The organism is Dysgonomonadaceae bacterium zrk40, from assembly GCA_016916535.1.
Taxonomy (GTDB): Bacteria; Bacteroidota; Bacteroidia; order Bacteroidales; family Dysgonomonadaceae; genus Proteiniphilum.
Map to the genome: position 1 here is coordinate 1,152,486 of CP070276.1, position 115,343 is coordinate 1,267,828.

72 protein-coding genes, 6 tRNA genes and 3 pseudogenes (1 of these 81 only partly in view) are annotated in these 115,343 nt (G+C 47.3%); 57 read left to right on the forward strand and 24 right to left on the reverse strand.

Annotation, left to right across the window (positions count from 1 at the left end):
* From asnB to JS578_04990, 3 genes are all read left to right on the forward strand, one after another.
* Positions 1 to 1,165: the 3' portion of an asparagine synthase B gene (asnB, locus tag JS578_04980; protein QRX64599.1), read on the forward strand. It extends 515 nt beyond the left edge of the window; 1,165 of the gene's 1,680 nt are visible here — the last part of the coding sequence; its start codon lies off the left edge, out of view; it ends in the stop codon at positions 1,163 to 1,165.
* 85 nt (positions 1,166 to 1,250) lie between these two features.
* Positions 1,251 to 3,152: a sodium/sugar symporter gene (locus JS578_04985; protein ID QRX64600.1), complete on the forward strand. Its 1,902-nt coding sequence runs from the start codon at positions 1,251 to 1,253 to the stop codon at positions 3,150 to 3,152.
* 87 nt (positions 3,153 to 3,239) lie between these two features.
* Positions 3,240 to 5,126 carry a BNR repeat-containing protein gene (locus JS578_04990; protein QRX64601.1) on the forward strand — a complete coding sequence of 629 codons (1,887 nt, stop codon included), beginning with the start codon at positions 3,240 to 3,242 and terminating at the stop codon, positions 5,124 to 5,126.
* Here the strand turns inward: JS578_04990 and JS578_04995 are convergent.
* Positions 5,123 to 9,235: a response regulator gene (locus JS578_04995; protein QRX64602.1), complete on the reverse strand. Its 4,113-nt coding sequence runs from the start codon at positions 9,233 to 9,235 to the stop codon at positions 5,123 to 5,125. The genes JS578_04990 and JS578_04995 overlap by 4 nt on opposite strands.
* Before the next feature lie 256 nt (positions 9,236 to 9,491).
* On the opposite strand from JS578_04995, the gene JS578_05000 reads away from it, so the two are divergent.
* From JS578_05000 to JS578_05055, 12 genes are all read left to right on the forward strand, one after another.
* On the forward strand, positions 9,492 to 12,620 hold the full coding sequence (locus JS578_05000) for a DUF4981 domain-containing protein (protein QRX64603.1): 3,129 nt from the start codon (positions 9,492 to 9,494) through the stop codon (positions 12,618 to 12,620).
* Between the two features lie 768 nt (positions 12,621 to 13,388).
* A complete protein-coding gene (locus JS578_05005; GenBank protein ID QRX64604.1) occupies positions 13,389 to 16,589 on the forward strand; it encodes a TonB-dependent receptor in 3,201 nt (1,066 codons plus the stop codon).
* A gap of 21 nt (positions 16,590 to 16,610) precedes the next feature.
* Entirely contained in the window at positions 16,611 to 18,659 is a 2,049-nt protein-coding gene (locus JS578_05010) for a RagB/SusD family nutrient uptake outer membrane protein (protein ID QRX64605.1), read from the forward strand.
* Positions 18,660 to 18,852: 193 nt separating this feature from the next.
* Complete coding sequence (locus JS578_05015) at positions 18,853 to 21,885, forward strand: glycoside hydrolase family 88 protein (protein ID QRX64606.1); 3,033 nt, start codon at positions 18,853 to 18,855, stop codon at positions 21,883 to 21,885.
* A 101-nt stretch (positions 21,886 to 21,986) separates the two neighbouring features.
* A complete protein-coding gene (locus JS578_05020; protein QRX64607.1) occupies positions 21,987 to 24,482 on the forward strand; it encodes a DUF4982 domain-containing protein in 2,496 nt (831 codons plus the stop codon).
* 86 nt (positions 24,483 to 24,568) lie between these two features.
* Positions 24,569 to 26,464, forward strand: coding sequence for a family 43 glycosylhydrolase (locus tag JS578_05025; GenBank protein QRX64924.1), 1,896 nt, complete (start codon positions 24,569 to 24,571; stop codon positions 26,462 to 26,464).
* A 418-nt stretch (positions 26,465 to 26,882) separates the two neighbouring features.
* Complete coding sequence (locus tag JS578_05030; protein QRX64608.1) at positions 26,883 to 28,472, forward strand: hypothetical protein; 1,590 nt, start codon at positions 26,883 to 26,885, stop codon at positions 28,470 to 28,472.
* 23 nt (positions 28,473 to 28,495) lie between these two features.
* Entirely contained in the window at positions 28,496 to 31,591 is a 3,096-nt protein-coding gene (locus JS578_05035; protein QRX64609.1) for a TonB-dependent receptor, read from the forward strand.
* Positions 31,592 to 31,602: 11 nt separating this feature from the next.
* Positions 31,603 to 33,360 carry a RagB/SusD family nutrient uptake outer membrane protein gene (locus JS578_05040; GenBank protein ID QRX64610.1) on the forward strand — a complete coding sequence of 586 codons (1,758 nt, stop codon included), beginning with the start codon at positions 31,603 to 31,605 and terminating at the stop codon, positions 33,358 to 33,360.
* Between the two features lie 18 nt (positions 33,361 to 33,378).
* Positions 33,379 to 36,585: a TonB-dependent receptor gene (locus tag JS578_05045; protein ID QRX64611.1), complete on the forward strand. Its 3,207-nt coding sequence runs from the start codon at positions 33,379 to 33,381 to the stop codon at positions 36,583 to 36,585.
* Positions 36,586 to 36,603: 18 nt separating this feature from the next.
* Positions 36,604 to 38,409: a RagB/SusD family nutrient uptake outer membrane protein gene (locus tag JS578_05050; GenBank protein ID QRX64612.1), complete on the forward strand. Its 1,806-nt coding sequence runs from the start codon at positions 36,604 to 36,606 to the stop codon at positions 38,407 to 38,409.
* Positions 38,406 to 40,085, forward strand: coding sequence for an arabinan endo-1,5-alpha-L-arabinosidase (locus JS578_05055; GenBank protein QRX64613.1), 1,680 nt, complete (start codon positions 38,406 to 38,408; stop codon positions 40,083 to 40,085). Before JS578_05050 ends, JS578_05055 begins: the two co-directional genes overlap by 4 nt.
* Positions 40,086 to 40,166: 81 nt before the next feature.
* Here JS578_05055 and JS578_05060 read toward each other — a convergent pair whose 3' ends face one another.
* Entirely contained in the window at positions 40,167 to 44,414 is a 4,248-nt protein-coding gene (locus tag JS578_05060) for a response regulator (GenBank protein ID QRX64614.1), read from the reverse strand.
* Positions 44,415 to 44,644: 230 nt separating this feature from the next.
* On the opposite strand from JS578_05060, the gene JS578_05065 reads away from it, so the two are divergent.
* From JS578_05065 to JS578_05110, 10 genes are all read left to right on the forward strand, one after another.
* Positions 44,645 to 46,090: an arabinan endo-1,5-alpha-L-arabinosidase gene (locus JS578_05065; GenBank protein ID QRX64925.1), complete on the forward strand. Its 1,446-nt coding sequence runs from the start codon at positions 44,645 to 44,647 to the stop codon at positions 46,088 to 46,090.
* Between the two features lie 83 nt (positions 46,091 to 46,173).
* The gene (locus tag JS578_05070) at positions 46,174 to 48,114 is read left to right on the forward strand and encodes a glycoside hydrolase family 97 protein (protein ID QRX64615.1); all 1,941 of its coding nucleotides are present in this window, start codon (positions 46,174 to 46,176) and stop codon (positions 48,112 to 48,114) included.
* A 147-nt stretch (positions 48,115 to 48,261) separates the two neighbouring features.
* Positions 48,262 to 49,803, forward strand: coding sequence for an alpha-N-arabinofuranosidase (locus JS578_05075; GenBank protein ID QRX64616.1), 1,542 nt, complete (start codon positions 48,262 to 48,264; stop codon positions 49,801 to 49,803).
* A gap of 9 nt (positions 49,804 to 49,812) precedes the next feature.
* Positions 49,813 to 50,502: an L-ribulose-5-phosphate 4-epimerase gene (locus JS578_05080; GenBank protein ID QRX64617.1), complete on the forward strand. Its 690-nt coding sequence runs from the start codon at positions 49,813 to 49,815 to the stop codon at positions 50,500 to 50,502.
* 36 nt (positions 50,503 to 50,538) lie between these two features.
* The gene (gene araA / locus JS578_05085; protein ID QRX64618.1) at positions 50,539 to 52,047 is read left to right on the forward strand and encodes an L-arabinose isomerase; all 1,509 of its coding nucleotides are present in this window, start codon (positions 50,539 to 50,541) and stop codon (positions 52,045 to 52,047) included.
* A gap of 22 nt (positions 52,048 to 52,069) precedes the next feature.
* Positions 52,070 to 53,098 carry a family 43 glycosylhydrolase gene (locus JS578_05090; protein ID QRX64619.1) on the forward strand — a complete coding sequence of 343 codons (1,029 nt, stop codon included), beginning with the start codon at positions 52,070 to 52,072 and terminating at the stop codon, positions 53,096 to 53,098.
* Positions 53,099 to 53,193: 95 nt separating this feature from the next.
* The gene (locus JS578_05095) at positions 53,194 to 54,867 is read left to right on the forward strand and encodes a ribulokinase (protein QRX64620.1); all 1,674 of its coding nucleotides are present in this window, start codon (positions 53,194 to 53,196) and stop codon (positions 54,865 to 54,867) included.
* Between the two features lie 10 nt (positions 54,868 to 54,877).
* On the forward strand, positions 54,878 to 57,484 hold the full coding sequence (locus JS578_05100; GenBank protein QRX64621.1) for an alpha-L-arabinofuranosidase: 2,607 nt from the start codon (positions 54,878 to 54,880) through the stop codon (positions 57,482 to 57,484).
* Entirely contained in the window at positions 57,481 to 59,868 is a 2,388-nt protein-coding gene (locus JS578_05105) for a glycoside hydrolase family 127 protein (protein ID QRX64622.1), read from the forward strand. Before JS578_05100 ends, JS578_05105 begins: the two co-directional genes overlap by 4 nt.
* 32 nt (positions 59,869 to 59,900) lie before the next feature.
* Complete coding sequence (locus tag JS578_05110; GenBank protein ID QRX64623.1) at positions 59,901 to 61,865, forward strand: carbohydrate binding domain-containing protein; 1,965 nt, start codon at positions 59,901 to 59,903, stop codon at positions 61,863 to 61,865.
* Between the two features lie 84 nt (positions 61,866 to 61,949).
* Here the strand turns inward: JS578_05110 and JS578_05115 are convergent, their stop codons facing one another.
* Positions 61,950 to 63,032, reverse strand: coding sequence for a mannose-1-phosphate guanylyltransferase (locus tag JS578_05115; protein ID QRX64624.1), 1,083 nt, complete (start codon positions 63,030 to 63,032; stop codon positions 61,950 to 61,952).
* A 251-nt stretch (positions 63,033 to 63,283) separates the two neighbouring features.
* Between JS578_05115 and JS578_05120 the strand changes: the two genes are divergently transcribed.
* Positions 63,284 to 63,367: transfer RNA gene (locus JS578_05120), tRNA-Leu, on the forward strand.
* Between the two features lie 1,043 nt (positions 63,368 to 64,410).
* On the opposite strand, the gene JS578_05125 is transcribed toward JS578_05120, so the two are convergent.
* From JS578_05125 to JS578_05190, 14 genes are all read right to left on the reverse strand, one after another.
* Positions 64,411 to 64,602, reverse strand: coding sequence for a hypothetical protein (locus tag JS578_05125; protein QRX64625.1), 192 nt, complete (start codon positions 64,600 to 64,602; stop codon positions 64,411 to 64,413).
* Between the two features lie 411 nt (positions 64,603 to 65,013).
* Positions 65,014 to 65,919 carry a hypothetical protein gene (locus tag JS578_05130; GenBank protein QRX64626.1) on the reverse strand — a complete coding sequence of 302 codons (906 nt, stop codon included), beginning with the start codon at positions 65,917 to 65,919 and terminating at the stop codon, positions 65,014 to 65,016.
* 46 nt (positions 65,920 to 65,965) lie between these two features.
* Complete coding sequence (locus tag JS578_05135) at positions 65,966 to 66,139, reverse strand: hypothetical protein (protein ID QRX64627.1); 174 nt, start codon at positions 66,137 to 66,139, stop codon at positions 65,966 to 65,968.
* Position 66,140: 1 nt separating this feature from the next.
* On the reverse strand, positions 66,141 to 66,803 hold the full coding sequence (locus JS578_05140) for a hypothetical protein (GenBank protein ID QRX64628.1): 663 nt from the start codon (positions 66,801 to 66,803) through the stop codon (positions 66,141 to 66,143).
* Positions 66,800 to 66,967 (reverse strand): hypothetical protein, encoded by a 168-nt coding sequence (locus tag JS578_05145; GenBank protein QRX64629.1) that lies wholly within the window; start codon positions 66,965 to 66,967, stop codon positions 66,800 to 66,802. The genes JS578_05140 and JS578_05145 overlap by 4 nt, the downstream gene beginning before the upstream one ends.
* A 151-nt stretch (positions 66,968 to 67,118) precedes the next feature.
* Positions 67,119 to 67,961, reverse strand: coding sequence for a PriCT-2 domain-containing protein (locus JS578_05150; GenBank protein QRX64630.1), 843 nt, complete (start codon positions 67,959 to 67,961; stop codon positions 67,119 to 67,121).
* Positions 67,962 to 68,060: 99 nt separating this feature from the next.
* Entirely contained in the window at positions 68,061 to 68,447 is a 387-nt protein-coding gene (locus JS578_05155; GenBank protein ID QRX64631.1) for a hypothetical protein, read from the reverse strand.
* Positions 68,448 to 68,477: 30 nt separating this feature from the next.
* Entirely contained in the window at positions 68,478 to 68,663 is a 186-nt protein-coding gene (locus JS578_05160) for a helix-turn-helix domain-containing protein (GenBank protein QRX64632.1), read from the reverse strand.
* A 370-nt stretch (positions 68,664 to 69,033) separates the two neighbouring features.
* Complete coding sequence (locus tag JS578_05165; protein ID QRX64633.1) at positions 69,034 to 69,315, reverse strand: helix-turn-helix domain-containing protein; 282 nt, start codon at positions 69,313 to 69,315, stop codon at positions 69,034 to 69,036.
* Between the two features lie 204 nt (positions 69,316 to 69,519).
* Positions 69,520 to 70,635, reverse strand: coding sequence for a site-specific integrase (locus JS578_05170; protein ID QRX64926.1), 1,116 nt, complete (start codon positions 70,633 to 70,635; stop codon positions 69,520 to 69,522).
* A gap of 686 nt (positions 70,636 to 71,321) precedes the next feature.
* Entirely contained in the window at positions 71,322 to 72,605 is a 1,284-nt protein-coding gene (gene eno / locus JS578_05175; protein ID QRX64634.1) for a phosphopyruvate hydratase, read from the reverse strand.
* A gap of 288 nt (positions 72,606 to 72,893) precedes the next feature.
* On the reverse strand, positions 72,894 to 73,502 hold the full coding sequence (locus tag JS578_05180; protein ID QRX64635.1) for a MarC family protein: 609 nt from the start codon (positions 73,500 to 73,502) through the stop codon (positions 72,894 to 72,896).
* Between the two features lie 284 nt (positions 73,503 to 73,786).
* Positions 73,787 to 74,422 (reverse strand): OmpH family outer membrane protein, encoded by a 636-nt coding sequence (locus JS578_05185; protein QRX64636.1) that lies wholly within the window; start codon positions 74,420 to 74,422, stop codon positions 73,787 to 73,789.
* Positions 74,423 to 74,432: 10 nt separating this feature from the next.
* Positions 74,433 to 74,654 carry a hypothetical protein gene (locus JS578_05190; protein ID QRX64637.1) on the reverse strand — a complete coding sequence of 74 codons (222 nt, stop codon included), beginning with the start codon at positions 74,652 to 74,654 and terminating at the stop codon, positions 74,433 to 74,435.
* A 145-nt stretch (positions 74,655 to 74,799) separates the two neighbouring features.
* On the opposite strand from JS578_05190, the gene JS578_05195 reads away from it, so the two are divergent.
* The 4 genes from JS578_05195 to tatC all read left to right on the forward strand — a co-directional run bounded on the left by JS578_05195 (position 74,800) and on the right by tatC (position 78,500).
* Positions 74,800 to 76,251, forward strand: a complete 1,452-nt coding sequence (locus JS578_05195; GenBank protein QRX64927.1) for an aminoacyl-histidine dipeptidase — start codon at positions 74,800 to 74,802, stop codon at positions 76,249 to 76,251.
* A gap of 22 nt (positions 76,252 to 76,273) precedes the next feature.
* Positions 76,274 to 77,311 (forward strand): hypothetical protein, encoded by a 1,038-nt coding sequence (locus tag JS578_05200; protein ID QRX64638.1) that lies wholly within the window; start codon positions 76,274 to 76,276, stop codon positions 77,309 to 77,311.
* Between the two features lie 117 nt (positions 77,312 to 77,428).
* A complete protein-coding gene (tatA, locus tag JS578_05205) occupies positions 77,429 to 77,635 on the forward strand; it encodes a twin-arginine translocase TatA/TatE family subunit (GenBank protein ID QRX64639.1) in 207 nt (68 codons plus the stop codon).
* A 37-nt stretch (positions 77,636 to 77,672) separates the two neighbouring features.
* The gene (gene tatC / locus JS578_05210) at positions 77,673 to 78,500 is read left to right on the forward strand and encodes a twin-arginine translocase subunit TatC (protein ID QRX64640.1); all 828 of its coding nucleotides are present in this window, start codon (positions 77,673 to 77,675) and stop codon (positions 78,498 to 78,500) included.
* 24 nt (positions 78,501 to 78,524) lie between these two features.
* On the opposite strand, the gene JS578_05215 is transcribed toward tatC, so the two are convergent.
* The 7 genes from JS578_05215 to JS578_05245 all read right to left on the reverse strand — a co-directional run bounded on the left by JS578_05215 (position 78,525) and on the right by JS578_05245 (position 86,286).
* Positions 78,525 to 78,893 (reverse strand): YccF domain-containing protein, encoded by a 369-nt coding sequence (locus tag JS578_05215; protein ID QRX64641.1) that lies wholly within the window; start codon positions 78,891 to 78,893, stop codon positions 78,525 to 78,527.
* Positions 78,890 to 79,270, reverse strand: coding sequence for a RidA family protein (locus tag JS578_05220; GenBank protein QRX64642.1), 381 nt, complete (start codon positions 79,268 to 79,270; stop codon positions 78,890 to 78,892). Before JS578_05220 ends, JS578_05215 begins: the two co-directional genes overlap by 4 nt.
* Positions 79,271 to 79,294: 24 nt before the next feature.
* Positions 79,295 to 80,035, reverse strand: a complete 741-nt coding sequence (gene rlmB / locus JS578_05225) for a 23S rRNA (guanosine(2251)-2'-O)-methyltransferase RlmB (GenBank protein QRX64928.1) — start codon at positions 80,033 to 80,035, stop codon at positions 79,295 to 79,297.
* Between the two features lie 4 nt (positions 80,036 to 80,039).
* Complete coding sequence (recN, locus tag JS578_05230; GenBank protein QRX64643.1) at positions 80,040 to 81,701, reverse strand: DNA repair protein RecN; 1,662 nt, start codon at positions 81,699 to 81,701, stop codon at positions 80,040 to 80,042.
* 6 nt (positions 81,702 to 81,707) lie between these two features.
* Positions 81,708 to 82,583, reverse strand: a complete 876-nt coding sequence (locus tag JS578_05235) for a DUF4835 family protein (GenBank protein ID QRX64644.1) — start codon at positions 82,581 to 82,583, stop codon at positions 81,708 to 81,710.
* 100 nt (positions 82,584 to 82,683) lie between these two features.
* Complete coding sequence (locus JS578_05240; protein QRX64929.1) at positions 82,684 to 84,636, reverse strand: OmpA family protein; 1,953 nt, start codon at positions 84,634 to 84,636, stop codon at positions 82,684 to 82,686.
* Positions 84,637 to 84,762: 126 nt separating this feature from the next.
* Positions 84,763 to 86,286 carry a DUF4301 family protein gene (locus tag JS578_05245; GenBank protein QRX64645.1) on the reverse strand — a complete coding sequence of 508 codons (1,524 nt, stop codon included), beginning with the start codon at positions 86,284 to 86,286 and terminating at the stop codon, positions 84,763 to 84,765.
* 298 nt (positions 86,287 to 86,584) lie between these two features.
* Between JS578_05245 and dnaK the strand changes: the two genes are divergently transcribed.
* From dnaK to JS578_05380, 27 genes and pseudogenes are all read left to right on the forward strand, one after another.
* Positions 86,585 to 88,495: a molecular chaperone DnaK gene (gene dnaK, locus JS578_05250; GenBank protein QRX64646.1), complete on the forward strand. Its 1,911-nt coding sequence runs from the start codon at positions 86,585 to 86,587 to the stop codon at positions 88,493 to 88,495.
* A 305-nt stretch (positions 88,496 to 88,800) separates the two neighbouring features.
* Complete coding sequence (locus JS578_05255) at positions 88,801 to 88,992, forward strand: 30S ribosomal protein S21 (GenBank protein QRX64647.1); 192 nt, start codon at positions 88,801 to 88,803, stop codon at positions 88,990 to 88,992.
* Positions 88,993 to 89,054: 62 nt separating this feature from the next.
* On the forward strand, positions 89,055 to 89,960 hold the full coding sequence (locus JS578_05260; GenBank protein ID QRX64648.1) for a tyrosine recombinase XerC: 906 nt from the start codon (positions 89,055 to 89,057) through the stop codon (positions 89,958 to 89,960).
* A gap of 1 nt (position 89,961) precedes the next feature.
* Positions 89,962 to 90,258 (forward strand): ribosome-associated translation inhibitor RaiA, encoded by a 297-nt coding sequence (gene raiA / locus JS578_05265; GenBank protein ID QRX64649.1) that lies wholly within the window; start codon positions 89,962 to 89,964, stop codon positions 90,256 to 90,258.
* A 104-nt stretch (positions 90,259 to 90,362) separates the two neighbouring features.
* Positions 90,363 to 90,436 (forward strand) — tRNA-Thr (locus JS578_05270).
* 13 nt (positions 90,437 to 90,449) lie between these two features.
* Positions 90,450 to 90,532: transfer RNA gene (locus JS578_05275), tRNA-Tyr, on the forward strand.
* Between the two features lie 77 nt (positions 90,533 to 90,609).
* Positions 90,610 to 90,685: transfer RNA gene (locus JS578_05280), tRNA-Gly, on the forward strand.
* Between the two features lie 6 nt (positions 90,686 to 90,691).
* A tRNA-Thr gene (locus JS578_05285) sits at positions 90,692 to 90,763 on the forward strand.
* 128 nt (positions 90,764 to 90,891) lie between these two features.
* On the forward strand, positions 90,892 to 92,079 hold the full coding sequence (tuf, locus tag JS578_05290) for an elongation factor Tu (GenBank protein ID QRX64650.1): 1,188 nt from the start codon (positions 90,892 to 90,894) through the stop codon (positions 92,077 to 92,079).
* 99 nt (positions 92,080 to 92,178) lie between these two features.
* Positions 92,179 to 92,251 (forward strand) — tRNA-Trp (locus JS578_05295).
* 19 nt (positions 92,252 to 92,270) lie between these two features.
* Positions 92,271 to 92,462: a preprotein translocase subunit SecE gene (gene secE, locus JS578_05300; protein ID QRX64651.1), complete on the forward strand. Its 192-nt coding sequence runs from the start codon at positions 92,271 to 92,273 to the stop codon at positions 92,460 to 92,462.
* A gap of 19 nt (positions 92,463 to 92,481) precedes the next feature.
* The gene (nusG, locus tag JS578_05305; protein QRX64652.1) at positions 92,482 to 93,024 is read left to right on the forward strand and encodes a transcription termination/antitermination factor NusG; all 543 of its coding nucleotides are present in this window, start codon (positions 92,482 to 92,484) and stop codon (positions 93,022 to 93,024) included.
* A 75-nt stretch (positions 93,025 to 93,099) separates the two neighbouring features.
* A complete protein-coding gene (gene rplK, locus JS578_05310) occupies positions 93,100 to 93,549 on the forward strand; it encodes a 50S ribosomal protein L11 (protein QRX64653.1) in 450 nt (149 codons plus the stop codon).
* A gap of 14 nt (positions 93,550 to 93,563) precedes the next feature.
* The gene (locus JS578_05315) at positions 93,564 to 94,262 is read left to right on the forward strand and encodes a 50S ribosomal protein L1 (GenBank protein ID QRX64654.1); all 699 of its coding nucleotides are present in this window, start codon (positions 93,564 to 93,566) and stop codon (positions 94,260 to 94,262) included.
* A gap of 18 nt (positions 94,263 to 94,280) precedes the next feature.
* Complete coding sequence (locus tag JS578_05320; GenBank protein ID QRX64655.1) at positions 94,281 to 94,802, forward strand: 50S ribosomal protein L10; 522 nt, start codon at positions 94,281 to 94,283, stop codon at positions 94,800 to 94,802.
* A 117-nt stretch (positions 94,803 to 94,919) separates the two neighbouring features.
* Complete coding sequence (rplL, locus tag JS578_05325; protein ID QRX64656.1) at positions 94,920 to 95,294, forward strand: 50S ribosomal protein L7/L12; 375 nt, start codon at positions 94,920 to 94,922, stop codon at positions 95,292 to 95,294.
* 96 nt (positions 95,295 to 95,390) lie between these two features.
* A complete protein-coding gene (gene rpoB, locus JS578_05330) occupies positions 95,391 to 99,203 on the forward strand; it encodes a DNA-directed RNA polymerase subunit beta (protein ID QRX64657.1) in 3,813 nt (1,270 codons plus the stop codon).
* 105 nt (positions 99,204 to 99,308) lie between these two features.
* Positions 99,309 to 103,595 (forward strand): DNA-directed RNA polymerase subunit beta', encoded by a 4,287-nt coding sequence (rpoC, locus tag JS578_05335; GenBank protein ID QRX64658.1) that lies wholly within the window; start codon positions 99,309 to 99,311, stop codon positions 103,593 to 103,595.
* Positions 103,596 to 103,823: 228 nt separating this feature from the next.
* Entirely contained in the window at positions 103,824 to 104,963 is a 1,140-nt protein-coding gene (locus tag JS578_05340; protein QRX64659.1) for an ATP-binding protein, read from the forward strand.
* Between the two features lie 78 nt (positions 104,964 to 105,041).
* Positions 105,042 to 106,769, forward strand: a complete 1,728-nt coding sequence (locus JS578_05345; protein ID QRX64660.1) for a helix-turn-helix transcriptional regulator — start codon at positions 105,042 to 105,044, stop codon at positions 106,767 to 106,769.
* Between the two features lie 349 nt (positions 106,770 to 107,118).
* Complete coding sequence (locus JS578_05350; protein QRX64661.1) at positions 107,119 to 108,948, forward strand: O-antigen ligase family protein; 1,830 nt, start codon at positions 107,119 to 107,121, stop codon at positions 108,946 to 108,948.
* A 128-nt stretch (positions 108,949 to 109,076) separates the two neighbouring features.
* Positions 109,077 to 109,802, forward strand: a complete 726-nt coding sequence (locus JS578_05355) for a hypothetical protein (GenBank protein QRX64662.1) — start codon at positions 109,077 to 109,079, stop codon at positions 109,800 to 109,802.
* Positions 109,803 to 110,149: 347 nt separating this feature from the next.
* A pseudogene (locus JS578_05360) lies at positions 110,150 to 111,001 on the forward strand (IS982 family transposase).
* A gap of 70 nt (positions 111,002 to 111,071) precedes the next feature.
* Positions 111,072 to 111,769: pseudogene (locus JS578_05365) on the forward strand (IS1595 family transposase).
* A 70-nt stretch (positions 111,770 to 111,839) separates the two neighbouring features.
* The gene (locus tag JS578_05370; protein ID QRX64663.1) at positions 111,840 to 113,858 is read left to right on the forward strand and encodes a hypothetical protein; all 2,019 of its coding nucleotides are present in this window, start codon (positions 111,840 to 111,842) and stop codon (positions 113,856 to 113,858) included.
* Between the two features lie 442 nt (positions 113,859 to 114,300).
* A pseudogene (locus JS578_05375) lies at positions 114,301 to 114,721 on the forward strand (hypothetical protein).
* Between the two features lie 298 nt (positions 114,722 to 115,019).
* Positions 115,020 to 115,301, forward strand: a complete 282-nt coding sequence (locus tag JS578_05380) for a hypothetical protein (protein QRX64664.1) — start codon at positions 115,020 to 115,022, stop codon at positions 115,299 to 115,301.
* Positions 115,302 to 115,343 lie beyond the last annotated feature (42 nt).

Consider the following 115,343-nt stretch of genomic DNA (forward strand, 5'->3'; position numbering starts at 1 on the left):
CGAAGAGTTCCCGCCAGCCCATTACTATTACAGTGCCGAGGGTGAGATGAGACAATGGTACCAGCGTGACTGGAGCAACTACGACAAGGTGAAAGAAAACCACTCCGATGTGACACAATTACGGGAGGCACTGGAAGCAGCCGTACAGCGGCAACTGATGAGTGACGTTCCCTATGGTGTGTTGCTCTCGGGGGGACTCGACTCCTCCATCATCTCTGCCGTGGCCAAGCGATACGCTGCCAAGCGGATCGAGAGCGACAACAGGGAAGAGGCTTGGTGGCCCCAGCTACACTCATTCGCCATCGGCTTGAAGGGATCGCCCGACCTGGCAGCGGCCAGGAAGGTGGCGACCCATATCGGATCGGTGCACCACGAGCTGGAGTACACCCTCCGCGAAGGGCTTGATGCCATTCGCGATGTGATCTACCACATCGAAACCTACGACGTGACCACCGTGCGCGCCAGCACCCCCATGTACCTTATCGCCCGCTTCATCAAGTCGATGGGAGTGAAGATGGTGCTCTCCGGAGAGGGTGCCGATGAGATCTTCGGTGGCTACCTCTACTTCCACAAGGCTCCCAACGCGGAGGAGTTTCACAAGGAGACGGTGCGCAAGCTGGGTAAGCTGCACCAGTACGACTGTCTTCGCGCCAACAAGTCGCTCGCAGCCTGGGGTGTGGAGGGTCGCGTCCCCTTTCTCGACAAGGAGTTTCTCGATGTGGCGATGCGCCTAAACCCAAAGGATAAGATGGCCGGCAACGGCAGAATCGAGAAGCACATCCTCCGGGAAGCGTTTGCCGACTATCTGCCAGAGGAGGTGGCCTGGCGACAGAAGGAGCAGTTCTCCGATGGTGTGGGTTACGGCTGGATAGACACCCTCAAGGAGATAGCCAACCGGGAGGTAAGCGACGAGCAGATGTCAAATGTTCATTTCCGCTTCCCCATCAATCCACCCATGAGCAAAGAGGAGTATCTCTATCGTTCCATCTTCTCCGATCTTTTCCCCTCCGACAGCGCCGCCAGCTGCGTACCGTCTGTGCCTTCAGTGGCTTGCAGCAGTCCCGTGGCACTGGAATGGGACGAGGCATTTCGTAAAAATGCAGACCCTTCCGGCAGGATGGTGTCATCAGTACACATAAATCCCTCAACAAATGTTGTTATTTGATTTTTTTTTCTAACTTTGGCCATTCAATAGCCATATTTTATAATAGAAACACAATAAATCGTAATACAATCAAATTTCAACTGCAATGAACAATTCTGGATTTCAGACAATTGACTTTGTCATTGTCGGGATTTACATGGTACTTCTAGTCAGTTTGGGTCTTTTCCTTTCCAGAAACAAGAAAGGAGTACAAAAGACAGCAAACGACTATTTCCTGGCGGGCAACAAGTTAACCTGGTGGGCTGTGGGTGCTTCACTGATCGCAGCCAACATCTCTGCCGAACAATTTATCGGCATGTCGGGTTCCGGTTATAAGATCGGTATCTGCGTGGCAGCCTACGAGATCATGGCTGCGGTAACCCTTATCATCGTAGCAAAGTTCCTACTGCCGGTGATGCTGAAACGACACATATACACCATCCCCCAGTTCCTGCGGGAACGTTACAACGATGGTGTGGGTATGGCCTTCTCAGTGTTCTGGCTCTTCCTCTACATCTTCGTCAACCTCACCTCTGTGGCCTGGCTGGGATCGATTGCCATTGAGCAGATCCTGGGATTGGAAGGGTATCGCATGCAGATCGTACTGGTATTATTCATCATCGCCGGTATCTACTCCATCTACGGCGGTCTCGCATCAGTTGCCTGGACCGATGTGCTGCAGGTCATCTTCCTGATCGGAGGCGGACTGGTCACAGCTTACTTTGCCCTGGAAGCCGTATCGGGTGAAGGAAAGGGCGCATTGGACGGGATGTCCATCATCTTCGACAAGCTGAAAAGCATCCCCAACGATACCCACTTCAACCTAATCGTCGACAAATCGAAATCGCCTGATGCGTTCCGTGATCTTCCCGGTATCGCTGCCATCGTGGGTGGAGTATGGCTCACCAACATCGGTTACTGGGGTTTCAATCAGTACATCATTCAAAAAGGACTTGCGGCCAAGAGCATTAACGAGGCACAGAAAGGTCTTATCTTCGCCGGTTTTCTGAAGATATTGATTCCCTTTATCGTGGTGATTCCCGGTGTAACCGCCTTCATCATGTTCAACTATCCGCAGGATATTCCGGGTATCCAGCAGGGCTACTTCGATCTTTCCGGATCGATCAACGTCTCCGATGACGCCTACCCCTGGCTGATCCGCAACTTTGCGCCGGTAGGGATCAAGGGACTCTCCTTCGCGGCATTGGCTGCCGCGGTCATCTCATCGTTGGCGTCGATGCTGAACTCCACCTCCACCATCTTCACGATGGATATCTACAAACAGCATATCAAGAAAGATGCCACCGACAAGCAGTTGGTACGCATCGGTCGCCTCACTGCCTTCCTGGCACTGGTGATTGCCATTATCGCCGTTGAGCCGCTGCTTGGGGGATTGGATCAGGCGTTCCAGTACATCCAGGAATATTCCGGTTTCATCTATCCAGGTATCATCGTGGTCTTCGGATTGGGACTTCTCTGGAAGAGAGCATCTTCGAAAGCAGCCATCTGGACCTCGATCCTCACCATCCCCATGGGAGTGCTCTTCAAGATCGCGTTGCCCGACATGCCGTTCCAGTTCAGGATGGGCTATATCTTCATCATCCTGTTCTTCATCTTCGTAGCGATCACCTATGTGGACAACTCCAGGATTGCAGCAGAAAAAGCTACCGGTGATGACCGGAGAAAAATGCTCAAATGGGCCCGCTTCACCCTCTTCTTCGCACTGTTGTTCATCCTCTCTGCTGCAATCCATAAGATTATGCTTATAGGTGGCAGCACCAACGAATGGGTGATCTACCTCGAGAACATCGGGTTCGAAGCCTTCTTCTTCTTTGGATCACTGATCCTTTCAATATCGCTGTTCCTCTTCTCAAATGCCAATGACATTTACAAGGATGAGAAGGCAGTACCATTCGATCTGTCACTCTTCAAGACCGACAAGGGGTTTGCCTTAGGAGCCCTGGGCATCTGTCTGCTGGTGACAATCATCTACATTTTCCTGTGGTAAAACAATTAACCGCTTCAAACGGTTGATACAATATGATCAAGCCATTTAGCGGCAGCTATCTGGCTTGATTTTTTTAACGAACTCTCCATGCAAAAAGTGATTCTAATCATCCTTTGTCTCATCCCCACACTTTATTGTTGCGGGACGAAGGAAAAGAGATTTTTGAACGAAAGTGGTATCACCACCAGCACCCTTACAGAAGAGGGCGCCTGGTGCTGGTTTGCAGACCCCCGTGCACTGCACTACCAGGATGATCAGGGAAGCATCAATCGCACCTATATTGGGTACATCGATGTACACGGATCGATCAAAGCCACACAAATAGATCATCTCACGAAAAGCAGCACGGAAGTGTTGATCCGCTCGCGGTTTCAACCTGACGACCATAACAATCCCACCTTCCTGGTGCTGCCCGATGAGCGGATCATGATCTTCTACTCGCGTCACACCGATGAGTCTTGTTTCTATTATCGTGTATCACGTGAACCGGGAGACATCACCACACTCGGGAAAGAGATGCAGCTGGAGACGGATCACAATACCACCTACCCCTCCCCTTTCATTCTATCGGATGATCCGGAACATATCTACCTCTGCTGGCGCGGAATAGGATGGCACCCCACCATTGCACGGTTGACGCTCCCCGATGAGCAAGACCGGGTGGCTTTCGACCGGGGTCCCCATCAGATTGTCCGCTCCATGAAAGGGGCTCCGGGAGTAAGACCCTACGCCAAATATGCCACCAACGGAAAAGATAAGATTTATCTTGCCTACACCACGAACCACCCCGACAACCAAAGCGAGAACTGGATCTACCTCAACAGCATTGATATTCACTCCTACGAGCTGAGCGATATCACAGGGGATATCCTTTCGCAGATTGGCAGTTCACCCCTGCATGAGGTTGACATCACCCCCCGGTACCGGGAGCAACACCCCTATGCAGTGGTGGATAGCACCCATGCACGCAACTGGATATGGGAACTGGTGCTCGACCAGGAGGAACATCCCGTGATTGCTATGGTAGGCATCGATACTTCCAAAACTTCACATGACTATTACCATGTAAAGTGGACAGGCAATGAGTGGAAGAAAACATTCCTCTCCAACGCCGGAGGTCATTTCCACCAGTCGCCCGACATCGAGAAATGTTACAGTGGTGGTATGACCATCGACAAGGATGATCCACGGGTGATTTACGGATCGGTGCCTGTGAAGGGTAAACATGGGAATGTGTACGAACTGGTAAAGTTCACCGTTGCAGCTGATGGAAACAAGCAGACTACTGAACAGATTACCTTCGATTCGCCTGCCAACAACATCCGCCCTTATGCCATCGCAGGGCTGCAAGGAGCGACGTCACTGGCATGGATGCAGGGTGACTATTACGACTGGATTGTGAGCAAAGAGAGGCCGGAAGGTTTTCCTACTGCCATCCGCACAGCCATCTCCTTGCCGGAAGACAGCACTAGTCCCGAAGAGGGGTTGCTCTATGAGCATCACCATGAAGCCACCACACAGATGGAGGACACCATTAGGGTTGCTGCCTCAGAGGCATTCACCCTGGCGCTGACGCTTTCGTTTCCCACAGAGAAGGTTAGCGGAGAAATCATCCGATTTGCCGGTCTCACCTATGTGATCCCGGAAGAGGAGATGTCCAAGCCCTACCTCACCGATGGCGTATCTCACTATGAGAGTAGCAATATGCTGGCCCGTTCAGATAATTGGAAAAAACAGGACAGAGCTACCAACGGCAAATGGTACGCAGTTGAGAAGCTCCGTAAATTCAGGCTTGTGATCACTTATGAGGAGGGAACACTCCGCACCTATATTGACGGGTTGCTCGATCAATCAATCTCCCTGGAAAGTCTCGTGCTCAGCGAGGTGACTACGGGAGAGCCAAAAAGTATCATTGAGCAGTTATTTGTTTTCAACCGAAGACTCTTGCAAGATGAGATCAAAATGCTTCCTTAACTCTCAACTGAACCGGCAAAACGCTCCAGGTACTCCGTGGGACGCATGTTGAATTCCTTTTTGAAACAGGAACTGAAATATTTGGGATCGTTGAACCCCACCGCATAGGCCAGTTCAGAAATGCGTATCTGTCTGTTCTGATCCATGATGCGACAGGCAGCTTTCATCCGGATATTGGTGATGAATGCCGATGTATTCAGTCCGGTGAGCGATTTTAATTTGTTGTAGAGGGTTGACTTGCTGACCCCCATCTCTTCCGAGAACTGAAGCTGATCGAAGTTTGAATCATCGAGATGCCGGTTGACACAATCGATGGCTTTTTGCAGAAAGGTCTCATCGATATTGGTGATGTTCATCTCCTTCATGTCGAACACCAGCTGGCTCTTGAAATCATGCGCCACACGTTCACGGTTCTTCAATAGATTTCTGATCCTGGCATGCAGTACATTCAGGTTAAAGGGTTTGCTGATAAACGCGTCGGCACCTGACTCATAAGCATCGGCACGATCTTTTTCATCGGTCTTGGCCGTCAAGAGGATAATGGGGATATGACTGTACTCAATGTTTTTCTTGACCAAACGGCACAGTTCGACTCCGTCAATCTCGGGCATCATGATGTCTGACACAATCAGATCGATCTTCTCATGTTCCAGCATCACCAGAGCTTCTTTCCCATTGGTTGCGGTACTAACCTGGTAGTCGTTGTTCAACAAACGCTGCATCAACTCAAGGATATCCTCATTGTCTTCCACAACCAACACCCCCGGGAGATTGCCTCTTTTCACTTCATTGAGCGCATCTTCTACAGCAGGTTGCGGCTTATCAACGGTGCCCTCCTGCTCTTCGTGGGCGATAGGACGATCTATTTCGGAATCATCGAAGTAGGAGATATCGATAGGCAGGATCACAATGAATTCACTCCCTTTACCGGGCTCACTCACCACCTCGATGCTACCATGCGAGAGGGTCACCAGATCTTTCACCAGTGAAAGACCAATGCCGGTCCCGGTTGTTCTGTGCTGCCGATAGTCTCCTTCGTAGAACCGTTTGAACAAAATCTGTTGTGCATCAACGGGGATGCCGGTGCCGTCATCTTTTACCGAGATGCGGATTTGATCCCTCTCCTCTGTTTCATATAAAAGCGTAAGCTGAACAGAGCCACCATCCCCCACATATTTGGCAGCATTGGAGAGAAGATTATAGAGAATCTTGTCCAGCTTGTCCGGATCAAAAAGACCCTCAATCACCTCCGGATCACTGAGGAAAGAGAAATGCATTTTCTTCTTGCGGATCAGCGGGTAGAAAGCTTCGATGGAATTGCGGATAAACTCAGAGATATTACCATAAGAAACACGCAACTGCAGATTTCCTGTCTCCGCTTTCCTGAACTCCAGGATCTGTTGCAACAAACGTGTCAGTCGGTTGATGTTACGGGTGAGTGTGGCATAAAGACCCTCGACGCGGGGTGCTGTTCGTTGTATCTCATCGACCGAAGCTGAGATGATGGTGAGCGGGGTCAATAACTCATGGGTGATATTGGTGAAAAACTGCAACTTGGCATGGTTGAGTTCTTCCGCCTTCGATTGTTCAATTTCTTTGTATCGCAATTGATTGCGCAGCAGGACACGGTTTGTCACATTCCGGTAAATCAGGTAACCGACGGTTAAAAGCAACAGGAAATAGATCAGAAAAGCCCACCAGCTAAGCCAGAAAGGAGGCAACACCGATACCTTCAATTGTCTGGTCTCCTTGTTCCAGATGCCATGGAGGTTTGTGGACCGCAACAGAAAGGTATAATCCCCTGCAGGCAGGTTGTTGTAATGAGCAGCGTTGTGATTCGCATCACTGTATCGCCACTCCTGATCGAAACCCACCAGTTTATAGGCGTATCGGGTGAGCTCAGGATTGGTATAGTTTAATGAGGCAAAATGGATGCTGAAATTATTGTTGCGATGTTCAATGGTAATCTCATCGGTGAATGTGGGCACAAGTTTTGAAACGGTGCTTGCAATCTCAGGTGACAATTCCGAGAATGAACGATTCATTATTTGAATATCGGTGATGTAAAAAGGAGTGGGTACAATGTCAGCATTGATCTTCCCGGGGGAGAAACAGGCCAGTCCTTTGTATCCCCCAAAATAGAACCTGTCCTTGTGGCTGTATGAAGATTTGGGAATGAAAAAATTATCCTGCAAACCGTCTGCAGTGCTGAAGATCCGATAACTCTCCAACTCATTCGTTTCATCAAACAAGAGCCTGGCCAGACCAACATTGGTACCAATCCACAAATTCCCAAGGCTGTCCTCCTGAATGGAATTGATCATACTGCCCAATATCGGAAAGCGGGGTGATTTGTCCACGAAACGGTCGGACACACTGTCAAAAAGATAAAGCTTCCCACTCTCTGCACCTGCCCAAAGACGATTTGAAGAGTCGAGGAAAAGGACATTAAATGTATTTGAGGTGACTAGGTCATTCTCTCTGGAATAGTTGCGGAAAACCAGGTGATCCGGATTATCCGGATCACCTTCCACGCTGATCAGGCCATGATTGATGGTGGCAATCCAAATTCTGCCCTCCCCATCTTCCATGATATGAAGCATGGTTGCATTGGCCAGTTCGCGGCCTTCTACAGTGAGTTGATCGAACGTCAATCCTTTTCCGTCACTGAGACGTACCCCCAAGCCTGACTGGGTACCCACCCACAAATTCTGATTCCGGTCAACGTAAAGCGTTCGTATTCGGTTCTCCCGGATGAAATCAGCGTTGTTGGTAGTATAGGTCTTTACCGGTTCACCTTTGCGATAATGCCACAAACCATCGCCATAAGTCGCGAACAAAAGATCATCCCCATTGAAAGAACGGATATCATAGACAGTGGTCTGATTCAGCTCCCTGAATTCGGGCATCTCCGATTGCGGAACAATCACCTTACTTTCGGGATCATAGAAGACGATGCCATAGGTGCCCACGCTAAGCCACATCTGGTCATGGTGGTTCAGATAGATCGATCTGATGGCGGCAGTGGGCATCTCGGGAAGCTGCACCTGGAAGAACTCAAATTTCGGTTTCAGGGTGTTCGTATAGATAACCCCTCCCCCAATGGATCCAATCCATATGTTCCCGCTGTTATCAGCCACTATTGAATTGATTTCGTTGTTGGGCAAACGGTTGTTATCATTGAAAGTACTGTAATTGATGAAACTCCCCGGTTCTGTTTCGTTCATGATACTGAGTCCGCTGCGGGTGCCGACCCAGAGATTGCCTGATTGCGGATCCTCACAAATGTCGTAAACAATGTTATCGGAGAGGCTGTTCGGTTGTGATGCATCGTGCAGATAAGTTTTCCAGCTTAAATGTTCGGGTTCGTACGGATTTTCCAACAGATGCAATCCTCCTTCCCAGGCACCCACCCAGATTCGTCCTCTGCTATCCTGATAGATGACATGAGCTGAGTTTCGCGGATTGAGCCTCGGATAGGTGTAAATGTTGTTACGATTCTGGTCGAAGCGATAGAGACCACTGTTCCAGGTGCCAATCCAAAGCTCGTTGCGCTGATCTTCGTAGATTGATTTCACAGGTGCGTTAATCGGGGTGCTTCCCATATGGAGGGTTGTATGGTGTACAAAACTGCCGGAGGCACTGTCATACACAAAGAGACCATCATCCAGCCCAATCAGGACGCGTCCCTCCTCCGTAATCAGGATGGCAGCCACCACTTTACCGGTACTGTTTTGAATGGGGATCTCTTCAAACTCCCCCCGGGCCTTGTCGAAACGGTTGACACCATTGGAGGTGCCAACCCAAAGGTTCCCCCTCCCGTCGTCAGCCAAACAATAGATGTTGTTGTCGGTCAGATGGTGGGTATTGGGTAAGTCGGACCGAAAAACGGTGATCCCGTAGCCGTCGTAACGGCAAAGACCGTTGCGTGTGGCAAACCAGAGAAACCCTTCTGAGTCCTGAAACACTTTCTGAACTTCACTCGTTGGCAAACCTTCTGTCGTACTCAATGCATGAAAGTTATGCCGTGACATACTGTTTACCCCCCCAGCAGAGAGGGAAGATAGAAAGATACAGATGAAGATGAGGATAGAGGAAACACGAGACATAGATTCAGCCACTACAAATCAACTTTTACCAATTTAGCTCCATGCAAAAATAGTCATAAACTTTTAAATTTCATTTCATCTCAGTCCTTTATCAGATAACCAGGAGATCGAGAAGGGATTAATTCTTTAAATTTCCACCTTTTTGAATGATAATTAGAGTGACCATCTGATGAATGAGATTATCTTTATCGTTGACTTTATTGACCCAACGAAACAGCGAAATGAAAAAGAGAATCTATAAAATTTTGAATGGTATATGAACAGTAAGAAGCTATGGACTGCCATCTCATTTTTGGCGGTTTTATTCACATCAACAGCAAAGACACCCGAATGGGAGAACCCGTTGGTATTCGGGATCAACAAAGAAGAGGCACGGGCCACGTCGATGCCCTACAATGCAGAATCACTTGCAGTATCAGACCAGTATGAGCAATCACCCTGGTACCTCTCACTCAACGGAACCTGGAAATTCAACTGGGTGCTGCGACCGGCAGAGCGACCGGTAGACTTTTACAGGGATGATTACGACACCCGCCATTGGGGAGAGATTGAGGTTCCCGGCAACTGGGAGTTGCAGGGATACGGCACACCCATTTACACCAACGTACGATATGTCTTCCCTGCCAACCCACCCCACATACCACACGAAGACAATCCGGTAGGAAGCTACAAGCGAACCTTCACCCTCCCCGATGCGTGGGATGGCAGACGTGTCTTTCTGCATTTCGAAAGCAGCGCCACAGCCATGTATGTCTGGATCAACGGTGAAAAAGTGGGATACAGCCAGGTAACCAAGATGCCGGCCGAATTTGACATCACCCCCTATCTGAAAAAGGGCAATAACACAGTTGCAGTAGAGGCATATCGCTGGAGCGACGGCTCCTATCTGGAAGATCAGGATTTCTGGCGCCTGTCAGGGTTCGATCGCGGCATTTACCTCTATAGCACGGACCAGGTGCGTATTCGTGATTTCTCAATCAATGCGGGACTCGATAATGCTTACAGGAATGGCACACTGGAGATTGAAGCAGAGCTGAAGAACTATCAATCTACAAATGCAGCGATGCAACTGGAGATGGTACTCATCGACAACCAGGGCAAACAAATCCTCTCCCAGACGAAACCGGCAAACGTGAAAAGCAACAACAGCGGAGTTGTGCGATACAGCCACAAGGTTTCGTCCCCCCATCATTGGAGCAACGAAACACCTGTTCTCTATACGGTGGTGCTGAACCTGCGTGACGCTGCCGGCAAGCTGATCGAGTCCACATCTGCCAAAACAGGCTTCCGCGAGGTGGAGATCAAGGATGCGCAACTGATGCTAAACGGTAAGCCGCTGATGGTAAGGGGTGTGAACCTCCATGAGCACCATCAACACAACGGACACACAGTGGATCGCGAGACGATGCTCAGGGATATTCAACTGATGAAACAGTTCAATGTCAACGCCGTAAGAATGAGTCATTATCCACACAGCACCCTGTGGTATGAGCTTTGCGATGAATATGGTTTGCTGGTATGCAACGAAGCCAACATAGAGACACACGGCATGGGTGCAGAATGGCAGGGAGGATTCGACAAGAGCAAGCATCCCGCCTATCTCCCCAAATGGGCCGATGCGCACCGTGACCGCATTGTCCGCATGTATGAACGGGACAAGAACCACCCTTCGGTGATCATGTGGAGCATGGGGAATGAGTGCGGTAACGGACCAATCTTTTATGAGATGTATGAATGGTTGAAAGAGCAGGATCCGTCACGTCCGGTACTGTTCGAGCAGGCGGGACAGAACGAGAACACCGACATCGTGGCACCCATGTATGCCGGATTTGGGTCCATCAGGGAGTATGCATCACGCACAGATGTAACCCGTCCCTATATCATGTGTGAGTTTGCCCATGCCATGGGCAACAGCCTGGGTAACTTCCCGGAGTACTTTGAGTTGTTCGACACGGCACCCCATATGCAGGGTGGTTTTATCTGGGACTGGGTAGACCAGGGACTGGCCACCCGTGATGAGAATGGTCGTTTCTACTGGGGTTATGGGGGTGACTTTGGTGCAGCACGCTATACCCACGATGAGAATTTCTGCATCAACGGTGTGGTAAGCCCGGCACGGGAGCCACACCCCGGACTCTATGAGGTAAAAAAAGTTTATCAGGACATCCTGTTCAAGAATAAGGAGGTCGAAAAGGGAATCATTACAATCACCAACCGCTTCCTGTACCACAACCTCAACCGGTATGATTTCCGCTGGGAGCTGATTCGTAATGGAGAGCAGGCTGCAGAAGGGACTCTGAAGATAGATCTTCCTGCCGGGATGTCGAAAGATATCACGATTCCCCTACCCGATCTTACCAGCGAAAAGGGGGGTGAGTATTTCCTCAACATTTTTGCCTCGATCCGCACGCCGGAGCTGATGCGCTCTACCGGCCACGAGATCGCCCGTGAACAGTTTGCGATAGGCACACAGAATTGGTTTTCCGCTCATGGCGAAATCCAAGGGGAAGCCTCAGCTAAAATCAGCAGAGAGAGGGGCATGATCACCTATAACAGCGGTGATGTCACCATTCATTTTCGCGAGCGAAGCGGTGAACTTGTTGCCTACCAGCACAAAGGAAAGACACTCCTGCGGGGAGCTCCCCAGCCGCAATTCTGGCGTGCCCCTACCGACAATGATTTTGGCAACCGCATGCAGCTCCATTCATCTGTATGGCGCAATGCCGGAAACAACAAAGAGGTGATTGCGGTCGATGTGGATGAGGCAGATGATGTGCTCACCATCATCACCACCTATCGACTGCACGATGTGTCGTCCAACTACACCATGACCTATACCGCCTCACCCGGCGGAAAGCTCTACGTAGTGGGCAGCTGGGAAGCCGGCAGAGAAAATCTGCCGGAGATGCCTCGCTTTGGAATGCAGATGCGACTGCAAAAAGAGTATGACCTGTTCAGCTGGTATGGACGTGGACCCTGGGAAAACTATTCCGACCGCAAGAGTGCGGCGCTGATTGGCAGCTACAGCAGCAGTGTGGCAGATCAGTATGTTCCCTATGTACGCCCCCAGGAGAATGGGTACAAAACTGATGTGCGATGGCTCACCCTCACCAACGAAGAAGGCGAAGGAATCCGGATTGAAGGCTTGCAGCCGCTTGGGGTCAGCGCCCTCCACTACCTACCGGAAGATTTTGACCCGGGTTTCACCAAGAAACAGCAACACATCAACGACATCAATCCCCGCAACGAGGTGATCCTGCATGTCGACCTCAACCAGCGTGGTCTGGGAGGTGAAGACAGCTGGGGCAGGCTCCCCCATGAGCAATACCGGCTTCTGGATAACCAATATGCGTATGGCTTTGTGATCAGCCCTGCGGGTAGATAATTTTCTGATAATTATTATTTAACCATTGGCATGCATGCATTGACTGATGCATTCATGCCAATGGTTTTCAATTGACCAATTCTTTTACTTTTCCCTTCAAATAGCGTATGAAATGAGTACCGGTAAAACAGTTTTCACCCAAATTATGCAACTCATACTTTAAGCTGACACATTGGGAAAATTAAACCGGACAGTAGTGAAGACAAAACTTACTGAAATAATATTTTTTTCATAACGCATCTCCCCCACCGGGAGATGCGTTTTTATTGTGACATCGCTTCACATGACCCCCATTTTGACCTAATCTTAATCGTAACTGATTCTAATTTGCCTCGAATCTATTAGAACGAGATTAGAACCATATTAGAACCATATTAGAACGAGATTAGAACGAGTACCGAATGAGATCCAATCAAAATGAAAGCAAACAATCCAGATGAGAGAGAACTTCATTCATCTCAATATGATAAACGTGCGAACCTTGATCTATATATTTATATCACTCAATTTATGCATCTTTTCCTCTCTCTATAAACATCCCTGAAGATATTACCCATCACTAATATTCCCCCTTTTTTAATGATAATTGGAGTCCCTATTATGGCTCACAACCTATCTTTGCAGCATTCACATAATCGAAAACTAAAATGAATCACAAATTATGCAAAGAAAACCTTGAATGAAAAATTTCTTTTAAGATTAAATCTGTTCACCGTTTATAACTCAACTTGCCATTAGTCAATCGGCAACCAAATTTCTAAAAAATCTATGTACAAACTAAAAACATTCTTACTATTCACTGTCATAAATCTATTCTGTTTTATGACATACGCCCAGCAGTCAGTCAAGGGCAACATTTCCGACGAATACGGAGATGCGATCATCGGCGCCAGTATTCTGCAGAAAGGGACTACCAATGGGACCGTAACCGACATCGACGGGAATTTCTCCCTATCGGCACCAGTTGGTGCCACACTACAAATCAGCTATATCGGCTACATCACGCAGGAAGTAGAGGTTACCGGAGGAACCCTGCAAATCGTGTTGTTAGAGGATACCAAAACCCTGGATGAAGTGGTCGTCGTAGGTTTTGGCACACAAAGGAAGGTGAACCTGACCGGAGCGGTTGGAGTTGCCACTTCTGAGGACATTGAATCAAGACCGGTAAATACGGTATCTGATGCCCTCCAGGGACTTATTCCCGGACTCCAGCTAACACACAATGCCGGTGACATCGAATCAAACATGTCGATACGTATCCGCGGTACAGGAACCATTGGTGAGGGCTCCAGCGACAATCCGCTTGTGTTGATCGATGGCATGGAGGGCGACATCAATCTCCTCAATCCTGAGGACGTTGAATCGATCTCGGTGCTCAAAGATGCTTCGGCCTCTTCCATCTATGGATCACGTGCTGCATTTGGTGTGGTTTTAATCACTACCAAGAAGGGACGTGAAGGCAGGACATCGGTCAACTACAACAACAGCTTCCGCCTTTCCAGCCCTATAGGCATGCCGGAGATGATGGATTCCTATACCTTTGCCAACTACTACAACCAGGGTGCATTGAACGCCGGATGGGGAGCCATCTTCAACAATGAAACCATGAAGCGGATGATGGACTTTCAGGCTGCAGGAGGCACAAGCAGCGGTGGTTTGCTAACTGATGGCAATGTGTGGGGTAAACCGGCAGGAGACCCCTTCACTACCGGATATGCCAATACCGATTGGTACAATGAGTTGTACCGCGACAACGCGCTCTCTCAGAACCATAACCTGAGCATCAGCGGCGGAAACGAGAAACTGAACTATTACGCCTCACTCGGATATCTCAACTACAATGGGATGCTGAACCATGGTTCTGACGGTCAGGATCGGTACAATGCCTCCGGGAAAATCAGCTCACGTCTTGCCGATTGGGTAACCTTCAACTACAGCATGCGTCTGATACGTCAGGATATGCATCGCCCCACGAACTTCGGAGGTGGCTTCTATGAGAAGATTGGTCGACAGACATGGCCCAACCTGCCTGTCTATGACGAAAACGGGAATTATCACAACAGCAATGCTGACACCCCTGCAATGATGCTTGCGCTGGGTGGAGAACGTTTGGCTCAGACCGACAGAATCTATCAACAGGCAGCATTTATCCTGGAACCCATCAAGAATTGGAAGACTCATTTCGAATTCAACTACAGCATCAACAACCAGGATATCCGTCAGACAAGACTCCCCTACTACAACCACGATGTACAGGGTAACGTCATTGACACCCAGGGGACTTCAAGTCTCTACCAGGCATACCGAAAAGAGAACTACATGAACTGGAACATCTACTCCGATTATTCCTGGACCATGGATGAGTCTCACAACTTTAAAACGATGCTCGGTTTCCAGGCAGATGAACAGAAGCAGAGCTTCTTCTCTGCCACCGGCTACGGATTGCAGGCGGAAGATTTGCCGGAACTCGACCTTATATCGGGTGTTGATGGCAAGGGCGTTGAGCGTCCGGCAGAGATCTCGGGATACCGCAACCAGTGGTCGACAGCAGGTTTCTTTGGCCGTGTGAACTATGATTATGAAGGACGATACCTGGCCGAAGCAAATCTCCGGTACGATGGCTCTTCACGCTTCCGCAGAGGAAACAGATGGACCTGGTCACCCTCCTTCTCACTGGGATGGAATATTGCACAAGAAGGTTTCTGGGAAGATATGGTGGATGTAGTCAACCAACTCAAGCTGCGTGGCTCATATGGTGTGTTGGGCAACCAGAGCACCAATGCCTGGTACCCCACTTACCGCACCATGACCATCAACCCACAGGCAGGCAGCTGGTTGCAAGGGGGGGCACGCCCCAACACTGCATGGGTGAACAACCTGGTGAGCACATCACTCACCTGGGAAACAGTACGTACCTGGAACATCGGTCTCGATTGGGGTTTGTTCAACAACCGGCTCACCGGTTCATTCGATACTTTTGTCCGCTTCACAGACAACATGGTGGGACCGGCAATGGAACTACCTGCAACCTTAGGTCTCTCGGCTCCCAGCTCCAACAACAGTGACCTGAAAACTGTGGGGAATGAAATCACCCTCAACTGGAGGGACAACCTATCCAATGACTTCCGCTATGGCATCACCCTCAATGTACACGATGCAAGAACCATTATCCGCAGCTATCCGGGTAACTCCACAAAATCAATCTGGAACTTCAACAATGGACGTGAGATTGGTGAAATATGGGGATATGAAACCGTTGATATCGCCAAAACACAGGAAGAGATGGACGCACATCTGGAAGCAGTGGGCGGACAAACGGCCCTCGGTTCTGAATGGTCGGCCGGAGACATCATGTATGCTGACCTTGACGGTAAACCGGGCATCAGCTCAGGAGCGGAGACACTCGACGATCATGGCGACCTGAAAGTGATTGGTAACAGTACTCCTCGCTACTTCTTTGGTGCGGATCTGTCGGCCAGCTACAAAGGATTTGACATGCGTGCATTCATCCAGGGAGTGGCTAAACGCGACTATTTCACCGGCAGCCCCATCTTCTGGGGCGTCACCAGCAGTCAATGGTGGTCGGCAGCACTGGGTGCCCATCAGGACTATTTCCGCCCCAACGATATAGGATTGGAGGGAAGAGTGATACCGGCCAACACCGATTCTTACTTTCCACGTCCTGTATTTGGAACCAGTAAGAACCAACAAAGACAGACAAGATACCTGCAGGATGCATCATATATCCGCTTAAAAAACCTGCAGCTGGGTTACACCATCCCGGTTCATCTCACAGAGAAAGCAGGCATCTCCAACTGCCGAATGTTTGTTTCTATTGACAACCTGCTGACAGGCACAAGCCTGCTCAAGGTATTCGATCCCGAAACAATTGACGGTGGATACGAAAGCTATGGAAACGCATATCCACTGGCACGTACATTCTCTTTTGGGATTTCAACCTCATTCTAATAAACGCTAAACAATACACAGATGAAACCATTTAAGTATAAATATCTATATCACATCATTCTGGCGGCAGTACTCTTTGCTGGCATCACCTCATGTGATGATTTTCTCGACAAGGAGCCCATGTCGAACATCTCTCCGGAAAAGTATTACTCTTCTGCCGCACAGCTGGATGCAATATTGATGGATCTCTATCCTCATATCCTGCCCAGCCATTCCAACTGGAGTTACGGCATTTACGGTGAAGACAACGGTACCGACAACCAAATCGGAGTGACAGCAAACAACCGCTATACTACTGATCGATGGTTGGTACCCAATAGTGAGTCTAACAACTGGGCGTTCAACCGCATCTATCATGTGAACTTTTACCTCACACAGACGCTGGAGAAGTTTGGCGAAAGCATGGATGGATCGGAATCAGTGATCAGCGGTAACAATGCGCATGTAAAGCACTATATCGGCGAGATGTATTTCCTCCGTGCGTTGGAATATTTCAAGAAACTGCAGATGTTTGGTGATTTCCCGATCATCACGGAGCCGTTACCCGATGACATGGAAGTTCTTGCTGAGGCCAGCAAGCGTTTCCCTCGCAACGAGGTAGCCCGATTCATCATGGATGATTTGGACAAAGCATACACATACATGGGTGATGTGGATTTCAATACCACCCGTATCAACAAAGATGTAGCCTTGTTGCTTAAATCAAGAGTCGCACTCTTTGAGGGTACATGGTTGAAAAATTTTAAGGGTACAGCCTTTGTGCCGGGAGGTGAAGATTGGCCGGGAACTGAACAGCATCCGAGCTACAGCTATCCCGCGGGAAGCATCGACAACGAGGTCACCTGGTTCCTGACTCAGGCCGCTGACGCTGCCAAAACAGTGGGTGACAAGTACAAAGGGTCACTCACCCCCAATACCGGCACCGTACAGCAATCTGAAGAGGATGCAGCCAATCCTTACTTCAACATGTTTGCCGATGAGGACCTCTCCGAATATCCGGAAGTAATGCTCTGGCGTCAGTATGCACGGGGACTTGTCACCCACAATGTCAACGCTGCAGCAGGCAGGGGTAACTACCGCATCGGCCTCACCAGGGGCTATGTTCAGAATTTCCTGATGGCGGATGGCACACCGTTATATACCAACGGATCTTACGAAGAGGGCAACGGTTATTACATGGGTGACCAAACGATTGCAGATGTAAGAGCCAACCGGGATACCCGTTTGTCGCTCTTCCTTAAAGAACCGGGACAGAAAAACATCCTTTTTGAAGTCAACAATCCGGAAGGTACAGAAGCGGTGATGACAGAACCCTACCCTGCCATCACACTGGGTGATTCTGAACGTGGCTACGCCACCGGTTATGCACTCCGCAAAGGGGGCTCATTGAACAAAAAGCACTACGCCAACGGAGGCGGATACACTGCTTCAATCGCATTCCGCTCTGTAGAAGCACTGCTGAACTACATCGAAGCCAGCTACCTCCTGAATGGAACAATAGATGCTACGGCTGCTGAGTATTGGAGCCTGATCCGTCAAAGAGCAGGTGTGGATCCCGACTTCAACAAGACCATCTCACTGACCGACATGAGCAAGGAAGCTGAAAACGACTGGGGCGCATTCACCGCGGGATCGGTTATCACAGACCCCACATTGTACAATATTCGTCGCGAACGACGCAGCGAGCTGCTGGCGGAAGGATTCCGCTATATGGACCTTCGCCGCTGGCGCTCTATGGATCAACTCATTGATGAACCTTATCACATGGAAGGATTCCATCTGTGGAACAGCCCCATGCAAGAGTGGTACAATGAAAGTGACCTGGTGTACAACGAGGGTACAAACTCCACCGTTTCACCTCCCGAGAAGAGTGAGTATCTGCGTCCTTTTGAACGTTACTCCGGTCAGGCCGGCTTCGAGGGATGCACCTGGAGAATGGCCCACTATCTGGAACCGATCATGATCAAACAGTTCCTGCTCACCTCTCCAAACGGGAATGATCCCACACAGTCGACCATCTACCAAAATCCATATTGGCCTTTGGAAGCTGGTGTTCCGGCAGTAAACTAATCGTTGAGCAATCAATGAGAAACGCGTAGAAAGAGTTCCTTTTGAACTCTTTCTACGCCGTTTCAACTTTTATGTTTCATTTCTTCATATTACACTCTTTTTTTTTATCTTTGGGTACATATGAATTTGAAGTCACGTTGAAGAAATCAATTGGCTTTCTTTTATGGTCTGACATCACATATAGCATACAAAAATGAACAAAAACAAATGTGTTGCCATATTGGCGGCAATAGTTGCTCAATTAATTGTCACCGGCTGTGTATCATCAGTCAATGCGGGTGAAGAAATAAAACAACCTTTTGTTTCCAAAACCGAGGTACTCGGAATCCTCAACAAGGTAAACCAATACTGGCAAACAAATAACCCCAACCACGGTAATGCGTTCTGGCACCGTGCGGCCTATCACACCGGCAACATGGCAGCCTATGAAGTAACGGGAAACGAGGAATTTCTCGCTTTTTCACATGCCTGGGCCGAACAGAATGAGTGGAAGGGAGCCAAATCTGACGCACGGGAAAACTGGAAATACAGCTACGGTGAGAGTGATGACTATGTGCTCTTCGGCGACTGGCAGATCTGCTTTCAAGTGTATGCTGATCTGTACAATCTTGATCCTGCTGATCATAAGATTGCCCGTGCATTGGAGGTAATGGAATATCAGATGGGGACACCACAGAATGACTATTGGTGGTGGGCCGACGGACTTTACATGGTGATGCCCGTGATGACGAAGCTGTATCACATTACCGGGAACAGTCTCTATCTGGAGAAATTGCACGACTATTTCACATTTGCCAGGGATCTGATGTACGATGAAGAAGCAGCACTCTTCTATCGTGACGCCAAATATATCTACCCTGCACACAAGACAAATAACGGCAAAAAAGACTTCTGGGCCCGGGGCAACGGCTGGGTCTTTGCCGGACTGGCAAAAGTATTGAACCAACTGCCGGTAAGTGATCCTCACCGCGATGAATACATCCAAATCTACAGGGCCATGGCCTCCTCGCTGATGGCATCGCAACAGGATGAAGGTTTCTGGTCAAGGAGCCTGCTGGACCTCTCACATGCACCCGGATATGAAACAAGCGGAACCGCTTTCTTCCTCTATGGATACCTTTGGGGAATCAACAATGGCCTGCTATCGGAAAAAGAGTTTCTGCCCGTAGTGAAAAAGGGATGGGAATACCTGAGCAACATCGCACTGCAGGAGAACGGTCTGGTAGGCTTTGTGCAGCCTATCGGAGAGAGAGCAGACCAACACCGTAATGTGGGTCCTGAGACCACTTCCGATTTCGGTGTGGGAGCTTTCCTGCTGGCCGCTTCTGAGATGGTAAAATACAGCACCGCAAAAAGTGCTTTCACCCCGGGGGCAATCTGGCGCGACGACCAGGGAAATCACATTAACGCACACGGTGGAGGCATTCTCTCTCACGAGGGCAGATACTACTGGTTTGGTGAGCACAAAGGTGAAAAGTCGAACGCTGCACACGTGGGGGTAACCTGCTACTCATCAGACGATCTATACAACTGGAAATATGAAGGGGTAGCATTAACGGTGAGTGATGACCAGGAGAGTCCAATCGTAAAAGGAAGCACCATCGAACGTCCCAAGGTTATTTACAATGTCAAAACAGGTAAGTTTGTGATGTATTTTCACCTGGAACTCAAAGGTAGGGGATATGAAGCGGCCCATGTGGCAGTCGCGGTCAGCGACGAGGTCATGGGCCCTTATCAACTGGTTAAAAACGGGAGGGTAAACGCGGGTGTATGGCCCATGAATATGACGGAGGAACAACGCAATTCGACTGTGCAGCCTTCCGACTTTGAAGACTGGTGGACTCCCGAATGGATGGAGGCCCTGAAAGATGGCTTGCTTGTTCGCCGCGATTTTGAAGGGGGCCAGATGTCGCGTGACATGACCCTCTTTGTGGACGATGATGAGAAGGCATACCATATCTACGCTTCAGAAGAAAATCTCACCCTCCACATCGCTGAATTAACGGACGATTATCTTGATCACTCGGGAAACTACGTGCGGGTAGAACCGGGTGGACACAACGAGGCCCCGGCAATCTTCAAAAAAGATGGACGCTATTTCATGATAACATCGGGCTGCACGGGATGGGCGCCGAATGCGGCGCGTCTGCTGACTGCCGATCACATCATGGGGCCATGGACATTGCATCCGAACCCTGCTCGCGGAGATGATGCCGATCTCACTTTTCATTCGCAAAGCACCTTCATCATACCGCTACAGGGAAAGAAAGATGCTTATATATTCATGGCCGATCGTTGGAAACCCGACACCCCTATAGATGGCAGATACATATGGCTGCCGGTTCTATTTGAAGATGGGCTTCCTGTTCTCAAATGGTTTGATGAGTGGGATTTAACCATTTTTGACGAGCTCACACCCGATTCTTCGGCCCCTGAAGAAATTGAAGGATACAACTTGGTGTGGCACGATGAATTCAACCAGGAAGGCACACCAGACCCGGCTGTATGGTCATTTGAAGAGGGTTTCGTACGCAACCATGAACTGCAGTGGTACCAGCAGGAGAATGCTCTTTGCCGTGACGGCCGACTCATCATCACCGGTCGCAGGGAGAAGAAAAACAACCCTCTCTTTGAAGCAGGAAGCAACGATTGGCGCAGCAGCAGGGAAGAGATTCAATATAGCTCCTCATCCATCAAAACAATGGGTAAGAAAGAATTTCAATATGGGCGTTTCGAGATACGGGCAAAGATTCCAACAGCCAGTGGCTCCTGGCCGGCTATCTGGACACTCGGTTCGGAGAAGGAGTGGCCCTCAAACGGAGAGATCGACATCATGGAATATTACCGCATTGAGGGAGAACCCCATATCCTGGCCAACGCAGCCTGGGGTACAGAGGAGCGATTCAAGGCCAAATGGGACAGCTCCGCTACACCCTTTACCCATTTCACCAAAAAGGATCCTCACTGGGCAGACAAATACCATATCTGGCGTATGGATTGGGATGAAGAGACCATTCAACTGTACCTCGATGATGAACTGCTCAACGAGATCGATCTTTCTGAAACTGTGAACGGGTCACTCGGTGATTTCAGAAACCCGTTCAAACAACCCCATTATCTGTTGTTAAACCTGGCAATTGGAGGACAACACGGCGGTGTTCCCGATGATTCGGCATTTCCCCTCCACTATGAGATCGATTACGTAAGGGTGTATCAAAAGAATTAACCATTGAAAGCTGTTGCGGACACCTTTTAAGAACTTAGATGTAATTGCTTATCGTTGCCATACAAATATTCACCATTAGACCAATTCAAACAAACAATCGCATGCGGAAAAATTTATTTATTATTGTGTTATTGCTGGTTTCAGGAATTGCGCCGTCACTACGGGCACAGGTCTCTTTCGGCAAGCCTGAAAGGATCAATGAAAACTGGAAATTTGTCCTGAATGACGTAAAAGAGGGTCAGGCAATTACGCTTGATGATTCTCGCTGGCAACAGGTCAACCTCCCACACGACTGGAGTGTGAAAGGTCAGCTGAGCCCCACCCTGGCCAGTGCAACAGGCTATCTGCCGGGCGGGATTGGCTGGTATCGTAAGACAATCAATGTCCCCGCAGAAAAAGAGGGAGAGAAAGTATATCTCTATTTTGAGGGGGTCTACAACCGCAGCGAAGTGTTTCTGAATGGAGAGTCGCTGGGAAAACGTCCCAACGGTTATATCTCATTCATGGTTGATGCGACACCCCACATCCGTTATGGAGAGGAGAATGTGATTGCCGTGCGGGTCGATCACAGCCAATCAGCCGACTCACGCTGGTACACCGGCTCAGGCATCTACCGTGACGTATGGATGGTATACGCCAACCCTGTACACATTGCCCAATGGGGTGTTTATGCCTATCCCGAAGAGATTAAGAATGGGTACAGGCTGAACGTGGAGGTGGACATCAACAACGAAGAGGAGCTCAACACCTCATTAACCGTTGTCAATGAACTCTTCTCACCGGAAGGAAAACTGGTGGCAAAAACATCGAAGAAACTGATCGCGAAACCGGGCAGCGGGAATAAACTTACAACCACCTTAAAGGTGAACAAGCCGGCATTGTGGTCCCTCACCGACCCGAATTTGTATGAGCTGAAGACCACCGTGCTGAAAGGGAAAATGGTGACAGATCAGACAACCACCCGCACGGGATTTCGTTCCTACACATTTGATCCGAACAAAGGGTTTGCGCTTAACGGAGAATGGATGAAGGTGAAAGGTGTCTGCCTTCACCACGATGCAGGCGTGCTGGGTGCAGCGGTCTACCGCGACGTATGGAAAAGGCGCTTGCAAACGCTGAAAGAGATTGGGGTCAATGCGATCAGGACAAGTCACAATCCACAGGCAACAGATCTGTATGACCTGTGTGATGAATTGGGCATACTGGTCCTCAACGAGATGTATGATGAATGGGTATTCCCCAAGCGAAAGTGGCTGGAAGGCTGGAACGTGGGGACTCCCGGATTCCAGGGTTCATACGATATATTCAAGGAATGGAGCGAGATTGACCTTGCCGACCTTGTGCGGCGCGATCGCAATCACATCTCGGTCTTTGCCTGGAGCATCGGCAACGAGGTAGATTACCCCAACGACCCCTATTCTCACCCGGTACTTGGTGGAGAGAAGGCAGGATTCACACAAGCCTCCTATGGTGGATACAATCCCGATGCACCCGATGCGATGGAGCTGGGGGATATTGCCAAACGCCTGGTGAAAGTGGTGAAAGAATATGATAAGGCACGTCCCGTGACTGCAGGCTTGGCCGGTGTGGCCATGTCGAACGAAACCGAATATCCCGGAGCGTTGGATATCGCAGGATATAACTACACTGAAAACAAATACGACAGTGATCATGAGAAATATCCCGAGCGTGTTATTTATGGAAGTGAAAACAGGCACGACATGGCTGCATGGAAGGCCACACGTGACAAGGAACATATCTTCGGACAATTCCTCTGGACTGGAATTGATTATCTCGGGGAATCGGGTCGTTGGCCCTCGAGAGGCTTTTATTCAGGTCTGCTCGACTTCGGAGGATTCATCAAACCGAGAGGCTATTTCAGACAGTCCCTTTGGTCAGACAAGCCAATGGCCTACCTGGGAACCTACCCTACTCCCGGAAGAGGGGCCCGTAGCCAGTCGAGAGATGTATTGTCTCAAACCGAAGAAGGGAACGAATCGAACTACGTTGAAAGAGTACCGTCGATGGATGCATGGCCCATCTGGAACTACAATGAAGGTCAATCGATCCGGGTGGTATGTTATACAAATGCAGACAAGGCAAAACTATTTCTGAACGGAAAAGAGGTAGGCGAAACAAAGGAGTATGACGATCGAACAGGGATTATATTCTGGGACATCCCTTACTCAGCAGGTAAACTGGAAGTAGTGGGCATGGATCAGGATAACAACGCCGTATCAAATTATGCCATACAGAGCTCCAAACGGCCCTACGCCCTGCAGGTTGTTCAGGCAGCAGAACAGATCAGCAAGGGGAAGGGATTGGCTCATGTTGTGGTACAAGTGGTCGATGAAGATGGCGTTCCGGTGATTCTGTCAGACAACGAAGTGACTTGCCATATCTCCGGTCCGGCGGAATTGCTCGGATTGGAAGCAAGTAACAATTCAGACATGAGCGATTATACCGACAACCGGCATCGTGTCTTTCACGGACGTATACTTGCATATGTACAGGCAACCGGTGAAGAGGGGGAGATAAAAATTAACTTCACTTCTCCCTGGCTGGAATCGACTGAAGTTACTCTGGTTGCTGAATAACGAATGGCTCAAACATTGAAACATCATTTATGAATCGAAACCGTTTAATCCAAACATATATGAGCAAACGACTTACTAGTTTTACAATGATTGTAGCTCTTGTCGCTACATTTACAGGAGTAAGAGCCGGAGAGGGTTATGCCCCGAATATTGCCGAGAAGGATTATGTGGCCTATCTTTTCACATATTTCCACGGAAACAGTGTGGAAGAAGAGCAGATATGCTTCTCGGTCAGTTTGGATGGCTATAACTATCGGGCACTGAACAACAACAGGCCGGTAATTGATTCAAAGAAAATCAGTGAAACAGGAGGAGTCAGGGATCCGCATATTTTGAGGAGTCAGGATGGGGAGACCTTTTACATGGTGGTGACGGATATGACCTCATCAAAAGGATGGGATTCGAACCGGGGGATGGTACTCCTGAAATCGAAAGATCTTGTCAACTGGACATCATCGACCATCAACATCCAGAAAAAATACCCGGGACAGGAAGAACTGAAACGGGTATGGGCACCCCAAACCATTTATGATCCTCATGCCGGGAAATATCTTGTCTACTGGTCGATGCAGCACGGCAACGGGCCTGACATCATCTATTATGCCTATGCCAATTCAGATTTCACCGATCTGGAAGGTACAGCAAAGCAACTTTTCTTCCCTAAAAACGGAAAATCATGTATCGATGGTGATATCATCTACAAGAACGGGATCTTCCATATGTTTTACAAAACCGAGGGACATGGCAACGGCATCAGGAAAGCCATGACCGATAACCTCACTTCCGGTTGCTGGATTGAGCAGCCTGACTACAAACAGCAGACGCGCCATGCTGTTGAAGGTTCATCCATCTTTAAGCTGACCAACCAGGACAAATATATCCTGCTGTATGATGTGTATGGAAGGGGGGAATACCAGTTCTGTGAAAGCGTTGATCTCGATCAGTTCAGGGTGATTGATCACGAGATCAGCATGGATTTCAAGCCTCGTCACGGGAGTGTGATTCCCATTACCAGGAAAGAGCTGGAAGCGCTCACCACAAGATGGGGCGTTCCCGAAGGTTTCGAGATGCCTGCCACTCAGAACCCCGTGCTGACGGGATATTTTGCCGACCCGGATGTGCTTTATTCAGAAAAAACGGGTAAATATTATATCTATCCTACCAGTGACGGTTTTCCGGGTTGGGGAGGCTACTACTTTAAGAGCTTCTCTTCCGAAGATCTCAGTGAGTGGAAAGATGAAGGGGTAATACTGGATCTGAAAGATGTGTCGTGGTCCGATGGCAACGCCTGGGCTCCCTGCATCATAGAAAAGAAGGAAGGGAAGAACAAATACAAGTACTATTATTACTTCAGTGGCGGTAAAGAGGGTGAACCCAAGAAGATTGGCGTAGCCGTTGCGGACCACCCCACCGGTCCTTTTGTTGATTCCGGAAAACCATTGATTGACTTCAAACCGGAAGGAGTGAAGGGCGGTCAGGAGATTGACCCAGACATTTTTTTCGATCCGGTGAGCAAAAAGAATTACCTCTATTGGGGAAATGGTTACATGGCCGTTGCCGAGCTGCAAAAAGACATGGTTTCCATCAAAAAGGGTCCGGTAAAGGAAATGACCCCTGACCGGACTTTCCGGGAGGCAATCAACATCTTTTACAGGAATGGGCTCTATTACTTCCTCTGGTCGGAAGATGATACCGGCAGCCCCAACTACAAGGTGCGTTATGCCACTGCAACCTCACCACTGGGGCCACTACATATCCCTGCCAACAATATCGTCATAATGAAGGACGAAGAGAGGGAGATATATGGCACCGGACACAATTCGGTGTTGCAGGTTCCCGGAAAAGATGAGTGGTATATTGTCTACCACCGCATCAACAAGCATTCATTGAATGAGGGTCCGGGCTATCACCGGGAAGTCTGTATCGACAAAATGGAGTTCAATGAGGATGGAAGCATCAGGCAGGTGAGTCCATCGTTGTAACTAAGCAACGGTTTTATTTAATTGCACCACCTTTGATTGTTATAAATACAATCAAAGGTGGTGCAATCGTTTTGTTCACCGTGAAAGACATCTGAAATATAATAAAATACCCTGAAACATCATCTATTTTAATAATCTGATTGTCCACCTAAAAAAATCAAAAATCCACCCCCTGATATCAACATTATTATACATTTGTAATCATGTTTTGATTAATCTTTAATGTTTTTAACTCATGAAAAGAAGAAAAAGAATTCATAAACTTTCTTTCGCCGGAATGGTGGCGGTTCTCCTTTGTTTATCGTCTTGTAGTGAACAATGGGGACAAATTGACCCTCCCGCAGGAAATCAAGTTTATCCGCGGCTTGAACAGGTTCTGAACCTTGGGTTCGAAGAGGATTTAGACCCTGAGGCAATCATGCTAGCCGCATACGATGGGGGAAATCTGCCTCAGATCATGAATGACGATTCACTTGGAAATGTACTACAACTTGATGGAGGGTATACACAGATACCAAATCCTCTTCTCAATGTAAAAGTACAGAATGCAGTTTCATTTACTTTCTGGGTGAAGCAATCGGCAGAAGACAATGCCGGAGCTCTGCTCTCATTCCAAAATGTGGAGGGTTCACAAAAGATGTTCTTCACGGCGAATGGCCAGATTAATTTCAATGGCGTTGATTATGCACAGCGTCAAAGTGAACCTTCACTCTTCACGGCTGAAGAATGGTATTACGTTGCCGTAGCAGTCACCTACACCGGTTATACCATCCATGTTAACGGTGAAAAAGCAGCTGAACGGATTGTCACGAGTAGTGATGCCGATTATGCTTCCTGGGAGGAGTTGGTTCAATTCATGGCAACTGCACCTTATCTATACATTGGAAACGGGTCAGGTCAGCAACCGGCAGAGTGGTGGCTGGATGACTTCAAACTCTATCGCAACACCATAACCGGGAAGGAAAAAGCTACTCCGGTGAAAGGCGGTGGTGGTGGCAATGCGTTTCAGGAGTTTATCACCGTTGGTGCGACCGACTTCACAACCGGTTGGTGGAGTGCCTTCTCAGAAGTGGTATCTACTACCGGAAATGGGATCGTTCATTTCAAGTTCAAAAACTTCAACTCAGGTGGTGGAAACAACTGGGAAAACTGGTTGGTGGTCGTAACCAATGGCAAGGCTTTTGGAGAAGAGGGTTATGCCGAACATTTCGTATTGCGTTCCGATGCATATGGTTGGGGATCGGCTAACTATAGTGGAGATAACATCCAACACGATTTCGACTTTGACAATTTCATAGCCGACATGAACGGTGCCACCGTGGATCTGACTCTAAAAAACATAGACGGACGCCTTGAAGTGACAGCTATCGCTACCACTACCGGCGGCAAGGAATATACCTATTCTTACTTCCAGGAGGGAGTGAAAGGCGAGTGGGGAGCATTCCTGACAGTCGAGAAATCTTATATTGAGATTGATGCAAAAGAGGTATATTCCGGTACCCTCTACGAGAAAGGTAAGAACAGATTCGGCGCAGAAGACAATACGAGCGGATGGTGGTCTATTCACTCAGATTTAAAATCATTCGACGGCAATGGCGCCATCAAATACCAGTTCTACAACTACGGTAGCGGAGGAGCAAACTGGAACAACTGGGTACTTGTGCTGACCAATGGAATTGCGATCGGTTCCGAGGGTGTTGAGGAATACATGGTGCTTCGTTCAGACGCTTACGGATGGGGTACATACTATATTGGTGAAAACATCTCGCATAATTTCAATTTTGAAACATTCGTTGCAGATATGCAGGGTGCATTTGTGGACATGACGATACGTCGAATAGACACGCGCTTGGATATAATCGTTAAAGTAACTACCGTTGCGGGAGTTACCATGAATTACTCATACTTCCACAACGAATTCCCGACCGGACCGTTAGGCAGCTGTTTCACAACCGATAGTTCTCATATGGACTTCATTTCGATATCTACCTATCCATTCATTAAATAATTCTATCTATGAAAAACAATAAAATGAATATAATAGTATTGAGAAATTCAACTTTCCGAATGCTGTTGCTTTTATTGCTGCTATCATCTCAGATGAATATCTATGCCCAACAGAAAACGGTGAGTGGTGTGGTTCGCAATGTGCAGGGAGAAACAATTATTGGTGCTACTGTACAGGAAGTTGGAACATTGAATGGTGTGGCTACTGATTTTGATGGTAATTTCACGCTGACGGTGAACGGTGAGGCTTCCGAACTACTGATCTCCTACGTGGGGTATCGAACCCAAACGGTACCTGTAGCAGGAATGAGTACACTCTCAATCACCCTGGAAGAGGATACGGAGTTGTTGGAAGAGGTGATCGTTGTAGGCTATGGTGGACAGAAGAAAGAGAGTGTGGTTGGTGCCATCTCCCAGGTATCCAGTAGCGAGCTGGTCAAATCGCCGGCCGCAAACGTATCACAGGCTATCGTCGGTAAGATTCCGGGTGTCTTTACAACACAATCATCCGGAGCTCCCGGTTCTGACGATGTATCCATCTACATCCGAGGTATTGCAACATTTGCAGGTAACGGCCAACCCCTGGTACTTGTAGACGGTGTGGAGCGTCAGTTTTCCCAGATTGCCCCTGATGATATTGAATCGATTTCAGTCTTAAAAGATGCTTCAGCAACCGCAGTTTATGGAGTGCGCGGCGCAAATGGCGTTATGCTGATTACCACTAAGCGGGGTAAAGATCAAAAACCGGTTGTCAGCCTTACAGCCAACTGGCAGTATCAAACCCCCACACGTAACGACTCCTATCTTGATTCCTACAACTCTGTCGTGCTGCTTGAAGAAGCCCTGGCGAATGATGGCCTGCTTTCTCAATATTCTGCAACCGATTTGGAAATGTTCAGGAAATCTTCGGCCGGACAACTGACCGGTGTTGATGCCCTGCTCTATCCAAATGTTGACTGGTATAACAACATCCTCAACAGTTATGCACCTGCGCAGCGTTATAACCTCAGTGTACAAGGAGGTTCAAAACGCATGCGGTATTATGCATCGGGAGAATATTACGACCAGGATGGTCTCTATAAGAACCTGAGTACTGACAAGTACGGCAACAAGTCGAACACCAGCTATCGCCGGTTTGGTTTTCGCGGGAACATGGACCTGTTCCTTACCAGAGACCTGACCATGTCGGTGAACTTCGGCACACGCTTCGAGGAACGAAACGGTCCAAATGCGAATGCAAACGAGGTATTCTACGAAATAAACCATACTCCCAGTTGGCTCTTTCCTATCAATTATACAGTGACGGAAGGTGACCGGGAAGTGATACTCTACGGAGGCAGCTCACAATATCAGAATAACATTGCAGCACGGCTGGCAAAAGGAGGTTTCTATCGCGCAACCAATACGATCAACGAAACCAACTTTATTATGGACTACAAAATGGATTGGCTAACGGAAGGATTGTCCGCCAAAGCAATGCTCTCGTTTGACTACGACTCCTACTACATGCGTCGTTTCACCGCTGATTTTGCGACCTACGAGCTGAACGATAGAGCAAACTATCAATCCATCACTGCTTACAATCAGTTCAACAGTGACACAGAATTGGAATATGCCGGTAACAACCAAACGACCACTTATAAACTTTATATGGAGGCTCAGCTGAACTATGCACGTCAGTTTGGCGAACATGACATCACTGCGATGATGCTATACAACCAAAACGACTACCGATTCCAGGCAGATCTCGCAAAGCGCTACCAAGGACTGGTAGGACGTGTCACCTATGGTTATGATGACCGTTATCTGGCTGAATTCAATGCAGGTTATAATGGTTCGGAAAACTTCATGAAAGGACGCCGATTCGGTTTCTTCCCTTCTTTCTCGATAGGATGGCGAGTGAACAATGAATCATTCATGGAGAGCACGCAGGATTGGTTGGACAACCTTAAGATACGTGCCTCTTACGGACAGGTAGGTAACGATGTTTATATGGTAAACGGAGTACAACAACGCTTCCTTTACGAGGAGAAATGGGCACAGATATCCAATGATTACTATTTCGGACAAACAGGCGTAACCGGTATCTATGAAAGTCAATATCCCAATTATGCAGTTACCTGGGAACGTGCCAACAAATACAACCTCGGGGTGGAATTCGGCATCATGAACGGGATGTTGATTGGAACGGCTGACATTTTCTATGAACGTCGTAACGACATCCTGACCTCCTTCCAGACTCGTCCTGAGTGGGTGGGCGTTTGGATGGCCGCAGGTAACCTGGGAGAGACCAAAAACGCCGGTTATGAGATTGACCTGAAGTATCGTAATCGCATTGGGAATGACTTGAATTACACAGTTGGCTTCTCTTTCACACATGCCAAAAATGAAATTTTAAACATGGATGAGCCTGACCTGAAAACAGATTATCGCAAACGAGAAGGTCATCCCATCAATCAATATTTCGGATTGATTAGCGAAGGATTTGTCACATCCGCTGATCTAACCAATCCCGATTTCCCTGTTTCCACGTTCGGTACAGTTCAGGCAGGTGACCTGAAATACAAGGACATGAACAAGGATGGATTTATCGACGAACGCGACGAGACTTTTATCGGTTACAGCAATATCCCGGAAAACACCTATTCACTTTCGTTAGGTGCCGACTACAAGGGATGGGGTTTAAGCCTCATGTTCCAGGGTGTCAGCAAGGTCAGCCGCTACTTCGATGCGGAAGCACAGTTCGCCTTTGTGAATGGAGGGAAGGTGAAAGAGCATCATTTGGACAGATGGAATCCGGCATTGACGGAATCACAGAACCTTGCCTCGGCAATCTATCCTTTGCTCCACTATGACAATTATGGAAACCACAACCAACGCGCAAATTCATTCTTCCTGATGAACGGTGCTTTTCTCCGCTTGAAAAATGTGGAATTGAGTTACACGCTGCCAAGCAGGTGGACCAAATTGGTGGGTATGAGTGATTGCCGTCTCTACGTCAATGGCAACAACCTGATCACATGGGATCATCTGAATGATCTGAGCGACCCAGAGAGCAACGGATCAAACAGATATCCGATAATGAAGACATTGAACTTTGGTGTAAACGTTAAATTCTAACAATGATGAAGATGAAAAAAACTATTATATACGTCGCATCGATATGTGTGACCATTGGATTGCTGTTTACTTCCTGCGAAGATATGTTTGGTGATTTCCTTGACAAACAACCCAGCAACGAACTAACAAAAGAACAGGTTTTTGGCGATTGGAATACTGCCAGGCAACAACATTTAGATACCTACAACTTCTTCCGTCATGGCGCTGGACGCATCAACACCACCTGGCTGGATGCAACCACCGATCTGGCCGAGACCAGTTACGCCAACGGGGTGAAACTCTCTTTCAACATTGGTAATTTTTATGGCGCTTCGGGTTCTCCCGAATTGATCGATACCTGGGAACATTTCTATCGCGGCATTCGCAAATGTAACATGACCCTCGAATACATCGAAGAAGTACCCAAGGATCCGACCGATTCGGATGAAAAGTATAACATCGACAAGGCAAACTTCATCTCGGAAGCTCGCTTCCTGCGTGCTTACTTCTACTGGGAATTGTTCAAGAGCTACGGGCCTGTACCGATTATAAAAGAGGTGCTTGATCCCGATGGAGATCTGCTGACAGGCTATACAACACGTCCTACAGTAAAAGAATATGTGGTTGATTTCATACTACGTGAACTGATGGAATGTGAAGCCGGGCTGATGAATTATGAGGACGGTGCAAAAGCAGCAAATGCCGGACGTATCAGCCAGCCCATGGCAAGGGCACTGTATTCACGGATCATGCTCTATATGGCCAGCCCCCGCTTCAGCGGTGAATCAGGAATCACATGGGCAGACGCGGCAGACGCTTCGAAAAGCTTCATGGATACCTACGGAAGTAATTATTCACTCTTTCATTCATCTGATGCAACCGGAACGGCATACACAAATGCCATTCTCCGCACCACCTATCAGGGCAACAATACTGAAACCATCATATTTCGGAACGATGTGCAGATTGGGTGGAGCGCAATTTCAAATGATACGCCGGTAGGTGAAGGTGGTAACGGAGGTCTTTGTCCTACGCAGAATCTGATCGATATGTACGACATGGCCGACGGCTACTCACCCTTCACACAGTATGACGCTACAGGCGCTCCGGTTTATAGTGGAACCTCCACGCCTCCCGTCAATACCGAAAGCGGTTACAGCGACCAGCAGATGTGGAGTAACCGTGATCCTCGACTGGCTTCAACCGTCCTCTATCATGGAGTTGAATGGGGCAACGGCATCATTAATGTAATCAAAGGACAACGGGACAATCCAGTAGGAAACGCCAACGCAACCCCCACAGGCTACTATGTACGGAAATACATTCCGGAGAACATATTGAGCAACGTGCATTCCGGGAGAAGTTATCGTAACTGGATCATCATGCGCTATGCAGAAGTTTTGCTGAATTATGCCGAAGCAATGAATGAAGCATATGGTCCCAGCCAGGAAGTGTACGACGCATTAGATGAAATTCGTCATCGCGGTGGTATCACCGGCAATGTCGCATCACGGGCCGATTTAAACACAAAGGAGGCTTTACGAAACTTTATCCGTAAGGAGAGAACCGTCGAGCTTGCCTTTGAAGAGCATCGGATGTGGGATGTACGCCGTTGGAATGTAGCTGTTGAAGCATTATCCCGCTCACTCTACGGCGTGGAAGTCGGCACCGGTGGTGTTATTACGCGCAAAATGATCCAAAAGCGTCCGTTTGAGGAGAGAATGTATCTTTATCCAATACCAGAAGCTGAAGTTTGGAAGACGAATATTGAAAACAATCCGGGTTGGTAACTCTTAAATCAAATAAGTATGAATACGAGATTAATAAATAAAACGGCAGGAATAGGGAGAGTTCTGTTCATGGGCATCTTCCTCCTTATGGCAGTCACTACCCTGCATGCACAGGAGGGGAAAACCCTGAAGGGTCGTGTTGTTGACACAATGGGTGAACCTATTTCCGGTGCCGTAATCAATGTATCCGAGTCGAGCCGAATTGCTTTATCTGATGTCGACGGATTTTTCAGTCTGAAAGATGTCTATGAGAGCGACGAACTTTACCTGACCGCTGTTGGATTTGTGGAAACTTCGGTACCTGTTGAATTCACAGACAATTTGACCGTAGTAATGCAAACTGAAGTAAATGACCACTCCTTTACAATGCCGGTACCTTTTGCAAGGAAAGAAAACCGTTTTATCACCGAAGCAACATCGGTGGTTACAGGCGAAGAATTAAAAAAGCATCCAATCACGGTGTTACAGAACGCATTTACATCAACTGTAACAGGTGTTTCCACCTACGAGTGGGCAAGCGAACCGGGATGGACGGAATCGGCAATGTACATTCGCGGTTTGCGTACAATGAACAGAAATGCACGGGCACCGCTGGTCATTGTGGACAATGTTGAACGCGACCTCTCGTTCCTCGACGCCTACCCGATTGAAAACATCACCATCCTAAAAGATGCGGCTTCAACTGCGATCTATGGCATGCGGGGTGCGAACGGAGCCATTATGGTAACAACCAAACGTGGTCAAGCCGGTAAGACGAAGATCGATTTCACACAGGAATTCGGATATCAGACACTAAGCGACAAGATGGAAGTGCAAAATTCTTACAATATGGCACTTACCCGCAATCAGGTGCGTTATCTGAGTGGTAATGACCCTATGTACACCAGCGAACAGATTGAGATGTATCGTAAGGTCTCCAATGGAGAGCAGTTGGAAGGGATTGACCAGTACAGGTATTTCAACACCAATTGGTTTGAAGAGTTGTATCGCGAACGTGCTCCTATGAATCGAACCAACCTGACAGTGAGCGGTGGCAACAAGAACACCCGCTATTTCGTGGCATTTACCTACCTGCGCCATGAAGGGATATGGAACGACAAATGGACAGAATATAATCCCGGATTCAGCACACAACATACACTGAACCGATATAACCTCCGCTCGAACATTGACATTGATGTCAACAAATACCTGAATGTATCCCTGGATCTGGGTGGTCGTATCGACCACATCTCCCAACCGCTGACAGGTGTGTTCAGTATTGTAACCTTTGGAGCGGTGGAAGCTAACCCGATGGAACCTGTATATACGCCGGGCGGACAAATATATGCCTCGTCGACAGCCCAAAATGCAGGCCGTTTGCTCGCTGCGTCCGGAATCAATCAAAACCGCCGTCGAAACATTTACAGCACGGTGAACCTGACGGGCGACCTGGGAGACATCGTTTCAGGCCTGAAAGCAAACGCTACAGTGAGCTTCGACTCTTATGAGACGTTCATGGCACAACAGACCAACAACGTGAACTCCTACAATTACAACTACACGTCGAAAGATGTAGTCGATCCCAGTGAATATACGTTGACGCAATACTCTGTTTACAGAGCATTGACCAATCCCTCAACCACACCACGTGAGTATTACTATAACGTGAACACACGCTTCGGGTTGAGTTATGACCGGAGATTCGACAAACATGCCGTCAATGCGCAGGCATTTGTCCGGACCTATCAAAACCTCACGCATGGCTCACAATCCTCCTACCGTTTTCTCTCCTACAACGCGCAGGCAAACTACATATACGATAACAAGTATATCTTTTCGGGAAATATTTCCCGCATGGGTCACGATAACTACGCTCCCGGACAGCAGTTCGGCACGTTTCCCGGCGCATCAATTGGCTGGGTAGCTTCCGAAGAAGGATGGCTGAAGCATCAAAACATCAACTTGTTGAAATTAAGAGCTTCATACGGACGTTCAGGCCAGTCAAATACCGGAGTCAGGCGTTATCCTTATCAGGGAACCTTCGATTCGGGTACAGGCTACAACTTCGGTACTTCGCAGTCGTTTATCTCTGGCATCACTGAATCGGCTGCGGGCAACTACAACAGCAAGTGGGAAATCTCCGACATGGCCAATATCGGGCTTGACTTTGACTTCTTTAACCGCAAACTCTACGGATCGTTTGATGCCTTCAAGGAATGGCGCTCTAATATTCTTGTGACACGTGCCACGGTACCCATTCTTTTGGGTGTGACTGCTCCGCAGGATTCTTATGGCAAAGCAGAAAGTAGGGGGTATGAACTCATGCTGGGACATCAGAACAAGGTAAATGATTTCAATTATAATGTTGAATTCATGCTGTCGATGAATGAGAACAAAATCACCGAAATGGATGAGTTAGACCCTAATGTAGAGTGGCAACGAAAGACTGACAGACCAATCTTCGACTACACCCATGTTGCCGAACTTTACGAAGGTGCATTTACCAACAGTATCGGAGGATGGAACATGTATCATTTCGTGGAATGGGCAAGCGACGCTGACAAAATTGCTACCAGCCATCAGGATGCAATTGACAACCCCGACAAGTACCCCTATCATACCGCTTCCGGAACAGGACAACTCTTGGGCACAGCGGTGTTCAAAGACCTCGACGGTGACCGCAAAATTGATGCAAACGACATGATCCCCTCGGGATATACCATTATCCCGCAACTCATTCCATCGGTGAATCTAGGTTTTTCATGGAAGGGTTTCGACGCCAGAATGATACTTACCGGTTATTTGAATCGTTCCGTTTTCCTGTCACCCTCCATCAGTTTCTCTGGTTGGAGCAATATGGGAACGCACGAAGTAACGAAAGCATGGGGTTATTATACCGATGACCCTGCCGATCCGCGAAACGTAAATGCGACTTATCCGAGACCCACCTGGGGCGGTTACAGTCCCATTGACAGCGAACGAAGCACAAGTACATATATGAACGACATCTGGATCAAGAATGGGAATTTCCTTTCGCTTCGCAATGTGGAAGTGGGCTACTCTCTCCCATTACGGCTCATCTCAAAGGTAAACCTGACGAAATGCCGCATCTACTTTAGCGGGTACAACCTGACAACATGGAGTCAATTGCCTGATGGTACTGATCCCGAAAAACCGATGAGTTACGTGTGGTGGTACCCTAAAACAAGTTCATTCACTTTTGGCATCAATGCTAGTTTCTAATCTTAAACATACAAAAAGATGAACAAGATTATATTATATTTTTCAACAGCCCTGCTAATCATTGGCATTGCTTCCTGCTCCGATTTCCTGGATAAGGAGTTTGACCTCTCCATGTCGGAAGAACAGGTTTTCAGCAACAAAGAAAATACACGTGGATTCCTGGCCAATATATATGCAAGTCTGCCGGATGGATTCTCAGGTTTCGGCAATACCCAGTTCCTGGGTGCATCACGCGACTGCATGACAGACAATGCTGTCTCATTTTGGGACGTACACTACTACAATAGTGTTTTGACCGATGGATATTCGGCACTTGATCACCCCTTTATGAATTTCTGGAATACGAATACCTATGCCATCCGTAAGACAAATCAATTCATGAAGAACGCCCGTGAATCTGTAATCGGAAATACCGAGAAAGTGGGAGATGAGAATCATCTCTATGATCGCTACATGGCGGAAGCCAGACTAATGCGTGCCATGTTTCATTTTGAACTTGTAGCATGGTTTGGTGCCAGCCCAATCATTGGGGAAGATGAAGAAGGAATACCCATCGTGTTCGATTTGAGCGATCCCGAAAAGATGAATATGGCACGAACACCGCCTGCTGAGGCATTAAAGTGGATTGCCGATCAATGTGACATGGTAAAAGATGTTTTACCATTCCGTTATAGCAATGAAACCGAGAACTGGGGACGGGTGAGTGGTGCCGTCGCTTATGCGCTGAAATCAAGAGCATTGCTCTATCGTGCCTCTAAGCTTAACAACCCTTCCAATGAGGCAACTTACTGGCAAGAAGCGGCTCAGGCAGCACGTAATTTCATCGCAAAGAATCAGACACAAGCCAATCCCTACAGACTTTATCAAGATGCAAACAACAATACGAATAATAACTATTACGAATGTTTCGTTACAAGCCCGGTATACAACAACGAATTCATACTTTGCCGGTCAATATGGAATACAACCGTGATAGAAACCGAAATGGCACCTTCTGGATTTAGTGGTACCATTACTGCTGTGGGACGTACAAGCCCCACACAGAACCTGATCGATTGTTATGAAATGAAAAACGGTCTGCCCATTCATGATCCGGCATCGGGTTACGATGATCAGAAACCGTATGAGAATCGTGATCCTCGACTTGAACAAACCATTTTACACCATGGATCACTCTGGGGTGACAAGCAGGAAGAAGAAGAACGCCCGGTTGACGTATCTGCACCGGATGGAAAAGATTACCAGTCACTCCATGGAGGGACCCTGACAGGTTACTATTCCAAGAAGTTCGTGCACAACATCTCATTTACCAACCCCAGCACCCCTGCACACGCCTGGCCCATACTCCGCTATGCAGAGATTCTGCTCAATGCTGCTGAAGCGATCAACGAGGCGCAAGGACCTGAACAAGCATACCAGTATGTGAATCAGGTACGTGCGCGTGTCGGCATGCCTGCTTACTCGGGGATGACCAAGGAACAGTTTCGCGACCGTATACGGAACGAACGACGCATTGAACTCAGTTTTGAGGACCATCGTTTCTTTGATGCACGTCGTTGGATGCTCTATGAAGGACAGACTCCCGGCAGTGAAACCAGCAAGCCTTACAGTCAACAATATTACAACCTCTATGGCGTGACAGTGACTGATGCCGAAAACCCCTCCTATACCTATGGTCCGGCGGAGAAACGCTCCAGGTTGGTCTTCAACAGCCCGAAGAATTACTACTTACCCATTCCTGATTCCGAAACCAAACGAGCACCCAACCTGGGACAGAATCCCGGATGGGAACTTTCAGAACAGGAAACAGAGAATAACGAATGACTAAATCAGTTGAGACTGTCTCCATCAGGAGGCAGTCTCGTATTAATATTATCCAGATGCAACTTGCCATCAGATTTTGTCTTTTTTTTATATGCTGTTTGTTCTTCTGGTCATGTGGGGATAAGGATGTACCTCCCCTACCTCCTGACGAAACAGATGGTCAGCTTAACGATTTTGTGCCTCCCTCTTATAACGACAATTACACAAATGTTGCGAACTGGTCGCAACGATCCTTGTGGAATCTGGCCAATGTACACGACCCGACGGTGATGCTTGCCGACGACGGATATTATTACATGTACCAGACCGATGCCTCCTATGGTAATGCACACGATGGTCACGGACATTTTCACGCACGACGCTCAAAGAATTTAGTTGACTGGGAGTATCTGGGCGGTACAATGGAAGCTGCACCAAACTGGGTGAAGAACAAGCTAAACGAGTATCGCACAATACAGGGGCTTCCTCCGATAGAGAATCCCTCATATGGCTTTTGGGCACCCGTAGCCCGTAATCTGGGAAACGGTACCTACCGTATGTATTACTCAATTATCATAGATAATTACATCAGAACTGGCAATCAGAATACCATTGCCAACTTTGACAATTCATGGACGGAACGCGCCTTTTTAGGGATGGCTGAAACGAGCGATCCTGCCAGCAATATATGGGAAGATAAAGGATTTGTCATTTGCTCATCATCAGATAAGGATATGAACGACTGGTATCGTACATCCACCGGCGACTGGAACGGCTACTTCCTTTACAACGCAATAGACCCTACCTATACCATCACAAAAGAGGGAGAACATTGGTTGACCTATGGTTCCTGGCACAGTGGCATTGTGACCCTGCAGGTGGACCCCGGGAACGGGAAACCGGTGGCTACGCTGGGTGATCCCTGGAATATTCAGATTGATTCTCCTTACGGAAAACGAATAGCCAAAAGGGGGTCAAGCCGCTGGCAAGGCTCTGAAGCACCTGAAATAATCTATAATCCCGAAACGGATTACTATTATCTTTTCCTTGCCTACGATGAATTATCGGTTGCCTATAATACACGTGTGGCACGATCGCGAAATATCGACGGCCCTTATGTGGGCATTGATGGGCTACCGGCGCTGACGGCAAACGAACTCCTTCCGGTGGTAACACACCCTTACAAGTTCATGAACGACCATGGGTGGGTGGGGCTTTCCCACTGCGCAGTTTTCAACGACGGCAAAGACAACTGGTACTACGCTTCACAGGGTCGCCTGCCCCATAATGTTCCGGGCATCAATGCCAGCAATGCTGTCATGATGGGACATGTTCGCGCCATCACTTGGACAGCCGATGGTTGGCCTATGGTCATGCCCGAACGATATGGTGCTGTTCCGGATGTACCAATCAAAGAGAGTGAATTGATGGGAGATTGGGAACATATTGATCTTGGTTATAGCTATGCGAATCAAAAAGAACCGGTTACGATGACCCTGGGCTCCGATCATAAAATTACCGCTGGAACCTGGAAAGGTAGTTCCTGGAACTATGAAGCAACCAGTGGCATATTAACCGCCAACGGGGTAAAGCTTTATCTCAGTCGCGAAGTTGATTGGGAAGCAAACCCGCGAAAACATACCATTGTTTACGCAGGTTACACAACTGCAAAAACTTACTGGGGCAAAAAAAAATAAAATAGCGCTCAACAAAACAACGGAATAATTGTAAACCTTGTCAGTTTTATGTTTCACCACCTTTAGGCATCAAAATCCACTTTACTTTTCAAGCAGATTACTGGGAGTGATGTTGAATTGTCTTGAAAAACAGCGGGTGAAATATTTAGGATCATTAAATCCTACATCGTATGCGATATCAGCAATGTTTTTATTCTTTGTTTTTTTATTCTGCAAAATGATGTTATAAGCCAGATTCAGCCGGTATATCCGAATAAATTCACCTGCAGATTTCCCGCTTAATGCTTTTAGTTTTTTGTTTAAAAGTGATTTACTCACTCCCATTGCCTCAGCAAAATCGGTCACCTCAAAACTGGAATTTTGATAATTGTCATTCATCACCCCCAGTACCTGGTCCATGAATTTTTTATCATTTGACTCTTCACTGATCTCCAACGTTTCAACCGACATCTCATCCATAAACTTCTGCTGGTATCTATCTCGTGTTTCCAGAATATTACGGATACGAGTGAGTAACATATCTTCGTCAAATGGTTTTACGATATAGGAGTCAACACCCATTCTATAACTGTCGGTACGTGCTTTTTCTGATGTTTTTGCAGTAAGCATTAGAAAAGGTATATGTGATAAAGTGAAATTTTCTTTCACTTTTTTAGAAAGCTCAAGACCATCCATCTTCGGCATCATCAAATCACTGATAATAAAATCCACATTATAATGCTCCAGTATCTCGTATGCTTCCACCCCATTGCTGGCCTCAAGTGTATTGTAGTATGGTGATAAAATGGAACAAACATAGCGACACATGTCTCTGTTGTCTTCCACAACGAGGATTGAAAGCCTCTCTCTTTGCCATTCCCTCAGGTTTTGCACATTATTATCACCCTCATCATTACCGTTCTCTGCTACAACATCTGGCACTTGCGACAGCGGATTGGAAGAGTGCAAAGGCAAGATGATCCGAAATGTTGTACCGGCTTGACGGTTGTTTTTGACCCAGATATTGCCTCCAAGCGCTTCAACCAACTGTTTGGTTAGATAGAGACCGATCCCGGTACCACTTTGTCCGTGTACGGGATAGATCAGATGGTTCTTCGATTGATAAAAACGCCGAAAAACTTTCTCCTTCTCTTCTTCCGGGATACCAATCCCACTATCTTTCACTGAAAGGTAAAGCTTTTCCTTGTTTGAAGTATTCTCCTTGAATGATTTCACATAAACTGTAATCTCCCCTCCGTTGGGGGTATACTTGATGGCATTTGAAATCAGGTTGGTCATGATCTTTCGGATTCCATCAGCATCGAAATAAAAATCCTGGCGAATAAAATCAATTCTCCTTGCCAAATGAATAGCCCTGTCTGATGTCTGAAAATCGAATGGTGAAATCACAGACTCAATGAATTCGATAAAATCTCCTTTTGTGTAGCTCACCTCTAACTTGTTCGATTCAATTTTTCTGAAATCCATCAACTGATTGATTAGAGTCAGTAAGTATTTGGAATTCCTTTCAGCAAACTTCAGCTGCTCTACTACATAGGGATTGGTACTTAATTTCAATGCTCTTTCTACCGGACCAACAATCAAGGTGATGGGGGTACGGAATTCGTGTGATATATTGGTGAAAAAATCAATTCTCTCAGTATTCATCTTTCGCATTTTACGAGACATCTCAATCAATTGCTCTTTCTGATGTGTAATTTTCTCATTTTGAGTGCTTAAAAGCTGATTCCGATTCGAGAGCTCATTTTTTTGTATCGTCAATACTCCTTTCTGTTTTTCAATCTCCGCTGTGCGATCATCCACTATTTGCTTTAGCATTTTCTGCTGATGTTCGTATGACCGGATACGCCAAAAATGAAGCATGATGATCGAAAGAATCGTAAGGAAGAGGATCAGAGAGATAAACCATGTTGTTTTGTAGAAAAAGGGTTTAATGCGAATATTGATTTGTGTTACCTCTCCGGCATCCAACTGTCCATTGCGTGCAAATTTAACCTGAAATTGATAATTGCCTGCAGGCAGGTTCATATAGGTTGCGCTATGAGCGTTCTTCTCGAGTTTAATCCAGTCACCATCATAACCAACCAAACGATAGGCATATACATAATTGCTAATCGTACGATAATTTAGAGCCGAGAAATCGATGGAGAAAGATCTCGTCTTCTCATGCAGGATAATCTCCTCTGAAACAGATATATCTTCCCTGATGATTTTTCCTGGATGCACTCTTTCATTGTTTACATAGAAATCTGTCAACGTAACACCATACCCTGGACTATCCGATGCAATCATATCCGGGTTAACAGCAACCAATCCTTTTAAGGTCCCAAAATAGAGCAATCCACTCTTCGATTTAGAGTATGCGTTCCAATAAAACTGGTTGGAGACAAGGCCATCCTCTTCATAATAGTTTATAAAACTGATGGTTCTTTTGTTGAAGCATGACAATCCGTTGATCGTGCTTATCCAGAGATTGCCGTGGTCATCCTCCAGCAATCCCTTTACATTGTTATTGGCTAAACCGTCGGAGGTTGTATACGAGTGAAAAGAGTATGTACCATCATCTTGTATCGTGCATTTATAAATGCCGAAGCCATCACTTCCCAGCCATAAAACACCATCAGAATCAATACAGAAGCTTGTGATCCTTTCAATCAACTTCGATTGGGGTTTGTCGAGTTTGTATTTCAAGTGAGTATAGCTGAAATAACCATCCACTTGACGGTCCAGATCAATGACATATACCCCTTCCGTACACCCCAGCCACAATTGATTATTGTCATCGATCACCGATCCTATAATACCGTTGATGTGATCTGAAAGGTTATCCCGAAATGGCTTTTGCAGAATATCTTTATCTATATCATAGAAAAAGAGACCCTGGTTCGTCCCGATCCACATAGCATTGTTTTGTTGGTCATAGGAGAGTGCACCGACGAAATCGACCAGAAATTGGGGATAGAGTGCGCTGTTGATGTACTTCACCGGTAACATCCCGGGATGTTTCATATCGAGCAGGGTAACGCCAAATCCCCATGTTCCAGTCCATAACCGTTGCGCTTCATCAATGCTTAAAGCACTCACGGAATTATGACTCAACCTGGCTGGTGACGAAGTTGTGTAATGGGTAAATACCTCCTCTCCTTTCTTCTTTAGATTCAAACCACCTTCAACTGTTCCGATCCAAAGATTTTCATCTTCATCCTCCAGAATCGCATTAACCGGATTACGTGAAAGCGAACCCTCTATATTGTTATCATGTGTATAGTGTCTGATATAGGCGTTTCTTGGTGACAACTTATTAATCCCTCCTGTTTCTGTCCCCAGCCAAAGTATCCCCCTGTCACAATAAATCGCATTAATGAAATTGCTGTTCAATCCATTTGCATCTGAAGCATGTTCTGCATCTATCTGGTCGAAGTCATCGGAAGAAGCATTGTAGATGTTAATACCTCTCAACGTGCCAGCAATCAGTTGTCTGGCATCAGTCAATATCAGTTCTGATACGTAATCATGTGACAATGAGTGGGGATTATCCGACTGGCTCCTGTAACCCTTCAACACATCCTCGTTTCGATAGTACCTGTATAACCCACGATCGGTACCAATCCATACATCGTTCTCCTTGAGTAGAAACTTCATTATCATGGTTTTGGTCTCAAACTTTAACTTTTCTGACACAAGAACCGCTTTTAACCTGTTCTCTTCAGAAGGAAACAACTTATAAATTTCATTGTTAAAACCTGCCCACACATTTCCGTCATTGTCGATATCAGCCAATGCCACAAAAAGTTCACTTTCCAGATTATCCTCATACTTTAGAATATCCTGAATTGCACCGTCATCACCAAGTTGAATTTTATATATAACACTGGAATAGAGCCATATGTCACCATTTACATCCTTCATAATATTGATTACCGGGTTGTCAAGACAGGAGATACTGAGAGAATCTACTTCCGAAAACAGATCCACTTTTTGATGTTGACGTAAATCCAGCACATCCAGTCCCCCCTCCGAAGCAATCCATAACCTGTTAAAATCATCTTCACACACCTTGTGTACAAAGTTCCCTTTTATGGATACAGGAATCGAGTGCATGTTGTAATGCACAAATTTATACCCGTCGTAACGAGATAGTCCTCCTCCTGTTGAGATCCAGAGGTAACCGGTTGCATCTTTAAAGATATCATCAATATAATGGTGCATCAATCCATCATCCATCGTGACGAACTGTATGTCATACTCCTCTCCGGAAATTTTCTGTGCAGTCAGGTAGAGAGAATGCAAGATTAGAATGGCAATAAAAATAATAAGTTTCCTTTTCATGATATCCTTTCAATACAGACAAATGTAAAAATAATATTCAACTTAAATAAGTTAAAAAAGAATCGATTTAGGGTATTATTTCATTTATCCACCTTCTGTGTTCATTTCTCTACCCTTTCGTTAAAAAATAATATTTTGTTTGTACGTAAATCTCAATATCAAAAAACGTGAGAAAGAAAGCCCATCTGCTACTACCCAGTTTATCTTTTATTGTTATCCTGTCACTATTTATGCTCTCCTGTAAGCAAGGACAACAATTAACCATCCCGGAGGAGAAACCCAATCCATGGGTTGATGATTACACGCATCTCTCACAAATGGAGCATTACAAAGAGTGGGGGACCTACAACGTACATGATCCGGCAATTAAAAAGTTCGGTGACGATTACTATATCTATTCTACCGATGCCATCTTCGCGGAAAACCCGGATAGAGCCGAAGAAATGAACGTTCCTCTTGGGAATATTCAGATCAGGAAATCAAAAGATCTTGTTCACTGGGAGTTCGTGGGGTGGGCGTTCTCTGAAATTCCAAAGGAGGCCGTTCACTGGGTGCATACTAATAATGAAGGCAGTGGGGCGACCAATATCTGGGCACCCTACGTGATGAAACAGGGGGATCGATACAGGCTCTACTATAGCGTCTCGGCATTTGGGAAAAAAACCTCCTGGATTGGCCTGGCCGAATCCGATTCTCCTGAGGGACCATGGGAACAAAAAGGGGCTGTAGTGAAAAGCAACAGTAAAACACCTGTGAATGCCATTGATCCAAGCGTGGTAGTAGATCAGGAGAATGGCAGGATCTGGATGCATTACGGATCCTATTTCGGTGGATTGTATTGCGTGGAGCTCGATCCGGCGACAGGATTAACCATGAAAAAAGATGACCTTGGTCATCTGATTGCACGCAGAGCAAATTACAGGAAAGACAACCTTGAAGCACCTGAGATTATTTATAACTCCAAGTTGAAGAAGTACTTTCTATTTGTGTCGTACGACCCGTTAATGACAACCTACAATATCCGTGTGGGACGTTCAGATAAACCGGAGGGCCCCTTTCTGGACTATTTCGGGGAAAACATGAGTGACACCACCAACAATTATCCTGTCATTGTAGCACCTTATCAGTTCAATAATCATCCCGGATGGGCAGGTACGGGGCACTGCGGAGTCGTGGTTACTGACAACGGAGAATATTTCATGGTACATCAGGGACGTCTTTCTCCGGGAAACCATCTGATGGTACTAAATGTCAGGCAGCTCTTCTTCACTCCTGACGGATGGCCTGTCGCCTCTCCGCAGAGATTTGCAGGAGGCATTAGAGAGGAGGTCTCTGAAAAGGTGATATCAGGTGAATGGGAGTTGATAAGGATCCGTGAGTCGGTTTACGAACGAGAGCTTGAGGCAGGTCAGATACTGTGGGGGGAAGGTGAACTGCATGAGAATGAGTGGAACAAATCGTTTCATTTGAACCTGAACAGAGATGGCTCTACTGACAATAATGGTTCATGGAGTTTTGAAGAACAAAATCAAACCTTGCTACTCACGATTGGAGAAGAAACAATCCGAAATTTGTATCTCTTTTTCGGGCAAGATTGGGAAAACCAGAATCAAACACTTCTCTTCACAGGATTGGATGATAAAGGCCGTTCGGTGTGGGGTAAACGAACAAAGTAATTAGCCCAACATCCGGACTTATTTTTTCTGCCATTATTCAAGATAAATGTGTTATTTTTGTGCATATGACAACAATGATACCAATGAAAAGAATTATCCTGAGTTACCTGCTTCTCTCTTTGCTATTGCCTGCCACTTCGGGAAACAGGAAAATCAGCAGTCCTGACAGTTTACTGCTGGTAAACATAACATTACACAATGGATCCCCAGCCTTCAGTGTCCGCTACAAGGATAAAATCATCCTGGAAGAATCACCCCTGGGACTGATTACCAACATCAGCAATTTCAGCCGCAACCTGCAGTTGGTTGAAACCAATGAGAAAACTATTCATAAAACCTATCGCGAACCAAAAAGCAAAAAAAGCAGTATTGAATACCTCGCCAACGAAGTGACTTTCACCCTTGAGACAGCTCAAAAAGAACGGTTCAGCATCATCTTCCGGGTGAGTAACAACAACATTGCATTCCGTTACAAGCTGGCACAAAACGGTGAAACGGCCCGCTGCATTGTGGAGAAAGAGCTCTCCGGCTTTAACTTCCCCTCTTTTACAACTACTTTTCTGACTCCACAGGCTACCCCCATGATTGGCTGGATGCAAACGAAACCAAGCTATGAAGAGGAGTATGTGCCGGATGAACCGGTAGGAACCCCCTCCCGATATGGCATCGGCTACACTTTTCCCGGGTTGTTCCATGTAGGTGATAACGGATGGGTATTGCTCTCCGAAACAGGTGTTGACAGTCGTTATTGCGGAGCAAAACTGAGTGAGGGAACAGCTGACGGTCTTTACACCATTAGCTACCCCGAAGAGGGTGAAAACAATGGCATTGGCAGCGCCAATCCGGCGATTCCGCTCCCGGGGGAGACTCCCTGGCGTACCATCACGGTAGGTGACAACCTGAAGCCAATTGTGGAAACCACCATCGCTACCGACTTGGCTGAACCACGTTATGAGCCCTCAAGAGAGTACAGCTTTGGTCGATCGACCTGGAGCTGGCTCCTGTGGCAGGATGGCAGTATCAACTTTGATGATCAGAAAACGTATATCGACCTGTCGGCTAAATTGGGTTATGAGTTGGTACTGATCGACAACTGGTGGGACAGCCGCATCGGACGTGAAAAGATTGAAGAACTGGCCGGATACGCTGCTTCAAAAAATGTGGGAATCGCTCTCTGGTACAACTCAAACGGTTACTGGAGCGATGCCCCTCAAGATCCAAAAAACCGGATGAACAGCTCTATAGCCCGCAAAAAGGAGATGGCCTGGATGCAAAGCATAGGAGTGAAAGGAATCAAGGTCGACTTTTTCGGTGGCGACAAGCAGGAAACGATGAAACTGTATGAAGAGATCCTGTCCGACGCCAATGATTACGGTCTTACTGTTATCTTTCACGGTTGCACCCTCCCGCGCGGATGGGAACGGATGTATCCCAACTTCGCCGGGAGCGAGGCAGTGCTCGCCTCTGAGAACCTGATCTTCACCCAGCATGCCAACGACCAGGAAGCCTTCAATGCAACGTTGCACCCTTTCATACGGAACAGTGTCGCATCGATGGACTTCGGACCGGTACTGCTCAATAAACGTCACAATCGTGACAATGACGGGGGAACGATTCGACGAACAACCGAAATCTTCCAGTTGGCGACCTCCATACTGTTTCAGTCACCCATTCAGAACTTCGGCATCACCCCCAACAATCTCACAGATCAACCACCCTTCGTGATCGACTTTATGAAAGAGGTCCCTACCCTCTGGGATGAGACTATTTTTATAAATGGTTATCCGGGAAAATATGTGGTACTGGCCAGGCGTCATGGCGAGAAGTGGTACGTGGCAGGTATCAATGCAGAGAAGGATGAAAAAATAATCTCTGTCAGACTTCCGATGCTGGCGGGTGAAAATGTTTCTTTTTATACAGACAAAAGAGACAGAGCCCCACAACTAAAACAACAGCAAATTTCAAACAAAGGAGATCTGATGGTGACAATCCAACCGGGGGGTGGATTCATCGCAACAAATTGACAGGAATATAGGATGTAAGAAAAATAAGTATTAACTTTACACTCATTATTTACCTTTTGAGCCAAAAAGTTTAATCGATTAGGGGAATGCTGATGTACCGATACACACCAATAATTTTTTTTAAACATTTAAGATAAATTGAGACCCATGAAACTGAAAAGAACATTCCAGATTTTCGCATTGCTGCTGATCGGTAGCACTGCCCTTAATGCACAAAACAGACTGGTCATTGAAGCCGACCGGGGAGTAAACAACATCAACCGTCACATTTACGGTCATTTCTCCGAACATCTCGGACGATGTATTTACGGCGGATACTGGGTGGGCGAAGATTCCTCAACCCCCAACACCCGTGGCATCCGCAACGATGTGGTGGAAGCGTTGAAAGAGATCCAGATTCCCAACCTGCGATGGCCGGGAGGATGCTTTGCCGACGAGTATCACTGGATGGACGGCATCGGGCCACGTGATCAAAGACCCAAAATGGTCAACACCCATTGGGGTGGTGTGGTTGAAGACAACAGCTTCGGCACCCATGAGTTCCTCGATCTTTGCGAACAGCTGGGCACGGAGCCTTACATCAGCGCCAACGTGGGTAGCGGGACTGTGGAAGAGATGTCAAAATGGGTTGAGTATGTCACCTTCGACGGCGAGAGCCCTATGGCCAACCTGCGTCGCCAGAACGGACGTGAAGAGCCCTGGAAAGTGAAATTCTGGGGTATCGGCAACGAGAGCTGGGGCTGTGGCGGAAACATGGAACCTGATTATTACGCCAACCTTTACCGTCATTACGCCACCTTCGCCCGAAATTATGGTGACAACCGGGTATATAAAATTGCTTGTGGTGCCAACGGTGGTGACTATAACTGGACCGAAACAGTAATGAAGAATGCCGGACGTCACATGCAGGGCCTCTCGCTCCATTACTATACCGTCCCGAAGGACTGGAGCGACAAAGGATCAGCTCTGCAGTTCGATGAAGCGGAATATTTCACTACCATCGAAAAGACTCTCTTTATGGATGAGCTGATCACCAAGCATGGTGCCATCATGGACCGTTACGATCCGCAGAAGAGAGTGGGCATGATCATCGACGAGTGGGGTACCTGGTACAACGTGGAGCCAGGCACCAACCCCGGGTTCCTCTACCAGCAGAACACCCTGCGTGATGCCATCGTAGCCGGAATCAACCTCAATATCTTCAACGCGCACAGCGACCGCGTGCAGATGGCCAACCTGGCGCAAACCGTGAACGTACTGCAGGCTGTGATATTGACCGATGAGGAGAAGATGCTGCGCACACCTACCTACTGGGTATTTTATCTCTACAAGGTACATCAGAATGCAACCCTTCTGCCCATCTCCTTTACCAGCACCAAATACCGTCAGGGTGACAGAGAGATTGATGCTGTCAGCGTTTCTGCATCAAAAGATGAAAATGGCAAGATTCACATTACACTGGTGAATGCAGACCCCAATAACGAACAACAAATCAGCACACAGCTGATTGGGGCATCGGTAAAAAAAGTAAGTGGTCAGATGCTCACCTCTGCAAAAATTAATGACTACAACTCATTCGAACAACCTGACAAGGTGAGTGTTACCGACTTCAAGGGAGCATCCTTAAAAAATGGCAACCTCTCAATCTTGTTGCCTTCGAAGTCGGTTGTAATGCTTGAACTACAATAAGATTTTAACATGAGTATAGAAGAACTGAAACAACAAGTGTTCCGTGCCAACATCGATCTGGTAGATCACGGCTTGGTCATCTTCACCTGGGGCAACGTGAGCGGAATCGACCGTGAACGTGGGCTGGTGGTAATCAAACCATCCGGTGTCTCCTATGAGGGAATGAAAGCTGAAGATATGGTAGTGGTTGACATGGAAGGAAACAGGGTGGAGGGTAAATATAAACCCTCCTCCGATACCGCCACCCACCTGGAGCTCTACAAGGCATTCCCGGAAACAGGGGGTGTGGTGCACACCCACTCCACCTATGCCACTGCATGGGCACAGGCGGGCTGTGACATCCCCAATATCGGCACCACCCATGCCGACTATTTCAGCGATGACATTCCCTGCACCCGTGACATGACAAAAGAAGAGATCATGGGCGATTATGAAAAAGATACAGGTACCGTGATCATCGAGCGATTCAAGGGGTTGAACCCTGCACATATACCGGGTGTTCTGGTGAAAAATCACGGACCTTTTGCCTGGGGTAAAGATCCACATGACGCAGTACACAATGCTGTTGTAATGGAGCAGGTGGCCAAGATGGCCTTCATCTCCCGCCAGGTGAACCCACAACTGACCATGAACCCATGGCTCATTGAAAAACATTTCTCACGCAAGCATGGGCCCAACGCCTATTACGGACAGAAATAAAAAATACAACAAATATCAACAACTAAATAAAACGATATGGAATTCTTCAACAATCAGGAAGTATGGTTTGTCACCGGGGCACAGCTCCTTTACGGAGGGGATGCGGTGGTGACCGTGAATGCACACTCGGAAGAGATTGTGAAACAACTCAATGAAGCAGGGACACTCCCTGTGAAAGTGGTCTACAAGGGCACTGCCAACTCATCCCCAGAGGTTGAGAAAATCTTCAAGGAAGCAAACAGTGATGCACGCTGTATCGGCATCATCACCTGGATGCACACCTTCTCACCGGCAAAGATGTGGATCAAGGGATTGCAGAACTACAACAAGCCGCTGCTTCACCTGCATACCCAGTTCAACAAGGAGATCCCTTGGAGCGAGATCGACATGGACTTCATGAACCTGAACCAGTCTGCTCACGGCGATCGCGAGTTTGGGCACATGGTCACCCGCATGCGCAAGAACCGCAAAGTGGTTGTGGGCCACTGGTCTGAGCAAAACGTGCAGGAACGGATTGCCGTCTGGATGCGCGTGGCAGCAGCTTGGGCAGATGCCCAGGAGATGGTGATCGTACGTTTCGGTGACAACATGAACAACGTAGCGGTCACCGACGGCGATCGTCTGGAGGCAGAACTTCGGCTGGGATACCATGTGGACTACTACTCCATCGGCGACTTGGTGGCCTACCAGGACAAAGTGACTGAAGAGGATGTAGATCTGCTTGTTGCAGAATTTGAACAACTCTACAACTTTGCCGACAACTGCAAAAAAGGAGCCAAGGACCATGGTCAAGTACGTGAAGCGGCACGCATTGAGATTGCGCTGCGCCGTTTTCTGAAGGACAAGAACGCCAAAGCGTTTACCACCAACTTCGATGCCCTTCACGGTTTGAATCAGCTCCCGGGACTGGCCAGCCAACGCCTGATGGCTGAGGGCTACGGATTCGGAGCAGAAGGTGACTGGAAGACAGCAGCACTGCTGCGTACCATTTGGGTGATGTCGAGAGGATTGAAGGGCGGATGCTCCTTCCTGGAAGATTACACCTACCACTTCAAGGGTGAAAAAAGCGCCATCCTGCAATCACACATGCTGGAAATATCGCCCGATATCACCTCACAAAAGCCCCGTCTGGAGGTACACCCCTTAGGTATTGGCGGCAAAGCCGATCCGGCACGACTGGTATTCACTGCCGACCCCGGCACCGGTATCGCTTCCACAATCATCGATATGGGCAACCGCTTCCGCATGGTGGTCAACAATGTGGATGTACTGGAACCGGAAGCGGCACTGCCGAAACTGCCGGTGGCCAGCTCTCTCTGGATCCCACAGCCGAACCTGGAGATCGGAGCTGCAGCCTGGATCTATGCAGGCGGTACACACCATTCAGCATTCAGCTATGCCCTCACCAACGAGTACTTTGAAGATTATGCCGACATCGCCGGTATTGAGCTGGTAACCATCGACAAGGATACCACCATTAAAAACTTCAAGTTTGAACTCCGGGTGAACGAAGTATATTACATGCTGAACAAAGCTCTTCAATAAACACTCTCATCAACCGGAACCGATGAAAAGATCTCTATTATTTGTCTCATCCCTGCTTTTTCTCCTGATATGCTGGCAGGGAGCTGCTGCCAATGACCCAGGTAATAGAATTGGAGTACACGATCCGGTGATGATCCGGCAGGACAGCACCTATTACCTCTTCCACACCGGATGGGGTATAGGTGTTTCGTCCTCAACCGATATGAAAAACTGGAAACGGGAGAAGCCAGTCTTTCATGACGCACCAGAGTGGGCCGTAAGCGATGTCCCCACCTTCAAGGGGCACATCTGGGCTCCTGACATCAGTTACCACAACGGACAGTACTACCTCTTCTACTCTGTCTCTGCGTTCGGAAAAAACACATCCTGCATCGGTCTCGTGACCAACAAGACACTACACCCCGAAGACCCCGCTTTTAAGTGGGTGGATCACGGGGCTGTGATCTGCTCCACACCGGGTAAAGACAATTGGAATGCCATTGACCCCAACCTGATCTTCGATGAAGAGGGACGACCTTTTCTTTTTTACGGTTCTTTCTGGGACGGATTGCAAATGGTACGTCTTAACAATGAGCTCACCGCCCCCTCTCCCGGAGAAGTGCCGGTAACAATCGCTTCACGAAAGTTGACAAGATCACCGGAGAACCCACCGGCTATTGACAACAACCCGGTGGATGCAGGTGGAAATGCGATTGAAGCTCCATTTGTGGTGAAAAGAGGTGATTTCTATTACCTCTTTGCATCCATAGACTACTGTTGTAAAGGGGTAGAAAGCACCTACAAGATGATTTACGGACGCTCCCACAAAATTGAGGGGCCCTACCTGGACAAAGATGGAAAAGAGTTGTTGTTCGGAGGTGGCACTATCCTGATGGAGGGCAATGAGCAATGGCACGGAGTGGGTCACAATGGAATAGCCAGTGCTTATGACAATGATTATCTGCTTTTCCATGGTTACGATGCCAACGATGAGGGGCGTTCAAAACTCCGCATCATCCGTCTTTCTTGGACGGAGGAACAGTGGCCGCAACTAATGGATGAGATTTACTGAAAAGCAATTGTGCTGTGTAGTTTTTCTCAACAGGAACAAAAACTGTTTCAAAAAACAAAACATCTGATAACGAATAACATAATTTAAAAAAGAGTATGAGTAAATATGTAATAGGACTCGATTATGGATCCGATTCCTGCCGCGCCATCATCGTTGATGCAGCCAATGGCAATGAGATCGCTTCATCGGTAAAATATTACCCCCGCTGGATGAAAGGGAGCTACTGCGACCCTCGCAGCAACAGGTATCGGCAGCACCCTCTCGACTATATTGAAGTGCTGGAGGAAAGCATCCGCGAAGCACTCTCTAAATCACCCGAGGGTGTAGCTGAAAAGGTAGTGGGCATGGGATTCGACACCACCGGCTCCACTCCTGTGTTGACAGATGAACAGGGTACTCCCCTGGCTCTGCTACCAGCATTTGCCGAGAACCCCAATGCCATGTTCGTACTCTGGAAAGACCATACCGCGATCAAGGAGGCTGACGAAATCAACAAACTGGCAAAGGAGTGGGAAATCGATTATACCGCATTCGAGGGAGGTATCTACTCCTCCGAATGGGTTTGGGCCAAAATGCTGCACATCCTGAGAGAGGATGAAGCAGTCCGCAAAACAGCCTACTCATGGGTAGAACATTGCGACTGGCTCCCGGGCGTAATCACCGGTAACTCAAAACCGGAGACAATGCCCAGAAGCCGTTGCGCAGCCGGTCACAAGGCCATGTGGCACGAAAGCTGGGAGGGATTGCCTTCAGAGGAATTCCTCACAACTCTCGACCCCTTGCTGGCTGGTTATCGCTCACGCCTGTACCGCAATACCCACCCGAGCAACACCATGGTGGGTTACCTCACCGAAGAGTGGGCTAACAGATTGGGACTCACCACAAATGTAGCAGTTGCAGTGGGTGCTTTCGACTGTCACATGGGTGCCGTGGGGGTAGAGATCAAACCGGGTGATTTCGTCCGCGTGATAGGCACCTCCACCTGCGACATCATGGCCGTTCCCTACGAAGAGATGGGTGATAAGCTGGTCCCCGGCATCTGTGGTCAAGTGGACGGATCGGTCATCCCCGGCATGATAGGCCTGGAAGCTGGTCAGTCCGGCTTTGGGGATATTTATGCCTGGTTTAAACGGTTGATCGAGTGGCCACTTCACAACATCATCGGCAAAAGTGAATTGATCGATGCTGAAACAAGGGAGAAGCTGATCGCCGAAGCTGCTGATGCCATCATCCCCGCATTGACAAAAGAGGCAGAGAAGGTACCGGTGAGCGAGAGCACCATACTGGCCACCGACTGGATGAACGGCCGCCGTACACCCGATGCGAACCAACTTTTGCAGGGTACCATCACTGGATTGACACTTGGCAGTACCGCACCACTGATCTTCCGCGCGCTGGTTGAGGCCACCGCTTTTGGTTCGAAAGCCATCGTGGACCGCATCCTCGAAAACGGCATTGAGATCAAACAGGTAGTAGGCATTGGAGGTATCTCCCTGAAATCTCCTTTTGTGATGCAAACCATGGCCGACGTGCTGGGCATGTCTATCAAGGTGGCCCGTACGGAACAGTCGTGCGCCTTCGGAAGCGCCATGTTTGGTGCTGTGGTGGCAGGTATCTACCAAAAAGTGGAAGAGGCACAGGATGCCATGGGGCAGGGCTTTGTCACCACTTACCACCCCAACAACGAGAACCATGCGCTCTACAGCGAAATATACAAGAAATACCAACAATTGGGAAGATTCACGGAAGAGAAACTGAACCCATCCTAAACAATCGATCATGAAAAAATTTTTCTTGCCGGTTTTCATTACAACACTCCTGTTTGTTCTACCGACAGAGAAGAATCTGTATGCAAATGAACCCGACTCAGCCTATCTCTTCGCCTACGGCGAAGAGAACGGGAGCGGTCTTTACTTTGCCTGGAGCATTGACAAACTGCAATGGAATGCCATCGGTCATCACCACACCTTTCTGAGATCGGATTACGGCAGGTGGGGGTCACAGAAAAGAATGTACAATCCCTACCTCTACCGTGCACCCAATGGAGAGTGGCATTGCACCTGGAGTCTGAACCACGAAGATGGCGCTGTAGCCCATACGGTCTCCTCCGATCTTGTTTACTGGAAGCCGCAATCATACCCGGTACTGATGGCCGGAGGAAACTGCCTGAACCCTGAGATCGAATACGATCCACACAAAAATGGGTTTCACATCATCTGGCAGAGTGATAATCCCACCGAAGGGCTCTTCAAAAGCTTCACCAACGATTTCAGACACTTCTCTCCCGCAACCGGTCTGGATAAGCATCCGGACAACAGGAGTGAACTCACAATCGGAGGTGCAGTGAAGAAAGGGACGGTTCACTGGGTATCATGGAAAGAGGTCAACCGGCTTTTCAGCTCACAAAGGGAAACTGCATATAAGCAGTTGCTGAACAGTGAGAGGGTAGCCATGAACCCCGATCAGTTTCGCAATCCAATTACCGTCAACATTACTCCTGACAGCAAGGAGAAGAAATCGATCAGTGACCTGTTGATTGGCATCTTCTATGAAGACATCAACTATGCTGCTGACGGCGGCCTCTATGCGGAACTGGTACAAAACCGCGGATTTGAATATTCGTTGAGCGACAAGGAGGGAAATGATAAAACCTGGAACAACCGCTATGCCTGGTCCTCAACCCATATGGATGCATTTCATATCGACTCCCTCTCTCCCATCCACCCCAACAACCCCCACTACGCAGTGCTGGAGATTGAGCATAATGGGGTTGCACTGATCAACGATGGATTCAACGGGATACCGGTCAAGGTGGGAGAGAAATATGACTTGTCACTCTTTGCCCGGAGCCCGGAGAAAAAAAGAGGCCCTGTCAAGGTGCGCCTTACCGGCAAGAACGGTGAAATCTATGGTGAGACAACCACAGGTCGCATTGGCAACAAATGGAAAAAAATGAAGGCGGTGATCACCGTTTCCGCAACTGCACCCGATGCGCGCATTGAGTTACTGCCCCAGCAAACAGGAAGAGTTGAGCTCGATATGATCTCATTGTTTCCTCAAAATACATTCAAAGGACGTAAGAACGGAATGCGGGCTGACCTGGCACAAACGTTGGCCGACCTCAAACCGCGGTTCATGCGCTTCCCCGGAGGCTGTGTGGCGCACGGCGACGGCATCGGCAACATCTATCGCTGGGAAAACACAATCGGTCCCCTTGAAGCACGCAAGCCACAACGCAACCTCTGGGGCTACCACCAGTCGTTCGGATTGGGATATTTTGAGTATTTCCAGTTCTGTGAAGACATTGGAGCCGAACCAATTCCGGTGGTTGCAGCCGGCGTTCCCTGTCAGAACTCGGCTCACCATGGTTGTGTAATTGGGGGACAACAGGGAGGGATCCCCATGGAGGAGATGGATGTTTACATCCAATCGATCCTCAACCTGATCGAGTATGCCAACGGCGATGCAAAATCGGAATGGGGTAAGAAACGAGCAGAGGCAGGACATCCGGAACCTTTCAACCTGAAATACATCGGTGTGGGGAACGAAGATTTGATCTCCGACATCTTCACTGAACGGTTCAGGATGATATACGACGCCATCAGGAAGCACTATCCCGAAATTACAGTTATTGGTACCGCAGGGCCTTTCAGCGAAGGTTCTGATTACACCGAAGGGTGGAAGCTGGCAACCGAACTGGGAGTGGAACTGGTGGATGAGCATTATTACCAACCGCCCGGCTGGTACCTCAACAACCAGGACTATTACGACCGGTACGACCGGACAAAAGCAAAAGTATATCTGGGTGAATATGCAGCGCATGTGCCCGGCCGCCATAACAACCTGGAAACGGCCCTCAGCGAAGCACTCCACCTGATCAATGTGGAACGCAACGGTGATATCGTGGAAATGACCTCCTACGCCCCTCTGTTGGCGAAAGAAGGCAACACGCAATGGAATCCCGATCTGATATACTTCAACAACAGTGAAGTGAAACCCACTGTCGGTTATCATGTACAGAAGCTGTTCGGAAATCATGCGGGCAATGAATATTATTCAAGCCTCATCGTGGCGTCAGACAATCGTGAAGATATTCGCAAACGAATCGCATCTTCATTTGTGACGGATGCAGAAACCAATGACTTGATCATCAAGATGGTGAATCTGTTGCCGGTAGATGTCTCCTCAACCATCGATCTCTCGGAGATGAATATTGCACAGGGTGAAGAAGCAAACCTTACTGTCATGAACGGTGATCCGGACGACAAATCCGTAACACCGGTTGAATCGACCCTATCCGTCTCGGAGGAGCTGAATTACCAGTTACCGGCCTACTCATTTTCAGTGATCAGGCTAAAGAGAAACAACAACACAAATTTGAAATGATGAATAATAAATACTTCTACATCTCCTTACTTTTCATTATCTGTGCTGCGCTCGCCAAGGCACAGGAAAATCCGAAATTAAACTATTTCCCGCTACAGGATGTGAGGTTGTTGGAGAGCCCCTTCAAGCATGCTGAAGATCTGAACAGAGACTATCTCCTGGAAATGGACGCCGATCGTCTGCTTGCTCCCTTTCTCAGGGAGGCTGGACTCGAGCCCAAAGCGGAGAGCTACACCAACTGGGAGAACAGTGGTCTCGACGGTCATATCGGAGGGCATTACCTCTCCGCCCTGGCGCAGATGTTTGCTGCCACTGGTGATAGTGAGATTGAATCGCGACTGGATTACATGCTCGCCGAGCTGAAACGGTGTCAACAGGCAAACGGAAACGGCTATATCGGAGGCGTTCCCGGCAGCAAGGCTGTGTGGGATGAGATTGCAGCAGGCAAGATAGATGCCGGTGGATTCAGTCTCAACGGCAGGTGGGTGCCCCTCTACAACATACACAAGACCTTTGCGGGTCTCAGAGATGCCTACCTGGTTGCCGGTAAGAAGGATGCACGGGATATGCTGGTGGCGATGAGCGACTGGGCCATCAATCTAACAGCTGACCTGAGCGATGAACAGATGCAGGATATGCTCCGCAGCGAACATGGGGGCCTCAATGAGGTGTTTGCCGATGTGGCTGCCATCACCGGTGAGGAGAAGTACCTCACACTGGCACATAGATTCTCTCACAACCATGTGCTGGATCCACTCATGGCAGGGCGTGACGAGCTCACAGGCATGCATGCCAATACACAAATACCCAAGGTAATCGGCTTCAAGCGGATTGCCGACCTGGAAGCGAACGAGTCGTGGGACAAAGCCGCACGCTTCTTTTGGGAAAGCGTGGTGACCAACCGTTCGGTATCGATTGGCGGCAACAGCGTTTCGGAGCACTTCAACCATGTGGATGATTTCTCACGCATGATCACCTCTGTTGAGGGTCCCGAAACCTGCAACACACACAACATGTTGCGGCTCACCTCGATGCTCTACCGCACTGATCCCGAATCAGGCTATATCGATTACTATGAACGTGCCCTCTACAACCATATCCTCTCCTCGCAAAACCCACACACAGGTGGATTGGTCTATTTCACGCAGATGCGCCCCGGACACTATCGTGTCTACTCACAACCCCACACCAGCATGTGGTGCTGCGTGGGCTCGGGCATCGAAAACCATTCCAAGTATGGGGAGATGATCTATGCACATACCGAAGATGCGCTTTATGTCAATCTCTTCATCCCTTCCAGGCTGCAATGGAAAGAACGGCAGACAGAGATCATACAGGAGAACAATTTCCCCTATGAGGGAAGCACATCAATCACAATCAACCCTCGCGGCAGAAAACGGTTCACGCTGATGTTGCGTTCTCCCCAGTGGGCAGAGAGTGAAGGAATACAGATCAAGGTCAATGAAAAAAAATACAACGCAACAGAGAAAGATGGCTATCTGGCCATCAACAGGCGCTGGCGTAAAGGAGACAAGGTGGTGATGGAGATGCCGATGAGCGTGAGGGTGGAACAGCTCCCTGATCACTCGAACTACTACTCCTTTGCCTATGGGCCCATCATACTGGCCGCCAAAACTTCTGACGAGCAACAAACCGGACTCTTTGCGGATGACAGCCGTGGAGGACATATTGCCCACGGGCCGCAAGTACCGCTGAAACAGATACCGCTGGTAGTGAGTGAACCCGCGAAACTGCCTTCGTTGGTGACACCGGTAGCAGGGAAACCACTGACCTTCCACCTTTCCAGTCTATACCCGGATGCTTACGCCGATGGCATGGAGCTGATCCCTTTCTTCAGCCTGCATGAGTCCCGCTACATCATCTACTGGCCGCAGGCTACCGCAGAGGAGGCAGAAGCAATCCACAAGGCAATTGAGAAAGAGGAAGCCCGACGAAACGAGCTGAACGGTATAACCCTCGACAGGGTCGTATGTGGTGAACAGCAACCTGAATCGGATCACTTCATTGCAACAGATAGATCACGTACCGGTGTGAACGAAGATGTTCACTGGCGTGAAGCAAGGGGATGGTTCAGCTATCAGATGAAGAACGACAAACAAAACGCTCGTTATCTCTACATCAGCTACTTCGACAATGACCGCTCACGCAACTTCGACATACTTGTCAACGACCAACAACTGGAGTCGCTCTCTCTCAACGGCATGCATGGATCGGAGCAACAGGAACTGTTAATCACACTACCGGAAGAGATGACAAACGAGAAACAGCTCACCGTGAAATTTTCAGCCCATGCTGAAAGCAACACCGGCAAAATTGCAGAGGTCCGCCTACTCAGTGAACCATTTACAGTGAACCCGAAATGAAAAGTATCACGCAATAAAACCAACGAACAGCAATGAAGAAAATCTTTTTATTTTTAACGATGATCTGTCTCTCCGGAGGCATGTTCGCACAACCAAATCAGTACGAACTGGTTGTAGACGCAAAAAAAACAGGTGCGGAAATACAGTCCACCATGTATGGACTCTTTTTCGAAGATATCAACTTCGGAGCAGATGGTGGTTTGTATGCCGAACTGGTGAAAAACCGCTCCTTCGATTTTCCACAAAACCTGATGGGATGGAATATCTTCGGAAACGTAGAGGTGCGTAACGAGGGAGGACCGTTTGAACGAAACCCCCACTATGTACGCCTGGACTACTCCGGGCATGCGCACAAACACACCGGACTGGAAAACGAGGGCTTCCGTGGCATCGGCATCAAGCAAGAGGGCAGCTATCGCTTCTCTGTATGGGCCCGCAACAGCGGCCAGCAGCCGGAACAAAAGATCCGTATCGAACTGGTGGGAAGTGACAACGAGGCTTTCGTGAGGAAGGAACTGACCATCAGCTCTCCTGAGTGGAAGAAATATGAGGTGATCCTCACCTCTCCCAAAGAGGAATCCAAAGCGATGTTGCGAATCTTCCTCACCGCCGAGGGACCACTCGACCTGGAACATCTCTCTCTCTTCCCCACCGACACATGGATGGGCAGGGAAAACGGTTTGCGACGTGATCTGGTGGAGGCACTCGACGAGCTGAACCCCGGATTGTTCCGATTCCCCGGTGGTTGCATCATAGAGGGAACCGACCTGGAAACACGCTACGATTGGAAGAAATCGGTAGGTCCGGTAGAAAACCGCCCGCTGAACGAGAATCGCTGGCACTACACCTTCGCACATCGGTTCTTCCCGGATTACTTCCAGACCTATGGCATGGGCTTCTATGAGCTCTTCCTGCTTGCTGAAGATATGGGAGCAGAGCCGTTGCCGGTGGTAAACGTGGGACTGGCTTGTCAGTACCAGAATGATGGCGAGCATTGTCACGTGCCAATCGGTGAACTGGGCGACTATATTCAGGATGCTCTTGACCTGATTGAGTTTGCCAACGGCGACCCCACCAGCACATGGGGCAAGGTAAGGGCTGAGATGGGACACCCCGAACCGTTCAACATGAAGTTCATCGGCATCGGTAACGAACAGTGGGGACCGGAGTATCCCGCCCGTCTTGAGAAGTTTATCGAGGCTATTCGTGCACAATACCCGGAGATGAAAATAATCGGCAGTTCAGGCCCGCAAGCCGAAGGGAAAGATTTTGAATACCTCTGGCCGGAGATGAAGAGATTGAAAGTGGACCTGGTGGATGAACACTACTACCGTCCCCCGCAGTGGTTCCTCGACAATGCAGCCCGCTATGACTCCTACGACCGCCAGGGTCCAAAGGTATTTGCAGGTGAATATGCCAGCCACCACGAGACCAGAGCCAACAACTTTGAGTCTGCACTCACCGAAGCATCATTCATGACCGGCCTGGAACGGAACGCTGACATCGTCCACATGGCAACCTACGCACCCCTCCTGGCACATGTCGATGCCTGGCAATGGCGCCCGGACCTGATCTGGTTCGACAACCTGCGCGTGGTTCGTTCACCGAACTACTATGTGCAGAAATTGTATGGACATCATGCAGGCACACATGTACTGCCCCTCACCTTGAACAAAACCCCGCTCACGGGTCAGGAGGGATTGTACGCCTCATCGGTGATCGACAAGCATAAAAAGGAGATCATCATCAAACTGAGCAATGTATCAACAGAAAAGAGGGTTTTCAACATCAGACTGGAGGGACCGGATAAGAAGTCACAACTGCATCAGCAAGTGGAGGTGATCACCCTCGCGGCAGCGCTGGATGCAGAAAACAGCCTGGATAACCCCGCTGTTGTTCTGCCTCAGTCAACTTACCAAACCATGCAGGGAAACAAGTTACAGCTAACAGTGAAACCCAACTCATTCAACGTGGTCGTCATCGATTACAGCAATTGATTCAATCCCTGTATCACCAAAATAAAAAGGATCCGGCAGTTGCCGGATCCTTTTTTATGTAAGTTGAGTCATATAATCATGTCATTACACATATTCGTCACCGTATCGGAACTTGACATCGGTCACGAATTGTTTGATTCGCTGCTCCTCGCTCTTTTTGCATACAAGTAGCACGTTGTCCGATTCCGCTACAATAAAATCATCCAGGCCCTGTATCACCACGAGCTTGTCATCACTCATTGCCACCACGTTGTCATTGCTTTCAATAAAGAGGGCTTTGCAATTGAGACTGGCATTGTTGTTCTCATCACGGTCGGAAATCTCATGAAGGGCCCCCCAGGTGCCCAGGTCACTCCATCCGAAATCCGAAATATTGACGTAGACATTGTCTGCTTTTTCAAGGATTCCATAATCGATGGAAATATTGCGACAGAAAGGAAATGTCTCATCCACGAATTGTTTCTCACGAGGGGTGTTAAAGGACTCCTTGCCCTCATCAAACTTCTGAACCACATCGGGGAGATAGCTTCTGAAGGCATCCAGGATGCTGTTCACATTCCAGAGAAAGATGCCGGAGTTCCACATGAACTCGCCACTCTCCAGAAACTTTTTCGCCAGTTCAAGGTCAGGTTTTTCCGTGAATGCTTTCACCTTCCCGATCCCTTCGCTGTTGCTCCCATCAACCTGGATATATCCGTAGCCTGTCTCGGGGCGGCTGGGTTTAATGCCAAGCGTGAGGAGTACCGGATTCTTTTCCACGAATGCCAGTCCGTTACGCATATCCGATGCGAAGAGGTCTTCCCGCAGGATTAGGTGATCGGAAGGGGCCACAATGATGTTTGCATCCGGGTCAACCGCATGAATGCGGTAGGAAGCGAACGCTATGGCCGGGGCCGTATTGCGACGCAACGGCTCCAGCAGCAACTGGTTTTCACTTAACTCTGGCAGCTGTTGCTGTGTCATCGCGGCATAGGCTTCGTTGGTGACAATGTAGATATTCTCCGGTGGAACGATCTTCTTGAACCGGTCGTAAGTACTTTGCAACAGTGATCGTCCTGTGCCAAAAAAATCGAGGAACTGTTTCGGTTTATCTTCTTTGCTGAATGGCCAGAAACGACTGCCTACACCGCCGCTCATGATTACACAATAATTATGTTTGTTTCTCATATCTAAGATTATATAAATTTGATAAATTGAAGGGATATATCTCTCATTAATTCAACCTGTGTCGCGTTTTAAACTATGTAAAGAACACTTTTAATGACAATTTGTTCCATGACTTCCAATTTACATCCTTAAAGATACAAAACATATCGCTAACAGCGTAAAAAAGCCGGGTAGAATCTTGTAAAAAAATGGCAGATAGCTTTCATTATCTCAAAAAAAGAGCTACTTTTGCAGGCACTTTTCCAGGTAATGCCCAGATGGCGGAATTGGTAGACGCGCTGGTCTCAAACACCAGTGGATTCACTTCCATGCCGGTTCGATCCCGGCTCTGGGTACAGTTTCAACCTTGTAATCACCCTGTAATCAATAGGTTATGGGGTGTTTATTTATCCAAAGTATCAAAATAGTAACGTTAGGCAACCGATGTTATCGTTTGTAGGTGAAAATGTATCTGTAATTTATAACCGTTATATTCAGAAAAAACATCATCCTTTGGGTAGTAATAAATTGACTATTTTCATCCCGCCAGCATCAGGGGAAAATGTTAAATACCTCTCTCGCTTCATTTCAGCCCCTCTGTGGCATTTATAAGGCTTTCCGCATATCTACCTACTCAAAATAATTATCGTGCCTTAAATCGCCTTAAAATGGCCTGTTTGCCCTTTGCGCTCTCTTTAATTGCATAGATAATTGAAGCACCTTCACCGATACCACCATAGCATCATCAGAATAACAACGGCATCAGGATAACAGCTACATATCAGTCAGGAATCAATCAACTTGTTATCGGTCGGTCGCTGATTTGTTTGCGAAAGCTCTGTAAATATTTTAGGGGGAATGTCAGTTATTCTATTTAGCACCATTGCCAGAAGGTGTGTTATCTATCTTTATTTTAACGTGATACGTGCGTTATGTCGTGCACGATATATCTTTTTATTTAGAATGGTTCTATATAATAAATCGGCTTCGGAGGGTAAGAGTAGGCAGGTAGTGAGAGAATGGGTCGGTTGCTTCTCATCAACTAAACATCGCTTCATTTTCAAGTTCCCAACTTGGGCACTTGATTTTACAAAGTGTTCAATTTGAATACTCTGCTCCTTATCGTACTGTTTTACAATGGTTTTGGGTGATTTTCCCGAAGTGTCAAATTGACAACTCGGGAAGTCCATGGTTTTTGGCTCTGTTCATATTGAATAGTACCACTTATGGTGGATTGATACAGACTTCCGAAAATCGGAACTCTCTACTTTTTCAGGTGAGCCTCATTTTGAGTACTTTGTTCCTTAATGTGTTGATTTATACGGGGTGTTCCGCTTTGATACCATTATAGATAATATTAACGGCATTAAAAAAGCGGGAAGTATCTCCCGCCATTCTTTTAATCCAATTCAAAACGAATGCACCTTGCGACAAGTTTAGTCAGTTCATCATTCGCCTGGTCAATCGCCAATAGAAAGTTCTCCATTACTTCATCGTGTTCATCACCGCTATAAATTCCAGCCATGACATCACCAACAACATCGGAAGCTCTGTTAATGTCTTTGTACGCTTTAGTCAATTCTTCATTCATAACATCATTTTTTTAAGTTATTCGGCAAAGATAAACAGCTTTAAAATGCTGTGCAATAGCTTTATAAATATATAACAATGCAACAGAAAAACGTTATCCGAAGTTTAATTGAAACACTATTTTGCAGGAATATTGTTTGAGTAGTTAAACCGAAAGAAACAATCGCTATCTTTGTGGGTGGAATGTTGCGTTTTTGAAATGTTAAAAACAACCTATGTTAAGGATATATCTTTAATAGCCCCTCACGCTTATTTTAAAGCCCTCTGTGACACTTTTAACATGCTCTGAATATATAGATACCGCCCGAATAAAAATAATAGCTTAAAACGCCTTAAAATGGCTTGTTTTAAAAAAGAGAGGGAAACAACCGTCTCCCCCTCCAACACAGACAAAACACAAAAACCAAAAGCACTATTCTATTGTTGTTTTCATTATCTCCCTCAAATATTCATCGTAATGTTCGGCATAGTAAGAACCTATCTCGGTCGCCATTAAATCGGGGTCGGGTGTGATACCTCTATATGGCAAGTCCAAACGGTCAGCATCGAAGCAAATGTCTATTAAGGTATCACCGCTTCTTAACATTGTAGAATGATGCTTACAAGCAAAAGAAAGCCTGTCAACATCCACCATCTCTAATTTGTTGCGCCCTCTGCTCTGCTCTATCACTTCCGAAGCCCTCTCGCCGTGTTCAGGGTCGTGGTCTTTGCTTTTCATCACGTCGTGCCAATAAGCGAAAGCACTAACGTTGTTTTTTACCGCCATCTTTCGGCATAACAAGTTTATCCCTTTGTCAACTCTCAAAGAGTGAGGGAATCCATCAGGTAAGGAAAAAACCCCTTCCCCTGTGAGTTCTGCTTCTTTGAAATATTCCCGCATCATGGCGCACCCCTCTCTGTAATAGGCAATCCCATCCTTCCGAAGCATTACATTAGTGACGTGAGGGAAAACAGGGAAACGCTTCCCAAATTGTTTGTGGGTCAGCACCTCAACAATGTTGCCCCTCGAAATTGCAACCTCATTAGAGTTAATAAATAAAATGTCTCTTTTGTCTGCTTCGATTTTTAGAAAATTCACCTTGGCACAATCAACAAAACCCCAATAAATAAACTTGGCATATCCTGTTAAGACTTGCCCCTCCTGTACGCAAAAAATGCCTGGTTTATCAGCGGAAACGGCTTTTGCATTCTTATCCCATTTTTTCGGTTCGGTATATTGTTCCGAAAGCGGGGATTTACCCGCAAGGTTATATCGCCAAAGGGTGATTTTCCACTCATCAGGAATGTGAAAAGGTTCTTTGTAAAATGTCAGGTTCATATCTGTTTAAATAAGGCAGGGGGATAAACCCCCCGCCAGCGTTAATTTACTTATCATCAGGTATCTGCCCCGTTAGCTTCAATTTTTCGATAAAGGCAGAAAAGTCGGGCTTTTGTTTCTTTTCCGCATCGGGGTAGGTGGTGTCAACCCTCTGTTTAAGTTCATTAACGGTGTTGATTAATTCTTTAGCCCATTCAGGGGCTTCATTTTTGTTCTCCATATTATTGCTTTTTGAAAGTGTTTAAGAATATATTTTGAAAATTTTCGGGTGTGGAAAACTTGTCTTTAAATTCCTTTACAGACAAATTCGGTGGTGCCATGTAAACGCCTTGCATTCCCATCGATATGGAAGCAGGGTTAAAAGTACAGTCAGGCAAGCCATTCTTTTCTTCATAGTTCCGAAGGTCGCCAATCGCTTCCACTACCTTGTTTACTTGCTCCCAATACGCTTGCATCTTTGAAGCATCAATCTTTGTTGTCGCTTCTTTCTTTGCAAGTTCGTCTATTTTCTCCATATCCACCGAAATAGAGTCATCAACAGGGATAAGGGGAAGCCGTGCTATTCTCATTCGCCGAATAGCATTCACATCGGGAATCAATCGGGAATAGAACTCATTCAACTCATCAGCGTTGCGCTGTATCTCGGCAACTGTGAGGAATTTACCCCTTTGTCTCTCTTGCCCCTGCTTATCAACCCATTCTCTGAAAGCCCCTTCGTTATGGGTAATTGACTCTATAAACTTCCAATCCGTTGGCAATCCCTCTGCTGAAATGGAAGCTAACAAGTCGGGAAGCTGTTCCGACATTAACTCAAATTTTTTCTTTGTGTCATTAAAGATTTTTTCGTTGAAAATCTCATCGCTGAATAGTTTTTCTTTTTTCATAGTTCATTGGTTTTTGTTTTTGTTGGTGCATTTTCATCGGGTGCACCGCTCTCCCATTGCTGTAATATTGTTCCGTTGCGCTCCAATTCAAAGAGTATGTCGCTAAAACTTTTTTGGGGTTCAAAGTCATCATCAAAGTCATCATCAAAGTAAAAGTCTTCCATCAGGTGTTGGGTTTTAGTTTTATCAGGTTGGTGTCCCTATTCCAAATCAAAACAAAATCATCGGAGTGATAAATCTCATTCCATTTTGTGGAGCGCAAAAAACGCATATCGTATTTTTTTATCAGTTCATTTTTCAAGTCCTTCATTTTTTTTACCTCCCAATCGTTATACCGTAATTTTTAGCCAACCAAAAAAACGTAGCAATCGAATAGCCCTTTCCTCTCAAAATAGCATCAAATTGCTCATCGCATTGCTCTCTGTTATATCGTGAATCCATTGAAGAAAGGTCGTGAAACATCTGCCTGCCATTGGGAACATCCCGAAGGGAACAGGCAAGCGAAAGCCAATCGCTGTACCGCTCGGTAATGTTCTTACCGCTCGCCATTATAGCATCATAGAGTAATTGAATCCCTCTGTCTGTGCCTGCATAGTCCTTTCGCTCTGCTCTAATCGGCTCGATTAACTTGTCGTAGGTGTCGGCATCCTCTTTGATAAATGGGTTTTCGTTATACGACATAAACCTGTAACGGCTCACATCCCGCCCGCTTCGGTCAACAATAACATCAGGGTTTAAATCAGCGACAAGGGCATCAAAGTGTTGGGTGTGTCGCTCGGTGTGTTTTATCGGCACTATGAGGAAAGCACCCTTGCCCGAAACACTTAATCCCGCATAGGCAATGAAGGGATATTTGCTTCCGACATCGTGAATGAATCTTTGCCAATCGGAGATATGTAGGTTATCTTTGGCATCGACATCAAGGCATATATATCCGCTATGCTGAATCAGCCCTTTGGCTTTACGCTCGCTAAACAAGCCCGAAGGGGTGAAGCCAGGTAGTTGTTTCTTTTTCTTCGAGCGCATATCGGCATCGCTCATTGTCCTTATTGCTTCGACCTTTGCCCGATACCTGTCATTCATCAGGCACCACCATAGGTTGGTATCTCTCGGCTCGCTACCGTAGTAGCTGAAAAAACTTATTCTCGATTTTTGCATAAAACTTTCTCTCTATTCTATCTATAAAAACTGAATTGTTTGTATTGTTTGTATTGTATTGGTAGCATTTGAATACGAACGTATACAAACGTATACAAGTCAGAAGGGCATATCATTGTCACCCTCATAGGCGAGTTGTTTATACTTCATCTCCTTTTCGCCCGGCTCATTTGCCACGTTTTTTGTTTCGGGTTCAACCGCATCCCCTTTTGCCTTAACGCTGTTCCAATATTCCTGAATTGCTTTGGCGTTCTTTTCGCAGCGCTCTCGGTACGCCTCCACGTCATCATCTATTGCCTGTCGCATCGTGTCAAATATCATCTGTTTCGCTCTATCGCCAAAGGTTGGTATCACGCCATCTATACGATAATCGAAGATTGCAAACATTACTTCCCCCGCCTCTTCCGCTGTCAGTACCCTGAATAAGGGGATAGATTCAAGTCTTATCAGCAACGGAGCGTTCTCGCTCTTACTCTTTCTTGCCATTACTCTGTGAATTTTGTTTTTGGATTGTGTTTATTTACCTAAAAGCCAGTTAATTAAAGCCTGTTTTTCTATGAATATCATTTTTCCGCTCGGCTTGTTAGCGGGAATCTTACCCGCTTTAATCAGGTTGTAAATCGTTATCTTTGACATACCTGTGATGATGCACGCTTCATCGACCGTTAGAACCTCTTTGTTCGCTAAATCATTGTATTCCATATTAATACCTCTTTATTACATTAGTATATAACATTAATTAATATTAATTAACTATCAAATGTAAGAATAAGGAATCAAATAGGCAAGCGTTTTTGCCCTGCCGACCGCCGCCAAACAAGTCATTCGGTACCGCCTATTGTTATATGTCTGTTAAATAGTGTGTTAATATAGGTGCGAAGCATCGGTCGTTTGGTGCGACCTCGGCTCATAGTGTAGAATATTTCCCCATTGATGAAAAAACCGCTTCAATTATTTTGCCAACAAAAGAAAATAACAGGAATGCTTCTGAAAAATCGGGGGGAAATTTGTGTTTTGATGGTATAAGCAAGCGGGTGCTCTGGGCACTCTGCTGCTTTGGTTGAGAAGGTTATTAGCTCACTTTATTAGCGTGGCAGTAGTTAACGGCTTGTTGCTCTATTTCGTCTGCCGTCTTAATGGGGTTTCTTAGCATCCACCGTTCAAGCTCCGACCGGTCGAAATAAATCAGCTTCCCGCTGGGTTTGTAGTAAGGTATCTTACCGCTTGCTGTAAGTTTATAAAGGTAGCTTTTAGCCAATCCCGTGAACATAACAGCTTCCTCAAATGTAAGCACGTTCTTTTGCAACATCACCCCTTTTTCGATCCTCTCCAGCCGCTCCATCAGTTCATCCATAAATCACCAAATTAAATTAATACTATATTATCTACCTATTTATCAGGTGACAATAGTACGAATATACGCAAAATAAATGAAAATAAGAAACGTTTATCTGGGAAGTTATCAACCATCGGGAACGAATATTTTGGAAAAATCGGGGAAAAATTTGTGTCGTATGGAAGCCCCAAATTCAGCCCACCCCCATAGGGGGGTGCACCCCTAAAGATAGTCAGGAAGGGAATTTATTGCTTTCTTTTTTAGGTCATCAGCTATACGTGTGTACTTCTCCGTATGTTTCAGGCTTGTATGCCCGAGTGTTGCGGATAATGTTTTTATATCAGGCTTGTTATCCCCCTTTAACGTCAACAGGTTAACGGCGAAACTGTGGCGTGCGCAATGCCACGTTATATGCTTGCTAATCCCTGCACGCTTCACCAATGCTTTTAACGTCTTATTGCACGCGGTGTGGCTTGGTAGATAAAAAACATTCTCCTCTGGGCTTCTCTGCTCACCGATAAGTTTTAATGCTGTTCTGTTCAGGTCAATGGTTACAAGCTTGCCCGTCTTTTGCTGGTCTATGGTCATCCGCTCTGCCCCGAAATCAATATCGCTAAACTTTAAATCATTAACGTCACAGAAACGCAATCCAGTAACACACGAAAAGAGAAAAGCTCGCTTTACTTCATCGCTTTGGCACTCGGTGCGTGCTATCTGTGTTATTTCATCATTCGTTAGTATGTCCTTTCTTGCCCCCTCGTCTGTTTTGAATATCACCCCCTCCGTTGGCATCCTGTTTATCAGCCCTTCGGCAACAGCCCTCCGAAGCACCTTTTTAAACCTTTGGTAATACCCGTGTGCGCCCTCTCCCACGCTCCTACCTTTCAAATACTGTACGAAATCAGTCATCATCAGGCTTGTTATCTGGTCAGTTCTTAATGTCTTTTGGTTTAGCTTCGGTTGTTCTTCGGTCAGAAAATTCTTAAACCTTTTTATTGCACCCTGCACCATCCGAATATCTTTCTTTTGGTAATTAGAAATGTAGTTATCAGCAAAAGTAAAAAAGGCAACCTTCCTCTTTGTCGGTGAAACCATGCCGTGTTGTGTGTGATTGAGTTCTCTCTCCCGCTCCGTCCTTATCTGTTCAGCCAGTTCCCTTGTTTCCTTGTTTGCCTGCCGTTCCAACGGTGTGCGGGCTTTTACAAGGTACAATTTCAAAAACTCATAGGTGTGCGCCCCACCTCTATAAGTGTCCAGAAACAGGCTTATATTGCCGTTAGCAAGCTCCCGCTCCCTTAATACCACGTTGTTCTTTTTTAAACCTCTTCTTGTTTTCATAACCATCAGGAATTAATGTTCTTTGGCAAAGATAATGAATGTTGGGTACATAACCAACGAAAAGTATCAAAATAGTATCGTTAAATAAATTATCATTATCCAATAAAGAGAAAATAAACCTTAATGTTAAATCGCTATATCGCTGTTTTTCTGTTGTGTTAGTTTCCTTTGTTAACCTTTTTTTAGAGGGGTTATGTATTGGCTCTGGGTACGAGGAGATAAATCTGAATCCCTGTAATCATTTGGTTACAGGGATTTGCTTTGTCAGCCTTCACAAAAGAATAAAAAATGGCCATCTCATGTAATATGATGAGACGGTCTTTTTCTGTTTATACGTACCAGTTTGAGTAGCCCTGTTTAAGGAAGAAACAGCCTACCATCTTCGCTACAGGTTCTAATCTCGTTCTAATATGGTTCTAATATGGTTCTAATATGGTTCTAATATGGTTCTAATAGATTCGAACCATATTAGAGTCAGTTACGACTGAATTGATACGCAGTAAAAAGCCATATAAGGCGAATCTTCGTGGATGGAATGAAAAAAAGCCATCTCATTTGAATATTGAGACAGGCTCATAAGCTTAGAATATAAGAAGAGCTTCCAAAAACAGGCGAAATACCTGTACAAAAAAAAAGACTGCCTCAAAATTGAGGCAGTCTTTTTGAATAGGGTTGAAAATTTCTATTTATTTAATTTTCTTGTAACCATAAACGGCACGGTCACCCAGTTCCTCTTCGATGCGAAGCAGCTGGTTGTACTTGGCCATACGGTCGGAGCGGCTCAAAGAACCGGTCTTGATCTGTCCGGCGTTGGTGGCAACAGAGATGTCGGCGATGGTGGCATCTTCGGTTTCACCCGAACGGTGCGAGGTAACGCTTGTATAACCGTTGCGGTGTGCCATCTCGATGGCGTTGAGCGTTTCGGTAAGCGTGCCGATCTGGTTCACCTTGATCAGGATTGAGTTGGCGCAACCCATCTTGATTCCCTTTTCGAGGAATTCAACGTTGGTTACGAACAGGTCGTCACCAACCAGCTGACACCTGTCACCAATCTTTTCGGTGAGCAGCTTCCAGCCATCCCAGTCGCCTTCATCCATACCATCTTCAATCGAGTCAATCGGGTACTTGGTGATCAGTTCTTCCATGTAAGCCACTTGCTCTTCACGGGTTCTTTTCTTGCCGTTGGCTCCTTCAAACTTGGAGTAGTCGTAGATACCATCCTTGTAGAACTCAGAAGCAGCGCAGTCGAGACCGATCATCACATCCTTACCAGGAGCATAGCCGGCATTTTTGATTGCATTAAGAATCGACTCAAGAGCCTCTTCGGTACCACCGGCCAGGTTGGGAGCAAAACCGCCTTCGTCACCTACAGCAGTACTCAACCCCTTGTCGTGAAGCACCTTCTTCAGTGAATGAAACACTTCGGCACCCATGCGGAGGCCTTCTCTGAAAGAGTTGGCGCCTACGGGGCGAATCATGAATTCCTGGAAAGCGATGGGGGCATCTGAGTGTGAACCACCGTTGATGATGTTCATCATGGGAACGGGCAACACGTAGGTGTTGGTACCACCAATGTAACGATAGAGGGGCAGACCCAGGTAATCGGCAGCTGCTTTTGCCACCGCCAGAGAAACACCCAGCAATGCGTTGGCACCCAGGTTCGATTTTGTCTTGGTGCCATCCAATTCCAGCATCTTGGCGTCGATGTTGGTCTGTTCCAGCACGTTCATCCCCAGCAACGCGGGGGCAATCACCTCGTTGATGTTGGTCACGGCTTTCAGCACACCCTTGCCAAGGTAACGGCCTTTGTCGCCGTCGCGCAACTCCAGCGCTTCGTTCTCACCGGTTGAAGCACCGGATGGAACAGCAGCACGACCAAAAGCACCTGACTCGGTCAATACATCCACTTCCACGGTCGGATTCCCTCTGGAGTCCAACACTTCTCTTCCTGAAATACTTACGATTCTCATGTTGTTGAATTTTATAGTAATTATCTTTGTTGTTTGCTAAATGATTGCCAGATAGGCTGATACCCAAACAGAGACTTTTGTCAAAATCTATATGCAAAGATACAGATTTTTTCACGAATCTGAAGGTTTGTGACAGGAAAGTTGGTTAAAGGATAATAAAGAGAAACTTGAGGATTTCCGGTCATGGATAGGCGTAAGACAAGCATCTTGTCTACTCCTGCTCAAGATAATTTGGTTGAGTTAATTGAATCGTGTGATATGGGGAATCAACAATAGAAAGGCACACCTTCAGGCAATACCACCATTGACAGAGGCAATCAGCACACTCAGGTTGGAGGTGAGCAGCTTCACAGCGATAGCCATGAGGATCACGCCAAAAAACTTGCGCAGGATGTAGGCACCACTCTCACCGAGTAGCTTCTTCACCAGATCGAGGTAACGCAACACCAGATAAACGATTACCAGGTTGAGCACTACCGCCAGGATGATGTTGATGATGTGATACTCCGCCCGCATGGAGAGCAGGGTGGTGAAGCTCCCGGGACCGGCAATAAGCGGGAATACAACAGGGAAAAGAGTAGAAGAGTTGTCGGTGCTGCTACTATCGTTCTTGAAGATCTCCACCCCGAAGATCATCTCAATGGAGAGGATCAGCAACACCACTGCACCCGCCACCGCGAAAGCGGAGATATCAAGTTGAAAAAGTTTCAGGATCCACTCGCCGATGAAGAGGAAACCAATCAGAATGACAAGCGAATAGGTAGCCGCCTTTTCCGGGTGAATTGATTTGTCCTGGCTTCTCAGATTCAGGAAGATGGGCACCGAACCGGTCACATCTATGATTGCGAACAAAACCAAAAAGGCACTGATAATCTCAACAACGTCAAAAACCATCATACGGCGAAAAATTAGAATAATGTCAGGATATGCTTACACTTTGGCACAAAAGTAGTCAATCAACCCCGAATCTCCAAATCTCAGAAGAAATTCATCATCCATCACGTTGATTTTTCAGTTGCATCGAGGTGCCATCTCCCGCTATCCTTAGTAGGGCCGGATAAAGAATTACATGCAACAACCTGTTTCTGTGTCTCTTCACAATCTGCACATGAGCACAAAAAAATAAGGTTCTTGCAGTAAGAACCTTATAGATGATCATCGCTTCAGATGAATCATTTATTTCACTCTTCCGGTTTGGCTGCGGCAGTGGCGGGTCCGTACCGGTTGTTCAGAAAGGTGATCACCTCATTGGTGATGTCATACTTTTTATCAGAATAAAGTACAGTGCTGGTGGTGCGGTTGCTGAAGATAATCTCAAAATGCTTATCCTTGCTAAACTCAATCATCCTGGCTTTGATGGTATCTTCCATCTGAATGTTCAGCTTCTCCTGTTCCAGCATGAACTCCTGTGTGAGCCGTTCAGCAAGCTGCTGATACTCCTGGTTCATCTGTACGATCCGCTCCTGCTCCTGTTGTGCTCTCTCCTGACTCAGGAAAGCATTGTTGCGCAACTTGCGTTCAAACTCCTGAGCAGCCGAGTTGATCTGGTTCTGACGCTGGTTGAGTGTGGCACGGGTGCTCTCTTCTTTCCGCAACAGCGATTCATTCAAATCTTTCGCGAAGTTATAGTTCATCAAGAGGGAATCCACATTCACATAGGCAATAGGCAAGGTAATGGAAGAATCATTCAACAACAGGGAAAGATCTGTGCCGGAGGGGTTGTTTCCCTGTCTGCCTGTGGTGAAGTGCAAAATGTAGAGAATGATTAGGGCAACCGCCAGCACACCGCTGACGATGTAAGGAGTAGAATTCTTCATTGTAACGGATTTATAAATTTTGTGATTTCAACAATTTCTCTATTGGACTCTCTCTTCTGTTCATCTCGGCGTCCTGTGATGTGGCACAGTGAATACCTTTCTCCTGCATTGCCTGGCACTCACCAATGTGAAGGCTTGGAAAAGAGCCCTTGCGGGAGAAGAAAACCCTCACCCCCATCAACAGTATAGCGATGAAGAGGATAAAAATTCCAATTAATGCGATTTTAATCATATTATCCGGTTTTTAACGGCGCAAAGATAGTCCAATTAGCCAATTAAACAGCACTTTTTTGGCTTAAAGATGCTAAATATTTTGTCCACACCCGTTTTTTATCGTATTTTTATCGTCTGCATAACCATCAAAAAATATAAAAATGATGACCATAAAAGAACTACAACCCACTGCCATCTGGCATTACTTCCATGACATCACCCAGATACCCAGACCATCGAAAAAAGAGGAACGCATTCTGGCCTATCTGCTCAACTTCGCGAAAGAGCATCAACTGGAAGTCAAACAGGATCAGGCAGGAAACATACTGATCACCAAACCCGCAACCCCGGGTAGAGAAGAAGCCCCCACAGTGATCCTCCAATCGCATGTGGATATGGTTTGCGAGAAAAACAGTGGTGTGGAGCACGATTTCGACAACGATCCCATCGAAACCATCATCGACGGTGACTGGATCAAGGCCAACGGTACCACGCTGGGAGCCGACAACGGCATTGGTGTTGCCGCACAACTGGCTCTTTTGGCTGCCGACGACATCGCTCACGGCAAGATCGAAGCGCTTTTCACGGTAGATGAGGAAACCGGACTGACGGGAGCCTACTCTCTTGGGAAGGAGTTCCTCACCGGTAACATCCTGATCAACCTCGACACCGAAGAGGAGGGGGAAATCTACATCGGTTGTGCCGGGGGCAAGGGTACCCGCGCATATTTCAAATACAAGGAAAAAGAGGCGCCAAAGGGTTATTTCTGGTTCCGCACTGAGGTGAAGGGTCTCCGCGGCGGGCATTCGGGAAGTGACATTGACAAGGGGCTGGGAAATGCCAACAAGATCCTTTCCCGCTTCCTGAAGTCCCTCACCGGCAAGAAATATGGCATGCTGCTCTCAGAGATCGGTGGCGGAAACCTGCACAATGCCATTCCACGTGAAGCCTATGCGTTGGTGGGTGTGAAGGCGAAGTACAAGGAAGAGATCAGGGTTAAGGTCAACACCTTCCTTGCAGATCTGCAAAATGAGTACAAGCATACAGAGCCAAACCTGGATCTGCATCTCGAATCGGCGCCTATCCCTTCAAAGGTGATCAACCGGAAAACGACCGAGAAGCTGTTGCTTTCGCTCTGCGCCTGTCCGCACGGGGTGATTGGCATGAGCAGCGATATCGAGGGACTGGTAGAGACCTCCACCAACCTGGCATCGGTGAAGATGCTTCCGGACCTGCGGATTGAGATAGGCACCAGCCAGCGCAGCTCGGTGGAATCACAAAAACGTTACGTGGTGGAGATGGTCTCCTCGGTCTTCACCCTTGCAGGGGCGAAGGTAACCCACAGTGAAGGATATCCGGGATGGAAGCCCAACCCTGATTCGGCTATTCTGGAACTGGCAAAAGAGGAATACCAGAAACTCTACGACAAGGAGGCAAAGGTGAAAGCCATACATGCCGGACTGGAATGCGGACTCTTCCTGGAGAAATACCCCACACTCGACATGATCTCCATTGGTCCGGACATGACCGATGTGCACTCTCCCGATGAGAAAATGAAGATTTCCTCTGTTGGAAAATTCTGGGATTACCTGGTGAAGATACTGGAAGCGGTGTAAGCAAACCTTCCCCACAGCTGTGATGAAACGATTGCTCCTTTCATGCATTCTCTGCTGGCTGGCATTCGCCCCTCTCTCCTTCTCGAAGGAACCCTTTCGTGTGATGTTTTACAATGTGGAGAACCTTTTCGACACACGAAACGACACACTGAAAGAGGATGATCAGTTCCTGCCGGAGGGTTTCATGCACTGGACACCCTACAAATACTGGACAAAGCTGCGCAACCTCACACGGGTGATCACCGCTGTGGGTGAGATGTACTCTCCGGCACTGATCGGTTTGTGCGAGGTTGAGAACGACAGCGTCATTTACGACCTCACAAATCGCTCTCCGCTGCGTGCCCAGGGGTATCAATACATCATCACCAACTCACCCGACGAACGGGGCATCGATGTGGCACTTCTTTATCAACGACATCAGTTCCGCCTGCTGGAGAGAGATGAATATGTGATTACCTTCCGACAACAGGGTCGGAGACCCACCCGCAACATCCTGCATGCAGTGGGTCAGGTGATTAACGGCGATACCCTTGATCTGTTTGTCTGCCACTTCCCCTCACGCAGTGAGGGGCGCCGGCAGACCGAACAGGCACGCTTCGAGGTCGCCGGCCTGTTGCGACAGAAGTGTGACAGCATCTTCAACTTACGCGAGAATGCCCACATTCTGATCATGGGGGACTTCAACGACCATCCTGAAGACAAAAGTCTCTCCGGAGTGCTTGGGGCTAAAAGATGTGAGGGGAACAAGGAAAATAAAGAGCTCTACAACCTCTTTTACAAGACCGCCTCAAACAATGAAAAAGGGACCTATAAGTATCAGGGGAGGTGGGAAGTGCTGGATCAGTTCATCGTCAGCGGAAACCTTCTGATGCCGGATGGCAGTGTCACCGTCTCGGGGGGGAATGCGGAGATCTTTGAGGCTCCATTTTTACTGGAAGAGGACAATCGCTATTACGGCATGAAACCCTTTCGCACAAACCAGGGGCCACGTTTTCTGGGGGGCTTCAGCGATCACCTGCCCATCCGGATGGATTTGATCATCCGTGACCCTGAAGAGTGATGCTGACACCTGTCGGTTATCAAACTTTATCTTAAAAACCGACATACTCACGCAAATAAGTTATACATTTGCATCACAAATCGATCAAATCATTCAACCAACAAACAATCGAGATCTATGAATCCACTGCTGATTAACTTAAACGGATGGGAGATACCCATCATTGTACTGGTCATTCTCATTCTTTTCGGGGGGAGAAAAATTCCTGAATTCATGAAAGGATTGGGGAAAGGCATCAACAGCTTCAAAAAGGGATTGAACGATATTGAAGAGGATATCAAGACAGACCCCACCGACAGCAACTCAACCACCGATAAGAAGTAGCATCGGGGGTGCTTGAACCGATATCGCGCAGGCATACATGACAGAGAAAGAAATGTCCTTTTGGGATCATCTGGAAGAGTTCAGGTGGACACTAATTCGAATCATTATCGCAGTGGTCACTTTCTCCATTGCCGGGTTTATCCTGATACCCAGGATTTTCGACAACGTCATCCTGGCTGCACGCTCATCCGACTTCGTCACCTACCGTTTCCTAGAAAAAGCAGGTGAGTTTATCCCTTTTCTGCCCGATTTTTCGGCAGAGTCATTTGAAGTGGAGATTCTCAACATCAGCATGACCACTCAGTTCATGACCTATATTTCCACCTCGCTCGCTTTTGGTGTGCTTTGCACCATCCCCTACATATTGTATGAACTTTGGAAGTTTATCAGCCCCGCACTCTATGAGAATGAGGCCAAAGGGGTGAAGACTGCTTTTGGGTTCGGTGGATTTATGTTTGTCATTGGATCTATGGTGGGTTACTTCGTGGTGTTCCCCCTGATCTTCCGCTTTCTGATTACCTTTGAACTCAGTGACTCCATCGAGAACATGATCTCCCTCGACTCCTACATGAGCAACTTCTACACCCTGATCCTGATCATGGGACTGGTCTTTGAGCTGCCACTGGTTTTCTGGTTATTGTCTAACCTGGGGCTGGTATACAGGCCTTTCTTCCGCAAATATCGTCGTCATGCGGTGGTGGGAGCGCTCCTGGCAGCGGCACTGATCACACCGTCGGGAGACCCCTTCTCACTCATTGTGGTCACCATTCCCATCTACATGCTCTGGGAGATCAGCGCTTTCATGGTCAAGAAGGAACCACCGGTAGAGGAAGATGAACAGGATCTACCGACGATCATTGAATGATGCTGCTGCGTCTTGTGCTCAATACTACACGATCTCTTTGCCGAAAGGAGTAAACGCCAGCTTCATCAGCTTGAAGTGCTGGTTCCCGAAGGGAATGCCAATGATGGTGATGTAAAAGAGGATTCCGAACAGGAGATGCGTCAATATGATGGGTATTCCTCCCACGAAAAACCAAATCACATTCATCAGCAGGGAGAGACAGCCGGATGCCGATTCTCTCTGTTTCACCTTCTTGCCAAAAGGCCATAGAGCCATCTCGGCCAGCTTCAGCGATTGCAATCCGAAGGGGATGCCGATAATGGTGATCATCAGTGCCACACTGCCCAATATGTACTCGATGGCGATGAAGATGCCACCGAAGAGCACCCAGATAATGTTTCCAAGCGTCTTCATCGCATTGCAATCACCTCAATTTCCACCAGTGCATTCTTAGGCAATCCTTTCACCGCAAAAGCCGAACGAGCTGGGTAGTTGCCGTTGAACTGTGCGGCATACACCTCGTTCATCTCGCCGAAGAGTGACATGTCATGCAGGAAGACGGTGGTCTTCACGATTTGCTCCGGACTGATTCCGGCAGCAGCCAGCACCTGCCGGATGTTGGCGAATATCTGTGTGGTCTGTTCCCGAACACCGCCGGAGACAAGATCCCCTGTTGCCGGATCGATGGGCAACATACCTGACAGGAACAACACCCCGTTCATCTCTACTCCCTGGCTATAAGGCCCAACGGCAGCCGGAGCATTTTCAGTGAAAATAATTTTCTTGTTCATGGTTTTTCTATTGAATTATTTCTTTCATGAAATCCCTCGCTGTCTCACCACTTCGTAGATCAGCACGCCTGCGGCTACAGAGACATTGAGCGATTGGATGGAGCCGAATTGCGGTATCTTCACCAGTTCATCGCTCACCCGCAGATGATCTGTGGCTACCCCGGTATCTTCAGCCCCCATCACGATGGCAACCGGTACGGTGAGATCGCTCTCGGTATAGAAGGCAGCCGCCTTCTCGGTAGCAGCGACCACCTTCACCCCGCTGTTCTTCAGGAAGATGATCGCTTCTTTCAGGCTCTGCTCACGGCATACAGGAATGGTATGCAACGCCCCGGCAGAAGTTTTTACCGCATCGGCGTTTACCGACACACTGCCTCTCGCCGGGATCACGATGGCATCGACACCTGCAACCTCGCATGTGCGGGCAATCGCTCCGAAGTTACGCACATCGGTGACTCCGTCAAGCAGCAAGAACAAGGGGCTTTTCCCCTGTTCATACAGCAGCGGGATGATGTGCTCCAGCTTCTGGTAGGCAACCGCCGATGTGAAAGCAATCACCCCTTGATGGTTCTTGCGTGTGACACGATCGATACGCTCCACTGGCACCCGTTGCATCGGAATCTCATGATCGTGCAACAGTTGTTGTAGTTCCATGAAAAGCTCTCCTGAGAGTTCACGCTTTACCAGAACCTTGTCTATCTCTTTCCCGGCTTCAACCGCCTCAATCACGGCACGAATGCCAAAGATCATCTCTTTCTCTTTCATCATTTCAATTTGTTTTCAGCATCACCCTGGCATTCGCCACGGCCTGCTCCGTTACTTCGGCACCACTCAGCATGCGGGCAATTTCGCCCACCCGCTCCTCACCACTCAGCCTGTCTATTTCGGTTGCGACACTGTTGCCACGCTCTTTCTTGCAGACCGCGAAGTGAGCTTCCCCCTTTGAGGCTATCTGTGGCAGATGCGTGATACCAATCACCTGCATCTCCCGGCTCATATTCTTCATCACTGCCCCCACGCGGTCGGCAACTTCTCCGGAAGTTCCGGTATCGATCTCATCAAAAATGATGGTCGGCAGGGCGGTGGCACCTCCAATCATCGCCTTCAGTGACAACATTAGACGGGAGATCTCACCCCCTGAAGCTATCTGTGAAACCGGTTGAGGAGCCCTGTTCTTATTGGCTGAGAAGAGAAACTCCACATCGTCGCTGCCTGTGGCATCAGGCTCTCTGCCGGAGACAATCTGACAATGAAATCGGGCGTGAGGCATCTTCAGATACTCCAGCCTTTCGATAAGTTGCTGTTCAATGGCGGGGGTGGCAGCGCGCCGCTTCTCACTCAGCTGAGTTGCTTTCTCAAGCATGATTCTCTTCCTGTCAGAAGCCTCTTTCTCCTGCATCTCAAGCTGTTCATCCAGTGATTCAATCTGTTGTAGCTTTTTGTCGATCTCATCACGCAAGGCCAACAGTCCCCCCAGATCGGCAACGCCATGCTTCTTCTCCAGGTCATAGAGCATACTGAGCCGCTCTTCCACGACCTGTTGTCGTCCGGGATCGAACTCCACCTTTTCAAACAGGCGTGAAGCCTCCTCTCCCACATCTTTCAGGTCGAGATAGGCTGACTCTACCCTTTCCGATAAAGCACCCACCCTGGCGAATACAACTTTCAACGATTGCAATCTGTCTCTCACCGTACGAAGTATCGCCTCCACGTTCTGTTGTTCTCCCGAAAGCAGGTTGGTGACTTCAAAGAGCCCCGACTTGATTTCCTCTGAGTGGGTCAAAGCTTCCAGCTCCTCTTCCAACCGTTCCTGTTCGCCCTCTTCCAACGAAGCCTCCGTCAGTGTGTGGTGTTGAAAGCGGAGGTAATCCTCTTCCTCCCTGTTCCGGCGATTCCGTTCACGCAGTTCCAGCAAGGCTTTCTCAGCGGCACGATAAGCAGCATAGGCTTCTCTGTAGCTCGTCAGTTCCATCCCGGTACCTGCGAGCAGGTCCACCACGTTGAGCTGAAACTGGTTGTCGTTCAGTGAGAGGTTCTGATGCTGCGAATGTATGTCGATCAGACGTTCTCCAAGCAATTTCAGGTCGTTCAAATATACCGGGGAGTCATTGATGAAAGCCCTTGACCTGCCGGTAGCCCATATCTCACGCCGCAGGATGCATTCATCACCTTCATAAATCCATTCATGCTCGTCGAATAGGGGTTTCAACCGGTATGCAGAAATATCGAACAGACCTTCAATCACACATTTGGGCTCCTCCGGTTTGACCTGTCGCGGATCGGCCCTTTGACCGAGTATCAGCGAGAGGGCACCCAGGATGATCGACTTACCGGCACCCGTCTCACCTGTGATCACCGTAAATCCCCTGTCGAAGTTGATTTGCAATGAATCAATCAGTGCATAATTTTCTATGGATAGTCTCTTTAGCATAAATAACTATTGTCTCAGCTTTTCGAGTGCATCGTTCCTCGTGGGATAAATTTCACGCAACTGTCGCAGCCATTGCTCTCTCTCATCATGATCACCTCGAGCCAGGATAGACACCAACTCTGGCAATCGGCCATCAGCAAAGAGGGTGAGCATCGGATTGCCGGGTCGTTCCCGGTAAAGCGTGTAGAGCACCTCCACCGCCTCGGCAGCTGTGGTGAGCTGAGGGTCGGCATGAAGCCGATACCACATCAGCCTAAAAGATTCGAGTGAACCGTCGTTGAAGGCAGCCGCGATGGATGATCGGTTGCCCTGCCGGCGGCTCATCTCCCACCCTTTCCATCTTTGCGACGCTGCTCCTGAAGCAATCTGTTCCATCATCCGAAAGTAGGAGGTCCCACCGAGTGATTCATTGGCATCCTGTTCAAGCGCGAGGATCAAACAGGAGTAATAGGCTGTTACAGCGGTAAGGTTGTCACGGATGGCATGAAGATCGAAAATCAATGGCTGATAAGCATTATAGCTAAATTCAATCTCCCTGTCACGCAAAACCAGCATGGTCGTTCCCGGACTGACTGCTTCGCCATGCTTTCTGGACTGGACATAGAGCTCACCCCGAAATGATCCATCAGGAACCTGTTGGGTCAGCAGTAGTGTAAAGGAGCAGTCCACCTTCCGGTCTGATCGGGTATAATTGTCACCCCATTGATGACCGTTGAGAAAAGCATGCAACGACTCTTCCAGTGAGTGGATCAGTTCTTTACTACTCCCGTGAAGAGCCGCCCCGTTCACGGTCACCGTTGCCCGGAGCTCCTGAGCAGTAAGGGTGAACAAACCCGTGGTGCAACTCCAGATCAAGAGTAAAACTGTAACAACTCCTCTCATCTCATTCTTATTGATTTTCCCAAGATCATTAAAATCAACCGGTAATCAACCACAAAAATACATATAATTCGGGAGAATCACTCTTTTTTCCGGGGGTTGATCAATGGGAAGGCAGTACCCTGAACTCTGTACGCCGGTTCAACTGATCGGCAGTTGCTTGCTCTGCAGGAAGAAGTGTTTTTATATACTCATCTGTAAGATACTCCCCTTCACGAAGAAATGGATGTTGCCGGACAAGAGCGCTATCCACTCTTTTTGGTTTCATCTTCCCCTCACCAACTGACGTCAGTCGCTCCGGGGCAATGCCCGACGAGATAAGATAATCGACCACCGAGCGGGCACGACGCAGCGACAACTCTTCATTGTAGGAATCTGCCCCCCTGCGATCGGTATGAGCTGAGAGCTCAACCCCGATCTCAGGATGTTCAAGCATAAGCTGCAGGAGCTTGTCAAGCTCCTCTTTCGATTCACTTCGCAACACGGCACGGTCAAAATCATAAAAGATGTTTTCCATGACAACCGGCCGGTCGTAGGGTGTCATCTCAAAATCCAAATAACAGGTTGTATCCTTGTTTGCAATGACGGGGCCAAGCGACGCATTCCGGTTTAGAAAACCCTCCGCCTGTGCAAGAAAGAGATAAGACACCCCCTCTTTGGCAGTGAAGTGATAGAGACCTTCCCGGTTTGTCACCAATTGCAGGCGAGAGCCGTCACTGCCAACCAGATCAATAATCGCACCCTGAATCGGGATATCATTTCTCTCCACGACAAATCCCTCCACATGTATCAATGGTTTCTTAAACGCAAAGGCGTAGATGTGGTCATATCCCCTGTTGTCATTCCTGTTAGAGCTGAAGAAGCCCCTCTCCTCACCCTCTTCAAAGGTGATTCCAAAATCGTCGGCTGATGAATTCAATGGCGGTGGCAGATGTGTGAGGTGCCAGTCTCCACCGGCCTGAGTCTTCACCGCCCGGAAGAGATCAAGACCACCGAGGCCGGGGTGTCCGTCGGATGAAAAATAAAGGGTAGTGTCGTTGCGTAAGAGAGGGAACATCTCATTCCCCGGGGTGTTGATTGCAGCACCTGCATTCTCGAGCCTTATCACCTCCTGCCGACTGTTAAGATGAGCCTGCCAGATATCCTTTCCTCCCATTCCTCCCGGCATGTCAGAGACAAAATAGAGGGTGCTTCCCGAAGCAGAAACCGTTGGATGGGCAAACAGAGAAAGGGAATCACCCCCGTTCAGAATGAGTCTTGTTCCCGGCGACCAGCTTCCATTGAATCGCCGGGAGAGATAGATTGCAGGCAGTGAAGGCTGATTGGTTGTGACATATGCAGCAGTGAAAAACATCATCATGCCATCGGAGGTGAGTGAGGCAACTCCCTCATCAAAATCGGTGTCACCCGCAAATTCAACTCTTTTCGGTTTCTGCCATTCACCCCGACTGTTCTTAACAGAGAAAAAAAGATCGTGATATTTAGTCCCGGTCACGGGGCTCCTCAATTCGTTGGGTGTAGATTCCCTGGAAGAGGTGAAAAAGAGCCTTTCGTCGTCATGTGCAAGGTGCGGAGAGAAGTCGCTGCGGGATGAATTGAAAAGATCGAAGCGCCGGACGTGATAAAGACCCGACATTTGATCCGGTTGCCAGGTTGTATCCATTGCGGCTTCAGCACCCTGCAGTCCCGCGATTGCAATCGCATCACCCGGCACGTTGGCAAGATAAAGGCGGTAAGCATCAGCAGCTTTTGGGTAGTCACCCTCCCGATGCAACATCTGTGCCAGGTGTCTTTGTGCGAGCGTATCGGGATATCCATACCGGATGGCATTTCTGTATGCGGTGACAGCATGTGCAGACCGGTTCAACAGACGATAGTTTTCAGCCATCTCAAATGCAATCACTCCTCGCAGGACGACCTCCTCACGGGATGCGTGCCGGTAAAGTTTGCGGTAGGCAGTGACAGCTTCATGGTATTCCCCCCGCACATAGTGTTCCCTGGCATCACTCAGTCGAACCCTGCTACAGGAAAGAGAAAGCAACACCGTTAACAGCAAAGGAAGATATGGAAGGTTTCGTTTCAAAAAAAACAACAAACCGGTTTGTAGTGTCAACGGATTATGTGGACCAATATTGTATGTCGAGTCAGTTTAACAAGCACACAACCACTTGCCCCCCATTTTTCACTTCTGTTGGTGTTCCGGGCGCAGCAGATCATTCACAGTCTTCACCGGATTGAAAGTGGAAACAGGCACCTCCACAAAAAGGGTATTCCAATCGCTCATTGCTCCGTTCCACAGCCCGGGCAGTTCAAGGGCTTTCAACTCCTTACCGTTTTTAGATTTGTGTGAGATGAATCCGGTGTTGGGATCCACAAATTTCGTCAGATCGAACTTGTTGCCCTGGTAGCATTTCACGCCACAGACCAGATCCACCGGATTAAAGTGAGAACCATTGCGGAAGGCATCCATGGCAAGAGGATCGTTGCGGTTGATTTGTGAGCTTTCCAGAATCTGCAGCGAGGCAGTACCATCAGGATTGACCACAATGAAAGGGCCTCCACCCGGTTCGCCCTGGTTTTTCACCATCCCACACACACGGAATGGACGATCGAGCTTCCGTTTGAGATAGGTTTTAAGCTGATCATCGGTTTCAAATATCTCATTGTGGGTGATGCACAATTCATTTTCGGTAAAAGCGAGCATCTCCTCGAGTTCATCGGAGGTCACCTTCTCTGACTCCAACCTTCCAAGATAGGTAAATGCACGTTTTTGCATGGCTACCAGGATTCCGGCCAACAGTTTCTTGTAATGCGCTTCCTCCTCTTTTAGCCTGTCAGGCACCACATTGTCGATGTTCTTGATGAATATGATGTCAGAGTCGATGTCATTCAGGTTCTCAATCAATGCCCCATGGCCTCCGGGACGGAACAGAAGGGTTCCATCCTCTTCGCGGAAAGGGTGGTTCTCCATATCCACTGCCAGTGTGTCGGTTGCCGGTTTCTGAAGACTGTATGAAACAGAAAAACGGGCCCCCAGCTTGATCTCATAACTGAGTTTACGGGCAGCTACCAACAACTCAAACAACTCTTTGTGCTCTTCCGAAACGGTGAAATGGACTTTCACCAAACCATCCGCACGTCGGGCATATAGAGCACCCTCATGCAAGTGCTCACCTACGGCTGTTCTGTTCCCCTCTGAATAGGAATGAAATAGAAGCAATCCCTTGGGCATATTACCGTAATCGAGTCCGTCAGTATACAAAAGTGCTGCCACCACCTCCTTGTATCCACCTTCGCTGCAGAGCATCGCACTATCCTTCCCGTACAGTTCGCGACAAGCCTCATCCAATGAGACTGCAAAAGCGAACTTGGGGAGATGGGAGAAGAATGTCTTCTCAAATTCAGTGGTTGGTACATCATAATCCGCATCGAGAAAAGCAAACAGATCCTTGAACATGCGACTGGCGGCACCGGAAGCCGGAACAAACTTTGTGATGCTCTTATCACCTTCCAGGTAGACCTGCCAACTCTTCAGAAAATCCTTCTCCTGCTGCTTCTCCACCTTCATGATCCCCTTATAATAAGAGGCAGGTGCAACAATCTGTAAAAAAGGAAAACCGGAGCTAAAAAACTTCAATTGCCTGTTTAGCTGATCAAGTGAGATTCCTTTTTCTCTTAGCTGTTCTTGGTCCTGTTGTGTAAACATATCTGTCCGCATTAATAGTTTGAGAATTGAAAGCGTATCAGACCTGTCGTTCCTGTTGTTCAGTCACTGCAGTGTCCGTTCCACCAAAGATAGAAAAATCTTCTGACAACAATGCACCATCGGCCTAAAAAACAAAATATGGAAAGACAAATAACCCGACAGAATGTCAGTTAGCATCTCAGCCAAATCTTTGGCACAGGATTTGAAAATAGAAGAGTGTGATCATATGAGAATAACCTCATGAAGATGAGCAACGGAAAAAACTGAATACTAACATTAAACCAATAGAATAACAATTATGGGAAAAATTATCGGAATAGACCTGGGAACAACCAATTCGTGTGTCTCTGTAATGGAAGGGAGCGAACCTGTTGTGATTCCCAACAACGAGGGAAAACGCACCACTCCTTCGGTTGTGGCCTTTATGGACAACGGTGAACGCAAAGTAGGTGACCCTGCGAAACGCCAGGCGATCACCAACCCCAATAACACCATCTCCTCAATCAAGACCTTCATGGGTGAAACCTACGACCGGGTACAGAAAGAGATTGGTCGCGTACCCTATAAGGTGGCACGTGGCGACAACAACACGCCCCGTGTTGACATCAACGGTCACCTCTACTCACCACAGGAGATCTCAGCCATCGTGCTGCAGAAGATGAAAAAAACTGCCGAAGATCACCTTGGACAAGAGGTCAAAGAGGCAGTAATCACAGTGCCGGCCTACTTTAGTGACGCACAGCGTCAGGCCACCAAGGAGGCTGGCGAGATTGCCGGACTTACCGTACGCCGCATCGTGAACGAACCGACTGCAGCTGCACTGGCTTACGGATTGGACAAACAGAACAAAGACTCCAAGATCGCCGTGTTTGACCTGGGTGGTGGCACGTTCGACATCTCCATCCTGGAACTGGGTGATGGCGTCTTCGAGGTAAAATCAACCAACGGTGATACCCACCTGGGAGGTGATGACCTAGACCACCGCATCATCGACTGGCTTGCACAGGAGTTCATGAATGAAGAAGGCATCGACCTGCGTAAGGATCCGATGGCACTTCAACGCCTCAAGGAGGCAGCTGAGAAAGCGAAGATTGAGCTCTCCAGTGCCACCTCTACCGAGATCAACCTACCCTACATCATGCCGGTGAACGGGATCCCCAAACACTTGGTCAAGACACTCTCTCGTGCCAAGTTTGAGCAGTTGATCGACGATCTGTTGCAGAAATGCGTGAATCCATGCCAGACCGCCATGAAAGATGCGGGGCTTTCCAACTCCGACATCGACGAGGTGATTCTGGTAGGTGGCTCCACGCGTATCCCCGCGGTGCAAGAGCTGGTAGAAAAGCTCTTTGGAAAGAAGCCACACAAGGGTGTGAACCCCGACGAAGTGGTTGCTATCGGAGCCGCCATACAAGGGGCCGTTCTCACCGGCGAGGTGAAAGATGTATTGCTACTCGATGTGACCCCCCTTTCACTCGGCATCGAGACATTGGGTGGGGTGATGACCAAGCTGATTGATGCCAACACGACCATTCCCACAAAGAAGAGCGAGACCTTCTCCACAGCCAGCGACAACCAGCCCTCTGTACAGATCAACGTTTTGCAGGGTGAACGATCCATGGCACGTGACAACAAGCAAATTGGCGTCTTCAATCTTGACGGTATACCACCTGCTCCCAGGGGAATCCCACAGATCGAAGTAACCTTCGACATCGATGCCAACGGCATCCTGAACGTCTCAGCCAAGGATAAGGCATCGGGCAAGGAGCAAAAGATTCGCATTGAGGCTTCTTCCGGACTCAGTGAAGATGAAATCAAGCGGATGAAAGAGGAGGCTGCTGCCAATGCCGAGGCCGACAAGAAAGAAAAGGAACGGATCGACAAACTGAACCAGGCTGATTCCACCATCTTCCAGACAGAAAAACAGCTGAAGGATCTGGGGGACAAGATTCCGGCAGACAAGAAGGCTCCGATTGAAGCAGCTCTCAGCAAGCTGAAAGATGCCCACAAAGCACAGGATCTCTCTGCCATCGATGCTGCATCCGATGAGTTGAACAATGCTTTCCAGGCAGCATCGCAGGAGATGTACAATGCCACGAACAATCAGCCGGGAGGACAACCGGGCAGCGATGCCGGTCAGCAGACAGCATCAGACAACAACCAGTCGGGCGATGATGTAACCGATGTTGATTTTGAAGAGGTGAAATAAAAAAAAGTCATCATTTCCAATATGCCTGTTAATTGGTGTAGCAACCCCGCCACAAATGTGTGTGCGGGGTTGTTCATCTAAAAAAATGAATCTCACCGCATTGGTATAAAAATAAATATTATTATCTTTGCAGCCCAAACAGAAGGGAGGTTATTGATTATCCGGAAAAAGAAACAGGAAGAGATTCTATAAATAAATCCAATTTTCCGCCACAAGGAAGTTTTTTCCCTGTGCAAAGAGTCAATACTCAAACATTTACAAGCTGAAAGGCTCATTTATAAGCAAAAACTAAAAAAACAAGAATAATGATCGTAGTACAACTGAAAGAGGGCGAAAATATTGAAAGAGCCCTGAAGAAATTCAAACGCAAATATGAGAAGACTGGCGTGGTAAAAGAACTCCGAAGTCGCCAGGCATTCGTGAAACCCTCAGTGGAAAAACGCAAGAAAAAACAACACGCAGTTTACGTACAGCAACTGCAACAAAACGAAGAGTAATTTCGTTGTTGTAAAATTTTTTCTTATCTTCGTAGCACCATCATTTGAACGGCCACGGTGCTATGTGGAAAGAAAAATTCATAGACTATCTCCGTTATGAGAAGAACTACTCCTCTCTAACGGAGATTTCTTATTTCAAGGATATCTCTCAATTCGAGGCGTTCATGCAGGAGGAATGCGGAGGATTCGATCCGGCAACTGTAGAGAGCGACCATATCCGTAACTGGATGATCCACCTCATGGAAGAGGGTGTGAAAGCACGTTCCGTAAACAGGAAATTGAGCGCCGTGAGATCCTTCTTTCGTTTCCTGAAACGCAAAGGCTTTATCACCAACAACCCCGCCACTGGCATCAATGGCCCAAAAACACCAAAGAAGCTGCCGGGATTTGTCAAGGATCGTGAGATGTCATTGGTTATTGACAATGCCAACGAATACCCTGACAATTTCTGCGGCCACCGCGATCGCTTCATTATTGAATTGCTTTACCTCACCGGTATGCGCCGTGCTGAACTGATTGCCCTCCGTGACAACGATATCGATTTCGAAGGCTGCAAATTACGGGTAACCGGCAAACGGAATAAACAGCGGATCATCCCCTTTTCACCTGGAACAAGAGAAAAAATCAGCAATTATATTGAGAAAAGAGATGCTGAAGTGGAAAACAAATCGCCGTTTCTCTTTGTTAAGAAAGATGGAAACCCATTATACCCAAAGCTTGTGTACAATATCATCCACACGCACCTGAGCAGCATCCCCACCCTCTCCCACAAAAGCCCCCATGTGCTGCGCCATTCATTTGCCACCGAGATGTTGAACAACGGTGCCGACATCAACGCCGTAAAGGAATTACTGGGTCACACAAGCCTCGCATCAACGCAGATCTACACCCACGTAACACTGGAGGAGATGAAAAAAACATACGATCACGCCCATCCCAGGGCACATAATAAAATGAAGGAGGAATAGTATGGAAATGACAATTCAATCTGTAAACTTCGACGCCACTGAACAGCTGAAAGCATTTGTGGATAAGAAAGTGAAAAAACTGGAACGTTTTTCTGACGACATCATTCTGGCAGAGGTAATCCTGAAGGTGGTGAAACCGGAAACAGCCAACAACAAAGAGGCCTCAGTAAAGCTAAACATCAGGCACAAAGAGGCATTCGCGAGTAAGATCGCCGATACTTTTGAAGAGGCTGTTGACCTATGCATAATAGCACTGGAAAAACAGATCCAAAAGACAAAAGAAAAAAAGGATCGGTAATCTAAAAAACAGACCAAATATTTTGGCATCATAAAAAATATCACTACCTTTGCGACCGTTTCTCTCTCAATCTGGGGGAGGAACGGTTAAAAGTAAGTAAATAAGCCTCTTTAGCTCAGTTGGCCAGAGCACGTGATTTGTAATCTCGGGGTCGTTGGTTCGAATCCGACAAGAGGCTCAGAAACAGACAAGGGCAGTTACCAGAGTGGCCAAATGGGGCTGACTGTAACTCAGCTGGCTTACGCCTTCGGTGGTTCGAATCCATCACTGCCCACTTTGTTGGTTCGATGATCTTGAATTTGCTGGTTCGACGACAAAAACAGTAAAGCAACCAATCATCCAATCAGTTTCGCGGAAGTAGCTCAGTTGATAGAGCATTAGCCTTCCAAGCTGAGGGTCGCGGGTTTGAGTCCCGTCTTCCGCTCCAGATTTTGCCTATGTAGCTCAGTGGTAGAGCACTTCCTTGGTAAGGAAGAGGTCGCGGGTTCAACTCCCGCCATCGGCTCAACGACAGATCGTGCAACGCTTCATCAAGACAAAAGGCCGGGGGCCGGGTGTCTTGAGTTTCACTGTTTACAAACGAAAGAATCGGAAATACAATTTTTTATTTTACACTAATTAATAGGACATTTTATGGCAAAAGAACATTTTAACCGGACGAAACCGCATGTCAACATCGGTACAATCGGTCACGTTGACCACGGTAAGACTACTTTAACGGCTGCTATTACAACTGTTTTGGCAAAGAAAGGATTCTCGGAACTCCGTTCGTTCGATTCCATCGACAACGCTCCCGAAGAAAAGGAAAGAGGTATCACCATCAACACCTCACACGTGGAATACCAGACGGAAGCTCGTCACTATGCGCACGTAGACTGTCCGGGGCACGCTGACTATGTAAAGAACATGGTTACAGGTGCTGCCCAGATGGACGGTGCCATCATCGTGGTAGCTGCCACCGACGGCCCCATGCCTCAGACCCGCGAGCACATCCTGCTTGCCCGTCAGGTGAACGTACCCAAGTTGGTTGTTTTCATGAACAAGGTGGACCTGGTAGACGACGAAGAGATGCTGGAACTGGTTGAAATGGAAATGCGTGAACTGCTCTCATTCTACAACTTCGACGGCGACAACACCCCGGTGATCCGCGGATCTGCCCTTGGCGGTCTGAACGGTGACGCGAAATGGGAAGAAAAGATCCTCGAACTGATGGAAGCTGTTGACACATGGATTCCGCTGCCTCCGCGCGATGTAGACAAACCATTCCTGATGCCGGTGGAAGACGTATTCTCCATCACCGGTCGTGGTACCGTTGCCACAGGTCGTATCGAAACCGGTATCATCAAGACCGGTGAAGAAGTACAGATCATTGGTCTTGGTGCTGAAGGAAGGAAGTCTGTAGTTACCGGTGTGGAAATGTTCCGCAAGATCCTCGACGAAGGACAGGCTGGTGACAACGTAGGTCTGCTGTTGCGTGGTATCGACAAGGACGAAATCAAGCGTGGTATGGTGATCTCTCACCCGGGTAAGGTGAAACCTCACTCCAAGTTCAAAGCTGAGGTCTATATCCTAAAGAAGGAAGAAGGCGGTCGCCACACTCCTTTCCACAACAAATACCGTCCCCAGTTCTACATCCGTACACTTGACGTAACCGGTGAAATCCAGCTTCCCGAAGGCGTGGAAATGATTATGCCCGGTGACAACGTGACCATCGAGGTGGAACTGATCTACCCGGTAGCTTGTAACGTAGGTCTCCGTTTCGCTATCCGCGAAGGTGGACGTACTGTGGGTGCAGGCCAGATCACTGAACTGATCGACTAATTCCCTCCATCGCCCCTGTAAAGGGGTAATGCAGGATGATTTCAAATATTACTGCTCCAAACAACCTACCCTGCGGGTAGGTTTGGAGGAGCAGTGAATACGGGTCTAGCTCAGTTGGTAGAGCACTGGTCTCCAAAACCAGGTGTCGGGAGTTCGAGTCTCTCGACCCGTGCACAATCGATCTGAATTAAATGAAAAAAATAGTTGCATATCTCAGGGATGCTTATAACGAACTCGTTTATAAGGTGTCCTGGCCATCCAAAGAAGAACTCTCCGGCAGTACGGTAATTGTATTGATTGCTTCCCTTATCATTGCCTTGATCGTGTTCGGAATGGATTCTTTGTTTGAGTGGGTGTTAAAACTCCTCTACGGTATTTTGTAATTTCTGAACAAAAGAGACTATGACTGAAGAGAGAAAAAAATGGTACGTACTGCGTTCCGTTAGTGGAAAAGAAAACAAAGTCAAAGAGTATCTTGAGTCAGAGATCAAAAAAACCGATTTAGGAAAGTACATTTCTCAAGTTCTCATCCCCACGGAAAAGACTTACATCGTACGCAACGGTAAGAAAGTGATGAAAGAACGCGCTTATCTTCCCGGTTACGTGCTCATTGAGGCTGAACTGACGGGTGAGGTGATTCACGAACTGAAGAATATCAATTACGTGGCCGGCTTTCTGCCAAACACAACCGATCCGCAACCCTTGCGGGAATCGGAGGTGAAACGCATCCTCGGAACGATGGATGAACTGGAAGAGGCAGGTGACGAGATGGATATGAAATACTACGTGGGAGAAAATGTGAAGGTGATCGGAGGTCCCTTCAGCAGCTTCTCCGGTGTGGTGGAAGAGGTGAACGACGAGAGAAAAAAACTCAAAGTGATGGTGAAGATCTTCGGGAGGAAACAGCTCCTGGAGCTGAGCTATATGCAAGTAGAGAAGGAATAGTCAGCAATTTGGTTACGCAGATTCTGTAAGTTCTTCAATGTGTTTCGAAAACCGTAATTTATTAAAATCAAGAAAATGGCTAAAGAAGTTGCCGGACAACTAAAATTACAAATCAAAGGAGGAGCTGCAAATCCATCTCCCCCGGTAGGACCCGCACTGGGTTCCAAAGGGATCAACATCATGGAGTTTTGCAAGCAATTCAATGCCAGAACTCAGGACAAAGCCGGTAAAGTGTTGCCAGTGGTAATCACCTATTATACCGACAAGTCGTTTGATTTTATTGTTAAGACACCACCGGTTGCGATTCAGTTATTAGAAGCTACGAAGCTCAAGGGCGGTTCGGCAGAACCCAACCGTAAAAAGGTTGCAGAGGTTACCTGGGAACAGGTGAAGACCATTGCCGAAGAGAAAATGACGGACTTGAACTGCTTCACGGTTGAATCAGCAATGCGCATGGTAGCGGGAACGGCTCGAAGCATGGGTATCACAGTGAAAGGGGATTTCCCGGAAATGAATAACAATTAAACTTCAATTGAGACATGAGTAAACTGACAAAAAATCAAAAGTTGGCTTTGAGCAAGATTGAAGTGGGCAAGACCTATACACTGAAAGAAGCATCTGCATTGGTGAAGGAATTAACCACCACCAAATTTGATGCCTCGGTAGATATCGATGTACGCCTCGGCGTAGATCCGCGCAAAGCTAACCAGATGGTAAGGGGCGTTGTCTCTTTGCCACACGGAACAGGTAAACAAGTAAGAGTTCTTGTATTGTGTTCTCCAGAGGCTGAGGCCGATGCGAAAGCAGCGGGCGCAGACCATGTGGGACTCGATGAATATATCGACAAGATTAAAGGAGGTTGGACCGATGTGGATGTGATCATCACACAGCCGCAAATAATGGGTAAGATCGGAGCGCTGGGCCGTGTTTTAGGTCCCCGCGGACTGATGCCAAACCCAAAGAGCGGTACTGTTACCCCCGATGTGGCCAAGGCCGTACAGGAGGTAAAACAGGGGAAAATCGACTTTAAAGTAGACAAAGCCGGTATCATTCACACCTCGATTGGAAAAGTATCTTTTACGCCGGAACAGATTCGAGACAACGCGAAAGAATTTATTCAAACGTTGATCAAACTGAAACCGACTGCGGCAAAAGGAACCTATGTGAAGAGTATTTATCTTTCCAGTACGATGAGTCCAGGTATCAAAGTGGACCCCAAATCGGCAGAAGAAATCTAATGAACTAAGCAGAAATCTATGAAAAAGGAAGATAAACAACTAATAATCGCACAAATCGCAGCCAATCTCCAGGAGTATGAAAACTTCTACCTTACTGATATTGCCACACTCAATGCGGCAAAAACCAGTAAGTTGAGAAGAGAATGTTCCAAAGAGGATATCAAGCTGATGGTGGTGAAGAATACCTTGCTGCAGAAAGCTTTTGAATCGCTCGAAGGGAACTATGAAGAGCTCTATCCCATTTTGAAGGGGAATACAGCCATCATGTTCTCCAACGCAGCGAATGCACCTGCCAAGCTGATTGACAAGTACAAGGCCGACAAAGTGCCCGCATTCAAGGGAGCTTACGTACAGGAAAGCTTCTTTGTGGGTGCCGGAGCCCTGAAGGACCTGGTCAACATCAAGAGCAAGACAGAGCTTATCGGCGATGTAATTGCACTGTTGCAGTCACCTGCAAAGAATGTAATCTCCGCACTCCAGTCGGGTGGCACGCTGCTCCACGGAGTACTCAAAACATTGTCGGAAAAGGAAGAAGCCTGATAACAAAGGTGCTTTTTCTTAATGAGTTATGCTGCAGGCAGCATGAAGGAGATTACCTTCTTAAAAAAAATCAACATCAACAAACAGAATTAGTAATCAATTTAAACCAATACAACAATGGCAGACTTAAAAAAATTTGCTGAAGAATTAGTAAACTTGACCGTTAAAGAGGTAAACGAACTGGCTGAAATCCTGAAAACGGAATATGGCATTGAACCGGCTGCTGCCGCTGTAGCTGTTGCTGCAGGTCCCGCCGCCGCTGAAGCCGCCGCTGAAGAAAAAACCTCTTTCGACGTGATCCTGAAGAGTGCAGGTTCCGCCAAGCTCGCCGTAGTAAAGGCAGTGAAAGAACTTACCGGTCTCGGCCTGAAAGAAGCCAAGGACCTCGTGGACGGAGCTCCCAGCGAATTGAAACAAGGTGTAACAAAAGACGAAGCAGATGCTTTGAAAAAACAACTTGAAGAGGCTGGAGCAGAAGTTGAGCTTAAATAACATTATCCTAAATTAGGTTAATATGGTTAGGAATCTTCTTCCGGAAGATTCTTAACCTTTTGTGTCAATATATATTAGGTTCAAAAACTCATTTCCATGTCTTCAAATAACGCCAACCCAAGAATCAATTTTGCGTCGATTAAGAATCCGCTCGACTTCCCCGATTTCCTGGAAGTACAGCTGAAATCATTTCAAGATTTCCTCCAACTCGATGCACCCCCCGAAAGCAGAAAAAACGAAGGATTGTATAAGGTTTTCACTGAGAACTTTCCAATTGCGGATACCCGTAACAACTTCGTCCTTGAGTTTTTAGATTACTACGTAGATCCTCCGCGTTACACCATCGACGAATGCACAGACAGGGGACTTACCTACAGCGTTCCGCTGAAGGCAAAGCTTTACCTCTACTGCACCGACCCCGACCATGAAGACTTCACCCCGGTAATCCAGGATGTGTACTTGGGTACCATCCCTTACATGACCGACAAGGGCACCTTCGTCATCAACGGCGCAGAACGGGTCATCGTATCACAGCTGCACCGTTCACCCGGCGTTTTCTTCGGACAGAGCATGCATGCCAACGGCACCGTTCTCTACTCCGCTCGTATTATCCCGTTCAAGGGGTCATGGATTGAGTTTGCAACCGACATCAACAGCGTGATGTATGCTTACATCGACCGCAAAAAGAAATTACCTGTCACCACACTGCTGCGTGCCATTGGTTTCGAGAGTGACAAGGATATCCTTGAGATCTTCGACCTGGCAGAAGAGGTGAAGGTGAACAAGACAAACCTGAAAAAAGTATCAGGACGCAAGCTTGCCGCTCGTGTTCTGAAATCATGGATGGAGGACTTCGTAGACGAAGATACCGGAGAGGTGACCTCCATCGAACGCAATGAAGTGGTGATTGAACGTGAAACGGTTCTCGAACCGGAGCACATGGATGAGATCCTCGCATCGGGTGTTTCCTCCATTCTCCTACACAAGGAATCAGCCAACACTTCGGACTATTCTATCATCTACAACACCCTGCAGAAGGACCCCAGCAACTCGGAGATCGATGCCATCCGGCACATCTACCGTCAGCTGCGCAGTGCCGAGCCGGCCGACGACTCAAGCGCTCGCGAGGTGATCAACAACCTCTTCTTCTCAGAGAAACGTTACGACCTGGGTGATGTGGGTCGCTACCGTATCAACAAGAAACTGAATCTCGACATCGATGTCGACACCCGTGTACTCACCAAGGAAGACATCATCGAGATCATCAAATACCTGATCGAACTGATCAACTCCAAGGCGGTAGTCGACGACATCGACCACCTCAGCAACCGTCGTGTGCGCACCGTTGGAGAACAACTATACACCCAGTTTGGTGTGGGCCTGAACCGCATGGCACGCATCATCCGCGAAAGGATGAACGTTCGTGACAACGAGGTGTTCACACCAATCGACCTGATTAACGCGAAGACCATCTCCTCGGTGATCAACACCTTCTTCGGCACCAATGCGCTCTCGCAGTTCATGGACCAGACAAACCCCCTGGCGGAGATCACCCACAAGCGACGTCTCTCGGCACTTGGCCCGGGCGGCCTCTCCCGTGAACGTGCCGGCTTCGAGGTGCGTGACGTACACTTCACTCACTACGGGCGACTCTGTCCCATCGAGACTCCGGAAGGTCCAAACATCGGACTGATCTCCTCACTCTGTGTATATGCCAAGATCAACGACCTTGGTTTCATCGAGACACCCTACCGTAAGGTAGAGAACGGCAAGGTGAATACCAAGAATGAGGAGGTGATCTACCTGGCTGCCGAAGAGGAAGAAGACAGGTTAATCGCACAGGGCAACGCCCCTCTCGACGACAAGGGTAAGTTCATCAATCCCCGTGTGAAAGCACGGCAGGATGCCGACTATCCGGTGATTGCTCCTGAGGATGTGGAGCTGATGGACGTATCGCCCATGCAAATTGCCTCTATTGCTGCCTCGCTCATTCCCTTCCTGGAACATGACGATGCCAACCGTGCATTGATGGGATCGAACATGATGCGCCAGGCTGTGCCGTTGTTGCGTACCGAAGCTCCCATCGTAGGAACGGGCATTGAAAATCAGGTGATTCACGACTCACGCACCCAAATAATGGCGGATGGCAACGGTGAAATTACCTATGTAGATGCCACCACCATCAAGATCAAATATGATCGTAGTGAGGAGGAAGAGTTCACCAGCTTCGATGATGCAGTAAAGGTTTACACCATCCCGAAGTTCCGCAAAACGAACCAGAATACCACCATCGACCTGCGACCCATCTGTCGTGTAGGCCAGAAGGTAAAGAAGGGAGATATCCTAACCGAAGGATATGCTACCGAGAAAGGTGAGCTGGCCATCGGTAAAAACCTGAAAGTGGCATTCATGCCCTGGAAGGGCTATAACTTTGAAGATGCAATTGTGCTCAACGAACGGATGGTGAGCGACGACGTCTTCACCTCTGTACATGTGGAGGAGTTCTCACTCGAGGTACGCGAAACCAAGCGCGGACTGGAAGAACTCACTTCCGACATCCCCAACGTGAGCGAAGAGGCCACCAAGGACCTCGATGAAAGAGGAATCGTACGTGTGGGTGCACGCATCAAGCCGGGCGACATCATGATCGGTAAGATCACTCCCAAGGGAGAATCGGACCCCTCACCAGAGGAGAAATTGCTACGTGCCATCTTCGGAGACAAGGCCGGCGATGTGAAGGATGCATCACTGAAGGCATCCCCCTCACTGAAGGGTGTGGTGATCAGTACCAACCTCTTCTCAAAGGCTTCCAAGAAAGGAAAGACCCGTCTCTCCAGCAAAGCACTGCTGCCCAAGCTCGACGAGGAGTATGAGCAGAAGATGGATGATCTCAAAAAGGTTTTAATTGAAAAGCTGCTGACACTCACCGAAGGGAAGAGCTCCGCTGGAGTGAAGGACTACACCAATATGGATGTAGTTCCCAAGGGTGCCAAGTTTACCCACAAAGTTTTCAACGAAATCGATTTCCAATCGGTACAGCTCAACAAGTGGACCGCTGACGCTCATAAGAATGAACTGATCCGCGCCACGGTGATCAACTACCTGCGTCGCTTCAAAGAGCTTGATGCAGAACTGAAACGGAAGCGGTTCGACTTCACCATCGGCGATGAGCTGCCTTCCGGCATCATGCAGATCGCCAAGGTCTACGTAGCCAAGAAACGGAAGATCCAGGTGGGTGACAAGATGGCCGGACGTCACGGTAACAAAGGTATCGTCTCGCGCATCGTGCGCCAGGAAGACATGCCCTTCCTTGCCGACGGGACCCCCGTTGACATCGTGCTCAACCCGCTGGGGGTACCCTCCCGTATGAACCTGGGACAGATCTTCGAAACCGTGCTCGGATGGGCCGGCAAGAATATGGGCGTTAAGTTCGCCACTCCCATCTTCGACGGGGCTTCACTCGACGACCTGAACCAATGGACTGAGAAAGCAAACGTACCCGCTTATGGTAAATCCTACCTTTACGACGGAGGTACCGGCGAACGTTTTGATCAGCCCGCTACGGTTGGAATCATCTACATGCTGAAGCTCGGCCACATGGTGGAAGACAAGATGCATGCCCGTTCCATTGGTCCCTACTCGCTTATCACACAGCAGCCGCTGGGAGGTAAAGCTCAGTTCGGTGGTCAGCGTTTCGGAGAGATGGAAGTATGGGCCCTGGAAGCATTCGGTGCCTCACACATCCTCCAGGAGATCCTGACGGTGAAATCGGACGACGTGGTAGGACGCTCCAAGGCTTACGAAGCAATCGTGAAGGGGGAGGCAATGCCTTCGGCAGGTATCCCCGAGTCACTCAACGTGTTACTGCACGAGCTGAAGGGTCTGGGTCTGAACATCAGCCTGGATTAAATCACTCCCGTTCATCCCCGGGGGAGCTGCTTCAGGCTGTTCCTGCAACGGGATGATCAGGAGATACAAATAACATTCCGATAACTCTTTATATATACAAAACATATGGCATTTAGAAAAGACAACAAGATAAAGAGTAGCTTTTCAAAAATCACGATTGGGCTGGCTTCGCCGGAACAAATTCTGGAAAACTCTTTCGGGGAGGTACTCAAACCCGAGACCATCAACTACCGAACCTACAAGCCTGAGCGCGACGGTCTGTTCTGTGAACGAATCTTCGGACCGGTGAAGGACTACGAATGTCATTGCGGCAAGTACAAACGTATTCGCTACAAGGGCATCGTCTGCGACCGTTGCGGTGTGGAGGTGACTGAGAAGAAGGTGCGCCGCGAACGTACCGGCCACATCCACCTGGTGGTGCCGGTGGCACACATCTGGTACTTCCGCTCACTGCCCAACAAAATCGGTTATCTGCTGGGCATCCCCACCAAGAAACTCGACTCCATCATCTATTATGAGCGCTACGTGGTGATCCAGGCGGGTGCACTTGAGGATAAAGTGAGTGAGAGGGATCTCCTCACAGAAGAGGAGTACCTCGACCTGCTGGAGACCCTCCCCCGTGAGAACCAGATGCTGGAGGATAGCGACCCCAACAAGTTCATCGCCAAGATGGGTGCCGAGGCAATCCTCGACCTGCTGGAGCGGCTCAACCTCGACAAGCTGGCCAACCAGCTGCGTCACCGCGCCAACACCGACACCTCTCAACAGCGCAAGAACGAAGCGCTGAAACAACTGCAGGTGGTGGAAGCCTTCCGCGGTTCAAAGAACATCAACAAGCCGGAATGGATGATCATGAAGGTGATCCCCGTGATCCCACCCGATCTGCGTCCGCTGGTACCTCTCGACGGAGGCCGCTTTGCCACCTCCGACCTGAACGACCTCTACCGCAGGGTGATCATCCGCAACAACCGACTCAAACGACTGATCGACATCAAGGCTCCCGACGTGATCCTGCGCAACGAGAAGCGTATGCTCCAGGAGTCCGTCGACTCACTGTTCGACAACTCCCGCAAGTCGAGTGCCATCAAAACCGAGTCGAACCGTCCGCTCAAGTCACTCTCCGACAGTCTTAAGGGAAAACAGGGCCGTTTCCGTCAGAACCTGCTCGGTAAGCGTGTCGACTACTCCGCCCGCTCGGTAATCGTGGTGGGTCCGGAACTCAAAATGCACGAATGTGGTCTGCCCAAGGATATGGCAGCCGAACTCTATAAACCATTTATCATCCGCAAGCTGATTGAACGAGGCATCGTCAAGACGGTGAAATCGGCCAAGAAGATCGTCGATCGCAAGGAACCTGTGGTCTATGACATCCTCGAACATGTGATGAAGGGACATCCGGTGATGCTCAACCGTGCCCCTACCCTTCACCGCCTCGGAATCCAATCGTTCCAGCCCAAGCTGATTGAAGGAAAGGCCATCCAACTGCACCCTCTTGCCTGTACGGCTTTCAATGCTGACTTCGATGGAGACCAGATGGCTGTCCACCTTCCACTGGGCAATGAAGCAATTCTGGAAGCACAGCTGTTGATGCTCGCATCGCACAACATCCTCAACCCCGCCAACGGCGCCCCAATTACCGTGCCTTCACAGGACATGGTACTCGGACTCTATTACATCACCAAGATTCGCCCGGGAGCGAAAGGGGAAGGGATGACCTTCTACGGTGAAGAGGAGGCACTCATCGCCTATAACGAGAAGAAGGTGGCACTGCACGCACTGATCAAGGTGATCGTCGATGACATTGACGAAAATGGTGATCCCATCAGCAAGATGCATGAGACCACAGTGGGCCGTGTCATGGCCAATGAAGCCATTCCTAAAGAGGTGGGTTACATCAATGAGCTGCTCTCCAAGAAGTCGCTGCGCGACATCATCGGCAAGGTGATCAAGACCTGCGGTGTGGCACGTACGGCACAATACCTCGACGACATCAAGGACCTGGGTTACACCATGGCCTTCAAGGGAGGTCTCTCCTTCAACCTGGAAGATGTGATCATCCCCGAGGAGAAAGAGAAACTGATCCAGGACGGATATGCCGAGGTGGAACAGATCATGGAGAATTACAACATGGGTTTCATCACCTACAACGAACGTTACAACCAGATCATTGACACCTGGACACACATCAACTCCAAGCTCTCCAACATCCTGATGAAGCAGCTTGCAGAAGATGACCAGGGATTCAACTCGGTATACATGATGCTCGACTCGGGCGCCCGCGGATCGCGCGAGCAGATTCGTCAGCTCTCCGGTATGCGTGGTCTGATGGCCAAACCGCAGAAGAGCGGTGCCGAAGGGGCTCAGATCATCGAGAACCCGATTCTTGCCAACTTCAAGGAGGGACTCTCGGTACTCGAGTACTTCATCTCCACCCACGGTGCCCGTAAGGGTCTCGCCGACACCGCCCTCAAGACTGCCGATGCCGGGTATCTCACCCGTCGTCTGGTCGATGTATCGCAGGATGTGATCATCAACGAGGAGGACTGTGGCACGCTCCGCGGCCTGGCAGCCACCGCCATCAAGAACAACGATGAAGTGATCGCCTCACTCTACGAGCGCATCCTGGGTCGCGTTTCGGTGCACGACGTACAACACCCCAACAGCGGTGAGGTGTTGGTCAACGCCGGTGATGAGATCACCGAAGATATTGCGAAGAAGATAGACGAGTCACCCATCGAACGGGTAGAGATCCGTTCAGTACTCACCTGTGAGTCGCACCAGGGCGTTTGTGCCAAGTGCTACGGTCGCAACCTGGCCACTGGCAGGATGGTGCAGCGTGGTGAAGCAGTAGGTGTGATCGCGGCTCAATCAATTGGAGAGCCGGGTACACAGCTTACACTTCGTACCTTCCACATGGGTGGTACAGCTTCCAACATCGCTGCTGAAAACAGCATCAAAACAAAGTACGACGGTATCCTGGAATTCGATGAACTTCGCTTCGTGGAGAGCACCGACTCAGAAGGCAAGAGCTACAAGGTAGTGGTAAGCCGACTGGTGGAGATGCGCATCATTGATCCCAACACCAAAATCGTGTTGCTCTCACACAACATCCCCTACGGTTCGAAGCTTTACTTCGGTGACGGCTCAAAAGTTGCGAAAGGCGATCTGATCTGTGAGTGGGACCCCTTCAACGCAGTGATCGTCTCAGAGGCAACCGGTAAGATCCGCTTCGAAAACTTCACCGAGAACATGACCTACAAGGTTGAATCGGATGAACAGACCGGTCTGAAGGAGAAGGTGATCATCGAATCACGCGACAAGACACGTGCTCCTTCCGCGCATATCGTGAACGAGAACGACGATATTCTACGCACCTATACCCTACCCCTCGGTTCGCACATCGTGAAGAACGAGAACGACGAGATCAAGGCAGGTGATGTGCTGGTGAAGATCCCCCGTGCCGTAGGCAAGGCGGGTGACATCACCGGTGGTCTGCCCCGTGTCACAGAGCTCTTCGAAGCACGTAACCCTTCAAACCCGGCAGTGGTTTCAGAGATCGATGGTGAGGTTTCGTTTGGCAAGATCAAACGAGGCAACCAGGAGATCAGCGTTACCTCCAAAACGGGAGAAACGAAGAAGTACATGGTACCGCTCTCGAAACAGATCCTGGTACAGGAGAACGACTATATCCGTGCCGGCATGCCTCTTTCCGACGGCGCCACTACACCGGCCGACATTCTTGCGATCATGGGGCCGACTGCCGTGCAGGAGTACATCGTGAACGAAGTGCAGGATGTATATCGTCTGCAGGGTGTAAAGATCAACGACAAGCACTTTGAGGTGATCGTCCGTCAGATGATGCGCAAGGTGGAAGTGGTGGATCCGGGAGATACCCGCTTCCTCGAGCAGCAGCTGGTCGACAAACATGAGATGATGGAAGAGAACGACCGCATCTGGGGCAAGAAGGTGATCGTCGATGCCGGCGATTCACAGATCTTCGAGCCGGGCCAGATTGTCACCGTGCGTAAGCTGCGTGACGAGAACAGCTCGCTGAAACGACGCGACCTGAAACCGGTGGAGGCACGCGATGCCATACCTGCCACCGCCAACCAGGTGCTGCAGGGTATCACCCGTGCCGCGCTGCAGACCACCAGCTTCATGTCGGCCGCCTCATTCCAGGAGACCACCAAGGTGCTGAACGACGCTGCCATCAACGGCAAGACCGACACACTGGAAGGGCTCAAGGAGAATGTGATCGTAGGTCACCTTATCCCTGCCGGAACGGGTCAGCGCGAGTTCGAGAAGTTGATCGTCGGTTCACGCGAGGATTTCGAGAAGCTCAACGCCAGCAAGCGCACCAACCTGTTCCAGGAAGCCGCTGTGGAAGAATAATAGCTTTGAAATAACTTTTTCTTAAAAACCCGTGTTGGATTGCCGGCACGGGTTTTTTGTTGTGCTATGCTCGTTTCATGCATCCATAAACCTGCACGTTCGTTTTGCATGTTCAATCAAAGTTACACTTTAGATATTCATGAGAAAACAAAGTGCAACTTTAGATATTCATGAGAAATGTGTATATTTGTAAGGTTAAGTGCTAATATTCACGAAAAATGAATCTTTATGTTATCACGAAAAATAACTCTTCAGGATGCTGAAAGAGACAGCATTTTCCTTTGGGGTGCACGGCAAACCGGTAAAAGCACGTTGCTGAAAATGCAATTTCCCGACAAGCACTATATAGACTTGTTGAAATCGGATGAATTCGAGCGATACAACCGTCGTCCGGCGCTTTTACGCGAAGAACTCAGTTTACTTCCCATAAACGAGTTGATTATTATTGACGAAATTCAGAAAATTCCTGCATTACTCGACGAAGTGCATTGGCTCATGAGCAATCGCAACCTTCGTTTCATCCTGAGCGGCTCCAGTGCACGCAAGCTGCGGAGAAGCGACGTCAACCTGCTTGGTGGCAGGGCCATCCGAAAGCATCTCTATCCATTAGTGAGCACTGAGATTCCTGATTTTGACCTATTAAAAGCTTGCAACAACGGTATGCTGCCACGACATTATCTTGTGGAAGATGCAGGCAAACGACTTCAGGCTTACGTGGGCGATTACCTCCAACAAGAAATCAAAGCCGAAGCGCTTACCCGCAACCTCAACACTTTTTCACGGTTTATGGAAGTGGCTGCTCTTAGTAACGGTGAGATTGTAAATTACAACAACATTGCCACGGAATGTGGCATCAGTGCTCCGACTGTGAAGGAATATTTCTCCATTCTTGAAGAGACACTCATCGGATACATGATTCCGGCATTTACCCAAAAAGTAAAACGCAGGGTGATCCAGTCACCCAGGTTTTATTATTTTGATGTGGGTATCGCCAATTTCCTGCTCCAAAGAACTACGCTAAATCCGGGGTCACCGGAATTTGGGCACGCTTTCGAACACTTTATCTTACAGGAAATCATTGCCTACATCGGGTATTTCAAGCCGTTATTGAATTTATCGTATTGGCGTACCACATCGGGTTACGAAGTAGATGCCATCATTGGCAATGCCGATTTTGCCATTGAAGTTAAATCTTCCACCGAAGTACAATCACATCATACGAAAGGATTAAAAGCATTCTCAGAAGAATTTCCCGACGCCCGGCTCATCATCGTTTCATTGGATAAATATCCACGACGGACAAACAATGTGGATATCTATCCTGCCACACAATTCCTTTCAAAGATGTGGAACGGCGATTTCTTTTGATATTCCACCAGATGATGCTTCGGCATATTTTTTGACAAATCCGCATTTTCAACTAATTTAGCGCCATATATCAATCGAATGAAAGCTGCGCGCAATTCTCACCTCCCGGTGTGGATCATCATCATTTGGCTGGCACTGGCCTCTTGCTCCAACCCGCAACCTGAAGCTGTCACGTTATTGAAAGCGGCCGAACAGCTGGCAGATAGCTGTCCCGACAGTGCTCTGCAATTGATCGACTCGATTTTTTATCCGGAGAAGAGTTTTAACAAAAGGGATTACATGCGCTATTGGGTGACACGTGTGCAGGTCCGGTATAAAAACTACCTGGCGGTAGATGAAGATACCCTCATATTCAAGGCCGGGGATTATTTTACAAAACACTCCAATGATCCGGTGAAAAGCACTTTGGCCTGTTTTTACAGCGGCTGTGTCTATCGTGAACAAGGGAATAAGGAGCAGGCAATGGAGCTTTATAAAGATGCTGAAACATATGCAGTGAAGACATCCGACGTAGATCTGCAGGGACTGGTGCAGTACAATATGGGCGACTTGCTGGCAGAACAAGGGTTGTACGATCAGGCACTGATCAACTATCAAAAGGCAGAGAGCTTCTATGCTCTATCTCCGGTGAATGCAATAGAGAAGCAGACCCGATGTTTGAGTGCAACGGGCAGGATGTTTCTACTTTCGGGGCAACAGGAGAGTGCCTTTGCTGACATGCACAAAGGTTTTGAGCTGGCTCTTACCACGGAAAACGATGCGTTGAAAAGTTTACTCGCACAGAATCTAAGTGTTTTTTATGCTGAAACAGCGCAACCAAATGAAGCGATCAAATACTTACGCCAATCCTATATGCTCAACAAAGACAGCACAAAAGCTCTCCGCTATTATCTGAATTTTGCTGAAGCATATGCTGGAATTGGGCAAACCGACTCTTGTAGTTATTATTCAGATATATTGGCACAAAAAATTGAGACAAACGATAAGCTCCCTTTAAAAGCCGCTGCCTACTTTTTTCTATCCACACAAGCCAAGAAGAATCACAATTATAATCTGGCATTCAATTACCAACAAAAATATGTACAGCTCGTGGAAAAAATAACCCAGGAAAGACTTCAACAGTCGGTCTATGAGGTACAACAGAAATACGACTACAATAAACAACAGAACAGATACAATCTTCAGTTGATGCACCGGCAACGTCTTATCATCATCTTTATCTCATTCTTTTTGCTGGTCAGCCTCATTGCACTCTTCCTTCTCCGACGTATTGTCATTCAAAAAAACAGGCTAATAAGTATACAAAATACGGTGCAAACACTGAGTAAGACAGCAAAAGACCTGCTGAAACGGCAGAATGCAACCAATGAAAAAGAGGTACAGCAAAGAGAAAGTTTACTTTGGAAATTTAATGTGTTGTATAAATCATCCTTGTTAAAAGCTGAACTGCAACAATTTGATCAGATGGATACAAAAAATGCCATTGCGCGCTTTGACGAAATTGTATATGGTAAGAATCATCCCTCACAATGGAATAAGTTAGTGGATACAATCGATGAAATGCACCCCGGACTTTCATCATTTACACGGTCTACCTATCCTCAATTCACAGAGACCGAATTCAAAGTTTGCCTGTTGTCCTATACCGGATTACCAAGTAAGGAAATAGCCCTTCTAATTGACCAAAGTGTACATACGGTGAACATGACACGTAGCCGTATCCGTCAAAAAATGGGTCTAAAAGAAGCGGGAGCCGATTTCAACACACATTTAAAGAAGAGATTCTCCGAAAACAGTATCTCCTAAAACAGCCCAATTCTTAAATATTCCCCATCGCACTTATATCCTCATTTTTTAACACGCACAATGTGTGCCGTTTACCTGAATCAAAATGTTAAACCACTTATACCTGACTTTTCACCTATTGACCGGTTAATTTTTCTTTTGTACGTTTGTCACAATAATTCTATTCAACAAATCAATCTTCACCAATGAAACAACACTTTTTTTTATTTATGATTGCAGGAATCCTATTTATTCCTATTCCCATGTATGGATATGCAAATACTCAATCAATGTTTTGTAGTACCCAAACAATGGAAAGCACAGATCTTCCTTTCAACTTGCTTTTAATTTGGACATAAAAACAGCCCTAGTGAAACATATTGTAAAACATATCCCCTCTTTCTACCTGTTAACTCTTTTTGCAGGAGCGCTTTTCTTTATTCCTGCTATTTTCGTAAACAGGTTTACAACCGCCCCGGCATTGTGGATGCAGGTCGGAATAGGTATAGGTATAGCAGTATATGTTTTCTCGGCAAAAAGACGGATCCCTCTTCCCCCTAAAGGATATATCCTTTTAATGACAGCATGGGCAATTTATCATTTATGGCAAAATCAGGGCAATATTGAAAACACAATAACTATTATTACGCTTATCTCTGGTTTCTTTCTGTTCTATGCAATCTGTTCGCATTTGAAGGATAAAGGGGTGATATTTGTCCTTTTCACATTTTTAGCACTGGTACTTTCCTTATGGGGATTGGCCCAATTTTCTGGACTGATGCCATCATACCATGGTTCGTTCGCAGTGACCGGACCATTCGATAATCCCGCCGGCATATCGGCTTCGCTCGCACTTCTGTTACCTTTTGCATTATACGGGTGCCTGCAAAGAAAACAGCGCGTAATCGCAATTATTGTCGTATGCCTGATTGTTACCGTCATCATATTATCACGGGCACGGGCAGCTGTCTTGGCAGCTGTTATCATTCTCATCTTCTTTTTTATCCGGTTATTGAGGGAGCGAAATATAAAACTGCTTTCTCTGCATTATACTGCTATAACCGTAAGTTGTCTTTTATTGCTTGTCGGACTGTTTGTTGCTAAAAAAGATTCAGCCAGCGGAAGATTGTTCATCTGGCAATGTTCGACAAAACTTATATCCCGCAAGCCGATATCCGGATATGGAGGGAATGGTTTCACAGCTAATTACATGAACGAACAAGCAACATATTTTACAAGATATCCCGACAGCAAGTACGTGAATCTTGCCGACAATGTACGCCATCCGTTCAACGAATTTTTAAAATGGACGATAAATTACGGTATGGCAGGATTATGCCTGATGTTATTATTGGTCGCTATCCCGTTATGGATTTCCCGAAAAACGGATTCTCCGGAGTTGTTTTATATCCGTTTAAGTCTTTTCTCTATAGGTATCTGTGCGTTTTTTTCCTATCCGCTCAACTATCCGTTTATCCGGATCATGGTAATGTTTCTCCTTGCATCCACATTAGCTTCCAATCCTCAAAAAAGTATCACCTCAAGAATTGGTTATTTTACTAAAGGGATAGTCCTGATGTTTTCATTAGGATTACTTAGCGCGACCACTTACCAGGCTATTTATGAACGCGAATGGTATAAGATAGCCCATAAATCGTTAAGGGGTGAAACAGCGCAGATGTTACCCCGGTATAAATCGCTTTATGCACATTTGTACCGCAAAGACCTTTTCCTTTATAATTATGCTGCGGAGTTGAATGTAGTGGGGCATTACAAAGAAAGCCAGCAAATCGCGTGTGAATGCGATAGTCTTTGGGCTGATTATGACCTGCAAATGCTGATGGCGGATAATTGCCTGCAATTAAAGCAATACAGCGACACAGAAAACTATCTGGAAAAAGCGGCGGCTATGTGTCCTGTTAAATTTATGCCGTTATACCGGTTAACCGAACTTTACCTGGAAACCGGGCGAAAAGAGGACGCACGAGTATTGGCCGAAAAGATACTGGACAAGCAAGTAAAGATCCCTTCTCTGGTCATAAGCAGTATTAAAAGTAAAATGCGAAACTTATTGAATGAACTGGACAGTTTGAATGATTCACCACAATTAATTGAATCCGATATGAAACCGACAACTATTTCCTCATGGCAGGATTGCCTTTTGGATCCCCGGATTCCAAGGGCACTCCTGCCTACCTGAAGCAAGGCGGTATAATATATGTTTCTATTCCAGCAAGCCGCCTGCCTTTGAGAAAAATTGATTTGATAATTGATTTTGGAATAGGAGTAAAGAATAAAAAAAAGTTATACAAATTAAAATGATTTAACATGAAACAGTTTTTGAAAAACGGGACTTTTAGTTTAGGAGTTATATTGCTAAGTATTATTACCTTCGGCCTTATGGTGCAAAGTTGTCAAATGGAAGATGATACGTTGTTATTAAATGAAAATTTAGAATATTCGGGATATTTGGATATCAATGTTTATAATAACACCAAAGCTTTTACTGAACATGAACTCAAGATAATAACTGAAGCGTTCATGCGAATTGATAAATATTTATCAGAAAAAAATGATATTGCTTTTATTTTGGGTAATAAGCGAGATGTGAGAATGAGTTTAAATATTTCTGAAAATCTATTCGAGTATTTGCTTCTTGGGATTAATATGGATAATCCAGTTCGAAACACTCAAATTAGGTTAAGGTCTGGGGCTGAGGTAGAGAGCCAGAGTGGTCCCGGCTATTATATGAGGTCTGTTAAATTATCTCATTCTGAAACAATAGCATTAATGAATGGGATGCAATCAGCTGCTTCAGATGCAAGTTTCTGGGGTGGAACTGGTGCTGGTATCGCAGGTGGTCTTTCAGGAATAGTTGGTGGCACTGCGGCAAGTGTACTCATTGGGGGTAGATTTTATCTTGAAGGATTGCATTGGGCTAATATGGAAAATAACTATTTGCAAGGAAGCCAAAACGGTGCTGAATATATTGAAACGACGATATACTCCCCAACCGGAATGTCATACACATCGCATCAATTCATATACCATTGATATGGAAAAGTTGAAGAGGACAAGAGTTGTCTTGTGGGTACTAGCAATTGTATTATCTACGATATATGTATATGTGTATGTTGGTAATCCACTTAAAAAAGAGTTTGATATTGGCATTTTTGGGCTCATATTCCCGCTATTATTAATTTCAGCACAATTATTGTTAAGAAAAAACGAATTAAACAAAGAAATGTCGCTAATAATCTCTTCGGGACTATTAATCGTTTTCTATCTTGTTTTCTTATAAACGTGAGTTCGGGATAAAAACAGTATAAAAAAGTTGTGATACAGGGAGATTATTTGTATATTTATAACTGTTAATCAAATATATAACAAAAATAAGCCCTATGATCACAACAGACAAAGTTATAGAAATATTTTGTGTTGCCGATGATTTTTGTGAAGAATATGTGAATGAAATTCAGAATCATTAACTTCAAGCTGGTAGTACTAAAAGGAGAAAAAGGAAAAAGGAAATATCTCATAACGTGATCATTGCTGTGATGATCTGTTTCCACTGCGGAACCTTTCATAATTTAAAGAATTATTACCTGTTATATATTTGTCAGCACATGAAGAGTTATTTTCCAACTGCTGTTTCCTACAACCGTTTTGTTGAGTTGCACCCCCGGGTGATTGTACATTTCACCAAACTGTTTGGATTTGGTGAATGCACAGGCATTACATATGTGGATAGCACTCCGATTAAAATATGTCATAACAAGCTTATACACTCCAATAAAGTATTCAGGGACCTGGTCCAAAGAGGGAAAAGTACGATGGGCTGGTTTTTTGGCTTCAAGCTTCATATAGTCTGTAACGAAAAGGGTGAATTGCTGAATTTTTCTCTCACAAAAGGTAATGTAGACGATAGGATCCCTGATGTAATCAATGTCCTTACCAAAGATCTTTTCGGCAAACTTTGTGCTGACAAGGGTTACATCAGGACTAAACTCTTCGAGACGCTTTTTGACCAGGGAGTTCATTTAGTGACCGGTATACGCTAAAATATGAAAAATTCCCTGATGTCATTCCGCGACAAGATTCTCTTACGCAAAAGATCCGTAATTGAGTCCATCAATGATGAGCTGAAGAATATCTGTCAGGTAGAACATTCAAGGCATCGTTCCACACATAATTTCATCATGAACATAAATGCTGCATTGATGGCATATTGTTTCTTTCCCAAAATGCCTTAAATCAAACTTGAAGTAGAAAAGTCAAGTCAATTAACCATTTGGGGATAAAATTTTATCCCGGACTCACGTTAAGGAGTCATTTCCTACAGAAGAAATTCGCCGGCAATTAGGGCATAAACGTTATCAACCTATTTGGGAGATGGTCTATAAGTTACGAGACGTAATGGGCAAGCGTGATGATGAATACTCACTTTCAGGACAGATAGAACTTGATGATGCTTTTTTTACAACTGAGATTCCCGATGATCAAAAGAAGAAACCTTTGAAGCGCGGGTGTGGCAGTCAAAATAAAACAAAAGTACTGGTAATGTGAGAAAGTAGTTTTCAGGATAACCCGGGGAAGGGACAAAAACCCAAACGGGTAGGTTATCTGAAAATGAAAGTCATAAGCGATTTAAAAGCCGACACAATTACACCGATTGTCAAAGAGCGAATTGATGAGAGGTCGGATTTACTAACCGATGATTACACATCTTATGGAGACTTGAAGCATCACGTGGAATCCCACACATCAAAGGTGATAAAACCGGAAGAGCTTGAAACGGTCTTGCCTTGGGTGCATGTGGCAATTGGTAATGCAAAACGTTTATTGTTGGACGTACATCATAAATTAAAACCGGAATATTTACAATATTATCTAAATGAGTTCTGCTATCAATTCAACCGAAGATTCTTCGGTGAGAAGCAATTCGATAGGCTGGTTTTAGCAGCCGTAACGTATCAATGGATTTCAGAACGAAAACATATAATAGGACTCATTGCGGATAATCATTCAATCTAATTTCAAAGTCATGATAGCGACATTGCTGACGACAAATAACATCATAATATTTGTAAAATGAGTGCGAAAAATAGACAGCATCAATTTTTATTCACGAATATCATATCATATAAAAAGTGTTTTGATAAACTTTTGTTGTTGATATTCATTATATGCATTTTAACTTCCTGTGTGAAGGATACTTATAGCAGCAGACTAGCTGCTGCCTTAGAGCTGGCAGGGCCAAACAGATCGGAGCTTGAAAAGGTTCTGGAATATTATTCTCAAGAAAAAAGCGACTCGCTAAAACTCAAAGCCGCAAAGTTCCTTATCTGCAACATGGATGTTCATTTTTCATACAAAAGTAGGACTTGGGATATCTTTCAGATGGAATTGGACTCTCTTTTCAGGACGGAAAACCAGCCCAAGAACCTCGAACAGGGTTTGGAGGTTTTATATGATAAATATGCTAACAGATTAACTGCTGACTTGGAGTTCGTTTCTGATCTGCGAACCATGCGTGCTGATTTTCTCATCCGGAGTATCGATGCGGCTTTTTCCAGATGGCAAAATCCTTACTCACGTCATTTGACCTTTGAGGATTTCTGTGAGTATATCCTTCCATATCGTGCCGGAAAAGAATCATTGAATGATTGGAGGCAGGAATTTGGGACTAATTTCATTCCTTCGCTCTATGAACGGTTGACAAAAGAAAAGGATTCAATCAGTGCCATTGACTTGAGTAACGCGATCAAATCATATCCCTATAGCAATCTCTCCACCACTGTAAGCAAACTACCCGATTATAACGCCCATACCCTCTCCATAATGAGAATAGGTAACTGTAGACAATATACCCTACAAGGATTGTTGGCTGCCAGATATTTAGGTGTTCCGGTTGCAATCGACTTCACACCACAGTGGGCAACCCGCAGCATGGGTCACGAATGGAATGCTTTCATCACCCGTGAGGGAAAACCTCTAAGTTTTGGCATAGGCGATTACTGTGAGCTTGGCGAACATATAGAGTTTATTCCGGATAGAATCCCACCCAAGATATACCGTCAGACCTTTGCCAAACAAAAGAAAAGTCTTGCAATGATTAGAGGCCGTGAAGCAATTCCTCAAACTCTGGCATCTCCATGCATGAAAGATGTGACAATGGATTATTATTCATGCGTTGATGTGCCCATTAAGTTTGACTTCAAGGCTCCGGGAAGAAATAAGTTTTCCTATCTGGCCGTTTTTGACAATAGTAACTGGATTCCCGTATCCTGGGCACCCAGTAAAAAGGGAATGTCACTGTTTGAGAATCTCAACAGGAATATTGTATGCCTGCCGGGTTACTATGATCACGAAGAATTTATACCCGCGGCCCCACCGGTCATGATTGACAGTATCGGAAACATCAAGCACTTAAAAGTTGACTTACAGAATAAACAGGATATGGTGCTGAGCAGGAAATATCAAACCGGTTTGGTTGAGGGGCATTGCAAGGAAATGGTTGGAGGCAGGTTTCAGGGAGCAAACAGGAGTGATTTTTCTGATGCGGTGGACCTGTATGTGATTGAAGATGTACCGGAATCGAGCTATCAAATTGTAGAGATACATTGCGAGGATTCTTTTAACTATTTCAGGTACCTTGCTCCGGAGAATTCCATTGGCACCATTTCAGAGTTGGAAGTGTTTGAGGCGGGTGCCAGCGAAAAGCTATCGGGGAATATGATTGGGACGGAACAAGATTTAGTTGATATCTCTAAAGAGATGGCCTTTGATGGCAATCCGCTTACCTCTTTCAGGAAGTACGGATTTCCTGAGGTGTGGGTGGGATTGGAGTTTGACAGCCCTAAAAAAATAGAGAAAATTGTATTTCTGCCGGGAAATGATGACAATTGCATTCGAGATGGCGAACTGTATGAGTTGTTCTATTGGAATAATAAATGGGTATCGTTGGGTAAACAATTGGGATCGAGTGAAACATATAAATTGAAATATGAAAACGTTCCTACGAATACGCTTTATCTTTTACGAAATCTGACGAAAGGTAAGGAGGAACGTGTTTTTACATACGAGAAAGGAAAACAAGTATGGTGGTAAAATAATCTCACAGAACTCGGTACCCTTACAAAAAATGAATCAACAAGACAAAACAAATAGATCCATAATCAGGGATACTGTAATGCTGTTGCTTGCGGCAGTAGTGCTTATATCTTACTATCACTGAATTGAAAGTCCGAATTTGTTTACGCTTATGATGAATATGTTCGGTTTTTACACGGTCTACCTATTCTCAATTCACAGAGACCGAATACAAAGTTTGCCTGTTGTCTTATGCCGGATTATCAAGCAAGGAAATAGCCCTTCTCATTGACTAAAGTGTACATACAGTAAACATGGCACGTACCGGTATCCGCCAAAAGATGGGTCTAAAAGAAGCGGGAGCCGATTTCAACGCGTATATAAAGCAAAAATTTCGAGACTGTAAATTAAACTGTGTCAAAGAATAGAACATTTTTTTTACTTTTACACAACAGTTTACATTATGGAAGATTTTGATTACAAGTCCTTTCAAGCCAAGGCGCTGGAGCAGTTAAAAGCCAGCAAGCCTCTTTTAGGAAAAGACGGTGCATTTGCCCCGTTACTGTAGAACCTTCTAAATACTGCACTGGAGGGTGAGATGGATGTCCAGATGGATGGAGGAGAACCTGGGTAACCGGGTTTCAGCCGATACCATCAGTGCCATTACCGACAGGGTGCTGCCTGAACTTCAATCCTGGCGGGACAACTGGCATAAATTATCGGCCTATTTCCAGTATACTGACGCCAACCGGCGACTGATCTACACTACCAACACGGTGGAGGGATATCATCGTCAGATTCGCAAGGTGACAAAGAACAAAGGGGTTCGATTAGGGGGTCGACACCTAACTGTTTTTGACCAACAAAAACTCAGGTCTTAGCATTACCCATTAGAAAAAAGGTGCCAAATTAACTATAAAATTAAAACCTGACAAAGTTCTATTTACACAACCTAAATTCCTTATGAATCCAACAATTACCCCCTCATGGCAGGACTGCATTTGGGATCTTCGGACTCCGGGGGAACTCCTGCCTACCTAAGGCAAGACGGCATAATATGTTTTCTATTCTGGCATGGCCGCCTGCCTTTGTGAAAAAATTGATTTGATATTTGATTTTGGAATAGGTGTAAAGAATAATATAATTCAAAAGAACTTAAACAAAAACAACTAACATAATATGAATTTAAAAGAACAACTCAGAATAAGCTGGACGTTTGTTGTCGCTGCTGGAATATTTATTTTATTTACCGTGCTTTCGACGACCGGGATATACGATGTAAGTAATATTATTTTCGGGGTGGCTAAAATACTCTTGGCTGTAACAATTACGTATACGTGCGTCAAAGTATCAAAAAGTTTACATAAGAAAGGCAAATACTCCGCCTCCACATGGTTCACATACGGAGCAGGGCTCCTTTCCGGATTATGGCTTTATGATGCCATTCAATATTTATTTTAAAACATCCCTTGAGATTTATCGAATGAGTTTACTTGTCTGATA

Excerpts from the sequence above, each read along its gene's own strand:
- rplL (QRX64656.1), top strand. The coding sequence starts at position 94,920 with ATGGCAGACTTAAAAAAATTTGCTGAAGAATTAGTAAACTTGACCGTT.
- JS578_05020 (QRX64607.1), top strand. The coding sequence starts at position 21,987 with ATGCGGAAAAATTTATTTATTATTGTGTTATTGCTGGTTTCAGGAATT.
- JS578_05050 (QRX64612.1), top strand. The coding sequence starts at position 36,604 with ATGAACAAGATTATATTATATTTTTCAACAGCCCTGCTAATCATTGGC.
- recN (QRX64643.1), bottom strand. The coding sequence starts at position 81,701 with ATGCTAAAGAGACTATCCATAGAAAATTATGCACTGATTGATTCATTG.
- JS578_05370 (QRX64663.1), top strand. The coding sequence starts at position 111,840 with ATGAGTGCGAAAAATAGACAGCATCAATTTTTATTCACGAATATCATA.
- JS578_05215 (QRX64641.1), bottom strand. The coding sequence starts at position 78,893 with ATGAAGACGCTTGGAAACATTATCTGGGTGCTCTTCGGTGGCATCTTC.
- JS578_05155 (QRX64631.1), bottom strand. The coding sequence starts at position 68,447 with ATGGCAAGAAAGAGTAAGAGCGAGAACGCTCCGTTGCTGATAAGACTT.
- rplK (QRX64653.1), top strand. The coding sequence starts at position 93,100 with ATGGCTAAAGAAGTTGCCGGACAACTAAAATTACAAATCAAAGGAGGA.
- eno (QRX64634.1), bottom strand. The coding sequence starts at position 72,605 with ATGAGAATCGTAAGTATTTCAGGAAGAGAAGTGTTGGACTCCAGAGGG.
- JS578_05160 (QRX64632.1), bottom strand. The coding sequence starts at position 68,663 with ATGGAATACAATGATTTAGCGAACAAAGAGGTTCTAACGGTCGATGAA.
- JS578_05055 (QRX64613.1), top strand. The coding sequence starts at position 38,406 with ATGACTAAATCAGTTGAGACTGTCTCCATCAGGAGGCAGTCTCGTATT.
- JS578_04985 (QRX64600.1), top strand. The coding sequence starts at position 1,251 with ATGAACAATTCTGGATTTCAGACAATTGACTTTGTCATTGTCGGGATT.
- JS578_05345 (QRX64660.1), top strand. The coding sequence starts at position 105,042 with ATGAAAGCTGCGCGCAATTCTCACCTCCCGGTGTGGATCATCATCATT.
- JS578_05010 (QRX64605.1), top strand. The coding sequence starts at position 16,611 with ATGAAACCATTTAAGTATAAATATCTATATCACATCATTCTGGCGGCA.
- JS578_05145 (QRX64629.1), bottom strand. The coding sequence starts at position 66,967 with ATGGAAGACTTTTACTTTGATGATGACTTTGATGATGACTTTGAACCC.
- rpoB (QRX64657.1), top strand. The coding sequence starts at position 95,391 with ATGTCTTCAAATAACGCCAACCCAAGAATCAATTTTGCGTCGATTAAG.
- JS578_05170 (QRX64926.1), bottom strand. The coding sequence starts at position 70,635 with ATGAAAACAAGAAGAGGTTTAAAAAAGAACAACGTGGTATTAAGGGAG.
- JS578_05030 (QRX64608.1), top strand. The coding sequence starts at position 26,883 with ATGCTAGCCGCATACGATGGGGGAAATCTGCCTCAGATCATGAATGAC.
- JS578_05165 (QRX64633.1), bottom strand. The coding sequence starts at position 69,315 with ATGGATGAACTGATGGAGCGGCTGGAGAGGATCGAAAAAGGGGTGATG.
- JS578_05220 (QRX64642.1), bottom strand. The coding sequence starts at position 79,270 with ATGAACAAGAAAATTATTTTCACTGAAAATGCTCCGGCTGCCGTTGGG.
- JS578_05115 (QRX64624.1), bottom strand. The coding sequence starts at position 63,032 with ATGAGAAACAAACATAATTATTGTGTAATCATGAGCGGCGGTGTAGGC.
- JS578_05355 (QRX64662.1), top strand. The coding sequence starts at position 109,077 with ATGAAACAGTTTTTGAAAAACGGGACTTTTAGTTTAGGAGTTATATTG.
- JS578_05075 (QRX64616.1), top strand. The coding sequence starts at position 48,262 with ATGAAACTGAAAAGAACATTCCAGATTTTCGCATTGCTGCTGATCGGT.
- JS578_05260 (QRX64648.1), top strand. The coding sequence starts at position 89,055 with ATGTGGAAAGAAAAATTCATAGACTATCTCCGTTATGAGAAGAACTAC.
- JS578_05080 (QRX64617.1), top strand. The coding sequence starts at position 49,813 with ATGAGTATAGAAGAACTGAAACAACAAGTGTTCCGTGCCAACATCGAT.
- JS578_05340 (QRX64659.1), top strand. The coding sequence starts at position 103,824 with ATGTTATCACGAAAAATAACTCTTCAGGATGCTGAAAGAGACAGCATT.
- dnaK (QRX64646.1), top strand. The coding sequence starts at position 86,585 with ATGGGAAAAATTATCGGAATAGACCTGGGAACAACCAATTCGTGTGTC.
- JS578_05235 (QRX64644.1), bottom strand. The coding sequence starts at position 82,583 with ATGAGAGGAGTTGTTACAGTTTTACTCTTGATCTGGAGTTGCACCACG.
- JS578_05060 (QRX64614.1), bottom strand. The coding sequence starts at position 44,414 with ATGAAAAGGAAACTTATTATTTTTATTGCCATTCTAATCTTGCATTCT.
- nusG (QRX64652.1), top strand. The coding sequence starts at position 92,482 with ATGACTGAAGAGAGAAAAAAATGGTACGTACTGCGTTCCGTTAGTGGA.
- tatC (QRX64640.1), top strand. The coding sequence starts at position 77,673 with ATGACAGAGAAAGAAATGTCCTTTTGGGATCATCTGGAAGAGTTCAGG.
- secE (QRX64651.1), top strand. The coding sequence starts at position 92,271 with ATGAAAAAAATAGTTGCATATCTCAGGGATGCTTATAACGAACTCGTT.
- JS578_05320 (QRX64655.1), top strand. The coding sequence starts at position 94,281 with ATGAAAAAGGAAGATAAACAACTAATAATCGCACAAATCGCAGCCAAT.
- tuf (QRX64650.1), top strand. The coding sequence starts at position 90,892 with ATGGCAAAAGAACATTTTAACCGGACGAAACCGCATGTCAACATCGGT.
- JS578_05000 (QRX64603.1), top strand. The coding sequence starts at position 9,492 with ATGAACAGTAAGAAGCTATGGACTGCCATCTCATTTTTGGCGGTTTTA.
- JS578_05130 (QRX64626.1), bottom strand. The coding sequence starts at position 65,919 with ATGAACCTGACATTTTACAAAGAACCTTTTCACATTCCTGATGAGTGG.
- JS578_05025 (QRX64924.1), top strand. The coding sequence starts at position 24,569 with ATGATTGTAGCTCTTGTCGCTACATTTACAGGAGTAAGAGCCGGAGAG.
- JS578_05135 (QRX64627.1), bottom strand. The coding sequence starts at position 66,139 with ATGGAGAACAAAAATGAAGCCCCTGAATGGGCTAAAGAATTAATCAAC.
- JS578_05045 (QRX64611.1), top strand. The coding sequence starts at position 33,379 with ATGAATACGAGATTAATAAATAAAACGGCAGGAATAGGGAGAGTTCTG.
- araA (QRX64618.1), top strand. The coding sequence starts at position 50,539 with ATGGAATTCTTCAACAATCAGGAAGTATGGTTTGTCACCGGGGCACAG.
- JS578_05105 (QRX64622.1), top strand. The coding sequence starts at position 57,481 with ATGATGAATAATAAATACTTCTACATCTCCTTACTTTTCATTATCTGT.
- JS578_05040 (QRX64610.1), top strand. The coding sequence starts at position 31,603 with ATGAAAAAAACTATTATATACGTCGCATCGATATGTGTGACCATTGGA.
- JS578_05200 (QRX64638.1), top strand. The coding sequence starts at position 76,274 with ATGAAACGATTGCTCCTTTCATGCATTCTCTGCTGGCTGGCATTCGCC.
- JS578_05095 (QRX64620.1), top strand. The coding sequence starts at position 53,194 with ATGAGTAAATATGTAATAGGACTCGATTATGGATCCGATTCCTGCCGC.
- JS578_05255 (QRX64647.1), top strand. The coding sequence starts at position 88,801 with ATGATCGTAGTACAACTGAAAGAGGGCGAAAATATTGAAAGAGCCCTG.
- JS578_05070 (QRX64615.1), top strand. The coding sequence starts at position 46,174 with ATGAAAAGAATTATCCTGAGTTACCTGCTTCTCTCTTTGCTATTGCCT.
- rpoC (QRX64658.1), top strand. The coding sequence starts at position 99,309 with ATGGCATTTAGAAAAGACAACAAGATAAAGAGTAGCTTTTCAAAAATC.
- JS578_05100 (QRX64621.1), top strand. The coding sequence starts at position 54,878 with ATGAAAAAATTTTTCTTGCCGGTTTTCATTACAACACTCCTGTTTGTT.
- JS578_05185 (QRX64636.1), bottom strand. The coding sequence starts at position 74,422 with ATGAAGAATTCTACTCCTTACATCGTCAGCGGTGTGCTGGCGGTTGCC.
- JS578_05195 (QRX64927.1), top strand. The coding sequence starts at position 74,800 with ATGACCATAAAAGAACTACAACCCACTGCCATCTGGCATTACTTCCAT.
- JS578_05245 (QRX64645.1), bottom strand. The coding sequence starts at position 86,286 with ATGTTTACACAACAGGACCAAGAACAGCTAAGAGAAAAAGGAATCTCA.
- JS578_04990 (QRX64601.1), top strand. The coding sequence starts at position 3,240 with ATGCAAAAAGTGATTCTAATCATCCTTTGTCTCATCCCCACACTTTAT.
- JS578_05015 (QRX64606.1), top strand. The coding sequence starts at position 18,853 with ATGAACAAAAACAAATGTGTTGCCATATTGGCGGCAATAGTTGCTCAA.
- JS578_05110 (QRX64623.1), top strand. The coding sequence starts at position 59,901 with ATGAAGAAAATCTTTTTATTTTTAACGATGATCTGTCTCTCCGGAGGC.
- raiA (QRX64649.1), top strand. The coding sequence starts at position 89,962 with ATGGAAATGACAATTCAATCTGTAAACTTCGACGCCACTGAACAGCTG.
- JS578_05190 (QRX64637.1), bottom strand. The coding sequence starts at position 74,654 with ATGATTAAAATCGCATTAATTGGAATTTTTATCCTCTTCATCGCTATA.
- JS578_05125 (QRX64625.1), bottom strand. The coding sequence starts at position 64,602 with ATGAATGAAGAATTGACTAAAGCGTACAAAGACATTAACAGAGCTTCC.
- JS578_05150 (QRX64630.1), bottom strand. The coding sequence starts at position 67,961 with ATGCAAAAATCGAGAATAAGTTTTTTCAGCTACTACGGTAGCGAGCCG.
- JS578_04995 (QRX64602.1), bottom strand. The coding sequence starts at position 9,235 with ATGTCTCGTGTTTCCTCTATCCTCATCTTCATCTGTATCTTTCTATCT.
- JS578_05065 (QRX64925.1), top strand. The coding sequence starts at position 44,645 with ATGCTCTCCTGTAAGCAAGGACAACAATTAACCATCCCGGAGGAGAAA.
- JS578_05180 (QRX64635.1), bottom strand. The coding sequence starts at position 73,502 with ATGATGGTTTTTGACGTTGTTGAGATTATCAGTGCCTTTTTGGTTTTG.
- JS578_05090 (QRX64619.1), top strand. The coding sequence starts at position 52,070 with ATGAAAAGATCTCTATTATTTGTCTCATCCCTGCTTTTTCTCCTGATA.
- JS578_05005 (QRX64604.1), top strand. The coding sequence starts at position 13,389 with ATGTACAAACTAAAAACATTCTTACTATTCACTGTCATAAATCTATTC.
- JS578_05315 (QRX64654.1), top strand. The coding sequence starts at position 93,564 with ATGAGTAAACTGACAAAAAATCAAAAGTTGGCTTTGAGCAAGATTGAA.
- JS578_05140 (QRX64628.1), bottom strand. The coding sequence starts at position 66,803 with ATGAAAAAAGAAAAACTATTCAGCGATGAGATTTTCAACGAAAAAATC.
- tatA (QRX64639.1), top strand. The coding sequence starts at position 77,429 with ATGAATCCACTGCTGATTAACTTAAACGGATGGGAGATACCCATCATT.
- rlmB (QRX64928.1), bottom strand. The coding sequence starts at position 80,035 with ATGAAAGAGAAAGAGATGATCTTTGGCATTCGTGCCGTGATTGAGGCG.
- JS578_05035 (QRX64609.1), top strand. The coding sequence starts at position 28,496 with ATGAATATAATAGTATTGAGAAATTCAACTTTCCGAATGCTGTTGCTT.
- JS578_05380 (QRX64664.1), top strand. The coding sequence starts at position 115,020 with ATGAATTTAAAAGAACAACTCAGAATAAGCTGGACGTTTGTTGTCGCT.